Raw genomic sequence first — 84886 nt, forward strand, 5'->3', positions numbered from 1 at the left:
CGCCACGACGATTGCACTGCCCGCGATCGCGCTCGCCCAGAACGCCTTCGACGGCCGCTCGTGGGAGAGCCATGCGGCATAGATGGCGACGCACAGCGGCTGCAGGCCGTTCACGACCGCGCCGTGCGATGCGGGCACGGTTTTCATCGCCCAGGCCGAAAACACCGGAAACGCGACGATGACGCCGAGCGCGACCACCGCGAGGCTCTTCACTTGCGCCCAGGTCGGCAGCTTTTCGCGACGCCACGCGAGCAGGGCGGCGGCGGGAATGGCCGCGACGAGCGCGCGTCCGAGGCCGTTCAGGATCGGATTCACCTCCGCAACGACGATGCGCGTCATCGGCAGCGTCAGGCTGAAAATGACGACGCCGATCAGGCCGAGCAACATGCCTTCGGTTTCGCGGGTCTTCATCGTGCGGTGTCTCCTCGTTGCCTTGTTGAACCGGCGCGCGGGCGTCAGTCGGGGGTATCGGATTCTTCGGGCGTGTCCGCCTTCTTCGTGCGACGGCGCTTCGCTGCCTGCTGCGCTTCTTCCTCGCGCGCCTGCGCCTGTTCCGCCGATTCGCCGAGCGTGAGCGTCGAGCCATCGGGCAGATCGAACTGCGCGACGAGCACCGGCGCGCCCGCTGTTTGCTCGACGTGCGTCAGATGCGCCGCGCCGAGCCACGCGAGTTGCTCCGAGACGGCCTGCGCGTGCGGATGGAAACCCGTCAGCGTGCGCAGCGCGACGCCCGTTTCCGGCAGCGAGCCGCTCGGATGGCGCGGCGTGTCCCACTGGATCAGCGAGGGCAGCACGCCGTCGCCGGCGTTCTGCCATGCGGGAAACGCGCCGTCGTCGGGCACGGTCAGGCCCCATGTATTGCCGGCGCGCGACATCGCCGCGACGGGCGCAATGCGCTCCGGATACTGCTCACGCCAGCGCACAAGCGACTTCGGCCGGTCCACGCGCGCGACCCAGTGCACGAGCTGCGGGCCGTGCGCTTCGAGACGATGCCGCATCGCCGGATCGTCGAGCGCGAAAAGGCGCGGCCGCGGTGCTTCGGCGCTCGCTGCCGACGGGTCCACCGCGATGACTTCGAGATACGCGCCGCCCCACAGATTCAGCAGCCGGTTGTGCGTGCGCATCAGCGGATGCGCGCCGCCGGGCGTTGTCTCCACGCCGAATTTCGCGGCGACGAACTGCGCGCCTTCTTCCAGCGTGCGTGCGGCGATCACGAGGTGGTCGAGTTTCAGGCGATGGTCGGTCATGGCGGGCAAAGCGAAAAAGGGCCGATAGCATAACGCTTTCAGACTCGCGCACCGCCAGCCCGAAAGCAAAATGTAGCCGGTCACACCGTAACAGTAACGGTACAATCCGGCCAATACTATTCGGTACAGTTTTTTACCGCGCAGCAGTGCGCTCGCCGAAGGCCGGAGGCCCGCATGTCCGTTCCGCTCGACCAGATTCCCGCCCCGCACGACGCCGCGCAGCTCACGCTCGTCGATCAACTGGTGCAATGGGGCCGCCGCCGTATCGACGAACGCGTGTTTCGTCCGGGCATGCGCATGCCGTCGATCCGCAAGCTCGCGCTCGACAAGGGCGTGTCGCGCTTTACCGTCGTCGAGGCGTACGAGCGGCTCGTCGCGCACGGCTATCTCGATTCGCGGCGCGGCTCGGGCTTTTACGTGCGCGAGCGCGTCGCGCCGGCGCTCGTCGCGAAAGGCGAGACGCCCGCCGTCGCGGTGGAGCGCGAGCCGGTGCAGAACACCATCGACGTGGTCTGGCTGCTGCGCAACATGCTGCATACGTCCAGTCCGGAAAAGGGGCCGGGCCTCGGCTATTTGCCGGGCCGCTGGCTCGATGGCGAACTGATCACCAACGCGCTGCGCTCGCTGTCGCGGCAGAGCGGCGCGCAGATGCTCGGTTTCGGCACGCCGCAAGGTTTTCTGCCGCTGCGCCAGCAATTGCAGACGCGGCTCGCGGAACTGGAGATCGGCGCATCGGCGGCGCGTCAGATCGTGCTCGTGTCGGGCATCACGCAGGCGATCGACCTGATCTCGCGTCTCTATGTGAAGCCAGGCGATGCGGTGATCGTCGGCGATCCGGCGTGGTTCCAGATGTTCGGCCGCTTCGCTTCGCAGGGCGCGCGGCTCGTCGGCATGCCGTACACGCCCGACGGCCCCGATCTCGATGCGCTGGAGGTGCTCGTCGCGACCTGGCGGCCGAAGATGCTGATCATCAATTCGGTGCTGCAGAACCCGACCGGCACGTCGCTGACGGCCGCGCAGGCGTATCGCATTCTTCAGCTCGCGCAAGAGTACGACTTCATCGTCGTGGAGGACGATGTCTACGGCGATCTGTGTCCCGCCGGCTTTCCGGCGACCCGCCTCGCATCGCTCGATCAGCTCAAGCGCGTGATCTTTCTCGGCAGCTTTTCGAAGACGCTCGCGGCGAATCTGCGCGTCGGGTATATCGCCGCGGCGCCGGAAGTCGCGAAGGCGCTCGCCGACCAGAAAATGCTCGTCGGCATGACGAGCCCGGAACTCAACGAGCGCGTCGTCTACAAGGTGCTGACGGAAGGGCACTACCGGCGTCACGTCGAGCGGTTGCGCGCGCGGCTCGACGGCGTGCGCGACAAGACCGCGCGGATGCTGGAAAAGACCGGCTTGAGACTCTTCGCTTCGCCGGCCGCGGCGGGCATGTTTCTTTGGGCGGATGCGGGCGTCGATTCCGATGGACTCGCGGCAGCCGGACACGAAGCGGGCTTTCTGCTGACGCCCGGCAGCTTGTTTTCGCCGCATCAGTCGCCGACGACGTGGATGCGCTTCAACATCGCCAATTGCGGCGATCCGGCGTTGCCCGCGATGCTTTCCAGCTATCTTGAAAAGGCCGCGCGGCGCAGCGCCTAGCGGCGGCGTCCCGGCAGATTGCGGCGCTCGGCGGGCGCACGGATAAAATCCGCGAGCACCGCTTCATACAGCGCGAGCGCGCCGGGCGTGTGCCGGTAACGGTGCTCGTACAGGCGGCTTTGCCCGTCGCAGAACTTGAGCGCGAAATAATCCGCGAGAAGATTGCCTTGCGCTTCCATGTTGTAATCGCAGAGGCGCCGGCCATCGGCGAGGGTGTACGCATACGGCAAGCCGATGCGCAGCGCGCCGCGCAGCCGCACCGGATAACCGAGCTGGAACTGCCATACATGCGTCATTTCGTGAATGAACCACATGCGATCGGCGAGGTCGCAGGCGGAGAAGTCGTCCTGAAAACAGCCGCGCGGAAAATAGAGGTTGCCGTTCGGCGCCATCGCCGTGCGACGCGGTTGCAGGCCGAACGGAAGATAGGCGCACGCGTGGACCTTGACCGTCGCGTAGTCGATCGCATCGCCGAAAACGAGCCTGGCCATCTGCGCTTCGTCGCGAGAAAGAGGCCGGGCGTGGCGATCGAGATTGCGCAGAAAGGGCATTGCGGTGGCGCTCGGAGCCGGTCGTTCGGAAGGACGCATCTTAGCGGAGCGCGCCGGCTCTTGAAAAATATCCGGCCGCCCTTATATCGGACGAATTAGCGCGTGGCCCACGCGCAACGCACATCGACATCAACATAAGAGGAACCGACCATGGCGCAAGAAACCATGAGCTTTCAGGCAGAAGTGAAGCAGCTTCTGCATCTGATGATCCATTCGCTGTACAGCAACAAGGAAATTTTCCTGCGCGAGCTGATCTCCAACGCATCCGATGCCGCGGACAAGCTGCGCTTCGAAGCCCTCGAAAACAGCGCGCTGTACGAAAACGATCCGGATCTGCGCATCCGCGTGTCGTTCGATAAAGCCGCGCGCACCGTCACTATCGACGACAACGGCATCGGCATGAGCCGCGACGAGGCCATCTCGCATCTCGGCACGATCGCGCGTTCCGGCACCAAGGAATTCTTCTCGAAGCTCTCGGGCGACCAGCAGAAAGACGCGGCGCTCATCGGCCAGTTCGGCGTCGGCTTTTATTCTGGCTTCATCGTCGCGGACAAGATCACGGTCGAGACGCGCCGCGCGGGCTTGCCGGCGAACGAGGGCGTGCGCTGGACGAGCGCGGGCGAGGGCGAATTCGATGTCGAGGACATCGAGCGCGCGCAACGCGGCACGACCATCACGCTGCATCTGCGCGCCGACGAGGACGAGTTCCTCTCCACGCACCGTCTCAAGTCGATCATCCAGAAGTATTCGGATCACGTCGCGCTGCCCATCCTCATGAAGAAGGAAGAATGGGACACCGAGAAGGGCGAGATGGTCGTGAAGGACGAGGACGAGACCGTCAATCAGGCGAGCGCGCTCTGGACACGTCCGAAGAACGACATCAGCGACGAGCAGTACAAGCAGTTCTATCAGCACGTTTCGCACGATCACGACGATCCGCTCGCGTGGACGCATAACCGTGTCGAAGGCCGCAGCGAGTACACGCAATTGCTGTATGTGCCGAAGCACGCGCCGTTCGATCTGTGGAACCGCGAGCATCGCGGCGGGCCGAAGCTCTACGTGAAGCGCGTGTTCATCATGGACGACGCCGAGCAACTGCTGCCGGCGTATCTGCGTTTCATTAAGGGCGTGGTCGATTCGGCCGATCTGCCGCTCAACGTATCGCGCGAAATCTTGCAGGAAAGCCGCGACGTGAAGGCGATTCGCGAAGGCGTGACCAAGCGCGTGCTGTCGATGCTCGAAGAGATCGCGACGTCCTCCGCCGAAGCCACGGAAGACGCCGACAAGCAAAAGTACGCCACGTTCTGGAAGGAGTTCGGTCAGGTGCTGAAGGAAGGCATCGGCGAGGACTTCGGCAATCGCGAGCGCATCGCGAAGCTGGTGCGTTTCGCATCGACGCACAACGACACCGACGAGCAGAACGTGTCGCTCGCGGATTACGTCGCGCGCATGAAGCCCGAGCAGACGAAGATCTACTACGTCACCGCCGATAGCTGGCAGGCCGCGAAGAACAGCCCGCATCTCGAAGTGTTCCGCAAGAAGGGCGTCGAAGTGCTGCTGCTGACCGATCGCGTCGACGAGTGGATGCTGTCGTTCCTGAATGAGTTCGATGGCAAGCCGTTGCAAAGCGTCGCGCGCGGCGATCTCGATCTCGGCGCGCTCGACGACGAGGAAAAGCAGCAACAGGAGAAGGTCGGCGAGGAAATGAAGCCGCTCGTCGAGAAGATGAAAGAAGCGCTCGAAGGCAAGGCGAAGGACGTGCGTCTCACGTTCCGTCTCACCGATTCGCCGAGCTGCCTCGTCGCCGACGAAGGCGACATGAGCGGTTATCTGCAACGCATGCTGAAGGCGGCGGGTCAGAATGCGCCGCAAGCGGAGCCGATTCTGGAAGTGAATCCGGAGCATCCGCTCGTGAAGGCGTTGCAGACCGACAACGCGAATTTCGCCGACTGGTGCCATCTGCTGTTCGATCAGGCATTGCTCGCGGAAGGCGGCGCGCTGGAGGATCCGGCGAGCTTCGTGAAGCGCACGAACGCGTTGTTGCTCGCGCGATAGGTCTGCGTTAGTGGTTCGGAGGAACGCGGGGCCGGGAAACCATGACCGCCCCGCGTGATTCGCCATCGTCAAACATCAAGATTAGCCGGGCGCGCGGAGTGTTGGCTGCGCGCGCCGTCTCCTTCAAAGCGCCGCGAGCGCGGCGCATATCGAATCGACCACGGGCGACCAGTCGCCCAGCGTGTATTGCCTGAACAGGCGCGCGGTTGGATACCACGGACTATCGGTGCGCCCCGTCATCCAACGCCAGTCGGCTTGCGCCGGCAGCATGATCCAGACGGGCCTGCCGAGCGCGCCCGCCAGATGCGCCACGGACGTGTCGACGCTGATGACGAGATCCAGCGATTCGATCGCGGCGGCGGTCGCATCGTAGCTGTCGAGTCGCGTCTCCAGACGGTTGATCGGCCAGCGTCGGGCGCATGCGTCGAGTTGCGACGCGGCCGCGCCTGTTTGCAGCGAGAACCACGCGAGGCCTGGAATGTCTGCAAGAGGCAGAAGGGCGTCGAGCGGAATCGATCTCAGGCGGTCGAGTTTGTGCGCGGGATTGCCGGCCCACACGAGGCCGATCTTGCGGCGCGTTCCCGCTGCCTGATGGATTCGGTCTCGCCATTGCCCGGATAGACGTGCATCGGCCGAAAGATACGGCACGACCGCTGGAATCGCTTCATTCTGAAGTCGATGAGGCACGCTCATCACCGGACAGAAGAAGTCGTATCCGTCGCGCGGCATGTCCGTGATCGCGCGTCGGACACCTTCGGCGCGCGCCAGGAGCGGGGCAAGCTCGACGCTCGCCCAGAAATCGACGGTCGCCCCCAGGCGGCGCAGCACGGCGGCGTAACGGACAAACTGCAATTGATCGCCCGCGCCCTGCTCGCGCGTGAGGACGATGCGCTTGCCATCGAGCGGCTCACCGCGCCATTCCGGAATGGCGAGGGGCGCATAGCCGCCGGACGTTCCGAAGGCTATGCGGTGTTCGTACAATGCCCAACCGGCGCGCCAGTCCCCGCGCCTTAGTTTCGACATGCCGAGCAGATGATTCGTGAGGGCGTGTTCCGGCTTGAGTTCGATGGCGTGTTGCAGATGTTCGTCCGCTTCGTCGTATCGCTCCAGGCAGGTCAGCACATATGCGGTGTTGTGAAGCAGCGCGTGGTTGCGCGGGTCGAGTTCGAGCGCGCGCCGATACAGGTGCAGCGCCTCGTCGAAGCGCAGTTCCGAGCCGAGCGACCGGGCCAGACCGAACAACGCAGGGACGATATCCGGTTTCTGCTTCAGCACTTGCGCGAAGAGATTTTGCGCGTCGCTCGAACGCCCGAGCGCATGCAGTGTCCGCCCGCGGCCGAGCAGCGCGCGCGGGTCGTCCGGTGCCAGGCGCGCAGCCCGCTCGAAGCCGGCCAGCGCGTCCTGCGCCTGCCCGAGTTCGTTGCGCAACTCAGCGACCGACAAAGCCGCCTCCAGCAGATCGGGTGCGAGCGCGAGCGCGCGCTCGAAGTGCGGGATCGCATCTTCGCGTCTGCCGGCGTCGCGCATTGCGTTGCCGAGGTTGCAATGCGGTCGCGGATTCCCCGGCGAGCAGCGGATGGCTTCCCGGAAGTAGTGCGCCGCGCCTTCGAGATCACGCAGCATTAGCGCGGCGATGCCGCGTTCGTTGAGGCAGTCCGCGTGGTCGGGCGCAAGCGCGAGCGCGGCGTCCAGGCGTTCGATCGCGCGCTCGGGAGTGGCCTGCTGCACATGCAGCCGTCCGAGCGCCACGAACAGTTCGGCATCGCGCGGCGGCTCGCTCAGGCTGGCGAGAAACGCGCGTTCCGCGTCGTCGAACGTTACAGCGTGGCCGGATTTGCGCACGGCATCGGCCGGCGGCCTGGAGAGAATGTCTGTCATTGCAATGGCGGAAGAAAGGAATGGCGTGCTCGCGTCCGTGGTGTCGGGAGTGTTGGAGTCGAGGCGGATACGCAATTAGCTATGCTTAAGAAGCTTCCCATGATGCGAATGTAAATCTGATGTGTCTACGTGTTATTTCCTATTTGATGTGTCATTTGAGCGCGACCTTATAATCGCCGCCATGCTCACGCCCAACGATCCCATCGATGCGCACTGGCGCGTCGTCCCGCTTCCCTCGCTTTCGGATGCCCAAAAGGACTGGCTCACGCGCGGCGGCTCGCTCACCGCGCATCTGCGCACGCTGGGCGCGGTGACGGTCGAGGTCACGCGCGAAGCCGTCGATACGCCCTGGCGCGATGAATCGAAAGCGCTCGACGTCACGCCGCGCACGCCGGTTTGGGTGCGCGAAGTCGCGTTGAAAGTGGATGGCGTGCCGTTCGTGGTCGCGCATAGCATCGTGCCGCTTTCGCACAGCACGGGCGCGTGGCAATCGATGCGCCGTCTGCGCACGCGTCCGCTCGCCGAACTGCTTTACAGCGACAGCAGCGTATCGCGTTCGGCGCTCGTCAGCCGGAGAATCACCGCGCGGCATCCGCTGCATCGGCTCGCATCCATGCAAACGAACGAGCAACCGCACGCGCTCGTCGCGCGCCGTTCCGTGTTCAAGCGTCACGGCGCGCCGCTGATGGTCACCGAATGCATGCTCGATGCGCTCTGGACCCGGCTCACCGTATCGGACGGCAAGAAGCGTCATCGGGAACATGTGCGTTCGTACGATCATCTGAGCTCGCACGCGAAGCGGGTCGTGCACGGCGAGGCGAAATGAAGCCCGACGCGAAACTGGCAGGATTCGCGCCCGTCGGCGACGAAGCGACGCACACGCTCATCCTCGGCAGTTTTCCGGGCGTCGCATCGCTCGCGGCGACGCAGTACTACGCGCATCCGCGCAATCAGTTCTGGCGGCTCGTCGGCGCGGCGATCGGCGAGGACCTCCACGCGCTCGCCTACGACGAGCGGCTCGCGCGGCTGGTCACGCATGGCATCGGTCTATGGGACGTGCTCGCCGCGTGCGAGCGCGAAGGCAGTCTCGACACGGCGATCCGCAACGCATCGCCCAATGACTTCGCCGTGTTTCGCACGCGCTTTCCGAAGCTGCGCACGGTGTGCTTCAACGGCAAGACTTCGGGCAAGTTCGCGCCCGTCCTGAGCGCGGCGGGCTACGCGACGCTCGTGCTGCCGTCGTCGAGCGCGGCCAATGCTATCCTCTCGTTCGATCAAAAATTGCGCATCTGGCGCGACATTCTCACCACACAATGACGAAACTCATCAAGCGCGCGTCGGCTGAAGCCCGCGCGTTCGGCAATAAAAAAGACCACGGCAAATCGAAACGCAAGCGCGAGGACGACGATCGCGACGATCGCGACGACCTCGCGAACGCCCCGCGCATCGATGCGCCGCGCAAGCCGCGTTTCGCGCCCGTGACGTTCTCGGAAGAGGGCGGCGTGCGCTATCTGCACTTCGGCACCGAATGGGTGCAAGGCGCGATGCGTCTTAAGAAGCCCGATTACATCGAACTCGAATACGCGCAGCAGATGATGGCGTGGCTGCTTTTCGTCGAAACGCCCGAACGTATCGTGCAGCTCGGGCTCGGCGCGGCCGCGCTTACGAAGTTCTGTTATCGCTTTTTGAAGCGCGCGAAAGTGGAGGCCGTCGAGCTAAATCCGGCCGTCGTGATCGCCGCGCGCGCGATGTTCGAGCTGCCCTACGACGACGCGCGCCTCACCGTCACCGAGGGCGACGCGTGGGAGTTCGTCAACGATCGCGCGAATCACGGCACGATCGGCGCGTTGCAGATCGATATCTACGACGCCACCGCGCGCGGTCCCGTGCTCGACAGCGTGTCGTTTTATCGGGCGTGCCGCGCGTGTCTCACGCCCGAGGCGGGCATCGTCACGATCAACCTGTTCGGCGACCATCCGAGTTTCGTGCGCAATATGCGACATCTGAACGAAGCGTTCGATCGTCGCGTGATCGCGCTGCCCGAAGTGCACGACGGCAATCGCGTCGCGCTCGCGTTCGCCGGTCCCGCGCTCGACGTGCCGTTCGCCGCGCTGGAGAGCCGCGCGAAGCTCATCGAAGCGCAACTCGGCCTGCCCGCGCGCAAGTGGGTGAAGGGTCTCGCCGAAAGCGCCGGCGTCGCGGCGAGCGGTTCGTTCTCGATCTGACCGCGAATGCTTCGGGCCGGAACGCGCGTTCCGGCCCTTTCGCATTCGGCAGGGAAATCAGCGGAATCTGAATAGTCGGGATTCTCCCTGATGTGAGCGCTATTTATCGGTCCATATACTTCCTCTGTTATTTCGGGGCGCTTTCAGCGGCATGTCTACCCGACGACCGGCATCCCGCCGGGCTCGCGATAACGAAGCGAAACAAAACAAGAGGAGACCGTTCATGGCTCACGAAGCTACGACCGGCACCGGACAACCGCGCAATAAGCACTGGCTTTGGCTTCTGATCCTTCCGTGGATCGGTGTGGTATGGGTGCCGTTTTACAACAAGATCGAGCCCGTTCTCTGGGGCTTTCCGTATTTCTACTGGTATCAGCTTCTCTGGGTGCTGATCAGCGCGGTCATCACCGCCATCGTCTACAAGAAGACGAAGGCGTTGCCCTCGGGACGAAAGAACGGAGGTGCGCGATGATGAATACCACCGCGACATTCGTTTTCGTACTCTTCTTCGTCGGCGTCACGATTCTCGGCTTCATCGCCGCGCACTGGCGTCGCGGCGATCTCGCCCAGCTCGACGAATGGGGTCTCGGCGGACGCCGTTTCGGCACCATCGTCACGTGGTTCCTGCTCGGCGGCGATCTTTACACCGCCTATACGTTCGTCGCCGTGCCGGCGCTCGTATTCGGCGCGGGCGCGACGGGCTTCTTCGCGTTGCCCTACACCATCCTCATCTATCCGTTCGCGTTCGTCGTGTTCCCGAAGCTGTGGAGCATCGCGAAGCGTCACGGCTACGTGACCGCCGCCGACTTCGTGCACGCGCGCTACAACAGCCGCATGCTCGCGCTCGCCGTCGCGCTGACCGGGATCGTCGCGACGATGCCGTACATCGCGCTGCAGCTCGTCGGCATCGAAGTGGTGATCGGCGCGCTCGGCTTCTCGACGCAGGGCTTCCTCGGCGATCTGCCGCTCATCATCGCGTTCGCGATTCTCGCCGCGTACACGTACACGTCGGGCCTGCGCGCGCCGGCGATGATCGCCGTGGTGAAGGACGTGCTGATCTACATCACGATCATCGCCGCGATGATCGTGATTCCGGCGCAGCTCGGCGGCTTCGGCCATATCTTCAGCACGGTGCCGCCCGAGAAGCTGCTTCTGAAAGCGCCCGATGCCGCGAGCCTGAACGGTTACAGCGCATACGCGACGCTCGCGGTCGGCTCGGCGCTCGCGCTCTTCCTGTACCCGCACTCGGTAACGGCGATTCTGTCGTCGAACTCGGGCAACACGATCCGCCGCAACATGGCGTTGCTGCCGGCGTACTCGCTCGTGCTCGGCCTGCTCGCGCTGCTCGGCTACATGGCGCTCGCCTCGGGCGTGAAGGACATGCCGGAATACGCGTCGTACTTCAAGGCTTACGGCGCGAACTTCGCCGTGCCGGCGCTGTTCCTGCACTACTTCCCGTCGTGGTTCGTGGGCGTGGCGTTCGCGGCCATCGGCATCGGCGCGCTGGTGCCGGCGGCGATCATGTCGATCGCGGCTGCGAACCTGTACACGCGCAACGTGCATCGCGAGTTCGTCAATAAGTCGATGACGCCGGAGCAGGAGACCAACGTCGCCAAGCTGGTTTCGCTGATCGTGAAGGTGGGCGCGGTCGTGTTCATCCTCGCGCTGCCGCTGACCTACGCGATCCAGCTGCAATTGCTCGGCGGCATCTGGATCATTCAGACGCTGCCCGCGCTCGTGCTCGGCCTCTATACGCGCGTGCTCGATCACCGCGGCCTCCTGATCGGCTGGGCGGTGGGCATCGGCGTCGGCACGTGGATGGCCGTGTCGCTGCAACTGAAGGGCTCGATCTATCCGCTGCATCTGTTCGGCTATGTCGTGCCGGGCTACGCGGCGGTGTGGGCGCTGATCGTGAACCTGGTCGTCGCGATCGTCGTGAGCCTGCTCGTGCGCGTGCTGGGGCTCAAGCGCTCGGAAGATCGCACGCGTCCGGAAGACTATCTGGATATCGTGGAAGGCTGATTCCGAACGATCGCGCACGCGCCCGGCGCGGCGCGCGAAAAGCTGGTAAAACGCCCGTAACAGGCTTCTCGCCGTTACGGGCGTTTTGATTTTTCCGACAGCCTTTGTGTGCGGGCGGGAGTTTCATCCACGTGAGCGAACCATGCTTTCTCCGAGATCGACGTCACTCAGGCGCGGCCGTTTCTCACGCCTGTTTCACGGGATCGCGTCGCCGTACTTCCGCTACCGGCACGCGAACCTGATTCACGGGCTGCGCGTCGGCCTCGCCGTGGCGATGTCGATCGCCGTCACGACGGGCATCGACATGCCGCACGGCATCTGGGCGACGGTGTCGGTGCTCGTGGTGGTGGGCGGCTTGCAGCACTACGGCAACATCCGCAAGAAGGCCGCCGAGCGCGCCATCGGAACCATGCTCGGCGCGGGGTTCGGCCTCGTTCTGATCATGGCGGAGACGCTGACCGGTTCGCAGATGGTGTTTTTCGTGCTGATGTGCCTGGTCGCGGGCGCCTGCGCGTACTACGCCATCGGCAAGCCGGGCTATGTCGCGCTGCTCACGGCGATCACGATGGTCATCGTCTCGGGCCACGGCGACCTGCCGCTTTCCACCGGTTTGTGGCGCACGGCCAATGTCATGATCGGCGTGGTGATCGCGCTCGCGTTCTCGTTCGTGCTGCCGCAATACGCGACCTACTCGTGGCGCTACCGTCTCGCCGACAATTTGCGCGAATGCGCGAAGATCTACGGCGCGTTGCTGGATGGCACGCCGCTCGTCGCCGAGGATTCCGCGCGCCGCATGTACGCGATGAGCCAGCGGCTCGTGCAGGCGCGCGCGCTGATGGAGTCGGTCGCGAAGGAAACCAGTGTGCCGATGGCACGGCTGGAAGAGATTCAGCGTCTGCACCGCTCGATTCTCGCGGCGCTGGAAATGCTGGTGACGTCGATGCCGGAAGTCGCGAGCGCAACGCCCAGCCGCTTCGCAATCGCATGTTCGCCGGGCGAGTACGCGGTGCGCCGGCAGCTCCTGCAGATGGCGCGTGCGTTGCGCTTCGGGCGCGTCGGCTTGCTGTACCGCGCGATGGATTCTTCGGGTGCGCCGCAAGCGCGCGTCGCCGGCGATGTGAACGCGACGACGCAGGGCATGCACTGGCTCGCGATGCGCTTCGTCGAGCAGGTGGATCGCTTGCGGCTGCGTCTGTCGGAAATCGAGCGGCAGTGGAATATCGAAGGCGCGCGGCCGCTCAAACCGTGACACGATGAAGCTCAGGCGGCCTGCGCCTCGCCTTCGCGCAACACGTTGATGAGCCACGGCACGCCGAAACGATCCGTGAGCATGCCGAAACCTTGTGTCCAGAACGTCGATTGCCACGGCGTGAGCACGCTGCCGCCCTCGGCGAGCAGGTTGAACGCGCGCTCGCCGGATTGCGCGTCGTCCGCGGTGATCGACATCGTGAAGCCCGCGTAGCTTTTGTGCGGCTGACCATGCTGGCCGTCGGACACCATGATCGCGCGATCGCCGACGAAGAACACGCCGTGCATGATCTTGTCCGCCCAGTCGGGCGGGACGTTGCTGCCGTCCGGTGCATCGCGAAAGCGCAGCAGCGTCGCGATCTGCGCCCCGAACGCCGCCTGATAAAGTTCGAGCGCGGCGGCGCAATCGCCGTGGTAGAAAATGTAGGTATCCAGTTGCATGACCGAATGACTCCGTGCAGATGAAGCGGGCAAGCCGCTAACGCACGGAAGTCTATTGCAAGGAAATCACGCGCTGAATCGGAAAAGGTCAAATTACGTCGAGAATCGGCGAAATAGAAAAAACCGCGAATCGCGCCAGTGTTTCGGCGCGATTCGCGGTTTTTTTCAGGCTCGCGTTATTGCAGCGCGGTGATCAGCTTTTCCAGCTTGATCGCATCGGCGGCGAATGCGCGAATGCCTTCCGCGAGCTTTTCCGTCGCCATTGCGTCGTCGTTGACGAGGAAGCGGAAAGTCGGTTCGTCCACGGCGATCTTCTCCACGTTCTCGTTCTTCGCGTTCTCCGGCGAGAGCTTGCGCTCGACCCGGTCGTTGCTGTCGGCGAGTTTCTTGAGCAGATCCGGGCTGATTGTGAGCAGGTCGCAGCCCGCCAGTTCGGTGATCTGGCTTACCGTACGGAAGCTCGCGCCCATGACCTCGGTCTTGTAGCCGAACTTCTTGTAGTACGCGTAGATATGACGCACCGACTTCACGCCCGGATCGTTCGCGCCGCCGTTTTTCACCTCGTCCCACTCCGGGCCGGCAGCTTTCTTGTACCAGTCGTAAATGCGGCCGACGAACGGCGAGATCAGTTGCGCGCCCGCCTCGGCGCACGCGACCGCCTGCGCAAGAGAGAAGAGCAGCGTCATGTTGCAGTGGAGGCCTTCCTTCTGCAGCACTTCGGCCGCGCGGATGCCTTCCCACGTCGACGCCAGCTTGATCAGCACGCGATCGCGGCTGATGCCCGCGTTCTCGTACAGCTTGATGATCTGGTGCGCGCGGTCGATGGACCCCTTCGTGTCGAACGACAGGCGTGCGTCGACTTCGGTCGACACGCGCCCCGGGACGATCTTGAGAATTTCGGTGCCGAACGCGACGAGCAGATTGTCGATGATCTGCGGCATCGGCTTCTTCGCGTGCTCCTTGACGGTCTTTTCGAGCAGCGGCTTGTAGTCGTCCTTCTGGACGGCCTTCAGGATCAGCGACGGATTGGTCGTGGCGTCCTGCGGCTTGAATGCGATGAATTGCTGGAAGTCGCCCGTGTCGGCGACGACGGTCGTGTATTGCTTGAGCTGGTCGAGAGCGGATGTCATGTCGAGTCTCAGACGCGTTGCGTCTTGTCAAATTGCGGTAGCTAACCCGCGGATTGCCATGATTGCGACGCCGCGCGGCGACTTCGTTCGCGCGACGCGCCCCTATATCAGTCTCCCATTCTAGTCCCGAGCGCGGCGAACGCGCTGATACCGTTGCCGCACCCACGCGGCGCGCCGGAATTCGACCGCGACCGGCTGCCGGAAATCGGGGTCGATTCCGCCATTGTAGGCCGCGTCAGGGGCGCCTGGCGTTGAGCACGACATGTGTCGCGACGCCCGCGATCAATCCCCAGAACGCCGAGCCGATCGACAGCAGCGTAAGGCCCGATGCCGTCACCATGAACGTGACGAGCGCGGGCTCGCGCTGGCGCGGGTCCTGCATCGCGTTGGTGAGGCCGCTCATGATCGAGCCGAACAGCGCGAGCGCGGCCACGGACACAACCAGCTGCTTCGGAAACGCCGCGAACAACGCCGCGATGGTCGCGCCGAACGTGCCCGCGATCAGATAGAAAATGCCGCACCAGACGGCCGCCGTGTAGCGCTTGTCGCGATTCTCGTGCGCTTCGCGGCCCGTGCAGATCGCGGCGGTGATGGCGGCGAGATTCACGCCGTGCGAGCCGAACGGCGCGAGCACGAGCGACGCGATGCCGGTGGTCGAGATGAGCGGGGCGGAAGGCGTCGTGTAGCCGTCGGCGCGCAGCACCGCAATGCCCGGCACGTTCTGCGAGGCCATCGCGACGACGAAAAGCGGAATGCCGATGCTGATCGCCGATGCGATCGAGAACGCGGGCATCGTGAAGACGGGATGCGCGAGCGCGACGTGAAAGCGCGAAAAGTCGAGCAGCCCGAGCGCGCCCGCGACCGCGACGCCGACCAGGAGCGTCGCCGGAATCGCGTAGCGCGGCACGAAGCGCTTGCCGGCGAGATACGTGAAGAACATCGCGATGACGAGTCCCGTGCGCTGCTCGGCCGCGCGAAAGATCTCGATGCCGATCTCGAACAGGATGCCCGCGAGCAGCGCGGCGGCGATGCCCGACGGAATGCGCTTCATCAGCGTGTCGAACCAGCCGGTCAGGCCGACGGCCGTCAGAAGCACCGCGCAGACGATGAATGCGCCGATGGCATCGGCGTAGGCGACGTTCGGCAGCGAGGAGACGAGCAGCGCCGCGCCCGGCGTCGACCACGCGACGACGATCGGCGCGCGATAGCGCAGCGAAAGACCGATCGTGCAAACGGCCATGCCCATCGAAAGCGCCCAGATCCACGAGGAGATCTGCGCGTCGGAGAGATGCGCGGCCTGGCCTGCCTGAAACATCAGCACGAGCGAACTAGTGTAGCCGGTCATCATCGCGACGAAACCGGCGACGACGGTCGATACCGACGAGTCAAAAAAGGGGCGCAGCGCAACGGGCGCCGAAGACGAGGCTTTCATGCTTGCGGTTCGGGTTCTTTAGACGCGTTACTTCGACAGGGCGCGCATCGCGGTTTCGAGGCCGGCCATCGTGAGCGGGTACATGCGATTGCCGAGCACGTTGCGGATCGCGGCGATCGACTGCCGATATTCCCACAGCCGCTCGGGTTCGGGATTGAGCCACGCGTGGTGCGGGAACTGATCGGCCAGGCGGCGCAACCACACCGCGCCCGCCTCGGCGTTGTTGTATTCGACGGAGCCGCCCGGCTGCAGCACTTCGTAGGGACTCATGGTGGCGTCGCCGACGAAGATCAGCTTGTAGTCGGGCGTGAACTTGTGCAGCACGTCGAAAGTCGGCGTGCGCTCGGCGTGACGGCGGCGGTTGTGCTTCCACAGATAGTCGTACACGCAGTTGTGGAAGTAATAGAACTCCAGGTGCTTGAACTCCGCCTTCGCCGCCGAGAAAAGCTCTTCGACGCGCTTGATGTGATCGTCCATCGAGCCGCCGACATCGAGCAGCATCAACACTTTTACGTTGTTGTGGCGCTCCGGCACCATCTTGATGTCGAGCCAGCCCGCGTTGGCGGCGGTGCTGCGGATCGTGTCGGGCAGATCGAGTTCTTCCGCGGCGCCTTCGCGGGCGAAGCGCCGCAGGCGACGCAGCGCGACCTTGATGTTGCGCGTGCCGATTTCGACCTGATCGTCGTAATCCTTGTACGCGCGCTCGTCCCACACTTTCACGGCGGTGCGATTGCCCGACGATTCCCCGCCGACACGAATGCCTTCCGGGTTATAACCGCCGTGCCCGAACGGCGACGTGCCGCCCGTGCCGATCCATTTGTTGCCGCCTTCGTGACGCTCCTTCTGTTCGTCCATCAGTTCCTTCAGGCGGTCCATGAGCTTGTCGAGGCCGCCGAGCGCCTCGATGCGCTTTTTCTCTTCCGCCGTGAATTCGCGATCCAGCCGCTTCTTGAGCCAGTCGAGCGGAATGTCGAAAGCTTCGTCGGGAAGCTGCGTCACGCCGTGAAAATACGCGCCGAACGCGCGATCGAACTTGTCAAAGTACTTCTCGTCCTTCACGAGCGTCATGCGGGCGAGGAAGTAGAACTCGTCGAGCGACGGCGAAATCACCTGCGCCTTCAGCCCTTCGAGCAAGGTCAGATATTCCTTCACCGAAACGGGCAGCTTCGCGTCGCGCAGCGAGTAGAAGAAGTCGATCAGCATGGCGCGCTCTCCAACATGACGGGGCTTTAACGGTCGAGCCGGAAATTCAGATTGGCGCGCACCGCCGGCCACTCCGACTGGATGATCGAAAACACGACGGTGTCGCGCAGCACGCCGTCCCGGCCGATCCCATGATTGCGCAGAATGCCGTCCTGCTTCGCGCCGAGCCGCGCGATGGCCGAGCGCGACGCGTGGTTCATGAAATGCGTGCGGAACTCGACGGCGATGGCATTTAGCTTGTCGAACGCGTGCGCGAGCAGCAGCAACTTGGCTTCGGTGTTAAGCGCGGTCTTTTGCACGCGTTTCGCGTACCACGTATGGCCGATTTCCAGCCGCCGGTTCGCTTCGTCCACGTTGAAGTAGCGCGTCGAGCCGACGATGTCGCCGCTCTTCGCATCGATGACGGCGAACGGTTGCGCCCCGAGCCGGTCACGCATGTCGAGCGCGGTGTCGATATAAGCGCGTGTCTTGTCGGGCGAAGGCACGAAGGTGTACCAGAGCTTCCACAATTCGCCATCGCTCGCGGCGGCCGTGAGGGCCTGTTCGTGCTCGGGCGTGAGCGGCACGAGCTTGACGTGCTCGCCTTCCAACGTGACGGGTTCGATCCAGCGGCTCATTTTTTCTGATTAACGATGGTTGCGATTCATGAAGAGCAGCCGCTCGAAGAGCGCGACATCCTGTTCGTTCTTGAGCAGCGCGCCGTGCAGCGGCGGCACGATCTGCTTCTGATCGGACGAGCGCAGCGCTTCGGGCGGAATGTCTTCGGCGAGAAGCAGCTTGAGCCAGTCGAGCAGTTCGGACGTCGACGGCTTCTTCTTCAGTCCCGACACGCCGCGCAATTCGAAGAAGCTTTGCATCGCCGCGGCGAGCAGATCCTGCTTGATGTTGGGGAAATGCACTTCGACGATGGCCTTCATCGTCTCCGCGTCCGGGAAACGGATGTAGTGGAAGAAGCAGCGGCGCAGAAACGCGTCGGGCAACTCCTTCTCGTTATTCGACGTGATGATGACGAGCGGCCGGTGCTTCGCTTTCACGAGCTCGCGTGTCTCGTAGACGTAAAACTCCATGCGGTCGAGTTCGCGCAGCAAATCGTTCGGAAATTCGATGTCCGCCTTGTCGATCTCGTCGATGAGCAGCACGCTTTGCTGGTCCGAGTCGAACGCCTGCCACAGCACGCCCTTCACGATGTAATTGCGGATGTCCTTCACGCGTTCGTCGCCGAGCTGCGAATCGCGCAGGCGCGAGACGGCGTCGTATTCGTACAGGCCCTGCTGGGCTTTGGTCGTCGATTTGATGTGCCATTGCAGGAGCGGCATGTCGAGCGCGAGCGCGACTTCCTCCGCGAGCATGGTCTTGCCGGTGCCCGGTTCGCCCTTGATGAGCAGCGGCCGCTGCAGCGTCATCGCGGCGTTCACCGCGAGCTTGAGATCGTCGGTTGCGACGTACTGCGATGAGCCTTCGAAGCGCATGACGAAGATCCGGTTGGCAAAAAAATCCCAGTATAAGTCAGAAGACCTTTCGGCATTGAGGCCCGCCGGGTATCGTTTGAGCCGCGTTATCGGCGAGTCGCCGACGCGTGCCCGAAGTCGGGCGAAGCGTGCGCGCAAACGGGTTATCGCCGGTATAGGGACGAATTGTCGCAGGTGGAACACCCGCTTTTTCAGCCGATTCCCCTTGTCAGATGGGCTTCTGCGCGGTTCGCGTGTGGACGGAGGGTAGGTCGCGCGGTACAATTAGCGCGATTTTTTTGGCCTGCGTGGCGACAGACCTTGCAGCAGCAAACAGTCCCGAGAAGGTTGTATTGCGCTCGGCGCGGGCCGCGGCCTTGTGAGCGCCGGATTTCCCCTCAAGCCAGGTTAGAAGAGCTATGAACAATTTCGTCGGCAAATGTGCCGTGATTGCAGCGCTGTCCGGTCTCGCCGGCTTCGCGACCCAGGCGTCGGCCGACGTCGTCGGCAACGCGAAGGCCGCAGAGGGCAAGGTCGCGATGTGCATCGGCTGCCACGGCATCCCCGGCTATCGCACCGCGTACCCCGAAGTCTACGAAGTGCCGATGCTCGGCGGCCAGAACGCGCAGTACATCGCCAATGCGCTGCACGCCTACAAGAAGGGCGACCGTCATTTCGGCACGATGCACGCCATCGCGACGACGCTGTCGGATCAGGACATCGCCGACATCGCCGCGTACTATGCCGCGCAGACTCCCCAATCGAAGAACAATCCCGACAAGTGATCCGCGCGTGAGAACGCAAAGCGACAACGGGAAGGAGAATTCATGAAGCCGTCCAAGGCACTTCACACAAGCTTCAAGGCAGCATGCGCGGCAGCGGCGCTCATCGGCATGACGGCGTTCGGCCCCGCGCACGCGGCCGACGTGAGCAACGGCAAGGCGCTCTCCGACAGCCACAACTGCGCGGCCTGTCACGGCCCCGGCTTGAACAAACCGGTGAGCGGCGAGTATCCGCGTCTCGCGGGTCAGCATGCGACTTACATCTACTGGGCGCTGCGCCAGTATCAGATCGGCGGCAACAATCCGAATTTCGGGCGCAACAACGCCATCATGGCGGCGCAGGTGCAAAGCCTGTCGCAGAGCGATCTGAAGGATCTCGCGGCGTATATCGAATCGCTCGACGGCAGTCTCGTGCTGAAGAAGTAAGCGCGCGTTGCTCCGGCAGTTCGCAGCCAAACGAAACACCCCGCTCTGGAGCGGGGTGTTTTGCTTAGGCGGCGCGGTTTCGATGCTTAGTCGCGCGAGGCACGGCGTTCGATCAGCGCGAGATAGGCGTCGGTGTCGGGCGGCGTGCCGGAGCGCTGCGCCTCCCAGATCACTTGTCCGAGGCAATCCATGATCGCGTGCTGCGCGTCGTGCGGCGAGCCGAGGCGCGCGACCAGCCTGTCGTGCGCGCGACGAATGCCCGGCGGCTGATCGATCGAAAGTTGCTCGCTGATCGCGAGATGCATCGACAAATGCAGAAACGGATTGGTCTGGCCGCGATCGGGCGAGTAATCGGCTTCGTGCGATTCGGGGTTCACGAGCGCGTCATGATATTCGGGATGCTCGCCGATCCAGTCGGCCGCCATGCTTTCGAGCGGCGTCAGGATCTCGCCGGCGCGCTCCTTGCGCCACGTTTCGGTGAAGAACTGGCGAACTTCGTCGCGGCTAGGGTTGAACATAAGGTATTGATTCGATTGCGGGTTTCTGAACCTGCTATTGTAGACCGCGACGCGCCGGTCCTGCCCAAACCATCCTCATTCGACAGGCGCAGGCGTCTTCGGCCGATATTCGCAGAGCGGCTCGATCACGCAATGCCAGCATTCCGGCACGCGCGCCTTGCAGACGTAACGTCCATGCAGGATCAGCCAGTGATGCGCGTCCTGCAGGAATTCTTTCGGCGTGAACTTCTCCAGCGCGGTTTCGACGGCGCGCACGTCCTTGCCCGGCGCGAGCCCGGTGCGATTCGCGACGCGGAAGATGTGCGTATCGACGGCGATCGTCGGCTGCCCGAACGCCGTGTTCAGCACGACGCTCGCGGTCTTGCGCCCGACGCCCGGCAGCGCCTCCAGCGCCTCGCGGTTGTCCGGCACTTCGCCGCCGTGCTGGTCGACGAGCATGCGGCACGTCGCGATCACGTTCTTCGCCTTCGTGCGATACAGCCCGATCGTGCGGATGTACTCCGAGACGCGTTCCTCACCGAGCGCGAGCACCGCTGCCGGCGTGTTGGCGACGGGGAACATCTTGCGCATCGCCTTGTTCACGGAGACGTCGGTGGCTTGCGCGGAGAGCATCACGGCGATCAGCAGTTCGAACGGCGTGGTGTATTCGAGTTCGGTCTTCGGATGCGGGGTCAGGCTCTGCAACGTCTCGTAGATGGCGCGGCGCTTCGTGGCGTTCATGGTTCGATGTCCGTTCTTACGCGGGTTTGTCGCCTTTATCGGGATGGGACGCGTTTGCGTCGTCCGCGAGGCCGAGACGGCGGCGGCGCGCTTCGGCTTCGTCGATCTGCGCCTGCACCGCCGCGCTCACGTGATCCGTGTTTTTCGGACCCGCGCCGAGCTTCGTCATCTCTTCCTTCTTCTTGCGCGCGCGTTCGAGCGCGGCCTGAATGATCGCGCGCTTCTTCGCTTCCGGATCGTCGCTCGCGGGCTGCGTTTGCTCGGCTTTCTGCGCCGGCTGTCCAGGTTGGGCCGATTGAGCCGCTTGGGTCGATTGAGCCGCGCGCGCGGCCTGACGCGCGTTCGCCCGTGCTTCCGCCGCCGCGCGTTCGCGTTCGAGACGCGCGAGGCGCCGGTCGTGCCGGGCGCGCGCGGCATCGGCTTCGTCCTGACTCCAGGCATCCCAGCCGGTGCGCTCGCCGGTTACGGGCACCATCGCGATGCAATCGACCGGGCAGGGCGGCACGCACAGATCGCAGCCCGTGCACAGTTCGGCGATGACGGTATGCATCTGCTTCGCCGCGCCGACGATCGCATCGACCGGACACGCCTGCATGCACAGCGTGCAGCCGATGCATACGTTCTCGTCGATCACCGCGACGGGGCGCGCGCGTTCCACGCCATGCGTCGTATCGAGCGGAATATCGGGCTTGCCGAGCAGCGCAGCCAGACGCGCGACGCCTTGTGCGCCGCCCGGCGGGCACTGGTTGTAGTTCGCCTCGCCCGCGGCGATGGCCTCGGCGTAGGGCCGGCAGGCGGGATAGCCGCACTTGGTGCATTGCGTCTGCGGCAGCAGGTCTTCGATGCGCGCGGCGAGCGTCTTGGGAGAGATTGCGGTCACGAGGGATTGCGATGATGCCTTGGGGACTGTCGCAGCGTGGGCGAAGAACGTGGCTGTGATCACGCGGTGCGCTTCGAATTGCGAAGAAAACGCTTCGGCGTCCACGACGAACCAACACGCTGCCTGTTTGGTGCGCGTCCCGTTTAGTGGGCGCGCGCTCGGCTTTGTTCGACATTATCGCCGAAGTCGTCAACGGTCGTGTCGAATGGCTTTCAATCCTAATTGCCAATGTCCTTCGATGTGCGCATAATCAAAGCGCTTTTTCGTTTGACCGCAGGACGGAGTTTCCCAATAACCCTGGGCAGCGCCCGTTCACGTCATGTACCCCAACGCGGGCCGCGTGACGCTAATCCGGCAACGCGGCTCCCGAATCATGCCACCATGAATCAGCCGAAAATCAAAAGAGATCCTGAAGGCACCCGGCGCCGTATTTTGCTTGCTGCCGCAGAAGAGTTTGCGGCCGGAGGCTTGTTCGGCGCCCGCGTCGATCAAATTGCGCGCCGGGCGGAGACCAATGAACGCATGCTCTATTACTACTTCGGTAGCAAGGAGCAGTTATTCACCGCCGTGCTCGAACATGCGCTTTCCGCGCTCGTCGATGCCGAACGCACGCTCGAACTCGACGGTGTCGCGCCAATCGAAGCGATGACACGTCTGGCGCATTTCGTCTGGGATTACTACCGGGATCATCCAGAGTTGCTGCGCCTCATCAATAACGAGAATTTGCACGAGGCGAGATATATCAAAGGATCGAATCGGATACGCGAACTCATTTCGCCGATCGTCACGACGCTCACGGCCATTCTCGATCGTGGCCAGAAAGCAGGATTATTTCGCACCGACGTCGATCCGCTCAAGTTCTACATCATCCTGTCGGGGCTCGGCTATTACATCGTCTCGAACCGCTTCACGCTGGAGGCGACTTTCGGGCTCGATTTCAGCGAGCAGACACAGCGCGAGCAGATCGTGCGGATGAATACCGAGTTGCTGCTTGCGTTCCTGACGCGCCGCTGATTCAGCGCGCTCGCGCACGGGACGTCCCAAGAAAAACGTCGCGCCTTTTGCAAGGCGCGACGTTTTTGTTTGCCGCTATGGAATCGGTCCCGGCGCGTTCGCGCTTACGCGGGCACCGCTTCGGTCTTCGGCGTCTTGTCGTGTTCGAGAATGAACTCGCGCAATTGCGGATACACCATCGTGCGCCAGCGGCGGCCCGAGAAGATGCCGTAGTGGCCGGCTTTTTCCGCCGTGAAATGGCGCTTGTGCTTCGCCGGAATGCCGGTGCAGAGATCGTGCGCGGCGCGCGTCTGACCGCTGCCGGAGATGTCGTCGAGCTCGCCTTCGATCGTGAAGAGCGCGGTGTGCTTGATGTCTTCCGGACGCACGAGTTCGTCGTTGACTTCCCACGTGCCTTCGGCGAGCCGGAATTCCTGGAACACGATGCGGATCGTTTCGAGGTAGTACTCGGCTGCCATGTCGAGCACGGCGTTGTATTCGTCGTAGAAACGGCGATGTTGCTCGGCGTCGTCATCGTCGCCGCGCAGCAGATTTTGATAGAAGTCCCAATGGGCCGTGAGATGGCGCTCAGGATTCATCGCGACGAAGCCGGCGTGCTGCAGGAAGCCCGGATAGACCTTGCGTCCCACGCCGGGATAATTCGCCGGCACCGTGTAGATGACGTTGTTCTCGAACCACTCATACGAGTGCTCGTTCGCGAGCGAGTTGACGGAAGTCGGGCTGCGGCGCGCGTCGATCGGGCCGCCCATCATCGTCATCGTGCGCGGGGTGTCTTCGCCACGGCTCGCCATCAGCGAAATGGCCGCAAGCACCGGCACGGTCGGCTGACACACCGAGATCACGTGAAGATCCTTCGCGCCGATGTGACGGATGAACTCCTGGATGTATTCGACGTAGTCGTCCAGATGGAACGGACCGTTCTCGGTCGGAACCATGCGTGCGTCGATCCAGTCGGTGATGTACACCTTGTGGTCCTGCAGGAGCGTCTTCACCGTGTCGCGCAGAAGCGTCGAATGGTGGCCAGAGAGCGGCGCGCACACGAGCACGATCGGCTCGTTCTTCAGTTTGGTGACGGTGGCGCTGTCGTCCGCGAAGCGCTTGAAGCGCAGCAGGCGGCAGAACGGCTTCTCGACGACCGTCTGCTCGACGATCGGAATGTTGTGACCGTCCTTGACGATCTGATGAAGTTCGAACTCCGGCTTTTCATAGTCCTTGCCGAGCCGGTAAAGCAGCTCGTAACCCGCGGCGAGTCGGCTCGAACCAGGAACGTAGGCGAGCGGACTGGCCGGGTTGACAAACGACTTCGATGCTGCCTGGGCCCATGCTGTGAGGGGAGACAGCATGGCGCGTTGGAATTCGTGAATTTGATAGAGCATGGTTGCCCCAGTAACTCCGGTGGAAACCGGTACGCCCGTTGATCCCGGCAAAGTTCCGGCGATGAACTTCAACGGCATTCGATGATCCCCGGCGGCGCGGCGGGCTGTCGCCTTGCTGCCGGGGCACGTTCTTACCTGCGATGTTTCCGCGTGCCTGTCGTGTGCCACCTGCGCGTTATCGACTCAGGCCGGATCGGCCTTGAGTCGCGGCAATATTTTCCGCGCATTAAACATTCAATTCAACCGGTCGGTTTAAATTGCCTGTCTAGAAACAACACATTCTTCGATCTTACTTTTTGTGCGTTGCAGCAATATTACCGTTAAAACGCCTGTTTCGCCAAACAAAACAGAGATTTAAGTCTTTCCTGCATCTGCGTCGACGGCGTCGTGGGCTTCCGTTTCGGCATGATTTTCCGAACCGGACGGCTGGCCGACCGCCTTCGCCATCTCCTCCTCGTGTCGTATCAGGTTCATCCCGGTGTGCACCAAAGCCACGTGGGTGAAGGCCTGCGGGAAATTCCCGACCATCCGCTTCGCCACCGTGTCGTACTCCTCGGCCAGCAGCCCGACGTCGTTCGCGAGACCGACGAGGCGCTCGAACATCTGGTGCGCATCGTCGATGCGGCCCTGAAGCGCCAGATTGTCGACCAGCCAGAAGCTACAAGCTAAAAATGTGCCTTCCCCGGGCGGCAGTCCGTCCGCGACTTCGGCGGTGTGATAACGCTTGACCAGTCCATCGTGCGTCAAATCGGTCTCGATCGCATGTACGGTTCCGGTCACTCGCGGATCTTTTGGCGGCAAAAATCCGAGCAACGGGATGAGCAGCAGGCTCGCGTCGAGCGCATCGCTGCCGTATGCCTGCGTGAAGGAGTTGAGTTCCGGATTCCAGCTCTTCTTCAACACCTCGGCGCGGATGCGCGCGCGCATCTCGCGCCAGTGGTCGATCGGACCAGGCAGCTCGAACGTTTCCGCCGATTTGATCGCGCGGTCGTATGCGACCCACGCCATCACCTTCGAGAACGTGAAGTGTTGCTTTCCGCCGCGCACTTCCCAGATACCTTCGTCGGGTTGCTCCCAGATCGTGTCGAGGTGTTGCAGCATGGCGCACTGAATGGACCACGCGGTTTCGTCGCTCTGCAGGCCGCCAACGCGCGCGAGGTGCAGCGCGTTCATCACTTCGCCGTAGACGTCGAGCTGCAACTGATCGACCGCGCCATTGCCGACGCGCACCGGCGCCGCGCCCTCGTAGCCCGGCAGCCACGGGACCTCCCATTCGGGCAGGCGGCGCTCGCCCGCGATGCCGTACATGATCTGAATCTGCGACGGCGACCCCGCCATCACGCGGCCTAGCCACGCCCGCCATGCGCGGGCTTCGTCGTAGTAGCCGCCGCGCATCATCGCGAGCAGCGTGATGGTCGCATCGCGCAGCCAGCAGTAGCGGTAATCCCAGTTGCGCGTGCCGCCGAGTTGCTCCGGGAGCGAGGTCGTCGGCGCGGCGACGATGCCGCCCGTCGGCTCATACGCGAGCGCCTTGAGCGTGATGAGCGAGCGGCGGATCGCGCTCGCCCAGCGGCCGTTGAGCTTGCTTTGCCCGGACCACTCGCGCCAGTGGTTTTCGGTGCGCGCGAGTTGCGTATGCGGGTCCGACGCGTGCGGCAAACGCAGATGCGACTGCGAGTAGCACAGCGAGAAGGGCACGCGCTCACCCGCGTTCACATCGAAGCAGGCGGTCGTGTGCATGTTCTCGCCGACGAGATCGACGGGCGTGCGCAGCACCGCGAGATCCGGTCCGGCGATCGCGCGGATGCCGCTGTCGTCGGGCAGGCGGCTGACCCAGGGCACGGCCGAGCCGTAATCGAAGCGCAGCACGAGTTCCATCTTCATGCGCACCGTGCCGCGACGGCCGATCACGATGCGCACCAATTCTGAATGGCCGTTGCGCGAAGGCATGAAATCAACGATGGTCACGGCCCCTTGCGGCGTCTCGAAATCGGTTTCGAGGACCAGCGTGTCTTCGCGATAGCGGCGCGTGATGACGGGCGACTCGCCGTCGGGCATGTCTGGCGCGATGAGCCATCGGCCGTGCTCGGGCGTGCCGAGCAGCGCGGCGAAGCAAGCGCCGGAGTCGAAGCGCGGCCAACAGAGCCAATCGACGGAGCCGTAGCGGGAAATGAGGGCTGCGGTGTGGCCGTCGCCGACCATCGCATAGTCTTCGATCAGTGCTGGCATAAGCGAACATCTTCCTGCTGGCGGCGCAGGCCGAATTGAAACGCGCCGCGGGTTGAGCAACAGATTCGGGACGAGCGCGCGCCCGGGCGAAGCGCGGCGTCGTCGTCACTAAGGCGACGCACGCCACGCATGCTTTCTGGCCGCATTCTGCCGCAATCGTTCGCGATGAGCAGAAAACCGGGCCGCGCGCAATCGACGCACGACGGCCAGTGCAACGGCGGCCGCGTCGCGTTGGCGGAAAAGCACTAGCGAACCGCCGATCGCGCCGTTGAAAAATTATTCGACTGATGTTTAGATTAAAGTTTCCTGAAAGGCATCAGCGCTTGCATCGGCCCGTTGTTCGCGGCGCTGAAACTTTGTCACCTTTCATTTGTCTTTCAGCATGTTCCCGGTCGTCTCGCGCGCGGGCCATGCAGTCGCTTCGCGCCGCGTCCCTTCCGGTTTTCAACGTAGCGTTTCGAGGAACAGAATCCCATGCTCTATCCGTCGAAAGCTGACTGCATCGCCGTACTTTCCGCCGCGAGCCGCGTGTCGGACGCCGAAATGCTCCTCGCGCTCGATCACAAACGTCTCGGCCTGTCTCGCAATGCGATGGAAACCGCCGCCGTGTTTCTCACCGAGCGCGGCTGTTTCAACCGCTACACCTTCGGCGCGGCTGGCGTATCGGTCGGTGCGCTGTCGCTCCAGGGACGCCTGCGTCTCGATCAACTCGCGAACGGCTGACTCAACCTGGATCACCGGCGCGGCCCGTCCGCGTGTTCTCCTTTCGTGACACTTTGCGCACGCACGCGGTTCGGCCCGCGCGCGTGCGCTCGCGCATCCGTGTGCATGCGCGGAACCGCCGACGCGATCCGGCGTCACACGACAGTCGCGCGCCCGTCAGAAATGGGCCGATCCCATCCCGAACAGGCCGATCAGCCCGATCACGATCAGATAGATCGCCACGATGAAGTTCAGCAACCGCGGCATGATGAGAATGAGGATCCCGGCGATCAGGGAGATCAGCGGGCCGAGGCCTAGGTGAATAGTCATCGCGGCAACTCCTGTTGTTGGTTCGAATCGTGTCGGTTGGCCCGTCGTGCGAGGTGTATCTTTTGGAGCGGAAATTGCTCCCGCCTTGGGCCTTGCGATGTTGGCGTATTCGCGCGTCGCCCCGATAACAAGCAACAAAGAGACGATGAGGAGGTTTCATGCACCCGAGCCATCCCTGCGGCGCGAATCCGCTGATGCCCGTCTTGCAAGACGCGCGCCCGATGCACGTCAGACCCATCGCGTGGGCTAAAAGTGTCGCGCTCATGCTGTCGCTGGCGGCGGCGCAGGCTTTCGCGCAGACGGCCGCCACGCCCGCGACGGCAGGCACGGCGAGCGATGCGGCCACCGCGCGAGCGGCCAGCGGCGAAGTCTACGATCTGCTCATCGGCACCTATACGGGCGGCGGCAAGAGCGAAGGCATCTATGTCTATCGCTTCGACACGGGCAGCGGCGAGTTGGCACGCGTCGCGTCGGCGCAGACGGTAAACCCGTCGTATCTCGTCGTGAGCCGCGACCGTAATTACGTGTACGCAGTGAACGAATTGCCCGGCGACAACGGCCCGGCGACGCAACGCGGTGGCGTGAGCGCCTTTCGCTTCGATCGCGCGAGCGGCCAGTTGAGCTTTCTCAATCGCGTTTCGTCGGACGGCAACGATCCGTGTTATCTCTCCATCTCGCCCGACGGCAAATATCTGCTTACCGCCAACTATTCCGTCGCGTCCAATCCGGGCGGCAGCTTCGCGGTCTTTCCGCTTTCCGCCGATGGCCACGTGGGCAGTTCGGTGCTGACGGTGCATCACGAAGGCGGCGGACCGGTGAAGGGAAGGCAGGACAATTCGCATGTCCACTCGACCGTGTTCTCGCCCGACGGCAAGTATCTCTTCGCGCAGGATCTCGGCGTGGACAAGGTATTCGCGTATCGATACACGCCCGATCCGTCCGCATCGAGCCGCGGCCTCTTCGGTCCGACCGAAGCGCGTTACACGCCGATCAAGCCGGGCTCCGGGCCGCGTCATCTGATCTTCGACGCAAGCGGCAAACACGCTTATCTGACGACTGAGTTGAGTGCATCGGTGCTCGTGTTCGATTATCGCGACGGCAACCTTACGCAAGTCCAGAGCGCATCGATCATCGCGCCGGGCTTCAGAGGCAAGATCGGCGGCGGCGCGATCCATCTCTCGCCGGACGGCCGGTTCCTGTACGTTACCAATCGCGGCGACGCGAACGAGCTCGTGCAGTTCGCGATCGATCCGGCGAACGGCCGTCTGAAGTTCGTCAAGCGCTATCCGACGCTCGGCAAGACGCCGCGCGAATTCGCGATCGATCCGACCGGGCGCTGGCTCGTCGTCGGCAATCAGGAGAGCGACAGCGCGTATTTCTTCCGCCGCAATCCGCAAACGGGCGAGCTTGCTTCGGACCCGAAGCGGCTGTCGATCGGCTCGCCAGTCGATTTCAAGTTCGTTTCGCCGTTGTAAACCGTTGATTGCGGCGACCGGACCTGGCGACAAGCGATGTGATTACAAGCGCGACTGGATGTCGTCGGCGTGCCAGCGCGTGATGCGCGTCGCGCACGACGGCTCGTGGCGCGGCGCGGGCAAACACTGGACCGAAGCGAACGGAAACGAAGACATCCCGTCCGCGTTCGCCTTTCCGGATTCGCATCACAATTTCGAACCTATCGGCGGCTATGCGCGCCAGTGGTACACGTTCCCCGTGCTCGGCAGCTTGCAGGCGGGCGGCGGATTCTTCGTCGGCGTCACAGCGCGCAGCGACGTCGCGCATTACCTGCCGTTGCCGCTCGCGCTGCCGATCGGCTCGATCCGCTACCGGCGCGCGTCGGTCATGGCGACGATCATCCCGCGCATTCCCGGTCTCGATGACGGCGACGTCGCGTTCTTCTGGGGGCGCTACGAGTTCTAGTACGATGCTTCTTTCGAGGCGCCTCTCTTTCGCGCTCGACTGAAAGGTGTACTGAGAAAATCGAAAGGCAATAGCAGGGAAGCAAGATTGAACACGACTCACACATTCGATGCCCGCGAGCATCCGACCAGGCGCGACGAGCCGGCGCCGCCGGGATTCATCAGCGCGTTCAGCTTCGCCCGCGGCGAGGCGCTGCGGCTCACATGGAACGAGGCGCGCGAAGCGGTCGCGGGCGATGGCCCGACGACGTGGCTGCATCTGTCCGGCAACGACGACGCCGTCGAGCGCTGGCTCAATGGCGTCGCGTCGATGCCCGATGTCGCGCGCGAGTTCCTTAACGGCGAGGACACGCGTCCGCGCGTGCATGTCGGAGCGAACTTCGTGTATGGCGTCGTCGCGGATCTGGAACTCGTCGCGAAGACGCCGGATGTCGCCGCGTCTGCCGCGCCCGCCGCGCCCGCCGCGCCTGACGCGCGCGAGGCCAACCGCGCGACCAGCGCGCTGCGCTTTTACGTCGACCGGCATCGCATGATCACCGTGCGCGCGCGGCCGCTGCAATCGACCGACCGGCTGCGTCACGCCGTGCTCAAAGGCGCGATGTTCCGCGATGCCGTCGATCTTTTCGCGGGGCTCATCCGCGCGCTGAACGAGACCTTCGCGGATCGCATCGACGACATCGGCGATTGTCTCGACGATGTCGAGGAAAGCGTGCTCGAAGGCGGCCATTCGAAATGCCGCCCGATGTTGGGCGAGGCCAGGCGGCGCATCGTGGAGGTCAAGCGCTTCATCGACCCCGAGCGCAACGCGCTGATGCAACTCGTCGTGCGCAAACTCGAATGGGCCGAACCGCGCTCGATGGAATCGCTCGTGCAGGCGATTCAGGTCGTGAACGGATTGGGCGGCGGCCTCGAAGGACTATACGAACGCTCGAAGCTGTTGCAGGACGAAATCGCCGCGGCGCTTTCGGAGGACATCAACCGCAAGCTGCTGTGGCTCGCGATCATGTCCGCGTTGCTGCTGCCCGCGACGCTCGTCACCGGCGTGTTCGGCATGAACGTGGCGGGCCTGCCGGGTACGAAGGACCCGTCGTCGTTCTGGATCGTGATGGGCGTGATGGCGGGCTGCGCCGCCATCACGATCTTTCTGTTGCGCCGCTTGCGGCTCTGGTGACGCTCGTTCGGCCGCTTTCGGCCGCTCATTCGTCCGCTTATTCGACCGGGCCGGGCGGCGCGAGCACTTCGCGGTTGCCGTTGCTGCCCATCGGCGAGACGAGGCCGGCCGCTTCCATCTGCTCGACGAGCCGCGCCGCGCGGTTATAGCCGATGCGCAATTGCCGCTGCACCGACGAAATCGAAGCGCGCCGCGTGCGCACGACGAAAGCGACCGCTTCGTCGTAGAGCGGATCGGCTTCCGCATCGGGCGAGTCGCCGAAAAGGTCCTGCGTGCCGCCTTCGGGCGTCGGTCCGGAGAGAATGCCTTCCTCGTACTCCGGCTCGCCGAACTGCTTCAGATGCTCGACCACGCGATGCACTTCCTCGTCCGCGACGAACGCGCCGTGCACGCGCTGCGGATAGCCGGTGCCGGGCGGCAGGAACAGCATGTCGCCCGCGCCGAGCAGCGATTCCGCGCCCATCTGGTCGAGAATCGTGCGCGAATCGATCTTGGACGACACCTGAAACGCCACGCGCGTCGGAATGTTTGCCTTGATGAGCCCGGTGATCACGTCGACCGATGGCCGCTGCGTCGCGAGAATCAGGTGGATGCCGGCCGCGCGCGCCTTTTGCGCGAGACGCGCGATCAGTTGCTCGATCTGCTTGCCCGCGACCATCATCAGATCGGCGAGTTCGTCGATGACCACGACGATGAGCGGCAGCTTGGCGAGCGGCTCGGGTGCATCGGGCGTGAGCGAGAACGGGTTCGTGAGCTTCTTGCCGGCGGCTTCCGTGTTGCGGATTTTCTGATTGAAGCCCTGGAGATTACGCACGCCGACCGCCGACATCAGCCGGTAGCGCTTCTCCATTTCGCCGACGCACCAGTTGAGCGCGTTCGACGCGAGCTTCATGTCGGTGACGACCGGCGCGAGCAGATGCGGAATGCCTTCGTAGACGGAAAGCTCCAGCATCTTCGGGTCGATCATGATGAGGCGCACGTCCTCCGGCTTCGCCTTGTAGAGCAGCGAGAGGATCATCGCGTTGATGGCGACCGACTTGCCCGAGCCCGTCGTGCCCGCGACGAGCATGTGCGGCGCCTTGGCGAGATCCGTTACGACCGGATTGCCGACGATGTCCTTGCCCATCGCGATGGTCAGATTCGACTTCGAGTTGCGATACACGTCGTCGTCGAGGATCTCGGACAGCCGGATCATCTGGCGCTTCGCGTTCGGCAGTTCGAGGCCCATGCAGGTCTTGCCGGGAATCGTCTCGACGACGCGAATCGACGTGAGGCCGAGACCGCGCGAAAGATCCTTCATCAATCCGACGATCTGACTGCCGCGCACGCCGAGCGCGGGGTCGACCTCAAAGCGCGTGATGACCGGACCGGCCGACGCGCCGACGACCGTCACCGGCACCTTGAATTCCTGAAGGCGCTGCTCGATCAGCAGGCCGGTTTCGCTCAGACGCTCCTCGGATACCGGTTCGACCTCGTCGGACGCGGGTTCGAGCAGATCGAGCGTCGGTAATTCCACCGACGATGCGTGCGGCGCGTGGAACTCGAATTCCGTTGGCGCACAGCCGCGTACCGGCGTGCGCGGTTCGGGCGGGGAGGGTGGCGTCGCGACCGGTTGACTCGCGGCCGGCGCGGCCGGCGCGTCGATGGGCGGCGGCGGAGCGGCCGGCACGGCGGCGATGCCCGGAAAGCGCACGATGTTCGACGGCGACGCGAACTCGCCGCCCGCCACCTGGCGTTCGTCGATCGTCGGTTCTTCATCTTCCACGGGCGCCTCGTCCGGTTCGTCGACGACGCGCAGCAGCGGCGGGGCAGGGGGCTCGCGGTGGTCTTCGACGGGCGCGGGCGCGTCCAGCCACGGCGGCGTTTGCGCGAGTTCGCGCAGATCCGGCACCGGTTCCGGCTGCCGTGCCACATCCTCGGGTTCTGCCGTCACGTTCGCAAACGGCGGCGGCGGTTCGGATGGCAACTCGATTTGCGCCGGTTCTTGCGGCGGGCTTTCTTCGACTTCCTCTTCGCTCACATCGATTGCCGGCGGCGTGACAGGCTCGACAGCCGCGACCTCGGGAATCGACGGCTCCGGCAGACGCATTTCGAAAAGCGGCGGCGGCTCGACGAGCGCGGGCGCAATGACGTGCGCGTCGATCAGAGGCGGCGCGATGTGCTCTTCGATTTCCTGCACCTCGACAGACGGCGATACTTCAGGCGCAGTTTCAACAATGCGCGCGACGGGCGTCGCCAACTCCGATACTTCGGCGCTCGGCTGGACGTCGGGCTGCGCGGCTCGCGCCATCGCCACATGCCCGCGCGCGAGACTCGCGCCGGCCAGCGACGTCCACATCGCGGTCTTCTCTTCGATGGAGCGCAGCGTCGCCTGAATGGTGCCGGGCGCGGGCGGCGGCGCTGGCGGCCCGAGCGGTGTGGCCGGACGCGAGAACGCGGGCGCGGCGAGCGGCGCGGGCGCGAACTCACGCGTTGCGGCGACCGCGGCCGGGCGCGCGGGAGGACGGCTCGCGCCCTGCGACGCTTGCGGCAAAGGCGGCCGGCGGGGCGCGCCCACGCTCGCGGCGACGGACGCGCTCGCCATTGCCGACGATCGTTGCGCGGACATCGATGTCGACGGACCGCGCGGACGATCCATGCGAGGCGCGGGCGTCGGCGGCGTCTGAATGCGCGGCGTGTCGACGGCGACGGATGCGCGCAGGCCCGAACCCGAAGGCTCGAACGCGGACGCCTGTCGCGGCGCAAACGGCGCGCGCTCCTCGCGATTCGCCAGCGCCGCCGACGGATTTAACCAGCCCGACGGCGCGACCGGCTCCGTATGCGTGACCGGACGCGCGACGCCGGCTGCCTCGAATGCGGGGCGTTTTGCATACGCTTCGGCGGTGGCGACGGCGCTCGCGGCGGCGGCCACGGTGCGGCTGGCAGCGCTCCTGCCGATCGGAGCGGGACGCCACGCGGTTGGCCGCTGATAACGAGTGCCGCGTTGGCCGGTCGGCAGACCGAGCGTCGGCTCGTCGGACGACGTGCGCGACGTCGGCGCATCGAATCGCTCGGCCCGATGGGCGCGTTCCTGCGAGTCGCGTGCGGCTTTCGCGCGGGCGCGCCGCTCGAACCAGTTCGGCGATTTGTCGCGCGACTTCTCGCGGCTGGGCGAATTCGGCCGCGGTTCGCTTTCGCGCGGCGTGAGCCAGCTTTGCGGCAGGCCGAAGCCGAACGCTTCGTCCGCCCATGCGAGCACCGAACGCCAGCTGAATTCGATCAGCCAGGGCAGAAAGATCGCGAGCACGATCGCCGCGATCGCGATCGCGCCCGCGCCGGTCAGATGCGCGGGCCCGCTCAGCGCAGCGGCGAGCGCGCGCCCGCCGCGATTGACGTTCGCCTGCGTTTCGAGCGAGTTTGCGAGCGCGCCTTCGAGCGTGCTGCTCGCGAGCAGCACGGCGACGAAACCGATCCAGAGGCGGATCGTGCCGGGGCCGCGCACGCCTGCGCCGCCGGGCAGCACCTGTTTGACGATGCGCCAGAAGAGCGGAAGGAACCAGACGACCGATGCACCGAACCAGCCGAGAACTACCATGTGCATGCTTGAGCTTGAATCAATGTTGGGTGAAACGAATGAGACTGCTGCCCGAACGCGCCGATTTCGGCTTCCGGCCGGGCGCTTCGATCGAGCAGTTTAACGGGTGCCGCGCGCGCACGACGACCCTGCCGCAAGTACGCAACACATCACTTCGCGCGCGGCGCGAAGGTGAGCACCTGGCCGTCGTTGAGCGTCAGTTGCAGCGCTTGCGGCGGATTCATCTGCACGCCGCTTTTCGCGATATGCGCAAGCGCGTCGAGATACGGCCGCTCAAGCGCCGCGCCGGCGCCCGATACGCATGCCATGCGCGTGCCGGCGAGCGGACCGAAAGTGAGCTTGCCGTCCTTCAGGTCGTAAGCGCCGGCGAAGCGGTTGCAGCCCGAGAAACCGCTCGCCTGGCGACGGCCGCTCGCGGTCGAGAAGTCGAGCGTAAGCGGCTGCGCGTTGTTCGGGCCCGCGTGCGGCAGAGCGCGCGGCTGGCCGCTCGCATCGGTCCAGTTCGTGAGCTCCCATTGCGTATCGTCGAGCAATTGCGTGGCGGCGGGGCTATAGGGATCGGTGGGCGGGGCGCTTGCATCGGTGTGCTTCGGCATTGCGCAGCCAGCCACGACGCTCGCCGCGACAACGAGCGCGCACGCGCGGGAGACCAGCGAAAGTGCATTCTTGCGACGCGACAGCGGATTTGACGATGAGCGCGGCGAATGAAAATCAGACGCGCGAGAAAGGGGCGTGGGCATCGATGATCCTGAAGCTGGCGAAAGCGTAAGGGTATCGCACGCGTCCTGTGATTTGTCTAGCGCCGCGATGCAACAAAATGATCGGCGGCGTTCTGCCGGGGCTGTCATCGATCTTGTCATCGATTGGCAACGCGCCGGGAATTTCAGTGCGCATTCGCATGTCAATACCGCGTGTGACGACGCTGTCAATAGGCCGAATGGCAAAGTGTCGCCTTTGGCGCTGCGTGTTAACATCGCGCCCAAATCCGCCTCTTTGCGCCTCGTTGACCTCATCACCCGATTCTGGAGCACTCATGCAGACCGATCCACTTCGCGCTGGCGCCACGCGCATCGGCACGCCGCTTTCCCCCAATGCCACGCGCGTGATGCTGCTCGGCGCGGGCGAGCTCGGCAAGGAAGTGATCATCGCGTTGCAGCGGCTCGGCGTAGAAGTGATCGCGGTGGACCGGTACGCGAATGCGCCGGGGCACCAGGTCGCGCACCGCGCACACGTGATCGACATGACCGACGCCGCCGCGCTGCGCGCGCTCGTCGAGCAGGAGCAGCCGCATCTGATCGTGCCGGAGATCGAGGCGATCGCGACCGAGGCGCTCGCCGATATCGAGGCAGCCGGGCTCGCGACCGTCATCCCGACGGCGCGCGCCACGCAACTCACAATGAATCGCGAGGGCATCCGGCGCCTCGCCGCCGAGGAACTGGGCTTGCCGACCTCGCCCTATGCATTCGCGCAATCGCTCGATGAAATGAAGGCGGCGATCGCGAAGATCGGTTTTCCGTGCGTGGTGAAGCCCGTGATGTCGTCGTCGGGCAAGGGGCAATCGGTGCTCAGGAACGACGCCGACGTCGAGCCCGCGTGGAACTACGCCTTGGCGGGCGGGCGCGTGAATCGCGGGCGCGTGATCGTCGAGGGCTTCATCGACTTCGAATACGAGATCACGCAACTCACCGTGCGTGCGGCGGACCCCGCGAGCGGCGAGACGCAAACCTATTTCTGCGATCCGATCGGCCACGTTCAGGTCGCGGGCGACTACGTCGAATCGTGGCAGCCGCAGCCGATGAGCCCGGCCGCGCTCGCGAAATCGCGCGATGTCGCCGCGAAGGTGGTAACGGCGCTCGGCGGACGCGGACTCTTCGGCGTCGAACTCTTCGTGCGCGGCGACGACGTCTGGTTCTCGGAAGTAAGCCCCCGTCCGCACGACACCGGCCTCGTCACGCTCGCGACGCAGCGCTTCTCCGAGTTCGAACTGCACGCGCGCGCGATTCTCGGCTTGCCCGTCGATACCGCTTTGCGCGCGCCCGGCGCGTCGGCGGTGATCTACGGCGGGCTGGAGGAGGCGGGCATCGCGTTCGAGGGCGTCGCCGAAGCGCTCGCCGTGCCCGGCGCGGATCTGCGGCTTTTCGGCAAGCCGGAAAGTTTCATGAAGCGCCGCATGGGCGTAGCGCTCGCGACGGGCGCCGATACCGGCGAAGCGCGTGAACGAGCGAAGCTCGCGGCGACGAAGGTGAGGCCGGTTTCGGCCAGATGACCGGCGCGCGGGCGCTGGCGGGAGCGAGAAAGTGAAATGGAAAGTGATGGCCGCGCTCGTCGTGGCGTCCCTCGGGCTTTCGGGCTGCGGACTTGCCGCGGCGCCATGCCGCGTCGCGTCGGCGGGGCTGAAGATCGTGCCGCTGGTCGGCCATGTCGCGGCCGCGCCGACCGACGCATGCGCCGCCGTGATCGACCCGTGAGCGTCGCCGCTCGCATCCACATCGAATACATGGCGAATCGAATGATGAAGAAATCCACCGCGTTCATATTCACGTCGCTCGTCGCGCAGGCGGCGTTCGCCATGCCGCTCACCGTGCCGCAGATCCAGACCGCGTCGACGCAGACCACCCGCTACGACTGCAAGGACGGCAAAAGCGTCTCCGTTCAATACACGAACACGCGCAACCATCAGAGCTTCGCGGCGCTGACCGTCGACGGGCGCAAGCTGCTGTTCGTCAACGTGATCGCGGGATCGGGCGCGAAATACGTCGCTGATCAGTACACGTGGTGGACCAAGGGTCCGCAGGCCAATCTATACGATGAGATGGCCGCGAAGGATTCGTCGCCGCTGCTCGCGGACTGCGAGGCGCGTAAGAAGTAGGCGCGCAAGAAGTAGGCGCGCGGCACGCCGCCGCACGGCCCGGCTGCGCTTTCGCTCCGCCGGGGCGCTTTGGCGCGCGGTGCTACAATGTGCGGCTTTCCGGCTGTGAAAAGCGCGGCCGGACTGAATTCGGATTTCCGGCATTGCGGTCAGTGCCGGCTTGAGCGGGCACACACGGGCGTCGAGCACGCCACCGCTTCAGAAAATCGCGCGATGCCGCGTGCCTTGAAGGCGTCATCGAAGCCGTGTTCCATCAGAACGCGGGCTCGCGAAAGAAACGAGCAAATGAGCGGGCGCGTGAGGCTCGATTGACCGGCCGCCGCGTCCCGCGCGCGCACTTTGCGCCTGATTCATGGGCCCGACTCATGCGCCGCGTGCGCCAACCAAACCCATCCGCGTAAGCAACCGATCGCGACGATCGACCGAAACGACCGAACGATTTTTTACGCGCGCCGCGTCGAGCGGCATTTTAGCGAAAGCAAATAAAGTCACCATGTCCGATTCCGTCGCCACGAACACGTCCACCGCACCGACCGTCGAGCCGACGTTCGACCAGTTCGGTTTGTCCGCCGACATCCTGAAAGCGGTGCGCGAGTCCGGCTACACGACGCCCACGCCGATTCAGGCCCAGGCGATTCCTGTGGTCCTCGCGGGGCGCGATGTCATGGGCGCCGCGCAGACCGGCACCGGCAAGACCGCGAGTTTCTCGCTGCCGATCATTCAGCGCCTCTTGCCGAACGCGAGCACGAGCGCCTCGCCCGCGCGCCATCCGGTGCGCGCGCTGATGCTCACGCCGACGCGCGAACTCGCCGACCAGGTCGCCGCCAACGTCCAGACCTACTCGAAGCACACGCCGCTGCGCAGCACGGTCGTGTTCGGTGGCGTCGACATGAATCCGCAGTCCGAGGCACTGCGCCGCGGCGTCGAAATTCTCATCGCGACGCCGGGCCGCCTGCTCGATCACGTGCAGCAAAAAACGGTGAATCTCGGCCAGGTGCAGATGCTCGTGCTCGACGAAGCCGACCGCATGCTGGACATGGGCTTTCTGCCCGATCTCCAGCGCATCCTGAATTTGCTGCCGAAGGAACGTCAGACGCTGCTGTTCTCGGCGACGTTCTCGCCGGAAATCAAGAAGCTCGCGGCCACGTATCTGCGCGATCCGCAGACGATCGAAGTCGCGCGCAGCAATTCGACGGCCACCAACGTGCGCCAGATCGTCTTCGAGGTGCACGAGAGCGACAAGTCCAGCGCGGTTGCGCAGCTCATTCGCGAGCGCCAGTTGAAGCAGGTGATCGTTTTCTGCAACAGCAAGATCGGCGCGAGCCGGCTCGCGCGCGTGCTCGAACGTGACGGCATCGTCGCGACGGCGATTCACGGCGACCGTACGCAGGGCGAGCGCATGCAGGCGCTCGACGCGTTCAAGCGCGGCGAGATCGAGGCGCTCGTCGCCACCGACGTCGCCGCGCGCGGCCTCGATATCGCTGAATTGCCGGCGGTCATCAACTTCGATCTGCCGTTCAGCGCGGAAGATTACGTGCACCGCATTGGCCGGACCGGGCGCGCGGGTGCGTCGGGCGACGCGTTGTCGCTGTGCAGCCCGAACGAGCGCAAGCAACTTGCCGATATCGAAAAGCTAATCAAGCGCCCGCTCGAAGTCGAGACGCTCGAAGTGAAGATGCCCGCGCGCCGCGACGGATCGGCGCCGCGCCGTGACGAGCGCTTTGGTCGCGCCGAGCGCACCGAGCATCGTCATACGCCGCGCGACGAGCCGGGTTCGCGCCGCCGCACGACGGGTCCGCACGATCGCCCGCACGACCGCCCGCGCGGTCGCCAACAGCCCGTCGACGAATTTTTCCTGAAGCCGTACGAGCCGTCGCCTTCGGCGATGAAGCGTCAGGAGGAAGCGGTCGAGCCTGAGCGCAAGAGCACGCCGAAGCAGCCGCTCGCGGCATTGCTCGGCGGTCTGGGGATGCCGCGCAAGTCGTCGTGATCTTCGTTGAGCTTTAAGTCGAAAAGGCAGCCCGTGTGGCTGCCTTTTTTGCGCCTAGCGCGCGAAGCGCTTCGCCCACTCGGCCGTCGCGGCGCTGTAGAAAGTTTCCAGCGATTCGCCCGGCGCCTCGATGCCCAGATGCCGCGCCGCCTCGACGAGCGCGTCGAGCGGCGCATTTCGATCGAGCGCCGCCGCGCCCGTCTGCTTGCTCAGTTTTTCGCCGATGTCGTTGCTGACCACAGGCACGTGCAGATAATCCGGCGTCGGTACGCCGAGGCAGTGCTGCAGATAGATTTGCCGCGCGGTCGAATCGAGCAGGTCTGCGCCGCGCGCGACATGCGTGATGCCGGCGTCGGCATCGTCGACGACGACCGCGAGTTGATAGGCCCACAGGCCATCGGCGCGTTTCAACGCGAAATCGCCGACTTCGGTCGCGAGATCCTGCGTCTGTATGCCTTGCCAGCGATCGACGAACGTGACGACCGCCGCAGCGCCGTCCGGCACGCGCAATCGCCACGCGCGCGCGGATTTGCCGTGCAGACCGTCGCGACACGTTCCCGGATAAGCGAGCGTTGCATGGCGTGCATGCGCGCTCAAAAGCGAATCAGCGATCTCGCGCCGCGTGCAGCCGCACGGATAGATGAGGCCCGTCGCCCGAAGTCGCTCGAACGCGGCCGCGTAGGCCGCGCCGCGCGCGCTTTGCCAAACCGGCGGCTCGTCTGAATGCATGCCGAAGTGTTCGAGCGTCGCGAGGATTTCATCGGCGGCGCCGGGCACGGTGCGCGGCGCGTCGACATCCTCGATGCGCACGGTCCAGCTTCCGCCGTGCGCGCGCGCATCGAGATAACTCGCGAGCGCGCTGACGAGCGACCCGGCGTGCAGCGGCCCGGTGGGTGAGGGCGCGAAGCGGCCGCGATAGGTCATCGAAACAGGCTTATGCCGTCTGGCCGACCTTCGCGCCGGGATGGCATGCCGGGCACGTCTCGCCCGGCTTGTAGAACGGAGACTGCTGATCTACGGCCGGCACCACCGCGCGGCAGCCGAAACACTGCGCGGTCGCGGTCGGTTGCAGAGCCGGATCGAGCGCGGTGCGGTAATCGAACACGAAGCATTCGCCGTTGTAATGCGCGCCGCCGACTTCCTCGAAGTACTTCAGAATGCCGCCTTCGAGCTGATAAACGTGCTCGATGCCGACTTCCTTCATGTGAATCGCGGCCTTCTCGCAGCGAATCCCGCCGGTGCAGAACGACACGACTGTCTTGCCGTCGAGATCCGAGCGATTCTGCTCGATCACTTCCGGAAACTCGCTGAATTTCGCGATGCGGTAGTCGAGCGCATTGTCGAACGTGCCGACATCGATTTCGAACGCGTTGCGCGTGTCGAGCATCACGACAGGGCGGCCTTCGTCGTCATGGCCGCGGTCGAGCCAGGCTTTCAGCGTGGGCGCGTCCACCGACGGCGCGCGGCCGAGTTCCGGCCTGATCGCGGGCTTCTTCATGGTGATGATTTCGCGCTTGAGTTTCACCAGCATGCGGCGAAACGGCTGCGTTGCGGAAATGCTTTCCTTGAATTGCAGATCGGCGAAACGGCCGCCGAAGAGCGCGTCCGTGCGGATGTAATCGATGAATTCGCGAACTTCGGCGATCGGCCCGGCGATGAAAAGGTTGATGCCCTCCGGCGCCAGCAGAATCGTGCCCTTCAAGCCGAGCGCGTTGCAGCGTTCGGTGACGAGCGGCCGCCACGCGGGGCCGTCTTCGATGGTGACGAATTTGTAGGCGGAGAGATTCAGAATGCTCATGATTGGTTGACGCGCAAAACGGCTGTAACAGGTAAAAAATGCGGACAAAAATCGTGCGCGAAACACGTATTATCCCGCAAACGACGCCGGGCTTTGCCGGATTCGATCCGCATTGTCGGGAAGGCTTGCGCGTGCGCAATTTCGGGCATGCGCGCGGGCCTTGTCCGTTCGGCCAACGCGTGTCGCCACAGCCGTTTTCGCGAATGTCCCGCATGTACAATATCGCCATGTCAGATCCCCGCTTCGTTCATCTCCGCGTCCACTCCGAATTCTCGATCGCCGACGGTATCGTGCGGCTGGACGACGTCGTCAAGGCTGCCTCAAAAGACGGGCAAGGCGCGCTCGCGCTGACCGATCTCGGCAACGCATTCGGTCTCGTGCGCTTCTATAAGGAAGCGCGCGGCATGGGCGTCAAGCCGATCGCCGGCTGCGACGTCTGGATCACCAATCCCGCCGACCGCGACAAGCCTTCGCGCCTCCTTTTGCTCGTGCGCGACAAGCAGGGTTATCTCAACCTGTGCGAGTTGCTGAGCCGCGCATGGCTCACGAACCAGTATCGCGGCCGCGCCGAGGTAATGGTCGAATGGCTCGAAGAAGGTCTCGCGACCGGACTGCTCGCGCTCTCGGGCGCGCAGACCGGCGATATCGGGATGGCGTTCGCGGCGGGCAACGCGCAATCCGCGCAACGCAACGCCGAGCGCTGGATCGGACTCTTTCCGAACGCGTTTTACATCGAATTGCAGCGCGCGGGTCAGCCGGGCGAGCAGTCGTACATTCAGGAAGCGGTCGAGCTTGCGGCGAAGTTGAAACTGCCGGTCGTCGCAACGCATCCGATGCAGTTCATGACGCCCGACGACTTCACCGCGCACGAAGCGCGCGTGTGCATTTCCGAAGGCGATATCCTCGCGAATCCGCGTCGGCAGAAGCGCTTCACGCAGGATCAGTATTTCCGCACGCAAGACGAAATGTGCGCGCTCTTCGCGGACATTCCGTCAGCGCTCGCGAACACCGTGGAGATCGCCAAGCGCTGCAATCTGACGCTCGAACTCGGCAAGCCGAAGCTGCCGCTTTTCCCGACACCGGACGGCATGTCGCTCGACGACTACCTCGTGCAATTGTCGAAGGAAGGCCTCGAAGTCCGTCTGCAACAGCTTTTTCCCGATGAAGCCGAACGCAGCGCGCAGCGCGAAACCTACTACGCGCGCCTCGACTTCGAGTGCGGCACGATCATCAAGATGGGCTTTCCGGGCTACTTCCTGATCGTTGCCGACTTCATCATGTGGGCGAAGAACAATGGCGTGCCGGTCGGTCCGGGGCGCGGCTCGGGCGCGGGGTCGCTCGTCGCGTATGCGCTCGGCATTACCGATCTCGACCCGCTGCGCTACAACCTGCTGTTCGAGCGCTTCCTGAATCCGGAACGCGTGTCGATGCCCGACTTCGACATCGACTTCTGTCAGGAAGGGCGCGATCGCGTCATTCAATATGTGAAGGGCAAGTACGGCGCGGACGCCGTATCGCAAATCGCGACCTTCGGCACGATGGCCGCGAAGGCGGCGGTGCGCGACATCGGCCGCGTGCTCGATCTCGGCTACATGTTCACCGACGGCATCGCGAAGCTGATTCCGTTCAAGCCGGGCAAGCACGTGACCATCGCGGATGCGATGAAGGAAGAGCCGGCGCTTCAGGAGCGCTTCGATTCCGAAGACGAAGTGCATCAGTTGCTCGAACTCGCGCAACGCGTAGAAGGCCTCACGCGTAACGTCGGCATGCACGCGGGCGGCGTGCTGATCGCCCCGGGCAAGCTCACGGATTTCTGCCCGCTCTATACGCAAGGCGAAGACGGCGGCGTCGTCAGTCAATACGACAAGGACGATGTCGAAGCCGTCGGCCTCGTGAAGTTCGACTTTCTGGGCCTCACCACGCTTACGATTCTGGACTGGGCCGAGCGCTATATCCGCCGTCTCGATCCGTCGAAGAAGGACTGGAATCTCACGCAGGTGCCGCTCGACGATCCGGCTTCGTTCTCGATCCTCAAGAAGGCGAACACCGTCGCCGTGTTCCAGCTGGAAAGTCGCGGCATGCAGGGCATGCTGAAGGACGCGCAGCCGGACCGCTTCGAAGACATCATCGCGCTCGTGGCGCTGTATCGCCCGGGGCCGATGGACCTGATCCCGAGTTTCTGCGCGCGCAAGCACGGGCGCGAGATCGTCGAGTATCCGGATCCGCGCGTCGAACCTGTTCTGAAAGAGACCTACGGCATCATGGTCTATCAGGAGCAGGTGATGCAGATGGCGCAGATCATCGGCGGCTATTCGCTCGGCGGCGCGGACTTGCTGCGTCGCGCGATGGGCAAGAAAAAGCCCGAGGAAATGGCCACGCATCGCGAGCTTTTCGCGGAAGGCGCGGCGAAGAACGGGCTCACGCGCGCGAAGGCGGACGAGACCTTCGACTTGATGGAGAAGTTTGCGGGCTACGGCTTCAACAAGTCGCACGCGGCGGCGTATGCATTGCTCGCCTATCACACGGCGTGGCTCAAGGCGCATCATCCGGCCGAATTCATGGCGGCCAACATGTCGCTCGCCATGGACGACACCGACAAGGTCAAGATCCTGTTCGAGGACTGCCTGTCGAACGGCATGGCGGTTTTGCCGCCTGACATCAACCAGTCGGCGTATCGCTTCGAACCGGTGGCGCAAGCCGACGGCAAGCGCTCGAAAACCATTCGCTACGGTCTGGGCGCGGTGAAGGGCAGCGGGCAGAACGCGATCGAAGAAATTCTGCGTGCCCGGGAAGACGGCCCGTTCGTCGATCTGTTCGATTTCTGCGAGCGCATCGACCGCCGTGTCGTGAATCGGCGCACGGTGGAAGCGCTCATCCGCGCGGGCGCGTTCGACACGCTTCACGCCAATCGCGCGCAACTGCTCGCATCGGTGCCGCTCGCGATGGAAGCCGCCGATCAGGAGGCCGCCAACGCAATGCAGGCCGGCCTCTTCGACATGGGCGACGCACCGCTCGCGAAGCACGAATATGTCGAGGAAGCTGAGTGGTCCGACAAGAAGCGTCTGCAGGAAGAAAAGACCGCGCTCGGCTTCTATCTGTCGGGTCATCTGTTCGATGCCTACAAGGGCGAAGTGCGCCGCTTCGTGCGTCAGAAGATCGGCGAGTTGAAGGAAGGGCGAGACAAACTGGTCGCGGGCGTGATCACCGCAATGCGCACGCAAATGACCCAGCGCGGCAAGATGCTGATCGTCAATCTCGACGACGGCAGCGGCCAGTGCGAAGTCACCGTCTTCAACGAACAGTTCGAAGCGAACAAGGCGCTCTTCAAGGAAGACGAGCTGCTCGTCGTGCAAGGCATGGCGCGCAACGACGCGTTCACGGGCGGCATTCGCTTCACCGTCGATACGGCGATGGATCTCGAACGCGCGCGCAGCCGCTACGCGCAGTCCGTGAAGGTCGAGATGAACGGCAACGCCGACGCCTTGCGTCTGCGCCGTGTGCTCGAAGCGCACGCGGCGGGCGCGCAGGAAGCGCCGCCGCCCGCTCCGGCGCGGGATAACGGACGCGAAGGCGGCCGCTCGCGTCAGTCCGCGCCCATTCCGAACGGCCTGAACGTGAGCATCGTTTATCGCAGCGAGCATGCGGAAGGCGAAGTGCGCCTCGGCGACGCGTGGCGCGTCAAGCCGACCGACGACCTCATCACGGCGCTGCGCGGCGAATTCGCGGGCAGCGCGATCGAAATCGTCTACTGATGCGCATCGGCATTTCGGCGAATGCGCTGAAGCATTCCGGCGGACTCGAACGCTACGCGATGGATCTCGTGCGCGGTCTCGCCGCCGTGGGCTTCCAGGGCGCGCGCAAGCCCGCGTTCTTCGCGCGCAAGATCGATACGTCGCTGCCCGAAAGCCGGCTCGTCGAGCCGCATCGAATCCAGGTGTCGTTTCTGCCGGGCAAGCTGCGCGACGCGTATTTCTCGTGGGCCCTGAAGCGCGCCCGCAAGAAGGCGAAGGTGGACGTGCTGATCGGCTGCAATCGCGTGGAAGATTCCGAGATCGCCATTTGCGGCGGCACGCATATCGGATTTTTGCGCGCGACCGGACGGCGCGAGAAACGCTCGGACACGCGGCAGATCGCGCTAGAGCGGCGTCAATATGCGCGCGCGAAGGTGGTCGTCGCGCATTCGGACATGATGCGCGACGAACTGCGCGCGTTGTATGGCGTGGACGTTCACAAGATCCGCGTGCTTTATCCGCCTGTCGACGGGGCGCGATTTTCGCCGGTCGATGCCACCGCGCGCGCGCGTCTGCGCGAGAAATTGGGCTTCAAACCCGAAGAAACCGTGCTGCTGTTTCCGTCGAGCAGCCACGAGCGCAAGGGCTTGCCGCTGATCGAGAAGGCGCTCGCCGGGATGAACGTCGTGATCGCCGTCGCGGGTCGCGCGCCGGAAAAGCCGGCGGCGAACGTGCGCTATGTCGGCTATGCGAAGAACATCGAGGATGCGTATCGCGCGGCGGATTTCACCATTCTCGCGTCGAGCTACGAACCGTTCGGGCTCGTCGGCATCGAGTCGGTCATGTGCGGCACACCGGTGATTTTTCCGGCGTGCATCGGCTGCTGCGACGCTATCGCGGATCACGCGAAGCACGTCTTCAAATCCGGCGACGCCGACGATCTGCGCCGCACGGTGCTCGACGCCATCGAAACGCGGCGCGAGCTCCCGCGCGTGTCGGACGACGCGGTGCGCTATGACGCGAGCGTCGACTCGCACGTGCGCGCGTTGATCGACCTCGCGCGCAACATCGACGCGAAGCGCTGAGCCATTCAGCGCATCTCGTTCAGCGCATCTCGTTCAGATGCGCCAGTTTCAGAAACCGGTAGTACACCGTCTGCGCGTTGAAAACCGCGATCATGAAGCCGGTTTTGCCATCCAGAAATCCGCGCCGCAGCACGTAAGTTCGCACGAACGCCCACGCGCCGCGCGAGAGCGCCATGCCGAAGCTGCTGCGTTTGGCCGCAGCGTGGCGTTGCAGTGCGCCCGCCGTCGAGTACGCGTCCAGCTTGCGCAACACCGCTTCGAAATCCTCGTAGGAGTAGTGCATCAGCTTGCCCGAGAGACGCATGACGGGCTTGCCGGTCGAGAGCACCAGCCGCTCGTGCACGAGATCGGGCGAGAAGCGCGCCGTGCCGCGCCGGAACAGCCGCGGAATCCAGTCCGGATACCAGCCGCTGTGCTCCACCCACGCGCCGCAAAAGCTCGACAGGCGGTCGAGCGCATAGACATCTGCTTGCGGATCGGCGATCGCGGCGCGGATCGAAGCGGCCAGTTCCGGCGACACGACTTCGTCGGCATCGATGGAAAGCACCCAATCGGTCGAGAGCGCGTCGAGCGCGCGGTTCTTCTGCGGGCCGAAGCCCGGCCAGTCGCGCGCCTCGATCACGCGCGCGCGATGCGCCTCGGCGATGCCCGCGGTCGCATCGGTGCTGCCGCCGTCGACGACCACGATCTCGTCGGCGAAGGACACGGCCTGCAGGCATTGCGCGAGCCGCGCGGCCGCGTTGTGGGTGATGATGGCGATGCCGAGCGTTGGGAACGTCATGGTGCCTTTCGAATGGCGTTGATGCCGGGTTGCTCTGTCGGGCGCGGTGGGGCGCCAAGCTCGCGCGCTCATCCGCGCAGATGCCGCTTCACGAAGAAGAAGGGCGAGAGTAGCCACGGCCAGGTCGCATAGATGAACATCCTGAAGCGAAAGCCGAAGTCGACGTCTTTCGACGCCGCGAAGAGCGCGCTCTTGCGGCCGAGCGAGCGCTCGTCGAACATTGCGCTGACGTAGGTCTCGCGCGCGGATTTTGCCGCGAGCAGCGCGCGCATCGGGCCGCCCACACCCAGTTTCTCGGCATCGCTCACGAGTTGGCTCGTCTCGCCCGCGCCGTTGATGTTGGCGAGCTTGATGCGCGCGACGAAGTCGGCCGGCGTGCGCCATACGCGCTTTCTCGACAGACCGCCGCGCCGGTATTGGACGAGCGGTTCGTGCAACGTGTGGGCGCCGCGACTCATGATCGCGCGAAACGTCATGATCTGATCTTCGCCGTAGATACCCGGCGCGATCGGGCCGAATTCCTCGAAGAGCCGGCGCGCCCAGGCATGCGCCGCCCCGACGACGTGCGGCCGATTGCCCGACCAGTCGTCGAAGCCGTGGTAATCGTCGAGGTCGGTCACGCGTAGCACGCCGTGCGTGTTGCCCTCGGCGTCGATGTCCTGCAGGTCCGTCGCAACAAGGTCGTAGCGCTTGCCGCTCGCGAGCCAGTCGCGCATCACGCGCTCGACGCGCTCGGGTCGGGAGATATCGTCGCCCGCCGCGATGAACAGCATCTCGCCCGATGCGCGCGCCGCGAGCGCGCTCAGATGCGCGCTGATGCCGAGGTTTCTCTCATTGCGATAGAGCGCCACGGCGTGCGGGCCGCGATAGTCGCGCACGCAGCGCTCGGCGGCGGCGAACGTGTCGTCGGCGGAGGCATCGTCCGAAATGAGGATTTCGAGTGGCGCCCAGGTCTGGGCGAGCGCACCACGGATCGCATCGGCGACGGTTTCCTGCTGATTGAACGTGATGAGTAGTAGGCTGGCGAGCGGTGCGTCCGCTTCTATCTGATGTGTCGCTGGCATGTCGGATTCACAACGCATGGAATGCCCGGCGTGGCCTTCCCCGGTGCGTGTCAGGCGTTCCGGGAGCGAAGAGCGTGCCAGGCGGCAACGGGTATAATATCGCGGGTTTTCGGGACGCGCGACAGGCCCGGCTGGTTGAACTCACGTCAGGCTCACCGATTTGGAAAAAATTCTGCGTTATGTCATTGCCGGCATGGTCTTGCTGGCGCCCGCGACCACACTTGTGGTGCGGGGTGGAACCGGTTACTGCTTTTTCGTGCTGCTGGCCATCGCGTTCGTCGCTGGCTTCAGTAAACCGTTTCGGCTGAAGGGCGGCCTGCTCGTCACCGCTTATCCCTGGTACACCGCAGGCATGCTCTGTTACATGGTTTATTTGCCGCTGCAGCAGGCGATCGACGGCTATTACCTGCCGCGCGAGTTCGACGGCCTGTCGCGACTGGCGTTGAGCCTGCCGATCTTTCTGTTGCTCGTGAATCTGCCCATCCGCTATCTGAAGACGCTCGGCTGGGGCTGCGCGTTCGGTGCGATCGGAGCGGGCGCATGGGCTGTGGACAGCAACCTCCACATGACGATCAACGATCTCAATCGTCTCGGCAACGATTATACGAATCCGATTCCGTACGGTAACACCGCGCTCCTGCTCGGCTTTCTTTCGGTGATGACGATCCGTTGGGATGACTATCCCAATGTGCTCGCCAAGCGCGCCGGCATCGCGATCAAGCTTTTGGGACTCGTAGGCGGCGTCTACGCGTCGTATCTGTCGGGCACTCGTGGCGGATGGCTCGCGATTCCGCTGTTTCTCGTGCTGTGCTCGCTCAATTTCGACTGGGTCAAGCAGCGCCGTCACTGGCTCGCCGCATTGCTCGTCGCCGTGCTCGTCATGTCGGCCTTGCTCGCATCGCCGCTCGGCCGCGAGCGCGTGATGGCGACGCGTTCGGACATCGTGCGCCTGTCGGAAGGCTCGACCGACTACAGTTCCATCGGTGCGCGCCTGCAGCTCTGGCGCGCGTCGATTCACCTGTTCGAGGCGCATCCTCTCATGGGCGTCGGCAAGGGGCGTCTGGAGCCATCGTTGAGGGAGATGGCGAACAAGGGCGAGGTTCCGGCGTACATCGTCAATCAGCGCGCGCATAGCGAATTCTTTTCGACGATTTCTGAACTGGGCGCGGCGGGCGTCGTCTGTCTGGCACTGATTTATTTCGGACCGCTCGTGTATTTCATGCGTTACCGGAAATCCCCGCACCGCGATGTGTCGACGGCTGCGTATTGCGGAATTGCGGTGTCAGGGTCGGTTATCATCTTCGGCTTGAGCATCGACGTATTCACGGTGGTGATGAGCACCGCGCTCATCGCGCTCCTCTGGGCGGTGCTGCTTGCGGTCATCACCCACGACGCGCGCCAGCCGCAGGGCAAGCCGGGCCGCGGTTCGATCGGCTGATCGGTAAGCCGGTCTCGCGGCTGATGACGCTACCAACAAATGCCGCGCGACAGGTGAGTCATGCGCCGGGCGAAGTGGAGATACCTTTGAACAACCAGGCAAGTTTGCGCAAGACGATCGGCACGGGTGAAAGCAGCTCGCCGATGGCCGTCATGAGACGGCTCTGGCCGTATATCCGTCCGCTGCTCGGCATGGTGCTGCTCGGCCTGTTGACGATGGGCATCGTCGCCGCGACCGAGGCGGCCATTCCGATGCTGCTCAAGCCGCTGCTCGACCATGGTTTCGGCTCGAAGAGCAGCGATCAGGCGAAATGGCTCGTGCCTGCCGCCGTCATCGGACTCGCGCTCTTGCGCGGCGGGGCGCAATACGCGTCGGGCTATTTCCTCTCCTACGTGACGAACAAGATCCTGCTGCAACTGCGGCTCGAAATGTTCCAGCGCATGATCCACACGAGCGCGGGCTTTTTTCAGCGCGAAACCGCGAGCACGATCATCAACGCCGTCGTGTTCGAGGTCAACCAGATCCTGAGCGTGCTGCAGAGCGTAGTCGTCACGCTCGTGCGCGATTCGCTCACGGTCGTGTTCCTGCTCGGCTATCTGTTCATCCTCAACTGGCGGCTCACGCTGATCGTCGCGGTGATCCTTCCTGCGATCGGCTGGCTCGTCAGCAAAATCAACCGCCGGTTGCGGCGCCTGAATCGCGAACATCAGTCGTTGACCAACGAACTGTCGTATATCGTCGAGGAGACGGTCGGCGGCTACAAGGTCGTCAAGGTGCATAACGGCGAGCCGTACGAGACCGGCCGCTTCACGGAGATGAGCCAACGCCTGCGCGGCTACGCCATGCGCATGCAGGTTTCGGGCGGACTTGCCCAGCCGCTCACGCAGTTTCTCGCCTCGATCGCGCTCGCGATCGTCATCACGATCGCGGTCGTGCAATCGGCGAACGATCAGACGACGGTCGGCGGTTTCGTCGCGTTCGTCACGTCGATGTTGCTCGTGATCTCGCCGCTCAAGCATCTGATCGACATCAATCAGCCCATGCAGCGCGGCATGACGGCGGCGGAGTTGATATTCGGCCTGATCGACGAGCCGGCCGAGCCCGAGGGCGGCGGCCGTCGTCTCGAACGTGCCCGCGGCGAGGTCGAATTCCGTGACGTGTCGTTCAGCTATGGCTCCGTGGACCGGCCGACGCTCGATCGCGTGTCGTTCAAGGTCGCGCCGGGCGAAATGGTCGCGCTCGCGGGTCCGTCGGGCAGCGGCAAGACGACGCTCGTGAATCTGCTGCCGCGCTTCTTCGATCCGCGCGCCGGTGAAGTGCTCGTCGATGGCGTGCCGCTCAGCGAATACAACCTGCACGACCTGCGCGGACAACTCGCGATGGTGAGCCAGGAAGTCGTGCTCTTCAACGACACGATCGCCGCGAACGTCGCCTATGGTCAGACGCCCGATGTCGAGCGCGTGATGTCGGCGCTTGCCGCGGCGAATCTGTCGGATATGGTGGCGACGCTGCCGGATGGGATCAACACGCTCGTCGGCGGCAATGGCATGCGTCTGTCGGGCGGGCAGCGGCAGCGTCTCGCGATCGCGCGCGCGATCTACAAGGACGCGCCCATCCTGATTCTCGACGAAGCGACTTCAGCGCTGGATTCGGAATCCGAGCGGCACGTGCAGTCGGCGCTTGAGACGCTGATGAAGGGCCGCACGACGCTCGTCATCGCGCACCGTCTCTCGACGATCGAGCGCGCCGACCGAATCCTCGTGATGGAGGCGGGCAGGATTGCGGAGCAGGGCAGTCATGCCGAGTTGCTGCGCACGGACGGGCTGTATGCGCATCTGCATCGGATTCAATATCAGCAGCAGGCGGCGTGAGGTTTGTGCCTTGCTCGAATGGGTTTCGGGCGAGGTGTTTGCCGAAACTACATCAGCACGATGTCGTACTGCTCCTGACTAAGATTGCTCTCCACCTGCAGCGAAACTGGTTTCCCGATGAAGTCCATCAGCATCGCCAGATGCTGCGACTCCTCTTCCAGAAACAGATCGATGACCTGCTGCGAAGCCACCACGCGAAACTCGCGCGGATTGAATTGCCGCGATTCGCGCATGATTTCGCGCAGCACGTCGTAGCACACGGTGCGCGGCGTCTTCACCTGACCCTTGCCCTGACACGTCGGGCAAGGCTCGCACAACACATGAGCCAGTGACTCGCGCGTGCGCTTTCTCGTCATCTCGACGAGCCCGAGTTGCGAAAACCCATTCACGGTCACGCGCGTCCGGTCGCGCGACAGAGCCCTCTTCAGCTCGCCCAACACCTGATCCCGATGCTCGACATTCTCCATGTCGATGAAATCGATGATGATGATCCCGCCGAGGTTTCTCAACCGCAATTGCCGCGCGATCGTGTGCGCCGCTTCGAGATTGGTCTTGAAGATCGTGTCGTCGAAGTTGCGCGCGCCGACATAGCCGCCCGTATTGACGTCGATGGTCGTCATCGCCTCGGTTTGGTCGATCATCAGATAACCGCCCGACTTCAGATCGACGCGCCGCGACAGCGCCCGCTCGATCTCCGCTTCGATGTTGTACAGATCGAAGAGCGGCCGCTCGCCGGTGTAATGATGCACACGCGACGCGACGGCCGGCGTGAACTCGGCCGCAAAATCCGAAAGCATCTGGAACGTCTCGCGCGAATCGACCTGAATGCGCGTGGTCTCGTCGTTGACGAAGTCGCGCAGCACGCGTTGCGCGAGGTTCAGATCCTGATAGAGAAGGGTCGTGGGCGGCACGCGCTGCGCCTGCGCGACGATCGTCGCCCACGTCTTGCGCAAATACGAGACGTCCGCCGCGAGCTCTTCGCTCGTCGCGTCTTCAGCGATAGTCCGCACGATGTAGCCGCCTTTCTCGTCGGCGGGCAGCACGGCGGTCAGACGCGCACGCACGGCCTCGCGCTCCGCCTCGCTCTCGATCTTCTGCGAAATGCCGATATGCGGCTCCTGCGGCAGATAAACGAGCGTGCGCCCCGCGATGCTCACCTGAGTCGACAGCCGCGCGCCCTTGGTGCCGATCGGATCTTTCACGACCTGCACCATCAGCGCCTGACCTTCGAAAACGATCTTTTCGATCGGCGTATGCGGCTGCGAGTTATGCGGCTCGCCCGCGATACGCGGATGCCAGATATCCGCGACATGGAGAAACGCGGCGCGTTCCAGACCGATGTCGATGAACGCGGACTGCATGCCCGGCAGCACACGCACGACCTTGCCGAGATAGACATTGCCCACGCGCCCGCGCGAAAGCGTGCGCTCGACGTGAAGTTCCTGAACGGCGCCTTGCTGAACCAGTGCGACGCGGCTTTCCTGCGGTGTGACGTTGATCAGGATTTCTTCGTTCATGGCCTGTTTAGAATGCGACGCGCGCCAGGCGCAAGAGAGCTGCGGTTTCGAAAAGGGGCAGACCCATGATACCCGAATAGGACCCGTCGATTCGCTCGATGAACTCCGCCGCGCGGCCTTGTATGCCGTACGCGCCCGCTTTGCCGAGCGGCTCGCCCGATGCCGCGTAGCGCTGCAGCGCAGCACGATCCGCGCTTGAGAAACGCACCGTCGAGCGCGAGAGCGCGGGGTCGAGCAGCGCGCCATCGGCATCGACGACGGCGAGCGCTGTCAGCACTTCGTGCTCGCGCCCCGCGAGGCGTTCGAGCATCGCGACGGCGTCTTCTTCGTGCAGCGGCTTGCCGAGGATCAGTCCGTCGATGGTGACGGTCGTATCGGCGACGAGAATCGGCGCGGGAGCGAAGCCGCCCGCAAGCAGCCGCGCGCGCGCCGCCCGTGCTTTCAACGCGCACACACGCACGACATACGCATCGGCGCTTTCGCCTGACAGCTCGGCTTCGAGCGCTTCGGCGTTTTCATCGGAACGAGGAAGAAGGAGTTCGAACTGCACGCCGAGCTGACGGAGCAACTCCTGACGGCGCGGGCTTTGCGAGGCGAGATAAACGTAGGGATGAGTCGGCATCTTGATCTGGATTCGAATGGCGCGCGCGGCATTCGATCCAGCGTCGAAGCAGCCTCACGCGCGATGATAGGGATGATTCTGCGTGATGCTCCACGCCCGGTAAAGCTGTTCGGCGAGCAGCACGCGCACCATGCCGTGCGGCAGCGTGAGACTCGACACGCGCAGCAACAGTTCGGCGCGCGCCTTCACGGCCGGATCGAGACCGTCCGCGCCGCCGATCACGAACGCGACGTCGCGCCCATCCTGTTGCCAGCCGGGCAGGGCGTTCGCGAGTTGCATCGTGGTCCAGTCGCGGCCGTGTTCATCGAGCGCGACGACGCGCGCGTGCTTCGGCAAGGCGGCTTCGATGCGCTGTTTTTCGGCGGCCATCACGCTCTCGGCATTGCGTCCCGACGAGCGCTGCTCGGGCTTGATCTCTTTCAGCTCGATGCGCAGTTCGGGCGGCATGCGCTTCGCGTATTCATCGAAGCCATTCGAGATCCAGTCGGGCATCTTGTGTCCGACGGCGAGGATGACCAGCTTCATGAAACGAAAGCGGCGTCAGTGCTTGCGCACGGTCTTGCGCGCGGGACGTTTGACGGCGGGCGCGTCGTCTTCGTCTTCCTCGTCTTCATCGGCGGTGACGTTCGCGCCGCCGAACATGCTCGGCTTTTGCAGCTTCACGCGCACCGGCTTGTCGCCCCACACCTCTTCGAGGTTGTAGTACTGGCGCAGCGCTGGTTGCAGGATGTGCACGACCGCGTCGCCGCAATCGACCAGCACCCATTCGCCGATCTCCTCGCCTTCCGTGGAGATGATGTCGCCACCCGCTTCCTTGACCTTCTCGCGCACGCTGTTGGCGAGCGCCTTGGTCTGGCGGTTCGACGTGCCGCTCGCCACGACCACGCGGTCGAACAGCGATGTCAGATGGGTCGTGTTGAAGACCTTGATGTCTTGCGCCTTGACGTCTTCGAGACCGTCGATGATCGCGCGTTGAAGCTTCTGAAGTTCCATAGTTATCGTGTCTGATACAAGTGATGTTGAACAATATAGTCCCATACAGCCGATGGGACCTGAGCGCGGGCGTCGGTCGCGCCGTTTACCGAACGCGCTTCTTCGCGGATCGCCGTGGCGGATACGTCGAGAAGCAGCATTTCGTCGATGTGCATATGACCGTGCGGGCTCGCGCGTAAAACCTCGGGCGCCGCGCGGCGTGCTTCGAATTCGGCCGCGACTTCGGCGGGCAGGGTCGAAACGTCGAAGCCGGCGCGCGTTTCCACGCAGATGTGCGCGTAGTCGAAGAGCCGTTTCCATCGATGCCACGAATCGAGCTTGACCAGTTGGTCCGCGCCCATCAGCAGCGAAATCGATGCGTCAGCGCCTTCGCGTTCGCGCCAGTGCGCGAGCGTGTCGACGGTATACGTGTCGCCCTGGCGGTCGATTTCGTCGGTGGCGACGACGATCTGAACGCCATCGAGCGAGAGCGAATCCGCCGCGGCGCGCGTCATCGCGAGCCGATGCTCCGGCGCCGATACGCCCGCCTTCTGCCACGGCTGACCGGCGGGCAGGAGCACGAGTTCGGTCAGTTGCAGCAACTCGACGAAGCGCCGCGCGAGCGCGAGATGCCCGTTGTGGATCGGATCGAAAGTGCCCCCGAGCAGGCCGACGCGCTTCACGCAGGGCGTCACAGCCATTCCCGCCGCACCAGGAAGTCTTCGTAGAGCCGCGCTTCCGGCGTGCCGGGTTCGGGTTTCCAGTCGTAGCGCCAGTTCGCCACCGGCGGCATCGACATCAGAATCGACTCGGTGCGTCCGCCGCTTTGCAGGCCGAAGTGCGTGCCGCGGTCGAACACGAGATTGAACTCGACGTAACGCCCGCGCCGGTACGCCTGAAACTCGCGCTCGCGCTCGGAGTAGGGCGTGTCGCGGCGGCGCTCGATGACCGGCAGATACGCTTTCAGGAACGCATCGCCGACGCTTTGCATCATCGCGAACGAGCGCTCGAAGCCCGGCTCCGAGAAGTCATCGAAGAAAATTCCGCCGATACCGCGCTGCTCGTTGCGGTGCTTCAGATAGAAATACTCGTCGCACCACGTCTTGAAGCGCGGATAAAGCTCCGCGCCGAACGGATCGAGAGAATCGCGGCAAACCCGATGGAAATGCCGCGCGTCTTCCTCGTAGCCGTAGACCGGCGTGAGATCCATGCCGCCGCCGAACCAGAAGATCGGCGCTTCGCCTTCTTTCGTCGCCGTGAGCATGCGCACGTTCATGTGCGCGGTCGGGCAGTGCGGATTGCGCGGATGCATGACGAGCGACACGCCGAGCGCCTCGAAACCGCGTCCGGCGAGTTGCGGACGCGCCGCGCTCGCGGAGGGCGGCAGCGCGTCGCCCTGCACGTCCGAAAAGCCGATGCCGCCGCGCTCGAAAAACCCGCCGCCTTCCAGAATGCGCGTCACGCCGCCGCCGCGCAGATGCGCGCCGGGCTCGCGGGTCCACGCGTCGGTGGCAAACGCCGTGCCGTCGAAGGCGCCGAGCGCATCGGCGATGCGCGTTTGCAGGCCCGTCAGATAGTCGCGCACGGCCCCGATATCGTGGGCTGCGTCGTGTTCGTTGCGTTGTGCCGTGCTGCGGTTCGGTTCACTCATCGGTTGCTGCGTGCGCCCTGTGGGCGGCCATAAAAGGGCGGGGGTTAACCCTTCGTTTTAAAACTCACAAAAGCGCGCTGCCGGACACGAGGTCCGGCAGCGCGTGTGCTCGTGCGGCGCAGGCCGCGTATTTCAGTGCTTGTCGCCCGGTTTTTCCGCCGGCTGCTTGCGGTTCACCGCCCGATAGCCGATGTCCCGGCGATACAGCATGCCGTCGAACGAGATCTGGTTGACTGTATCGTAGACCACGGACTGCGCGCCACGCACGGAATCCGCCAGTCCGACGACGCACAACACGCGCCCGCCCGAGGTCGTGAGCTTGCCGTCGGTAAGCGTCGTGCCCGCGTGGAAAGTGACGGAATTCTCGGTTTCCGCGGGAATGCCGCTGATGCGGTCGCCCTTGCGCGGCGTGTCCGGATAGTTGTGCGCCGCGAGCACGACGCCGAGCGCCGTGCGGCGGTCCCAGTCGAGATCGACGGCGTCGAGCTTGCCGTCGATCGCCATTTCCACGACCTTCGAGAAGTCGCCCTTCAGACGCGCCATGATCGGCTGCGTCTCGGGGTCGCCCATGCGGCAGTTGAATTCGAGCGTCTTCGGGTTGCCGTTCGCGTCGATCATCAGGCCGGCGTACAGGAAGCCCGTGAAGCGGATGCCTTCGTTTTCCATGCCGCGCACCGTCGGCTGGACGATCTCGCGCATCACGCGCGCGTGCAGTTGCGGCGTGACGATCGGCGCGGGCGAATACGCGCCCATGCCGCCAGTGTTCGGGCCGCGGTCGGCGTCGAGCAGGCGCTTGTGGTCCTGGCTGGAGGCGAGCGGCAGCACGTGCTTGCCGTCCACCATCACAATGAAGCTGGCTTCCTCGCCCGTGAGGAACTCCTCGATCACGACGCGCGCGCCCGCATCGCCGAGTTTGTTGTCGGCGAGCATCGAATCGACGGCGGCGTGCGCTTCTTCGAGCGTCATTGCGACGACGACGCCCTTGCCGGCGGCGAGGCCGTCAGCCTTGACGACGATCGGCGCGCCTTTCGCGTCGATGTACGCGTGCGCGGCGGCGAGTTCGGAGAACGTCTCGTATTCGGCGGTCGGGATGTTGTGGCGCTTCATGAACGCCTTCGCGAAGTCCTTCGAGCTTTCGAGCTGCGCGGCTTCCTTGCTCGGGCCGAAGATTTTCAGGCCGCGCGAGCGAAACAGATTGACGATGCCCGCGGCAAGCGGCTGCTCCGGCCCGACGAGCGTGAACGCGACATGTTCCTTTTCGACGAAATCGGCGAGTTCCGCCGCGTCCGTGATGTCGACGTTGCGCAGGCGGTCGTCCTGCGCGGTGCCGCCGTTGCCCGGCGCCACATAGACGATCTGCACGCGCGGCGATTGCGCGAGCTTCCAGGCCAGCGCATGTTCGCGGCCGCCGGAACCGACGACGAGTAACTTCATGTGAATCCCCGAATCCTGACAAAAAGCAGCTTGAGAAAAAGCGGCGGGCGCATCGACCGTGAAGCGCGCGCATGACATTCGTCATAACGCCGCGAAGGCGGCTCGCGCTGACATCGGCTGCGTCACGCGCCTTCCAAATGCGATGCCGCGCCGCGAAGGTTGCGCGGCGCTGCTCCGGCGTGCGAGCCGAAGCGAAAGATGTTCCATGCGAGGCCGCGGCGGACTGCGATGCCGCCGCGCCCCTGCGATCCGAAGCTCAGTCTTCGTTGATCGCGGCGTTTGTATAGACTTCCTGCACGTCGTCGAGATTTTCGAGCGCGTCTAGCAGCTTTTGCATTTTCGCTGCGTCGTCGCCGCTGAATTCGACTTCCGACTGCGGTTTCATCGTCACTTCGGCGAGTTCCGCCTTGAAGCCCGCGGCTTCGAGCGCGTCCTTCACCTTCTGGAAATCGTTGGCGGGGCAGACCACTTCGATGCTGCCGTCCTCGTTCGTCACGACGTCGTCGGCGCCGGCTTCGAGCGCGGCGTCCATGAGTTTGTCTTCCGGCGTGCCGGGCGCGAACAGGAACTGGCCGACGTGATCGAACATGAACGACACCGAGCCGTCCGTGCCCATGTTGCCGCCGAACTTCGAGAACGCGTGGCGCACTTCCGCGACGGTGCGGGTGCGGTTGTCCGTCATCGTGTCGACGATGATGGCCGCGCCGCCGATGCCGTAGCCTTCATAGCGGATTTCCTCGTAATTCGCGCCATCCACGCCGCCGATGCCGCGCTGGATCGCGCGGTTGATGTTGTCCTTCGGCATGTTGGCGTCGTAGGCCTTGTCGACGGCCAGACGCAGGCGCGGGTTCGTATCGGCCTCGCCGCCGCCCATGCGCGCCGCGACCTGGATTTCCTTGATGAGGCGCGTCCAGACCTTGCCTCGCTTCGCGTCGGCCGCGGCCTTCTTATGCTTGATGTTGGCCCATTTCGAATGACCCGCCATTACGTTTCTCCATCGCGCGCGGACTGAAGCCGGGCGCCTAGTGTGCTGTCGTGCTGAATGTGTCTGTCCGCCGCGCGCTCGTCGGGGCGCGGCCGGGTTCGCTCGGGGATCGTTGGATCCGGCCTGACCCGGGTTGGAAACAGACCGAAATTTTAGCATGGCGGCGCGCGCTCCCAGTACCGCGGCGCGAGGGCGGAAACCTGGAAAGCGGCGCGAACCGGCCGAAATTACGGCGAATCGCGACGAAATCGCGCGAAGGCCGCCGTAAACGCAAACCGCCGCGCGAACGGCGCGGCGGTCGGAGCAACGGTCAGCGCAATTCAGGCAGACGCTTAATTCTTCGTGCCGAAGAGACGATCGCCGGCGTCGCCGAGACCCGGAACGATATACGCATGCTCGTTCAAATGCGAATCGAGCGACGCGACGTAGAGCTTCACGTCCGGATGCGCGTCCTGGAACACCTGCACGCCTTCGGGCGCCGCGACCAGCGCGACGAACACGATGTTCTCGCCCAGTACGTTGCGACGTTTCATGACGTCGACGGCGTGCACCGCCGAGTAGCCCGTCGCGACCATTGGATCGCACAGGATGAAGACGCGCTCTTCCAGATCAGGTGGCAGACGCACGAGATACTCGACCGGACGATGATCCTCCGCCCGATACACGCCGATATGCCCGACACGCGCCGACGGCACGAGATCCAGCAAGCCGTCCGACATGCCGATGCCCGCGCGCAGCACGGGCACGATCGCGAGCTTCTTGCCGGCGATAACCGGAGCGTCGATCTCGACGAGCGGCGTTTCCACGAGCTTGGTCGTGAGCGGCAGATTGCGGGTGATTTCGTAGCCCATCAGCAGCGTGATTTCCCGCAGAAGCTCGCGGAACGTGCGCGTGGACGTGTCCTTGTCGCGCATGTGGGTGAGCTTGTGCTGGATCAGCGGGTGATTGAGGATGAAGAGATTGGGAAAGCGACTGTCTTGTTTCATGGGTCTCGCGCGCGGCGCGTCCTGCTCGTGTGATTTCTGCCTCTGACGCTCGGGGAGCGGACAGTGGCGACAGTTTACCCAAAAGCCCGCCCCACGCCTAAGAAGAATCGCGCGCGACCCCGAACGCCCGCCGACGTTGCCGCCCCGATTCTTCTAGAATTGCGCGAGGGGCGTCTGTACGCCGATCGCGACAATGACAAGGAGATGAACGATGGATATGGGAATCGCGGGTCGCACCGCGCTGGTATGCGCGGCGAGCAAGGGACTCGGACGCGGATGCGCCGAAGCGCTCGCCGCCGAAGGCGTGAATCTGGTGATCACCGCGCGCACGGCGGAAACGCTCGAAGCGACGGCGGCGCACATCCGCTCGACCTACGGCGTCGACGTGAAAACCGTCGCGGGCGACATCACGACGCCCGAAGGCCACGCCGCCGCGCTCGCCGCCTGTCCCGCGCCGGACATTCTGGTCAACAACGCGGGCGGCCCGCCGCCGGGCGACTTTCGCACCTTCACGCACGACATGTGGATCAAGGCGCTCGAAGGCAACATGCTGACGCCGATCGAGCTGATCAAGGCGACCATCGACGGGATGATCGAGCGCGGCTTCGGGCGCGTGGTGAACATCACGAGTTCGTCGGTGAAGGCGCCGATCGACGTGCTCGGCCTGTCCAACGGCGCGCGCTCGGGCCTGACCGGTTTCGTCGCGGGCGTCGCGCGCAAGGTCGCATCGACGGGCGTCACGATCAACAATCTGCTGCCGGGCACGTTCGACACCGACCGTATCGCCGTGACGATGGAAGCGCAGGCCAAAGCGCAGAACATCTCGATCGAGGACATGCGCGCGCGCCGTGCGCAGAGCCTGCCCGCGGGACGATTCGGGACGCCGGAAGAGTTCGGCCGCGCGTGCGCGTTCCTGTGCAGCGTGCATGCGGGCTACATCACCGGTCAGAATCTGCTGATCGACGGCGGCGCCTACCCTGGCACCTACTGACCGAGGAGCACGCACATGACCACACGCGTCGCGCTCATCGCGCACGACATGAAGAAGGACGACATCGTCACGCTCGCGGGCGAATTCGTCGACACGCTCGCGCAATGCAATCTTGTCGCGACCGGCACGACCGGCGGGCGCATCGCGGCGGCGCACGGGCTGGAGATCGAGCGCAAGCTGTCCGGCCCGCACGGCGGCGACCTGCAGATCGGCGCGGAACTGGCGGAAGGGCGCGTGAATATCGTGATCTTCCTGCGCGACCCGATGACTCCGCAGCCGCACGAGCCCGACATCAACGCGCTCGTGCGCGCCTGCGACGTGCACAACGTGCCGTGCGCGACCAACATCGCGACGGCGCGCATGATTCTCGACGACTTGCGCCTGCGCTTTGCGCGGGCGTCCTGAAGCACGAAAGGAGATGAACGAGCGATGACCAAGGCAATCCGATTCGACAAGACAGGCGGCCCCGAAGTCATGAAGTGGGTCGATGTGGACGTGGGCGCGCCGGGCAAAGGCGAGATCCGCGTGAAGCATCACGCGGTGGGGCTGAATTTCATCGACGTGTACTTTCGCACCGGCCTGTATCCGATGCCGCTGCCGGGCGGCCTCGGCATGGAAGCGGCGGGCGAGGTGACGGCGGTGGGCGAGGGCGTCACGCAGTTCGCGCCGGGCGATCGTGTCGCGTACGCATCGCGGCCGCCGGGCGCCTATGCACAAGAGCGCGTGATGTCGGCGGATTACGTCGTCAGGCTGCCCGATTCGATCGGCTACGACGATGCCGCGTCGATCATGCTGCAAGGTCTGACCGCGCAATATCTGCTGCGCCGGACGTATCGCGTGAAGGCGGGCGACACGGTGCTGATCCACGCGGCTGCCGGCGGCGTCGGCATGCTCGCGTGCCAGTGGGCGAAGGCGCTCGGCGCGACGGTGATCGGCACGGTCGGCTCGGAGGAAAAAGCCGAGCTCGCGAAGGCCCACGGCTGCGACTACCCGATCGTCTACACGCGCGAGAACCTGGCGCAGCGCGTGCGCGAAATCACCAACGGCGCGGGCGTGCCCGTCGTCTACGATTCGATTGGCAAGGACACGTATATCGCGTCGCTCGATTGCCTTTCGCCGCTCGGCTTGTTCGTGAGCTTCGGCAATTCGTCGGGACCGCTGCCGCCGCTCGATTCGTCCGAACTCGCCGGACGCGGCTCGCTCTTTTTCACGCGGCCGACGCTCTTCAGCTACATCGCCAAGCGCGGCGATCTCGATGCGATGGCGGCGGAACTGTTCGATGTCGTGTCCTCGGGCAAGGTGAAGACGAACGTGCGCCAGCGTTATCCGTTGTCCGATGCGGCGCGCGCGCACCAGGACCTCGAAGCGCGCAAGACGACCGGCTCGACGATTCTTCTGCCTTGACGTGTAGCGTCGGGCGGTTCGTCACCATAACGATCGATTGAAAACATGAGCGAGCCGTCCTTTACCGTCGTCCTGATCGAGGACGAAAAGCAGATTCGCCGCTTCGTGCGCGTGTCGCTCGAAGCGCAGGGCATGACGGTCCACGAGGCGGAAACGGGTCAGAAGGGCCTCGTCGAAGCCGCGACGCGCAAGCCCGATCTCGTGATCGTCGATCTCGGTTTGCCGGACACCGACGGCATCGACGTGATTCGGGAACTGCGCGGCTGGACCGAACTGCCGATCATCGTGCTTTCGGCGCGTACGCAGGAGGAAGAGAAAGTCGCCGCGCTCGATGCCGGCGCCGACGATTACCTCACGAAGCCCTTCGGCGTTTCCGAACTGATGGCGCGGATTCGCGCGCATCTGCGGCGGCGCAATCAGGCCTCCGCGAGCGAGACGCCGGTCGTGTCTTTCGGCGGCGTAACCGTCGATCTCGCGTTGCGCCGCGTCATGAAAAACGGCGAAAACGTGCATCTGACGCCAATCGAATACCGGCTGCTATCGACGCTCGTGCGGCACGCGGGGCGCGTGCTCACGCATCGGCAATTGCTGGTGGAAGTGTGGGGGCCGTCGCATGTCGAAAGCCCGCATTATCTGCGCATCTACATGGCGCATCTGCGGCAGAAGCTCGAAGGCGATCCCGCGCAGCCCGAACATATCGTGACGGAAACGGGCGTCGGTTACAGGCTCGTCGGTGTGGTGTGACGGCTGGCGTGCGCGGCTTCGGGCCTGAGCGAATCGAGCACGCTATCGATAGGCTCGTCGCCGCCGACGAACGCGATCATCCGGTTGCGGATGCCGAGCGTCACGCAGCGCACCGCGATGCGCGCGACGTCCGCCCGCGCGACTTCGGGCTTGTGTTCCGTGAGTTCGCCGACGGGCGCGATAGTCCCGCGCCCCGGCTCGTCCGATAACGGTCCGGGCCGAAGGATCACGAAAGGTACGCCGCGATGCGCGACGTATTCGTCGGCTTCACGCTTCATCCGCGAATAGTGGCGTAGCGCAAATCCGCTGTGCGCGGGATCGAACGCCGACAGCGCGCTCACGACGACGAGTTGCTGCACGCGCCGGCGCTTCGCGTAATCGGCGGTGCGCATGACGGCGTCGCGGTCGATCGCGCGCTCCTCGTGCACGCCTTCGTTTTCCGCCGATCCGGCCGCGTAGATCACATGCGTGATGTCGTCGAAGGCGTGGGAAAAGTCGTGGGTCAGGTCGCCGAGCACGATTTCCGCGCCCATCGCCGCGAACTCGCTCTTGTGCGCCGACTTGCGCAGCATCGCGCGAAACGGCATGGCGTCCTCGTGCAGGCGCGCGGCGATCAGCCGGCCCGTGCGGCCGTGCGCGCCGATCAGCAGAACCTTCAGCGTTTTCATGCGAAACGCTCCTTCGCCGTGGGTCTCTACCCGACAAAGTAGGTGATTTCTTTGCGGCGTGCCGCGGGACGCGTTTGCGCCCGCAGCATTTTTACTCCGCCGCGTTCGCCGGACGCGCGCGACCCTCGCGGCGCGCACGCCGTTGTTCCGCGCGAATGCGGAAGCGGTCCATGTAGAGATAGACGACGGGCGTCGTATAGAGCGTCAGCATCTGGCTCACGATCAGTCCGCCGACGATCGCGATGCCAAGCGGCGCGCGCATCTCCGAGCCTTCGCCGGTGCCGAACGCGAGCGGCAGCGCGCCGAGCAGGGCGGCCGCGGTCGTCATCATGATCGGGCGAAAGCGCAGCAGACACGCCTCGCGGATCGCGTCCTGCGGCGTCTGCGCGCCGTGGCGCGTCGCCTCGATCGCGAAGTCGACCATCATGATCGCGTTCTTCTTCACGATGCCGATGAGCAGAATCACCGCGATCAGCGCGATGATGCTGAACTCCGTCTTGAACAGCAGCAAGGCGAGCAGCGCGCCGATGCCCGCGGACGGCAACGTGGAGAGAATCGTGATCGGATGGATGTAGCTCTCGTACAGAATCCCGAGCACGATATAGACGGCCGCCAGCGCCGCGAGAATCAGGAGCGGCTGGTCGTTGAGCGATTGCTGGAACGCCTGCGCCGTGCCCTGGAAGGTGCCATGCAGGGTTTGCGGCACGCCGAGTTCGGCCATGGTTTCGTAGATCGCGGCGGTCGCGTCGGACAGCGACTTGCCCGGCGGCAGATTGAATGAAATCGTCGAGGCGACGAACTGGCTCTGGTGATTCACGGAAAGCGGCGTGTTGCCCGGCCCGAATTTCGCGATTGCCGAGAGCGGCACCATCGTTTCCTTCGATGTCGACACCGCCGCGCCCGACGACGAACCGTTCTTGCCCGTCGCCGCGATCGCGTTGGTCGCCGAGTTCTTCACGGCGGCGAGCGCGAGGGAGGCGGTGGTGTCGGCGCTGCTCGTCGACGATCCGCCCGCGCCCGTCGACCCCGTCGCGGATGTGGACGCGGTCGTCGCCGCGCCGGACGTCGTGGTCGATTGCGTCGATGCCGAGCCGCTCGCCGTCCCGCCCGACGTGCTGATGTAGATCTGCTTGAGCATCTCCGGGTCTTGCCAGTATTTCGGCGCGAGCTCCATCACCACGTGATACTGCGACAGCGGGTTATAGATGGTCGAGACCTGCCGCTGGCCGAACGCGTCGTAGAGCGTGTTGTCGATCTGCGCGGGCTTGATGTTCAGGCGTGCCGCCGTCGCGCGGTCGAACGTGACCATCGCCTCCAGCCCGCCTTGCTGCTGGTCGGAGTTGACGTCGGCGAGCTCGGGGCGCTTTTGCAGCGCCTCGGTGAGAATCGGCCCCCACTTGTAGAGATCGGCCGTGGAGTCGGACAGCAGCGTGAACTGATACTGCGCGTTCGATTGCCGCCCGCCCACGCGAATGTCCTGCACGCCCTGAAGGAAAGTGCGCGCCCCGGCGACGTCCGCGAGCTGCGGGCGCAAGCGGCTAATCACCTGATCGGCGGAAACCTTGCGCACGTTCTTGGGCTTGAGCGAAATGAACATGAAGCCCGAGTTCGTCGAGCGCCCGCCCGTGAAGCCCGCGACGCTGTCCACGGCCGGGTCCGCTTCGACGATCTTCATCATCTCCGCGAACTTGACTTTCATTGCCTGGAACGACGTGCTCTGGTCCGCCTGAATGCCGCCGATGATGCGCCCCGTGTCCTGCTGCGGGAAAAAGCCCTTCGGCACGATGATGTACAGAAAAACGTTCATCCCGACGGTCGCGAGCAGAACCACGAGAATCGTGCGCGGATGCGCAAGCGCCCAGCCGAGCGTGCGCGCATAGCCGCGCTGCATGCGATCGAACTGGCGTTCCAGCCAGCGCCCGACGCGGCCTTCCTGCTTGCGCTCGTGCGGCTCCTGGAGCAGGCGCGAGCACATCATCGGCGTGACGGTCAGCGACACGACGAGCGACACCGCGATCGCGAGCGACAGCGTGAGCGCGAATTCGCGGAACAGCCGCCCGACGATGCCGCCCATCAGCAAAATGGGCAGGAACACGGCGACGAGCGACAGGCTGATCGACAGCACCGTGAAGCCGACCTCGCGCGCACCGAGTATGGCCGCCTGCCTGCGCGGGACGCCTTTCTCAACGTGCCGCGTGATGTTCTCCAGCACGACGATCGCATCGTCGACGACGAAGCCCGTCGCGATGGTCAGCGCCATGAGCGAGAGATTGTCGAGCGAGAAGCCGAGCAGATACATCGCGGCGAAGGTGCCGATGATCGATATCGGCACGGCGACGCACGGTATCAGGGTCGCGCGCCAGTTGCGCAGAAACAGGAACACGACCATCACGACGAGCGCCACCGCGATCACGAGCGTGAGCTCGGTGTCGTGCAGCGACGCGCGGATGGTCGTGGAGCGGTCGGCGGTCGGCGTGATCAGCACGTCGGCGGGAAGCGCGGCCTGCAACTGCGGCAGCATGGACTTCACGCGGTCGATCGTCTCGATGATGTTCGCGCCCGGCTGCCGATACAGGATCACGAGCACCGCGCGCTTGTTATTGATGAGACCGAGATTGCGCAAATCTTCGACCGAATCGACCACTTCGCCGACGTCCGAAAGCTTCACCGCCGAGCCGTTGCGGTACGCGACCACGAGACTCTTGTACTGCGCGGCCTTGCTCGCCTGATCGTTGGTGTAGAGCTGGACGTGGGTGCCCTTGAACTCGATCGCGCCTTTCGGACTGTTCGCATTCGCCGACGCAAGCGCGGCGCGCACGTCCTCCAGCCCGATGCCGTAGTGAAACAGCGCGCCCGGTTCCAGCTCGACGCGCACGGCCGGATTCGCGGAGCCGCTCACATCGACCTCGCCGACGCCCGGCACGGTCGAGAGCGTTTGCTGCAACACGGTCGCGGCGGAGTCGTAGAGCGCGCCCGCCGTGCGCGTGGGCGAGGAGAGCGCGAGCACGAGAATCGGCGCGTCGGCGGGGTTGACCTTGTGGTACGTCGGGTTCTGGCGCAGCGAGGTCGGCAGGTCGGCGCGCGCGGCGTTGATCGCGGCCTGCACGTCGCGCGCGGCGCCGTCGATGTCGCGATTCAGACCGAATTGCAGCGTGATGCGCGTCGTGCCGACGGCGCTCATCGAGGTCATTTCGCTCACGTCGGCGATCGTGCCCAGATGCCGCTCCAGCGGACTCGCGACGCTCGTCGCCACCGTCTCCGGGCTTGCGCCCGGCAAGGACGCCTGCACGGAGATCGTCGGAAAATCGACCTGCGGCAAGGGTGCCACCGGCAGCCGCACGAACGCGAACATGCCCGCGAGCGCGATGCCGATCGCGAGCAGCGTCGTCGCTACCGGCCGGCCGATGAAGATGCGCGACATGTTCATGGCTCAGCGTCCCTCGCTGGCCGGCGCCGGCGGCGCAGCGCGATGAAAACGCGCACGCAGCTTGCGGGCGAGGGAATCGAAGCCGAGATAGATGACGGGCGTCGTGAACAGCGTGAGCAATTGCGACACGATCAGACCGCCGACGATCGCAACGCCGAGCGGACGCCGCAGCTCCGAGCCCGCGCCCCAGCCGAGCATCAGCGGCAGCGCGCCGAGCAACGCGGCCATCGTTGTCATGAGAATCGGGCGGAAGCGCAGCAGACACGCCTGGAAGATCGCTTCGCGCGGCGGCTTGCCCTGATCGCGCTCCGCTTCGAGCGCGAAGTCGATCATCATGATCGCGTTCTTCTTCACGATGCCGATCAGCAGCACGATGCCGATAATCCCGATGATGTCCAGATCGTGCCCGGTGATCATCAGCGAAAGCAGCGCGCCGACGCCCGCGGAAGGCAGCGTCGAGAGAATCGTGATCGGATGGATGAAGCTCTCGTACAGGACGCCGAGCACGATGTACATCGTCACGATGGCCGCGAGGATCAGGAACAGTTCGTTCGACAGCGACGCCTGGAACGCGAGCGCCGCGCCCTGATAGCGGATCTGGAACGACGCGGGCAAACCGATTTCCTGCTGGGCCTGGTCTATCGCTTTCACGGCCTCGCCGAGCGACGCGCCCTTCGCGAGATTGAAGGAGACGGTCGTCGCCGGGAACTGGCCGAGGTGCGTGACGAGCAAGGGCGCGGCGCGTTCGTGAAACTTCGCGATGGCCGAGAGCGGCACCTGGCCGTTGGTCGCGGTGGACGAGGGCAGGTAGATGCCGTTGAGGGTTTCGCTGTAATGCGCGTCGGACGGTTCGGCTTCGAGAATCACGCGGTACTGGTTCGACTGCGTGAAGATCGTCGAGATGATGCGCTGGCCGAAGGCGTCGTAGAGCGCGTTGTCCACGGTCGCGGGCGTGATGCCGAAGCGCGCGGCCGTCTCCCGGTCGATCTCGATGTACACCGACTGGCCGTTCTGTTGCAGATCGGTGGCGACGTCCGCCAGGACCGCCGTGTGTTGCAGCCGCTCGACGAGCTTCGGCACCCATTCCGCGAATTCCGCCGCGTTCGGGTCGGTCAGCATGAACTGATACTGCGTCGGGCTGACGGTCGAATCGATCGTCAAATCCTGCACCGGCTGCATGTAAAGCTTGATGCCGGGAATATCGGCGACGTCGTTCTGGATCGCGCGGATGATGTCGCTCGACGTGTCGTCGCGATCGTCGCGCGGCTTCAGGTTGATGAGCATGCGCCCGCTGTTGAGCGTGATGTTCGAGCCATCCACGCCGACGAACGACGTCAGGCTTTCGACGTCCGGATTCTGCAGGATCTTCTTCGCGAGCGCCTGTTGCTGGTCGGCGACGGCCTGATACGAAGCGGCCTGCGGCGCCTGCGTGATCGCCTGGATCACGCCCGTGTCCTGCGTCGGGAAGAAGCCCTTCGGAATGTACACGTACAGCACGGCGGTCAGAACGAGCGTGAGCACGAAGACGAACAGCGTCGCGCGTTGACGTTCGAGCACCCAGGTCAGCGCGACGGCATAACGCCCGATCACGTAATCGATGAACCGGTGCGCGCGCGCCTCGAAGCGCTTGCTGTCCTTCGGCGGCGTGTGGCGCAGCAGCTTCGCGCACATCATCGGCACGAGCGTGAGCGAGACGATTGCCGAAATGACGATGGTCACGGCGAGCGTGATCGCGAATTCATGGAACAGGCGGCCGACCACGTCGCCCATGAAGAGCAGCGGAATCAGCACCGCGATGAGCGAAACCGTCAGCGAGATGATGGTGAAGCCGATCTGCTTCGAGCCCTTCAGCGCCGCTTCGAGCGGCGATTCGCCTTCCTCGACGTAGCGCGCGATGTTCTCGATCATCACGATGGCGTCGTCCACGACGAAGCCGGTCGCGATGGTCAGCGCCATCAGCGAGAGGTTGTCGAGCGAGAAGCCGCACAAGTACATGATCGCGAGCGTGCCGACGAGCGACAGCGGCACCGACAAGCTCGGGATGATGGTCGCGTAGACGTTCGCGAGGAACAGATAGATGACGAGCACGACCAGCACGACCGACAGCGCGAGCTCGAACTGCACGTCGCGAACCGATGCGCGGATGGTCGTGGTGCGGTCGGTGACGACGCGCACGTCGAGTGCCGCGGGCAGCGCTTGCTGCAGTTGCGGCAGGATTTTCTTGATGCCGTCGACAACGGCGATAACATTCGCGCCCGGCTGACGCTGCACGTTCAGGATGATCGCGGGCGTCGAATCGACCCACGCGCCGAGCTTCGTGTTCTCCGGTCCTTCCACGATGCTCGCGACGTCCGTAAGCATCACCGGACGGCCGTTGCGATACGCGACGACCGCGCTCTTGTAGGCGTTGGCGTCGGTGAGCTGATCGTTCGCGTTGATCGTGTAAGCGCGCGTCGGACCGTCGAAGTTGCCCTTCGGCGTGTTGACGTTGAGGTTCGAGATCGTCGTGCGCAAATCGTCGATGTTCAGGCCGTATGACGCCAGCGCGCGCGTGTTTGCCCGAATGCGCACGGCGGGGCGATTGCCGCCGCTCACCGATACGAGGCCGACGCCCGCCACTTGCGAGATTTTCTGCGCGAGGCGCGTGTCGGCGAGATCCTGAACTTGTGTCAGCGGCAAGGTCTTCGAGCTGACCGCGAGCGTCATGATCGGCGCGTCGGCGGGATTCACCTTCGCGTAGATCGGCGGCGCGGGCAGGTCGGACGGCAGCAGGTTGCCCGCCGCGTTGATCGCCGCCTGCACTTCCTGTTCGGCGATGTCGAGCGGCAAGTCGAGGCTGAACTGCAGCGTAATGACCGATGCGCCCGCCGAGCTTTGCGACGACATCTGGTTCAGGCTCGCCATCTGCCCGAACTGCTTTTCGAGCGGCGCGGTGACGCTCGATGTCATCACGTCGGGCGACGCGCCGGGATAGAACGTCTGGACCTGGATCGTCGGATAGTCGACGGCAGGCAGCGCCGAGAGCGGCAAAAAGCGCAGCGCGACGAGGCCGACCAGCATGATCGCCGCCATCAGGAGCGCCGTGCCGACCGGACGCAGAATAAAAATGCGGGATGGATTCATGCCGGATTCGTTACGTGATGCGTGGGATTACGGCTGCTGCGACTGCTGACGCCGATGGCCGCCGTGCCGCGCGCCCGAAGCCGCCGAAGCCGCCGAAGCCGCCGAAGCCGGCGCGGCGCCCGATGCACCGGACGCACCGGACGCGGCCTTCGGCTTCTCGGCCGGAATCGTGATCTTCGCGCCTTCCTTCAGGCGGTCGGAGCCGTCGATAACCACGCGCTCGCCCGCTTGCAGGCCGGACTTGATGCTGGTGCGCTCGCCGTCGACCGGGCCGGTCTTCACGTTGCGCACGGTCACGGTGTTATCCGGCTTCGCGACATAGACGAACGCGCCCGACGAGCCGTTCAGCACCGCCGAGGTCGGCACGATGGTCGCGTTCTTGATGACATCGACGAGCAGCTTCGTGTTCACGAACTGGTTCGGGAAGAGCATGCTTTCCTTGTTGTCGAAGGTGGCGCGCAGCTTCACGGTGCCGGTCGTCGTGTCGATCTGGTTGTCGACGGTTTCGAGATAGCCCGCTTCGAGCGACGTGGTGTTCGTGCGGTCGTAGGCCGTCACCGACATCTTCGTGCCCGCGTGCAGCGGCTTGAGAATGGCCGCGAGATTGTCTTCGGACGTGGTGAAGATCACGCTGATCGGCTGCAACTGCGTGATGACGACGACGCCGTTCGTGTCGCCCGTCGTCACGTAGTTGCCCGGATCGACCTGACGCAGGCCGACGCGCCCCGACACCGGCGCCGTGATGCGCGCGTAGGTCAGGTCGAGCTTGTAGGTATCGACGTTGGCCTGGTCCGATTTCACCGCGCCTTCGTACTGCTTGACGAGCGACGCTTGCGTGTCGACCTGCTGCTTCGCGATGGAATCCTGCGAGAGCAGCGTCTGGTAGCGCTGCAGGTCGAGGCGCGCGGTTTGCAGGAGCGCCTGGTCTTTCGCGAGCGCGCCTTCCGCGTTGCGCAGCGAGATTTCATACGGGCGCGGATCGATCTGCGCGAGCACGTCGCCCTTCCTGACCATCTGGCCTTCCTTGAAGGCGACGTCGACCAGCGTGCCGTTCAACTGCGTCTTGACCGTGACGTTCGCGAGCGGCGTGACAGTGCCGAGCGAATTGATGACGACGGGCATTTCGCCTTGTGTGACGGTCGCGACGTGCACCGGCTGCGGCTGGTTCGCCGGATTCGCCGCACCGCGCCTTGAGCCTTGACGCGCATCCGGCTGGCCGCTCGGGCCGCCGCTTTCGCCGCGATTCCACGGATGCCACCAGACGATCGCGCCGGCGACGATCAGGATCGCGACGATAAGCGGCACGATCTTGCGCCGCCGCGGAGCGGATTCGATGGCGGCAGGCGTAGGAGGCGTTGGGCGCGATTGCCCGGGAGGATTCTTTTGGTCGTCCATCGGTTCGGAGGCTGGGTCTTTCAAATCTGTTCGGAGCGCGGACGAGCGGCGATCACGGTTCAAGCGCGAAGCAGTGCGCCGCGCGCATGAACCGCGACCGAAGCGGAGGCCGGGAATAATGCAGGGACCGTTGAAAGCGGCTGGAAAGGCTGCCTGTCAAGCCAGGCGAACAATTTGGCGCGGCCCCGGTGCGCGCGAAGCATGATGCTACGTCCCGCACCCGGGGCCGTCCACCGGCCATTCTTTCTGTTGATTACGACTGTTACACGCGCATCGAAGCGCGCTTTCGATATGTTTCGGCCGCGTGGCTGCCGTGGCGTAGTCTAACCGGCGGCGCGCGCGGCGTTCGTCGCGTGCGTTCCGCCGATTTCGCGCGTGATCTGATCGACGCAGTCGAGCAGCGCGGGCGCGATCTCGTCGATCAATATATCGCGCGGACACTGATGCGCGGCGCCGCCGCAGTTGACCGAATAGCGTTCCTCGGACGGCCCGACGAAGCCCGCCGCGACCGCGTTCAATCCGTGATGCCACTCGCCGAGGGAGGTTGCGAAGCCGAGGCGCGACGCATCGTCGAGGCCGCGTTGCAGGCCGCCCGCGATGGCCGGCCAGTCGTCGCCCGATGCCGTCTGCAAACTGCCGAGCAACGCACGCCGATCCGCCTCCGACAACACCGCGAGGTACGCGCGTCCGACGGCCGTGCGGCTCAGGTCCATCCTGCTGCCGACTTCGAGTCGCGAGACGAGCACAGCGGATCGTGGCCGAATGGCATCGATTACAACCATCTCCAGACGATCGCGCACGGCGAGGTGCACGGACAAACCGGTGCGCTCCGCAAGCCGGATGAGAAACGGGCGGGCGCGTGCACGAATATCGAAATTGCGTAAAAATCCGTTGCTCAGTTCGAGAACGGAAGCCGTCAGCACGAAACGCTCGCTGTCGGGCAGGCGGTGCAGCAAACCAGCGCCCACGAGCGTCGCGGTAATGCGCGAGATCGTAGGCTTCGGAATACCGGTCCAGTCGGTCAGTTCGCGATTGCTGACGGGCGCGTCGGCGGCGGCAATCCGGCGCAGTACGTCGAGTCCGCGGGCGAGCGCCGTGACTTCTTCACCGTCTTTCTCCCGGACACGTTCGCGGCCCATCGATGATTCATTGTGCATAGGCATTCGTTTTATGAAACATCGTTTTGTTTGATGGCGTGACGTAATTCTACAAGGCAGGAGCGGGAAACTTGCAAACGATGCAAGCCTTAACAATAAGCTGCATCTGCAATGAAGCTTTTTGAAAATAACCGCGTGTTGAACGAAACGTGGGCAGTTGCCCGTAGCATGAAATTTTGCTTGACTTAGGCAGTGATACCGGAAAAAATGGAATTGAATTTCGAAACCGGAAGTGACGTGCGCGCCAGCGCTTTCCGCCCGGTGCTCGAAAGACAGGCTCTCAGGTTCTAGCACGGCCCTCGGAATGGCTAGAACTTTTAAGGCGCTACGGAAACGTAGCGCCTTTTTTTTCGTCTCTGCGTTCGCTGAAACACTTGGGCGCGAATATACCCGAAGGCAAGCGCCATATTGGATGACGAGTGCTGCTGCCGGACCAGACGAACGAGCGGCAGCGATCTTCAAATTGGCCGAAAGCACGACGCGGCGCAAAGTGCGCCGCGTCGGAAGCGTCAAAACATGTTGGCAAACACGCGCGGCTGCCTGAGCAGGCGCTTGCCGCGGCGGAGCCAGTAGACGGCCGCGCCTGTGAGCAATAGAGCGACCGCGTACACGAGGAGCGGCGAAATGTGATCCGGCGGCGGGTTCGTCGCGATGAGCAGAGCGGCGAAGAATGCCGCGCCCGCCTGACAGAACGCGCGGTGGGCGACATTGCGCCGCATCCGCGGAGTCGTGAAGCGTGAGGCGGGCGCGCGAGTGAACGGCTCGAACAGCATCAATCCGGCGACGAGGATGACGGCGACATTCATGAAGAGCATGGTGCGAGACTTCGTGGGAACAGGGACGGGCGAAATATATGTCAATCGCCGATGCCGCTAGAACCAGAAGTCTCCTAAATATAGAGGGAAAATTCTATATGCCGGTTTTCACAACGATGTCGTGTGCGAAGGCGTTCTGAAAGGCTGGCGCTGATGTCGAGCGCCAGCAAGGTTCCCCTGCGATGCAAGGTTTCAAAGTTCGATTCGTGTGCCGAGCAGCGCGAGAAACTGCCTGATCCACGCCGGATGAGCAGGCCATGCGGGCGCGGTGACGAAATTCGCATCGGTGATGGCGTCGTCGACGGCGATATCGGCGAAGGTCGCGCCCGCGAGCCGCACCTCGGGCGCGCACGCCGGGTACGCGGAAATGCGCCGTCCCTCGATCACGCCCGCCGCCGCGAGCAACTGAGCGCCGTGGCAGACAGCGGCGATAGGTTTGTTCGCCTTCGCGAAATGGCGCACCAGTTCCAGCACGCGATCGTCGAGTCGCAGATATTCCGGCGCGCGGCCGCCGGCGATCGCGAGGGCGTCGTAACGGGCTGGATCGATATCGTCGAAGCTCGCATTGAGCGTGAAGCGGTGGCCCGGCTTCTCCGTGTAAGTCTGGTCGCCTTCGAAATCGTGGATCGCCGTCTTCACGGTGTCGCCGCGCCGCTTGCCGGGGCACACTGCATCGACCGTATGGCCGACGGCCTGCAAAGCCTGGAACGGGACCATCGTTTCATAGTCTTCGGCGAAATCGCCGGTGAGAAAGAGAATCTTCTTGGCAGCCATCGCTAACCTCGTTTATGGAATGGGTCGTCGGATGTTCGATGCCGCGCGCCCGCGCGCGCCGCGTCGATCAGTCTACTATCGGCGCCGTGGCTCGCATGTGACACGCGAACCGCGTTCGGCGAGCGACGTCGCGCCGGCAGCGTATGATGTGCGCGAGTTTTGAGATGAAATGCGCGGCGCGCGATGGTGCGCGGGCGCGATGTGCAGGCGTGCGCTCGAATGCGCACTAAATCAGGCGGAAGGTAACACCATGCAGATGACTCCTATGAGCCGAATCGTCGTGACGCTTGCGGCGCTCGGCGTGCTGGCCGCGTGCGAGAAGCACGACGCGACCGCTGGACAGGCGGCGGGCGCATTCAACAACCTCGCGAGCCAGACGAACCAGAAATTCGACCAGGCGGCGAGCTACGTCGGCCAGAAGGTCGATGCGGCCCGGCAATCGGCGCAGCAGAACATCGACAACGCCGGATCGATGCCCGACGTCTCCGCGAGCAGCGTCGCCGCTACGGCGCGATCGAACTTCGATGGCGCGGCGAGCGCCACGAACGCCGCGATCAACAACGCCGCGAGCGCGACGGGCGCGGGCTTGCAGTCGGCGGGGCGCAAGCTGCAAGAATGGTCCGCGAAGGACGGCGGCGCGTCGAATCCTCAGGCGAGCGCGCAGGGTTCGGTCGCGGGGCCGACGTCCGAATCCAGCGGTACGCGCACGGAAATGGACAAGTAACACAAGGCATCGACGCCGATTCATCTGAAAAATCAACGCGAATGGGCTTAACATTCCGTTACGTCCGCGTTGGGCAGCGTCTCTGTCACAGCCGCTAAACTGGCGGTCTTTCAGAAATCGAGACCGTTATGAAGTCACGCAAGCTCGCGCCGCCGGGCGCGGCGGCGTCTGTCGCGATCTCCTGGATGGCGGCGCTCGTGCTGTTCCGCGCCGCGCTCGCGCGCCACGCTTCGCGCGCGTTTTCGCCTGCAATGTCGTCGATGCTGGTCGCACTGGCCGCGTCGATCGCGTTCGCCTCGCCTGCCGTCCAGGCCACACCGGCACTCACGCTGCCCACGTTCCAGGAACTGATCACGCCGGCCGCGCCCGCGTCCGCGCCGGATGCCGCATCGGCGTCGACGCCCGCGATGTCCGATGCCGAGATGCTGCGCTCGCTCGACAACATCATCTCCACGCTCGACAGCGACAAGCAACGCGCCGCGCTCGTCTCGCAGCTCAAGCACTTGCGCGAGGCGAAACGCGCCGCCGACGACGCGGCTCCGGCCCCGGCGCCAGGCGCGGCGGCGGCTTCCGCGACAACGGACGCGAGCGCAACCGCAACCGCAAGCGGCACGGCGGCGAGCGCGCAGCCGACCTCGGGGACGACCACATCGTCGGTCGTGGCGACCATCGCGCAGAACGCGGGGCTGCTGGGCGCGATTGCGTCGGCGCTCACCAATATCGAAGCCGACGTGAAGCGCGGCAAGACACCGTTCGCCTACTGGAGCGGGCGCTTCAACGCCGCCGGCAACGAACTGTTCACGATCGTCACGAGCCAGAGCCGCGAGCCGTTCGGCCGCACGCTCTTCAACTACATCGCGACGCTCGCCGGCTGGGGCGCGTGCGCGATGGCGCTGGTCTATCTGCAGAAGCGCGTGCGCGCGCGTTATGGCATCGACACCGGCCTGCATTCGAATCCGACGACGCGCGAACTGCTGCTCTTCGCGCTGCGCCGCGTCGCGCCGTATCTCTTCGCGTTTCTCGCGGCGCTGACGTTTGCGCACTACATGCCGCTGTCGCTCGGCCGCACGCTCGCGATGGTGACCGCTTACGCGATCGTCGCGGGCGCGGTGTTCTCCGCGATCTGTCTGATCATGTTCTCGCTCTTCGGCTCGGCGCACCGGCGCGTCGCGGTGAATCTGCTGATCGTGCGCGCGCGGCGGCTGCTGTTTCTGATCGGCACGCTCGGGGCGCTCGGCGACGCCGCCGCCAATTACGACGTCGCGCAGCAACTCGGCACCAATCTCTCCGCGCTGATCTCGACGTGCGCGAACATGGGCGCGGCGGGTCTCACCGCGTATTTCGCGCTCGCGTTCCAGCGGCCGGTCGCGCATCTGATCCGCAGCCGCACCTACGAGCAGCGCAACACGCGCAAGGCCGCGACCGAAACCTTCGAAGTGGTCGCGTCGCTGTGGCAGTTGCCGCTCTTGCTGCTCGCGTCGGCCTCGGTGGTGGCGACGCTGATGGGCATCGGCACGTCCGAGAACGTGTTGCAGATGGCGATCGCGACCGCGGGCCTGCTCGTCGTCGCGTTCTTCCTCTCGGCAATCGTCGTGCGCATCACGCGGCCCAAGTCGAAAAAACCGCGCCGCCAATCGGCGTATGTGCGCAGGCTCGTCAAGTTCGTCGGCACGATGATCGTGGTCGGCGTCTGGCTCGTGTTTCTCGAACTGTCATCGCGTTTCTGGGGCTTTTCGCTCGCGCACATGGCCGAGGAGAGTGTGGCCGCGCGCGGCATCGCGCACGCGGTCGCGATGATCGTGCTGACGTTCTTCGTCGTGTGGCTGATCTGGATTCTCATCGACACGGGCATTCAGGAAGCGCTCAGGCCCGACGCGGCGCGGCGCGGCGGACGCGGCCCGAGCATGCGCGCCCGCACGATGCTGCCGCTCGTGCGCAACGTCGTGTTCGTGTTTCTGCTGACGGGCGCGGCAATCGTCACGGCCGCGAACCTCGGCCTGAACGTGACGCCGCTGCTCGCGGGCGCGGGCGTGATCGGTCTCGCGGTCGGCTTCGGCGCGCAGTCGCTCGTCGCGGATCTGATCACAGGGCTCTTCATCATCATCGAGGACACGATTTCGGTCGGCGATTCGATCGAGGTCGAAGGCGGCCACGCGGGCATCGTCGAGAGTCTGACGATTCGCACCGTGCGCCTGCGCGACGGTCAGGGCGCGATCCACGCGATTCCTTTTTCGCAAATCAAGACGGTGAAAAATCTGTCGCGCGATTTCGCGTATGCGGTGTTCGAGGTGCGCGTGCCGTTTTCGGCGGACGTGGACGAAGTCACGCAGATGATTCGCGAAGTCGGCGCCGAGCTGATGGCCGATATCCGCTATCGGCTCGAAATGCTCGGGCCGGTCGAGGTCTGGGGACTCGACCGTTTCGATCCGAACTGGATGGTCGTGAAAGGGCAGATCAAGACGCGGCCGTTGCAGCAATGGAGCGTCGCGCGGGCGTTCAATCTGCGCATCAAGCGCAAGATGGACGAAGCCGGCATGGACATTCCCGTACCGCAGATGCACGTGCAAATGACGCGTGAAGCGATGCCGGGCGCGGACGCCGAAGGGCGCGAGCGTGCGCGGCGGATCTGGACGGGCGAGGCGCCGCCGCCTGTGGAAGAGGAAGAAGAACTGGCGGTCGGTCCGGCGTTTTCCCGCGAGACGAAGGTGCCGGCGGCCCCGGCGCGCGACGTTTCGCACGAGCCGCAGCCGGCGCCTCCGCCGACCGATCAATCCGTGCAGATTCCGCCGCAGATTCCGACCGCGTCCGAGCCGGGCAAGGGCTGAGTTTGCTTCAGGCCGCGAGCAGATCGTTGACGTGCGTGGCGATCTGCTCGCCCGCGACGCCGTAGACATGCAGCGACACGGCGCGCGCGGCGGCATCGGCGGGATTGCCGAGCCGATGAATCGCGCCACGTCCCGCATCCACATACGACACCGCGCCCGACGAACGCGGATGACGCCGCGTCTCGATCGCGCGATGCCCGAGCGCGTCCCAGCGATAAAGCGTTTCTTCGAGCGCTCCCTCGATCACCGCATAGCCGCACCACGTCCGATGACCATGCACCGGGCTCGCCTGCCCCGGCTCCCAGACGAGCGCGGCGATTGCATAGCGGTTGAGCGGATCGGCGGCCAGCAGATGGCGGCAATAGTTCTGCGGATCGCTCGCGCGCTGATCGGGCCGCAGCACGCGCGGATCGGCGATCGCGCGTTGCAGCGCGAGGCGCACGCGTTGTCCGAACGACGCGCCCGGGTGCGCTTCGGCGGCTGCGAAAGCGGCATCGATCTCGCCGCACAATTGTTCGAGCGCCGGGTTTAGATGCGCGCCGCAACCGGCGACCGGCGAAGGCGCGGATGCCGATGAAAAGGGCCGCGCCAGGCGGCTGACATGTTCGAGTCGCATAGTGGATGAGTCGTCTTTTCGTTGTTTCCGTCCGACTCATTTATACCGGCTTGCCTCCAGAATTAGTTTCCATATAATTTCGCTCGGACATCGAGAAATAGAATAATTTCCTATAAGGGGCGCAGCATGGGAATGGACCTCATCGACCGTAAACTGCTCGAATTGCTGCAGAAGGACGTGACGATGCCCATCGCGGAACTCGCGCAACGGGTGAATCTTTCGCAGACGCCATGCTGGAAACGCGTGCAGCGTCTGAAGGAGACGGGCGTGATCCGCGCGCAGGTGGCGCTATGCGATCCGAAGAAGCTGGGCGTCGGCACGACGGTGTTCGTCGCGGTGCGCACCAACCAGCACACGCAGACGTGGGCGGAGGATTTCACCCGCGCGGTCCGCGATATTCCGGAAGTGGTCGAGGTGTACCGGATGAGCGGGGAGACCGACTATCTGCTGCGCGTGGTGGTGTCGGATATCGACGATTACGATCGCGTGTACAAGCAACTCATCCGCGCCGTACCGCTGTATGACGTGAGCTCCAGTTTCGCGATGGAGCAGATCAAATATTCGACGGCGTTGCCGGTGAGACCGGTGCTTGAGCCGTGAGGGTCCGATTTGCGTACCAGCCCGCGGCATTGAGCTTGCCGCCGCCGGTGGCGGCCGGTTCGACGCCGAACGATTTGACTGCCCGACAGCAAATAAATTTAGGATTTTTAAGCAATATTTCAGCGCGCAAAACGCGTATGATGAAATGGTTTCCGGCCTTATACATTCGAACTCCTAATATAGAGTGATGCATATGCGGCCGAGGACCAAGGTGGGGTATTCCCCGTATCGTCGCGGGCTGCGGCCCGGAATGTAAGCGAGGTTCAAGAAAAATGATTGAAATTGATCGCCATGCATTGGCTCACTCCCACGTCGCCGGTGGCGCCGCGAAACAGATTGGCACGTGCCCCGACACGTCGGGCACGCATCCTGGCCCTGCGACGCCGACCAGTGGGACCGGGTCGGCCACTTCGGTCATCACCGTCAACGGCAAAACCATTATCAACCAGACCGTAGTCTTCTGACGTCGGCGTGGTCGGTGAAGTAGTCAAGGCGGATCGCACGATCCGCCTTTTTTATGCGCCAAGCGTCAGCGCGCTCCGCCGACATCGAAGTGACTCCGGGCAGCATGCTGCACCATCGTTCGAAACAAAAAGCCGCCCGGCGGGCGGCTCAACACGTCCGGTCATAGGGTATCCCGGTATTTGCCCCTTGCAAGCCCTTGCCAGGATCGGACGCGCATGGAATCGTGATTAGTATGGTCAATCGGACGGGCTGCGTTCAAGCGCGCGCGTGTAGCAGAGAATTTCGCGATAGACGCGCGGGTTTCGAAACGATGTGAGTCAAAGCGCCGCAATCGGTATCGGCCGGTTCACGGTCGGCGCGTTGCGACTCCCCGCAATCCAACTGAAACCCAACCCGAGTACCATAGCGGGTCCTTCCCGAAACGTCGCCACGAACCTTTTCATGACCCACGACCCTCGCGATCCGCGCCGTCCGGACGATAAGCCGAAAAAGAATCCGACCCGCGCCGTCAGCGTATTTATCGTCGTCGTGGTGCTGATCGTGATCGGCACGATCCTCTTCAACGCGATCCGCGAGAAGCGCGAGTTCGACGAGCAAAACGCGCAGCCGTCCGCCGCGAGCGACGTGCGGCCGGCCGTGCCCGCACTCGGCGCGTCGCAGTAAAGACAGCGGCGCTCAAACCGGCAGGCGAATCTGCGCCGCGTCCTTGCCGATGAGCGATGACGCCGTCAGCATCTGCTTGCATTGATGCGCGAGCAGCTTGAGATCGTGAAGCGCATCGGCGGGCAGCGTTTGCGCGCGCTCGGCATCGACGACCATCTCGTCCAGATCGCGCCGCAGTTGCTTGAGTGCATCCGCCTGCGCGGGCGGCGCATCGGGCTTCGCTGCCGCGGGTAGTTCGCTTTCGGCGTCGGCAAGGTTGTCGCGCACGATGCCGAACGTGCGCTGCACCGGATCGAACGGCTGGCCGCCCGCCTCGTTGAGCGACTGCAAGAGCGGCGCGGCAGCGGTGATCTGCGAGGCGAGCACATGGCTTTGCACGAGCAGATCGTTCAATTCGGCGGCGTACCTCTGCTGCGCCTTCGGCTCCAGCATCATGCGCTGGAACGCGTTCGCAAGATTCGCAAACGCGATGTGCACGTTCTTGCGCGCGAGCCGGTAGCGAAAGTCGCGGTCGAGCGCGGTGGCGGCCACCGTCGCTGCGGCGGATGCCCCCTTGCTCGCCGTGGCCGCCGTGCTCTCGCCGATGCTCACCGACGCCAAACGCTGCGCCGTCGCGCTCGCGGCCTTCAGCGCGGAATCGGCGGCGAGTGTCGGTTCGATTGCCGGTTCGATTGCCGGTTCGGGCCGTGTCGCGGCGCCCGGTTCGTTGGCCGCTTGCGCAGCGATCGTCACGGTTTGCGCGGGCGTCTCGACCGCCGACGCCGCGGCCACCGCAGCCGCATTCGCATCGGCGAACACCGCGCGATCGACCGGCGTTTCGACCGCCGGCGATTGAGCCGCGGCCGCACGCGCCTTGTCGCTTTGGCTCGCGCGCCACCACCAGCTTGCTTCGAGATAATTGCGCGTCGCGGCGAGCAGATCCTTCACGGGCTTGCCCATCAGCCGATATTCCCAATACGGGAACAGATGACTCGCCGCAATGGCGATCGCGCAGCCGACCACAGTATCGATCGCGCGCTCGCCGATGATCCGCATGTTGCCCGGCGCGAGCAGATGGAACATCAGGAGCACATACGACGACGTGAACACGACACTCGCCGCGTAGTTGAAAAGCAGGAGGCTGTAGCTCATCACCATCGACGCGAACATCACGAAGAGCAGGATATGCGGCTCCTTGACGAAGAGGATCAGCGCGATCGTCACCGCGCAGCCGATCGCCGTGCCGATGATCCGTTGCGTGTTGCGCTGCTTGGTGAGCGAGTAGCCGGGCTTCAGAATGATGACCGTCGTCATCACGATCCAGTATGCGTTCGTGAGCGGCAGCAGACGTCCGACCCAGAACCCGACGCCCACGGCGATGGTCACGCGCAACGCGTGCCGGAAGCTCGGCGAAGCCATCGTGAGATTCGAGAAGATCTGCATGAACGGCACGCGCCGGCTCGATATGAGGCGCGACAACGCGTGGTCGATCCGCACTTCGGTTTCGGTCGCGCTGGCGTCGTCGCGCGTGCGGCGGCGCATCTTGTCGATGAGACGCGTCGCGCTCCATAGACGCCTGAACACGGCCGCCGCCGCCGCGTACGCTTCGGGACTTTTCCCGGGCAGCCCGTGCTTGCGCATCAGTTCCAGCTCGAATTCGATCGCGCGCAGTTCGGCCTTCATGCTGATCTGGCGGCCAGCCTCATTGTTCTGCAGCACCGCGAGGCCGATTTCTTCGAGGTCCGCGCTCGCCTTTCTCATGAGGTCGCGATAGAAGATCAGCACGTCCGAGCCCGCGAAGGTTTTCCTCACGAGCGGGTAGTCCGTATGCGCGCCGACAAAGAATTCGTGCAGGTCGACTACGTTGATGAAAAGGTTGAAGAGCCGCGCGCGGCGCGCGTCGAGCTTGCCGCTTTTCACCTTCGGCAGATTGCGCAGCACGATGTCGCGCGCCGCTTCCTGCCGCTCGACGGCCGCGATCTGCTTTTCGATGAGTACGCGATAACACTCGTCGAGATCGGCGTCGCCGTCGTAGAATTCGGCGCGCGCGAGCAGGTACTCCGCGCAACTGAAAATGCTTTCGGCCAGCGCCTGTTGCTCGATGCGATAGACGAGCAGGCGCGAGACGAGCGTCGCCCAGTACGTGTACCAGAGACCGCCCAGAAGAATCCACGATGCATTGACGAGCGCCTGCATCGGCGTGAAGTGTTCTTCGAGCGTGACGACCATCATGAAGAGCGTCGCGAAGCTGATCTGCGGCCAGCGATTGCCATACACGACGATCAGCGACAGCACGAACGTCAACGGTACGATGGTCAGCCAGAGCGTGAGCGGATGTGCCGTCGCGATGCCCGTTGCGAGCGCCGCGAAGAAGCCGATCAGCGTGCACGCGAGCATCTCGTTGTGCTTGTGCCTGAGCGGGCCGGGCATGTCGACGACGCACGCGCCCAGCGCGCCGGTTGCGATCGTGAAACCGAGTTCACGATTGTGAAACACGATGAGCATCAGGACGGCGGGCAGCGACACGCCGAGAGCGATGCGCAGCCCGCCGAAGAAATACTGACTGTAGATGAACTTCCTGATTTCGAACGAATAGCGCATCGACTTCCTGTTTTTACGCTCGTTGACGTTTTGGGGACGAGGCGAGAATCGAGTCTAACCCAACTCACCCGGGCTTCGGACCTCGGCCATTCGGCCAGGTTCTCGGCGGCGCGCGCGCTTTGCTATGCTGGCGCATTAACTGACAAAGCTTTGCAAATCGCGCGTCAATAGAGCCTTTACACACCGTATAGCAAGCCGCTTTCCATGCTCGAACTCTTCTATTCGAACCGTCACGAGACGCTCGCCGCGGCACTCTTCGAGGACCTCGACGCGTTCGCGATGCGCGAGGGCGATCCCTTCGCGCGCGAGGCCGTTATCGTGCCGAGCGCGGCGCTGCGCCGGCGGCTCGAACTCGACATGGCCGAGCGCTTCGGCATCTGCGCGAACGTCGACTTTTGTTATCTCGCGCAGTGGCTCTGGGCGCAGATCGGGTGCGTGCTGCCGGTGCCCGCGCATTCGCCGTTCGCGCCGGACCGGCTCGCGTGGCGCTGCTATCGGCTCTTCGAAGATCCGTCGTTCGGCGATTCGGCGCGGCTATCGGCGTATCTCCATGCCGCCGACGATTCCATGCGCTACGAACTCGCGCGCCGTATCGCGACGGTCTTCGATCACTATCTGACGTATCGGCCCGAGTGGCTCGCGCATTGGCAGGCGGGCGGCTCGATTCTGGCGGGCAGCGGCGCCGAAATCGATGCGCGCGGCCCGCGGCTTTCGGGCGCGAACGACATCCAGCGCGAGGACGAGCGCTGGCAAAGGGCGCTCTGGCGCGCGTTGCTCGCGGACCTCGCGCGCGATGAGAACGGAAACGAGAAAGACCCGACGCCGCCTGCATACCGCTTTCTCGCCGAGGCGCCCGGTTTCGATCTCGACGCCGTGATGCGCGCGCAATGGCCGCGCCGCATCAGCGTGTTCGCGTTGCCGACCATGCCGCCGCTGCATATCGCGCTCTTGCGCGAGCTTTCGCGCTGGATCGACGTGCGCATCTATGCGCAAAATCCCTGCCGCGAGTTCTGGTTCGACATCGTGAGCGAGGCGCGCGTCGAACAACTCGAACTGAAGGGCGAAGCGGACTATCAGGAAACGGGGCATCCGCTGCTCGCGGAATGGGGCCGGCAGACGCAGGCGCAACTGCACATGCTGCACGAGTTGACCGAGAGCGCCGCGTCGAGCGAGCGGCAACTCTTCGAGGACAATCCCGCCCGCACCTGGCTCGCGCGTCTGCAGAACGGCATCCTCGCGCTCGATGAAGAAAGCGCCGCGCCGCAGCCGGAGGAGATCGCCGAAAACGGCATCGAAGTGCATGTGTGTCATAGCTTGTCGCGCCAGCTCGAAGTGCTGCACGACCGGCTGCTCGACTGGTTCGACAATATAGAAGGGCTGGAGCCGTCGGACGTGCTCGTGGCGTTTCCCGATCTCGCGGTCGCGGGACCGCTCATCGACGGCATCTTCGGCACCGCGCCCGCGGGTGCGAGTCACGAGCGCCGGCGCATTCCGTACCGGATCACGGGCCTGCCGCCGTCGCAGGCGAATCCCGTCGCGCGCGCGCTCATCGACTGGCTCGCGCTCACCGAGCGCAGCGTCGGCGCGCCCGAACTCGTGGAATGGCTGCGCGTGGATGCGATCGCGGCGCGCTACGGCATCGACGCCGTCGCGCTCGAAACGGCGCAGGCGTGGCTCGCGGCCGCGGGCGCGCGGCGCGGCTTGCGTCCCGACGACCTCACGGCCGACGACGTGCCCGCCGCGCGCCACACCTTCGCCGATGCGCTCACGCGTCTCTATCTCGGCTACGCGTTGCCGGGCGGCGGCGCGCCGGTCGCGGAGTGGCTGCCGATCGAAGGGGCGAACGGCTCGGACGCTGAATTGCTCGGCCGTCTCACGCGCTTCGTCGACGACATCGACGCGTTCGCCGAACGCATCGCGAGCCCGCGCACCGCGCGCGCCTGGGGCGATCTGCTGCTCGATGCACTGGAGCGTTTCTTCGATGCGGGCGTCGCTTTCACCGATGCCATCGGCGACGTGCGCCGCGCGATCGATTCGCTGATCGTCGCGATGGAAGAGGGCGTGGGCGAGACCGGCGTATCGGCTGCCGTGATCCGCACCGCGCTCACCGATACGCTCGACGATCCCGCGCGCGGCGGCGTGCCCTGGGGCGGCGTCACCTTCTCGTCGTTGACGAGCTTGCGCGGCTTGCCGTATCGCGTCGTGTGTCTGCTCGGCATGGACGACGGCATGCTGCCGAGCCTCGCGCGCGCCGACGAGTTCGATTTGATGGCGCGCTTCGGCAAGCTGGGCGACCGTCAGCGTCGCGACGACGAGCGCAATCTGTTCCTCGATCTCGCGCTCGCGGCGCGCGACCGGCTGATGATCGCGTACACGGGCCGCAGCATCCGCGACAACGCCGTGCTGCCGCCCGCCGCGCTCATCGACGAATTGCTCGACCATCTCGCGCAGTCCGTCGTGGGCAAGCATGCAGCGCCGGACGAGCTCGCGAAAGCGCGCGCGCGCTTCGTGTTCGAGCATCCGCTGCAGCCCTATGCGCCCGAGTATTTTCACGAGGACGGCAGGCTCTTCACTTACGAGCCCGAGCGCGCCGAACTCGCCCGCGCGCTGGATGCGGGCAAAACGCAGCCCGTCGCGCGACTCTTCCGCGCGCCGTTGCCTCAGGAAGACGATGTGCGCACCGTCGCGTTCGACGATTTCGTGCGCTTCTGGGGGCACCCGGCGCGTGCGCTCTTGCGCGATCGGCTGGGTATCGCGCTCGTCGATGCCGAAGCCGAACTCGACGACACCGAGCCGTTCGAGCTGGGCTTCGCGGGCCGCGATGCGCTCGCCGCGCGCGTGCTGCCCGCACTGCTCGACGCCGCCGACGACAGCGATCGCGCCGCGCGCGAGCGTGCGAGACGGGTCGCGCGCGCCAGTCCGGAAATGCCGGGCGGCGCGACGGGCGGCGTGTGGCAGG

Annotated in this window: 75 protein-coding genes; 33 read left to right on the top strand and 42 right to left on the bottom strand. The window is 64.5% G+C overall.

Annotated features, from left to right (window positions below; all coding sequences use genetic code 11):
* Both AWB82_RS21185 and AWB82_RS21190 read right to left on the bottom strand, forming a co-directional pair.
* Window positions 1-411, bottom strand: a 411-nt coding sequence (locus AWB82_RS21185) for a DMT family transporter (RefSeq protein WP_143756798.1), incomplete at its 3' end; no start/stop codon positions are given.
* Between the two features lie 44 nt (window positions 412-455).
* Window positions 456-1247, bottom strand: coding sequence for a VOC family protein (locus AWB82_RS21190; protein ID WP_086970826.1), 792 nt, complete (start codon window positions 1245-1247; stop codon window positions 456-458).
* 174 nt (window positions 1248-1421) lie between these two features.
* On the opposite strand from AWB82_RS21190, the gene AWB82_RS21195 reads away from it, so the two are divergent.
* On the top strand, window positions 1422-2888 hold the full coding sequence (locus AWB82_RS21195; protein WP_086970703.1) for an aminotransferase-like domain-containing protein: 1467 nt from the start codon (window positions 1422-1424) through the stop codon (window positions 2886-2888).
* On the opposite strand, the gene AWB82_RS21200 is transcribed toward AWB82_RS21195, so the two are convergent.
* Window positions 2885-3379, bottom strand: a complete 495-nt coding sequence (locus tag AWB82_RS21200) for a Rhs element Vgr protein (protein WP_235023387.1) — start codon at window positions 3377-3379, stop codon at window positions 2885-2887. The two genes, AWB82_RS21195 and AWB82_RS21200, sit on opposite strands and share 4 nt — an antisense overlap.
* 210 nt (window positions 3380-3589) lie before the next feature.
* Between AWB82_RS21200 and htpG the strand changes: the two genes are divergently transcribed.
* Window positions 3590-5494, top strand: a complete 1905-nt coding sequence (gene htpG / locus AWB82_RS21205; RefSeq protein ID WP_086970707.1) for a molecular chaperone HtpG — start codon at window positions 3590-3592, stop codon at window positions 5492-5494.
* 123 nt (window positions 5495-5617) lie between these two features.
* Here the strand turns inward: htpG and AWB82_RS21210 are convergent, their stop codons facing one another.
* The gene (locus AWB82_RS21210) at window positions 5618-7372 is read right to left on the bottom strand and encodes a tetratricopeptide repeat protein (protein WP_086970709.1); all 1755 of its coding nucleotides are present in this window, start codon (window positions 7370-7372) and stop codon (window positions 5618-5620) included.
* A gap of 181 nt (window positions 7373-7553) precedes the next feature.
* Between AWB82_RS21210 and AWB82_RS21215 the strand changes: the two genes are divergently transcribed.
* From AWB82_RS21215 to AWB82_RS21240, 6 genes are all read left to right on the top strand, one after another.
* Window positions 7554-8198: a chorismate--pyruvate lyase family protein gene (locus tag AWB82_RS21215; protein WP_086970711.1), complete on the top strand. Its 645-nt coding sequence runs from the start codon at window positions 7554-7556 to the stop codon at window positions 8196-8198.
* On the top strand, window positions 8195-8689 hold the full coding sequence (locus AWB82_RS21220) for a DNA-deoxyinosine glycosylase (protein WP_086970713.1): 495 nt from the start codon (window positions 8195-8197) through the stop codon (window positions 8687-8689). Before AWB82_RS21215 ends, AWB82_RS21220 begins: the two co-directional genes overlap by 4 nt.
* Window positions 8686-9597: a class I SAM-dependent methyltransferase gene (locus AWB82_RS21225; protein ID WP_086970715.1), complete on the top strand. Its 912-nt coding sequence runs from the start codon at window positions 8686-8688 to the stop codon at window positions 9595-9597. The genes AWB82_RS21220 and AWB82_RS21225 overlap by 4 nt, the downstream gene beginning before the upstream one ends.
* Before the next feature lie 223 nt (window positions 9598-9820).
* The gene (locus tag AWB82_RS21230; RefSeq protein WP_086970717.1) at window positions 9821-10069 is read left to right on the top strand and encodes a DUF3311 domain-containing protein; all 249 of its coding nucleotides are present in this window, start codon (window positions 9821-9823) and stop codon (window positions 10067-10069) included.
* Window positions 10069-11619, top strand: coding sequence for a monocarboxylate uptake permease MctP (gene mctP, locus AWB82_RS21235; RefSeq protein WP_086970828.1), 1551 nt, complete (start codon window positions 10069-10071; stop codon window positions 11617-11619). The genes AWB82_RS21230 and mctP overlap by 1 nt, the downstream gene beginning before the upstream one ends.
* Window positions 11620-11761: 142 nt before the next feature.
* Window positions 11762-12868 (top strand): FUSC family protein, encoded by a 1107-nt coding sequence (locus tag AWB82_RS21240; RefSeq protein WP_086970719.1) that lies wholly within the window; start codon window positions 11762-11764, stop codon window positions 12866-12868.
* Between the two features lie 11 nt (window positions 12869-12879).
* Here AWB82_RS21240 and AWB82_RS21245 read toward each other — a convergent pair whose 3' ends face one another.
* The 6 genes from AWB82_RS21245 to AWB82_RS21270 form a co-directional block, all read right to left on the bottom strand.
* Window positions 12880-13308, bottom strand: a complete 429-nt coding sequence (locus AWB82_RS21245) for a VOC family protein (protein ID WP_086970721.1) — start codon at window positions 13306-13308, stop codon at window positions 12880-12882.
* A gap of 176 nt (window positions 13309-13484) precedes the next feature.
* Window positions 13485-14438: a transaldolase gene (tal, locus tag AWB82_RS21250; RefSeq protein WP_086970722.1), complete on the bottom strand. Its 954-nt coding sequence runs from the start codon at window positions 14436-14438 to the stop codon at window positions 13485-13487.
* Window positions 14439-14673: 235 nt separating this feature from the next.
* Window positions 14674-15870: a benzoate/H(+) symporter BenE family transporter gene (locus AWB82_RS21255; RefSeq protein WP_086970725.1), complete on the bottom strand. Its 1197-nt coding sequence runs from the start codon at window positions 15868-15870 to the stop codon at window positions 14674-14676.
* Between the two features lie 27 nt (window positions 15871-15897).
* Window positions 15898-17073 (bottom strand): vWA domain-containing protein, encoded by a 1176-nt coding sequence (locus tag AWB82_RS21260; protein ID WP_086970727.1) that lies wholly within the window; start codon window positions 17071-17073, stop codon window positions 15898-15900.
* A gap of 26 nt (window positions 17074-17099) precedes the next feature.
* Complete coding sequence (locus tag AWB82_RS21265) at window positions 17100-17690, bottom strand: GNAT family N-acetyltransferase (RefSeq protein WP_086970729.1); 591 nt, start codon at window positions 17688-17690, stop codon at window positions 17100-17102.
* A gap of 9 nt (window positions 17691-17699) precedes the next feature.
* On the bottom strand, window positions 17700-18542 hold the full coding sequence (locus AWB82_RS21270; protein ID WP_086970731.1) for an AAA family ATPase: 843 nt from the start codon (window positions 18540-18542) through the stop codon (window positions 17700-17702).
* A 398-nt stretch (window positions 18543-18940) separates the two neighbouring features.
* On the opposite strand from AWB82_RS21270, the gene AWB82_RS21275 reads away from it, so the two are divergent.
* Both AWB82_RS21275 and AWB82_RS21280 read left to right on the top strand, forming a co-directional pair.
* Window positions 18941-19306, top strand: a complete 366-nt coding sequence (locus AWB82_RS21275) for a c-type cytochrome (protein ID WP_086970733.1) — start codon at window positions 18941-18943, stop codon at window positions 19304-19306.
* Window positions 19307-19348: 42 nt separating this feature from the next.
* Window positions 19349-19729 carry a c-type cytochrome gene (locus AWB82_RS21280; protein WP_086970735.1) on the top strand — a complete coding sequence of 127 codons (381 nt, stop codon included), beginning with the start codon at window positions 19349-19351 and terminating at the stop codon, window positions 19727-19729.
* A gap of 86 nt (window positions 19730-19815) precedes the next feature.
* Here the strand turns inward: AWB82_RS21280 and AWB82_RS21285 are convergent, their stop codons facing one another.
* The 3 genes from AWB82_RS21285 to rsxB form a co-directional block, all read right to left on the bottom strand.
* The gene (locus AWB82_RS21285; RefSeq protein WP_062255411.1) at window positions 19816-20247 is read right to left on the bottom strand and encodes a DUF1841 family protein; all 432 of its coding nucleotides are present in this window, start codon (window positions 20245-20247) and stop codon (window positions 19816-19818) included.
* A gap of 75 nt (window positions 20248-20322) precedes the next feature.
* Window positions 20323-20967 carry an endonuclease III gene (nth, locus tag AWB82_RS21290; protein WP_086970737.1) on the bottom strand — a complete coding sequence of 215 codons (645 nt, stop codon included), beginning with the start codon at window positions 20965-20967 and terminating at the stop codon, window positions 20323-20325.
* Between the two features lie 16 nt (window positions 20968-20983).
* Window positions 20984-21838 carry an electron transport complex subunit RsxB gene (rsxB, locus tag AWB82_RS21295; RefSeq protein ID WP_407643028.1) on the bottom strand — a complete coding sequence of 285 codons (855 nt, stop codon included), beginning with the start codon at window positions 21836-21838 and terminating at the stop codon, window positions 20984-20986.
* A gap of 390 nt (window positions 21839-22228) precedes the next feature.
* Here rsxB and AWB82_RS21300 point away from each other — a divergent pair, with 390 nt between their 5' ends.
* Window positions 22229-22861 carry a TetR/AcrR family transcriptional regulator gene (locus AWB82_RS21300; protein ID WP_086970739.1) on the top strand — a complete coding sequence of 211 codons (633 nt, stop codon included), beginning with the start codon at window positions 22229-22231 and terminating at the stop codon, window positions 22859-22861.
* 104 nt (window positions 22862-22965) lie between these two features.
* Here AWB82_RS21300 and AWB82_RS21305 read toward each other — a convergent pair whose 3' ends face one another.
* Window positions 22966-24237, bottom strand: coding sequence for a polyhydroxyalkanoate depolymerase (locus AWB82_RS21305; protein ID WP_086970741.1), 1272 nt, complete (start codon window positions 24235-24237; stop codon window positions 22966-22968).
* 354 nt (window positions 24238-24591) lie between these two features.
* Window positions 24592-26466 (bottom strand): glycoside hydrolase family 15 protein, encoded by a 1875-nt coding sequence (locus AWB82_RS21310; RefSeq protein ID WP_086970742.1) that lies wholly within the window; start codon window positions 26464-26466, stop codon window positions 24592-24594.
* 474 nt (window positions 26467-26940) lie between these two features.
* On the opposite strand from AWB82_RS21310, the gene AWB82_RS21315 reads away from it, so the two are divergent.
* Entirely contained in the window at window positions 26941-27189 is a 249-nt protein-coding gene (locus tag AWB82_RS21315) for a hypothetical protein (protein ID WP_086970744.1), read from the top strand.
* A 156-nt stretch (window positions 27190-27345) separates the two neighbouring features.
* Here AWB82_RS21315 and AWB82_RS21320 read toward each other — a convergent pair whose 3' ends face one another.
* On the bottom strand, window positions 27346-27498 hold the full coding sequence (locus tag AWB82_RS21320; RefSeq protein ID WP_086970746.1) for a DUF3096 domain-containing protein: 153 nt from the start codon (window positions 27496-27498) through the stop codon (window positions 27346-27348).
* 158 nt (window positions 27499-27656) lie between these two features.
* On the opposite strand from AWB82_RS21320, the gene AWB82_RS21325 reads away from it, so the two are divergent.
* From AWB82_RS21325 to AWB82_RS21335, 3 genes are all read left to right on the top strand, one after another.
* Complete coding sequence (locus AWB82_RS21325) at window positions 27657-28973, top strand: lactonase family protein (protein ID WP_086970748.1); 1317 nt, start codon at window positions 27657-27659, stop codon at window positions 28971-28973.
* Between the two features lie 58 nt (window positions 28974-29031).
* Entirely contained in the window at window positions 29032-29418 is a 387-nt protein-coding gene (locus AWB82_RS21330) for a hypothetical protein (RefSeq protein WP_086970750.1), read from the top strand.
* 87 nt (window positions 29419-29505) lie between these two features.
* Window positions 29506-30588, top strand: a complete 1083-nt coding sequence (locus AWB82_RS21335; RefSeq protein ID WP_086970752.1) for a transporter — start codon at window positions 29506-29508, stop codon at window positions 30586-30588.
* Between the two features lie 37 nt (window positions 30589-30625).
* Here the strand turns inward: AWB82_RS21335 and AWB82_RS21340 are convergent, their stop codons facing one another.
* From AWB82_RS21340 to AWB82_RS21350, 3 genes are all read right to left on the bottom strand, one after another.
* Window positions 30626-34162: a DNA translocase FtsK gene (locus tag AWB82_RS21340; RefSeq protein WP_086970754.1), complete on the bottom strand. Its 3537-nt coding sequence runs from the start codon at window positions 34160-34162 to the stop codon at window positions 30626-30628.
* 149 nt (window positions 34163-34311) lie between these two features.
* Window positions 34312-34902: an META domain-containing protein gene (locus AWB82_RS21345; RefSeq protein WP_086970756.1), complete on the bottom strand. Its 591-nt coding sequence runs from the start codon at window positions 34900-34902 to the stop codon at window positions 34312-34314.
* Window positions 34874-35197: a hypothetical protein gene (locus tag AWB82_RS21350; RefSeq protein ID WP_086970758.1), complete on the bottom strand. Its 324-nt coding sequence runs from the start codon at window positions 35195-35197 to the stop codon at window positions 34874-34876. Before AWB82_RS21350 ends, AWB82_RS21345 begins: the two co-directional genes overlap by 29 nt.
* Here AWB82_RS21350 and purT point away from each other — a divergent pair.
* From purT to AWB82_RS21360, 3 genes are read left to right on the top strand one after another with little or no spacing between them, the layout of a single operon-like run.
* Window positions 35196-36428 carry a formate-dependent phosphoribosylglycinamide formyltransferase gene (purT, locus tag AWB82_RS21355; protein WP_086970760.1) on the top strand — a complete coding sequence of 411 codons (1233 nt, stop codon included), beginning with the start codon at window positions 35196-35198 and terminating at the stop codon, window positions 36426-36428. The two genes, AWB82_RS21350 and purT, sit on opposite strands and share 2 nt — an antisense overlap.
* Window positions 36429-36474: 46 nt before the next feature.
* Window positions 36475-36630, top strand: a complete 156-nt coding sequence (locus AWB82_RS37220) for a DUF6726 family protein (RefSeq protein WP_143756802.1) — start codon at window positions 36475-36477, stop codon at window positions 36628-36630.
* 44 nt (window positions 36631-36674) lie between these two features.
* A complete protein-coding gene (locus AWB82_RS21360; protein WP_086970832.1) occupies window positions 36675-37031 on the top strand; it encodes an MliC family protein in 357 nt (118 codons plus the stop codon).
* Between the two features lie 363 nt (window positions 37032-37394).
* On the opposite strand, the gene AWB82_RS38860 is transcribed toward AWB82_RS21360, so the two are convergent.
* Entirely contained in the window at window positions 37395-37526 is a 132-nt protein-coding gene (locus AWB82_RS38860; RefSeq protein ID WP_268811037.1) for a hypothetical protein, read from the bottom strand.
* On the opposite strand from AWB82_RS38860, the gene AWB82_RS21365 reads away from it, so the two are divergent.
* Window positions 37525-39021 carry a DEAD/DEAH box helicase gene (locus AWB82_RS21365; RefSeq protein WP_086970763.1) on the top strand — a complete coding sequence of 499 codons (1497 nt, stop codon included), beginning with the start codon at window positions 37525-37527 and terminating at the stop codon, window positions 39019-39021. The two genes, AWB82_RS38860 and AWB82_RS21365, sit on opposite strands and share 2 nt — an antisense overlap.
* A 54-nt stretch (window positions 39022-39075) precedes the next feature.
* On the opposite strand, the gene gluQRS is transcribed toward AWB82_RS21365, so the two are convergent.
* Together gluQRS and AWB82_RS21375 are read right to left on the bottom strand one after the other, a co-directional pair.
* Window positions 39076-39945: a tRNA glutamyl-Q(34) synthetase GluQRS gene (gluQRS, locus tag AWB82_RS21370; RefSeq protein ID WP_086970764.1), complete on the bottom strand. Its 870-nt coding sequence runs from the start codon at window positions 39943-39945 to the stop codon at window positions 39076-39078.
* Window positions 39946-39955: 10 nt separating this feature from the next.
* The gene (locus AWB82_RS21375) at window positions 39956-40819 is read right to left on the bottom strand and encodes a sulfurtransferase (RefSeq protein ID WP_086970766.1); all 864 of its coding nucleotides are present in this window, start codon (window positions 40817-40819) and stop codon (window positions 39956-39958) included.
* Between the two features lie 212 nt (window positions 40820-41031).
* Here AWB82_RS21375 and dnaE point away from each other — a divergent pair, with 212 nt between their 5' ends.
* Complete coding sequence (dnaE, locus tag AWB82_RS21380; protein WP_086970834.1) at window positions 41032-44571, top strand: DNA polymerase III subunit alpha; 3540 nt, start codon at window positions 41032-41034, stop codon at window positions 44569-44571.
* Window positions 44571-45635, top strand: coding sequence for a glycosyltransferase family 4 protein (locus AWB82_RS21385; RefSeq protein ID WP_086970768.1), 1065 nt, complete (start codon window positions 44571-44573; stop codon window positions 45633-45635). The genes dnaE and AWB82_RS21385 overlap by 1 nt, the downstream gene beginning before the upstream one ends.
* 19 nt (window positions 45636-45654) lie before the next feature.
* On the opposite strand, the gene AWB82_RS21390 is transcribed toward AWB82_RS21385, so the two are convergent.
* Window positions 45655-46416: a glycosyltransferase family 2 protein gene (locus AWB82_RS21390; protein ID WP_086970771.1), complete on the bottom strand. Its 762-nt coding sequence runs from the start codon at window positions 46414-46416 to the stop codon at window positions 45655-45657.
* Window positions 46417-46484: 68 nt separating this feature from the next.
* Window positions 46485-47480 (bottom strand): glycosyltransferase family 2 protein, encoded by a 996-nt coding sequence (locus AWB82_RS21395; RefSeq protein ID WP_235023389.1) that lies wholly within the window; start codon window positions 47478-47480, stop codon window positions 46485-46487.
* A 160-nt stretch (window positions 47481-47640) separates the two neighbouring features.
* Here AWB82_RS21395 and AWB82_RS21400 point away from each other — a divergent pair, with 160 nt between their 5' ends.
* Window positions 47641-48918: an O-antigen ligase family protein gene (locus AWB82_RS21400; protein ID WP_086970775.1), complete on the top strand. Its 1278-nt coding sequence runs from the start codon at window positions 47641-47643 to the stop codon at window positions 48916-48918.
* 143 nt (window positions 48919-49061) lie between these two features.
* The gene (gene msbA / locus AWB82_RS21405) at window positions 49062-50789 is read left to right on the top strand and encodes a lipid A export permease/ATP-binding protein MsbA (protein ID WP_407643029.1); all 1728 of its coding nucleotides are present in this window, start codon (window positions 49062-49064) and stop codon (window positions 50787-50789) included.
* A 47-nt stretch (window positions 50790-50836) separates the two neighbouring features.
* Here msbA and rng read toward each other — a convergent pair whose 3' ends face one another.
* The 9 genes from rng to upp form a co-directional block, all read right to left on the bottom strand.
* Window positions 50837-52306 carry a ribonuclease G gene (gene rng / locus AWB82_RS21410; RefSeq protein ID WP_086970780.1) on the bottom strand — a complete coding sequence of 490 codons (1470 nt, stop codon included), beginning with the start codon at window positions 52304-52306 and terminating at the stop codon, window positions 50837-50839.
* A gap of 7 nt (window positions 52307-52313) precedes the next feature.
* Window positions 52314-52928 (bottom strand): Maf family protein, encoded by a 615-nt coding sequence (locus tag AWB82_RS21415; protein WP_086970783.1) that lies wholly within the window; start codon window positions 52926-52928, stop codon window positions 52314-52316.
* A gap of 54 nt (window positions 52929-52982) precedes the next feature.
* Window positions 52983-53453 carry a 23S rRNA (pseudouridine(1915)-N(3))-methyltransferase RlmH gene (rlmH, locus tag AWB82_RS21420; RefSeq protein WP_086970785.1) on the bottom strand — a complete coding sequence of 157 codons (471 nt, stop codon included), beginning with the start codon at window positions 53451-53453 and terminating at the stop codon, window positions 52983-52985.
* 15 nt (window positions 53454-53468) lie between these two features.
* A complete protein-coding gene (gene rsfS, locus AWB82_RS21425) occupies window positions 53469-53921 on the bottom strand; it encodes a ribosome silencing factor (RefSeq protein ID WP_086970787.1) in 453 nt (150 codons plus the stop codon).
* A 2-nt stretch (window positions 53922-53923) separates the two neighbouring features.
* Window positions 53924-54601, bottom strand: coding sequence for a nicotinate-nucleotide adenylyltransferase (locus AWB82_RS21430; RefSeq protein WP_086970789.1), 678 nt, complete (start codon window positions 54599-54601; stop codon window positions 53924-53926).
* A complete protein-coding gene (gene hemF, locus AWB82_RS21435; protein WP_086970791.1) occupies window positions 54592-55551 on the bottom strand; it encodes an oxygen-dependent coproporphyrinogen oxidase in 960 nt (319 codons plus the stop codon). The genes AWB82_RS21430 and hemF overlap by 10 nt, the downstream gene beginning before the upstream one ends.
* Window positions 55552-55683: 132 nt before the next feature.
* Window positions 55684-56985, bottom strand: coding sequence for a phosphoribosylamine--glycine ligase (purD, locus tag AWB82_RS21440; protein ID WP_086970836.1), 1302 nt, complete (start codon window positions 56983-56985; stop codon window positions 55684-55686).
* 256 nt (window positions 56986-57241) lie between these two features.
* Window positions 57242-57970 (bottom strand): YebC/PmpR family DNA-binding transcriptional regulator, encoded by a 729-nt coding sequence (locus tag AWB82_RS21445; protein ID WP_086970793.1) that lies wholly within the window; start codon window positions 57968-57970, stop codon window positions 57242-57244.
* Window positions 57971-58302: 332 nt separating this feature from the next.
* Window positions 58303-58956, bottom strand: coding sequence for a uracil phosphoribosyltransferase (gene upp / locus AWB82_RS21450; RefSeq protein ID WP_086970795.1), 654 nt, complete (start codon window positions 58954-58956; stop codon window positions 58303-58305).
* Window positions 58957-59167: 211 nt separating this feature from the next.
* On the opposite strand from upp, the gene AWB82_RS21455 reads away from it, so the two are divergent.
* The 4 genes from AWB82_RS21455 to kdpE are packed head-to-tail and all read left to right on the top strand — an operon-like array spanning window position 59168 to window position 62095.
* On the top strand, window positions 59168-59947 hold the full coding sequence (locus tag AWB82_RS21455; RefSeq protein ID WP_086970797.1) for an SDR family oxidoreductase: 780 nt from the start codon (window positions 59168-59170) through the stop codon (window positions 59945-59947).
* A gap of 15 nt (window positions 59948-59962) precedes the next feature.
* Window positions 59963-60352 carry a methylglyoxal synthase gene (locus tag AWB82_RS21460; RefSeq protein ID WP_008350620.1) on the top strand — a complete coding sequence of 130 codons (390 nt, stop codon included), beginning with the start codon at window positions 59963-59965 and terminating at the stop codon, window positions 60350-60352.
* A gap of 24 nt (window positions 60353-60376) precedes the next feature.
* Window positions 60377-61351, top strand: coding sequence for a quinone oxidoreductase family protein (locus AWB82_RS21465; protein ID WP_086970799.1), 975 nt, complete (start codon window positions 60377-60379; stop codon window positions 61349-61351).
* Window positions 61352-61396: 45 nt separating this feature from the next.
* Window positions 61397-62095: a two-component system response regulator KdpE gene (gene kdpE, locus AWB82_RS21470; RefSeq protein ID WP_086970801.1), complete on the top strand. Its 699-nt coding sequence runs from the start codon at window positions 61397-61399 to the stop codon at window positions 62093-62095.
* Here kdpE and AWB82_RS21475 read toward each other — a convergent pair.
* The 7 genes from AWB82_RS21475 to AWB82_RS21505 all read right to left on the bottom strand — a co-directional run bounded on the left by AWB82_RS21475 (window position 62071) and on the right by AWB82_RS21505 (window position 73454).
* Window positions 62071-62763 carry an SDR family oxidoreductase gene (locus AWB82_RS21475; RefSeq protein WP_086970803.1) on the bottom strand — a complete coding sequence of 231 codons (693 nt, stop codon included), beginning with the start codon at window positions 62761-62763 and terminating at the stop codon, window positions 62071-62073. The genes kdpE and AWB82_RS21475 overlap by 25 nt on opposite strands.
* Window positions 62764-62854: 91 nt before the next feature.
* The gene (locus AWB82_RS21480; RefSeq protein WP_086970805.1) at window positions 62855-66190 is read right to left on the bottom strand and encodes an efflux RND transporter permease subunit; all 3336 of its coding nucleotides are present in this window, start codon (window positions 66188-66190) and stop codon (window positions 62855-62857) included.
* 3 nt (window positions 66191-66193) lie between these two features.
* A complete protein-coding gene (locus AWB82_RS21485; protein ID WP_086970806.1) occupies window positions 66194-69313 on the bottom strand; it encodes an MdtB/MuxB family multidrug efflux RND transporter permease subunit in 3120 nt (1039 codons plus the stop codon).
* Between the two features lie 27 nt (window positions 69314-69340).
* Entirely contained in the window at window positions 69341-70708 is a 1368-nt protein-coding gene (locus AWB82_RS21490) for an MdtA/MuxA family multidrug efflux RND transporter periplasmic adaptor subunit (RefSeq protein ID WP_086970808.1), read from the bottom strand.
* A gap of 323 nt (window positions 70709-71031) precedes the next feature.
* Window positions 71032-71865, bottom strand: a complete 834-nt coding sequence (locus AWB82_RS21495; RefSeq protein WP_086970810.1) for an IclR family transcriptional regulator — start codon at window positions 71863-71865, stop codon at window positions 71032-71034.
* A 509-nt stretch (window positions 71866-72374) separates the two neighbouring features.
* Window positions 72375-72680 (bottom strand): hypothetical protein, encoded by a 306-nt coding sequence (locus AWB82_RS21500; protein ID WP_086970812.1) that lies wholly within the window; start codon window positions 72678-72680, stop codon window positions 72375-72377.
* Between the two features lie 192 nt (window positions 72681-72872).
* Complete coding sequence (locus AWB82_RS21505) at window positions 72873-73454, bottom strand: DJ-1/PfpI family protein (RefSeq protein ID WP_086970814.1); 582 nt, start codon at window positions 73452-73454, stop codon at window positions 72873-72875.
* Window positions 73455-73704: 250 nt separating this feature from the next.
* On the opposite strand from AWB82_RS21505, the gene AWB82_RS21510 reads away from it, so the two are divergent.
* Both AWB82_RS21510 and AWB82_RS21515 read left to right on the top strand, forming a co-directional pair.
* Window positions 73705-74178 carry a hypothetical protein gene (locus AWB82_RS21510; protein WP_086970838.1) on the top strand — a complete coding sequence of 158 codons (474 nt, stop codon included), beginning with the start codon at window positions 73705-73707 and terminating at the stop codon, window positions 74176-74178.
* Window positions 74179-74306: 128 nt separating this feature from the next.
* Window positions 74307-77003: a mechanosensitive ion channel family protein gene (locus AWB82_RS21515; protein WP_086970816.1), complete on the top strand. Its 2697-nt coding sequence runs from the start codon at window positions 74307-74309 to the stop codon at window positions 77001-77003.
* 7 nt (window positions 77004-77010) lie between these two features.
* Here the strand turns inward: AWB82_RS21515 and AWB82_RS21520 are convergent, their stop codons facing one another.
* Window positions 77011-77619, bottom strand: coding sequence for a cysteine dioxygenase family protein (locus AWB82_RS21520; protein WP_086970819.1), 609 nt, complete (start codon window positions 77617-77619; stop codon window positions 77011-77013).
* Window positions 77620-77745: 126 nt separating this feature from the next.
* Between AWB82_RS21520 and AWB82_RS21525 the strand changes: the two genes are divergently transcribed.
* The 3 genes from AWB82_RS21525 (at window position 77746) to AWB82_RS21530 (ending at window position 79347) form a co-directional block, all read left to right on the top strand.
* Window positions 77746-78219 (top strand): Lrp/AsnC family transcriptional regulator, encoded by a 474-nt coding sequence (locus AWB82_RS21525; protein WP_086970820.1) that lies wholly within the window; start codon window positions 77746-77748, stop codon window positions 78217-78219.
* A gap of 272 nt (window positions 78220-78491) precedes the next feature.
* Entirely contained in the window at window positions 78492-78683 is a 192-nt protein-coding gene (locus tag AWB82_RS37225) for a hypothetical protein (protein ID WP_143756800.1), read from the top strand.
* A gap of 442 nt (window positions 78684-79125) precedes the next feature.
* A complete protein-coding gene (locus AWB82_RS21530) occupies window positions 79126-79347 on the top strand; it encodes a hypothetical protein (RefSeq protein WP_086970821.1) in 222 nt (73 codons plus the stop codon).
* Between the two features lie 12 nt (window positions 79348-79359).
* Here the strand turns inward: AWB82_RS21530 and AWB82_RS21535 are convergent, their stop codons facing one another.
* Window positions 79360-81927: an FUSC family protein gene (locus tag AWB82_RS21535; RefSeq protein WP_086970823.1), complete on the bottom strand. Its 2568-nt coding sequence runs from the start codon at window positions 81925-81927 to the stop codon at window positions 79360-79362.
* Between the two features lie 204 nt (window positions 81928-82131).
* Here AWB82_RS21535 and recC point away from each other — a divergent pair.
* Window positions 82132-84886, top strand: a 2755-nt coding sequence (gene recC, locus AWB82_RS21540) for an exodeoxyribonuclease V subunit gamma (RefSeq protein WP_086970824.1), incomplete at its 3' end; no start/stop codon positions are given.

This window comes from Caballeronia glebae (genome assembly GCF_001545035.1).
Lineage (GTDB): Bacteria > Pseudomonadota > Gammaproteobacteria > Burkholderiales > Burkholderiaceae > Caballeronia > Caballeronia glebae.

Excerpts from the sequence above, each read along its gene's own strand:
- hemF (WP_086970791.1), bottom strand. The coding sequence starts at position 55,551 with ATGAGTGAACCGAACCGCAGCACGGCACAACGCAACGAACACGACGCA.
- AWB82_RS21510 (WP_086970838.1), top strand. The coding sequence starts at position 73,705 with ATGCAGATGACTCCTATGAGCCGAATCGTCGTGACGCTTGCGGCGCTC.
- AWB82_RS21500 (WP_086970812.1), bottom strand. The coding sequence starts at position 72,680 with ATGCTCTTCATGAATGTCGCCGTCATCCTCGTCGCCGGATTGATGCTG.
- AWB82_RS21240 (WP_086970719.1), top strand. The coding sequence starts at position 11,762 with ATGCTTTCTCCGAGATCGACGTCACTCAGGCGCGGCCGTTTCTCACGC.
- AWB82_RS21360 (WP_086970832.1), top strand. The coding sequence starts at position 36,675 with ATGAAGAAATCCACCGCGTTCATATTCACGTCGCTCGTCGCGCAGGCG.
- purT (WP_086970760.1), top strand. The coding sequence starts at position 35,196 with ATGCAGACCGATCCACTTCGCGCTGGCGCCACGCGCATCGGCACGCCG.
- AWB82_RS21415 (WP_086970783.1), bottom strand. The coding sequence starts at position 52,928 with ATGCCGACTCATCCCTACGTTTATCTCGCCTCGCAAAGCCCGCGCCGT.
- AWB82_RS21260 (WP_086970727.1), bottom strand. The coding sequence starts at position 17,073 with ATGCTGATCGACTTCTTCTACTCGCTGCGCGACGCGAAGCTGCCCGTT.
- AWB82_RS21210 (WP_086970709.1), bottom strand. The coding sequence starts at position 7,372 with ATGACAGACATTCTCTCCAGGCCGCCGGCCGATGCCGTGCGCAAATCC.
- AWB82_RS21275 (WP_086970733.1), top strand. The coding sequence starts at position 18,941 with ATGAACAATTTCGTCGGCAAATGTGCCGTGATTGCAGCGCTGTCCGGT.
- msbA (WP_407643029.1), top strand. The coding sequence starts at position 49,062 with ATGGCCGTCATGAGACGGCTCTGGCCGTATATCCGTCCGCTGCTCGGC.
- dnaE (WP_086970834.1), top strand. The coding sequence starts at position 41,032 with ATGTACAATATCGCCATGTCAGATCCCCGCTTCGTTCATCTCCGCGTC.
- AWB82_RS21190 (WP_086970826.1), bottom strand. The coding sequence starts at position 1,247 with ATGACCGACCATCGCCTGAAACTCGACCACCTCGTGATCGCCGCACGC.
- AWB82_RS37220 (WP_143756802.1), top strand. The coding sequence starts at position 36,475 with ATGGCCGCGCTCGTCGTGGCGTCCCTCGGGCTTTCGGGCTGCGGACTT.
- AWB82_RS21350 (WP_086970758.1), bottom strand. The coding sequence starts at position 35,197 with ATGAGTGCTCCAGAATCGGGTGATGAGGTCAACGAGGCGCAAAGAGGC.
- AWB82_RS21375 (WP_086970766.1), bottom strand. The coding sequence starts at position 40,819 with ATGAGCATTCTGAATCTCTCCGCCTACAAATTCGTCACCATCGAAGAC.
- AWB82_RS21535 (WP_086970823.1), bottom strand. The coding sequence starts at position 81,927 with ATGCGCTATTCGTTCGAAATCAGGAAGTTCATCTACAGTCAGTATTTC.
- AWB82_RS21365 (WP_086970763.1), top strand. The coding sequence starts at position 37,525 with ATGTCCGATTCCGTCGCCACGAACACGTCCACCGCACCGACCGTCGAG.
- AWB82_RS21255 (WP_086970725.1), bottom strand. The coding sequence starts at position 15,870 with ATGAAAGCCTCGTCTTCGGCGCCCGTTGCGCTGCGCCCCTTTTTTGAC.
- AWB82_RS21430 (WP_086970789.1), bottom strand. The coding sequence starts at position 54,601 with ATGGCTGTGACGCCCTGCGTGAAGCGCGTCGGCCTGCTCGGGGGCACT.
- AWB82_RS21280 (WP_086970735.1), top strand. The coding sequence starts at position 19,349 with ATGAAGCCGTCCAAGGCACTTCACACAAGCTTCAAGGCAGCATGCGCG.
- nth (WP_086970737.1), bottom strand. The coding sequence starts at position 20,967 with ATGAACGCCACGAAGCGCCGCGCCATCTACGAGACGTTGCAGAGCCTG.
- AWB82_RS21225 (WP_086970715.1), top strand. The coding sequence starts at position 8,686 with ATGACGAAACTCATCAAGCGCGCGTCGGCTGAAGCCCGCGCGTTCGGC.
- AWB82_RS21325 (WP_086970748.1), top strand. The coding sequence starts at position 27,657 with ATGCACCCGAGCCATCCCTGCGGCGCGAATCCGCTGATGCCCGTCTTG.
- rlmH (WP_086970785.1), bottom strand. The coding sequence starts at position 53,453 with ATGAAGCTGGTCATCCTCGCCGTCGGACACAAGATGCCCGACTGGATC.
- AWB82_RS21390 (WP_086970771.1), bottom strand. The coding sequence starts at position 46,416 with ATGACGTTCCCAACGCTCGGCATCGCCATCATCACCCACAACGCGGCC.
- AWB82_RS21385 (WP_086970768.1), top strand. The coding sequence starts at position 44,571 with ATGCGCATCGGCATTTCGGCGAATGCGCTGAAGCATTCCGGCGGACTC.
- AWB82_RS21330 (WP_086970750.1), top strand. The coding sequence starts at position 29,032 with ATGTCGTCGGCGTGCCAGCGCGTGATGCGCGTCGCGCACGACGGCTCG.
- AWB82_RS21320 (WP_086970746.1), bottom strand. The coding sequence starts at position 27,498 with ATGACTATTCACCTAGGCCTCGGCCCGCTGATCTCCCTGATCGCCGGG.
- gluQRS (WP_086970764.1), bottom strand. The coding sequence starts at position 39,945 with ATGACCTATCGCGGCCGCTTCGCGCCCTCACCCACCGGGCCGCTGCAC.
- AWB82_RS21520 (WP_086970819.1), bottom strand. The coding sequence starts at position 77,619 with ATGCGACTCGAACATGTCAGCCGCCTGGCGCGGCCCTTTTCATCGGCA.
- AWB82_RS21270 (WP_086970731.1), bottom strand. The coding sequence starts at position 18,542 with ATGCGCTTCGAAGGCTCATCGCAGTACGTCGCAACCGACGATCTCAAG.
- AWB82_RS21340 (WP_086970754.1), bottom strand. The coding sequence starts at position 34,162 with ATGGTAGTTCTCGGCTGGTTCGGTGCATCGGTCGTCTGGTTCCTTCCG.
- AWB82_RS21505 (WP_086970814.1), bottom strand. The coding sequence starts at position 73,454 with ATGGCTGCCAAGAAGATTCTCTTTCTCACCGGCGATTTCGCCGAAGAC.
- AWB82_RS21530 (WP_086970821.1), top strand. The coding sequence starts at position 79,126 with ATGACCCACGACCCTCGCGATCCGCGCCGTCCGGACGATAAGCCGAAA.
- AWB82_RS21490 (WP_086970808.1), bottom strand. The coding sequence starts at position 70,708 with ATGGACGACCAAAAGAATCCTCCCGGGCAATCGCGCCCAACGCCTCCT.
- AWB82_RS38860 (WP_268811037.1), bottom strand. The coding sequence starts at position 37,526 with ATGGTGACTTTATTTGCTTTCGCTAAAATGCCGCTCGACGCGGCGCGC.
- kdpE (WP_086970801.1), top strand. The coding sequence starts at position 61,397 with ATGAGCGAGCCGTCCTTTACCGTCGTCCTGATCGAGGACGAAAAGCAG.
- AWB82_RS21345 (WP_086970756.1), bottom strand. The coding sequence starts at position 34,902 with ATGCCCACGCCCCTTTCTCGCGCGTCTGATTTTCATTCGCCGCGCTCA.
- rng (WP_086970780.1), bottom strand. The coding sequence starts at position 52,306 with ATGAACGAAGAAATCCTGATCAACGTCACACCGCAGGAAAGCCGCGTC.
- rsfS (WP_086970787.1), bottom strand. The coding sequence starts at position 53,921 with ATGGAACTTCAGAAGCTTCAACGCGCGATCATCGACGGTCTCGAAGAC.
- AWB82_RS21480 (WP_086970805.1), bottom strand. The coding sequence starts at position 66,190 with ATGAACATGTCGCGCATCTTCATCGGCCGGCCGGTAGCGACGACGCTG.
- AWB82_RS21245 (WP_086970721.1), bottom strand. The coding sequence starts at position 13,308 with ATGCAACTGGATACCTACATTTTCTACCACGGCGATTGCGCCGCCGCG.
- AWB82_RS21460 (WP_008350620.1), top strand. The coding sequence starts at position 59,963 with ATGACCACACGCGTCGCGCTCATCGCGCACGACATGAAGAAGGACGAC.
- AWB82_RS21230 (WP_086970717.1), top strand. The coding sequence starts at position 9,821 with ATGGCTCACGAAGCTACGACCGGCACCGGACAACCGCGCAATAAGCAC.
- AWB82_RS21515 (WP_086970816.1), top strand. The coding sequence starts at position 74,307 with ATGAAGTCACGCAAGCTCGCGCCGCCGGGCGCGGCGGCGTCTGTCGCG.
- AWB82_RS21495 (WP_086970810.1), bottom strand. The coding sequence starts at position 71,865 with ATGCACAATGAATCATCGATGGGCCGCGAACGTGTCCGGGAGAAAGAC.
- AWB82_RS21395 (WP_235023389.1), bottom strand. The coding sequence starts at position 47,480 with ATGCCAGCGACACATCAGATAGAAGCGGACGCACCGCTCGCCAGCCTA.
- AWB82_RS21525 (WP_086970820.1), top strand. The coding sequence starts at position 77,746 with ATGGGAATGGACCTCATCGACCGTAAACTGCTCGAATTGCTGCAGAAG.
- AWB82_RS21475 (WP_086970803.1), bottom strand. The coding sequence starts at position 62,763 with ATGAAAACGCTGAAGGTTCTGCTGATCGGCGCGCACGGCCGCACGGGC.
- AWB82_RS21485 (WP_086970806.1), bottom strand. The coding sequence starts at position 69,313 with ATGAATCCATCCCGCATTTTTATTCTGCGTCCGGTCGGCACGGCGCTC.
- AWB82_RS21265 (WP_086970729.1), bottom strand. The coding sequence starts at position 17,690 with ATGAGCCGCTGGATCGAACCCGTCACGTTGGAAGGCGAGCACGTCAAG.
- AWB82_RS21445 (WP_086970793.1), bottom strand. The coding sequence starts at position 57,970 with ATGGCGGGTCATTCGAAATGGGCCAACATCAAGCATAAGAAGGCCGCG.
- mctP (WP_086970828.1), top strand. The coding sequence starts at position 10,069 with ATGAATACCACCGCGACATTCGTTTTCGTACTCTTCTTCGTCGGCGTC.
- AWB82_RS21195 (WP_086970703.1), top strand. The coding sequence starts at position 1,422 with ATGTCCGTTCCGCTCGACCAGATTCCCGCCCCGCACGACGCCGCGCAG.
- AWB82_RS21315 (WP_086970744.1), top strand. The coding sequence starts at position 26,941 with ATGCTCTATCCGTCGAAAGCTGACTGCATCGCCGTACTTTCCGCCGCG.
- AWB82_RS21455 (WP_086970797.1), top strand. The coding sequence starts at position 59,168 with ATGGATATGGGAATCGCGGGTCGCACCGCGCTGGTATGCGCGGCGAGC.
- tal (WP_086970722.1), bottom strand. The coding sequence starts at position 14,438 with ATGACATCCGCTCTCGACCAGCTCAAGCAATACACGACCGTCGTCGCC.
- AWB82_RS21285 (WP_062255411.1), bottom strand. The coding sequence starts at position 20,247 with ATGTTCAACCCTAGCCGCGACGAAGTTCGCCAGTTCTTCACCGAAACG.
- AWB82_RS21200 (WP_235023387.1), bottom strand. The coding sequence starts at position 3,379 with ATGGCCAGGCTCGTTTTCGGCGATGCGATCGACTACGCGACGGTCAAG.
- AWB82_RS21300 (WP_086970739.1), top strand. The coding sequence starts at position 22,229 with ATGAATCAGCCGAAAATCAAAAGAGATCCTGAAGGCACCCGGCGCCGT.
- AWB82_RS21215 (WP_086970711.1), top strand. The coding sequence starts at position 7,554 with ATGCTCACGCCCAACGATCCCATCGATGCGCACTGGCGCGTCGTCCCG.
- purD (WP_086970836.1), bottom strand. The coding sequence starts at position 56,985 with ATGAAGTTACTCGTCGTCGGTTCCGGCGGCCGCGAACATGCGCTGGCC.
- AWB82_RS21305 (WP_086970741.1), bottom strand. The coding sequence starts at position 24,237 with ATGCTCTATCAAATTCACGAATTCCAACGCGCCATGCTGTCTCCCCTC.
- AWB82_RS37225 (WP_143756800.1), top strand. The coding sequence starts at position 78,492 with ATGATTGAAATTGATCGCCATGCATTGGCTCACTCCCACGTCGCCGGT.
- AWB82_RS21220 (WP_086970713.1), top strand. The coding sequence starts at position 8,195 with ATGAAGCCCGACGCGAAACTGGCAGGATTCGCGCCCGTCGGCGACGAA.
- upp (WP_086970795.1), bottom strand. The coding sequence starts at position 58,956 with ATGAAACAAGACAGTCGCTTTCCCAATCTCTTCATCCTCAATCACCCG.
- AWB82_RS21310 (WP_086970742.1), bottom strand. The coding sequence starts at position 26,466 with ATGCCAGCACTGATCGAAGACTATGCGATGGTCGGCGACGGCCACACC.
- htpG (WP_086970707.1), top strand. The coding sequence starts at position 3,590 with ATGGCGCAAGAAACCATGAGCTTTCAGGCAGAAGTGAAGCAGCTTCTG.
- AWB82_RS21465 (WP_086970799.1), top strand. The coding sequence starts at position 60,377 with ATGACCAAGGCAATCCGATTCGACAAGACAGGCGGCCCCGAAGTCATG.